Genomic DNA, 108,747 nt, shown 5'->3' with positions numbered 1-108,747 from the left:
CTGGGATCGTGAGTCTTGGAATTTACAGAATTTATTCAATGATTTGACTTATTGCTTTGGCACAGAGATGGCTCTACCTTGATGCCGCCGAGTACGGCCCCTCAGGAGATCCCATGTCCTTCATCGATTCGAAAACCCATCAGAACCTCAAGGCCGCATTCGCGGGCGAAAGCCAGGCGAACCGCCGCTACACCTGGATGGCCCAGGTGGCCGAGAAGGAAGGCCTCAAGGAAGTCGCCGACCTCTTCAAGCACAGCGCCGATGGCGAGACGGGCCACGCCCTGAGGCACCTGATGTTCCTCGCCGAGAAGGCCGCCGATCCCGCCACGGGCCTGCCCCTGGGCGATTCCCTCACCAACCTGAAATCCGCGGTGGCTGGCGAGACCTACGAGTACACGGACATGTACCCCGAGTTCGCCCGCCTCGCCAAGGAAGAGGGCTACGCCGAGATCGCCGCCTGGTTCGAGACCCTGGCCAAGGTGGAGCGCTTCCACGCGGGTCGCTTTCAGGAGGCCCTCACCAAGCTGCAGGCCGGCGCCAAACCCGCCTTCGCGGAGCCCGCGGCCGACATCGCGAAGCATGTCTGAGGCCGTGATGGCCTTTGATCCAGCGACCGAGCGCGCCCGCTTCCAGGCTCGGCAGGCCTTCCTAGGCCGCCAGGCCGCTTTGCGGCTGGAGCTGGCGGAGGGCATCACCTTCCAGCCGGAAACGGCGGAGAGCGTCGAGGATCAGATCATCGAAACGCTCTGGGCCGAGGGCAAGACGCCCGACACCGTGGATGCGGATGAGCTGGCCGAGACCCGCGCCTCCTTCGCTGTGCTGGCACCCCGCCGCGAGGGTGCCGCCCGCAGCATCGCCGCCACATTGATGCTGGGGTTTCCGGATGAGGTGCGGGACCGCCGCCTGGCGGTCCTGCACACCTTCCCGGACCAGCTGCTGCTGGAGCTGTCGGACGGCACCATGGCGACCCCGGTCGTGGACCGTGGCACCGCCGGGCCGCAGGATCGTCTGCCTTCCGTGCTGGCGCTGCGCTACGTGATTCCGGACGGCCGCACCCTCGCCGCCCTCGTCTCCAACCACGCCGAGGCCCCGGGCCGCTGGCCCGCACCCGCCGCCTGGGTTGCCTGGCTTTCCTGAGGAGAAGCTCGTGAACCGTTCCGTCATCGACCATCTGAATGCCGAATTGGCCACTGCCTTCGTGCTGGCCCTGAACGCCAAGCGCTACCACTGGACCGTCACCGGCCCCCACTTCCGCGATTACCACCTGCGCTTCGAGGACCTCTACACCGCCGCCGACGACACCGTGGACGAGCTGGCGGAACGCATCCGCATGGTCGGCGGCACGCCCCTGCACGCCCCGGCCCAGATCGAAGCCCAGTCGAAGGCGGAGATCTCCAGCCCTTCCGCCCGCCTGGATCCCGAAGCCATGCTGAAGGAGGCCCTGGCCAACGAGGAGACGGTCATCACCTACATGCACGAGGGCATCGAGCTGGCCAATGGCGCCGGCGACCCCGGCACCGCCGACCTCCTCACCCGCTTCGTGCAGGTCCACCAGAAAGAGGCGTGGTTCCTGCGGGAGATGCTTGGTTGACCTAAACGAGGGGGGACCGCCCGGACGCTTCGCGTCCTCTGCGTCCCCCCTCGTGCACCCCCACGCGGTGTCCGGGCCAAGCCCGGCCGCCGCGTCTGATACCGGACCCGCACCTGAACATTGTGCCTGTTTCATCCAATTTCCGACTTCTTAAGTAAACTACTCATCCGCGCGTCGCGCTGCCAAGGAGACACCCATGGCTTACACCGCCAAGAACTACGACCACCTGAAGGGCGGCGCCCTGAAGGGACTCAGCGATTCCCAGCTGGACCAGCACTTCGGCCTCTACAAGGGCTATGTCACCAAGCTGAACGAGATCGAGGAGAAGCTGGCGGCGGCGGACAACACCAAGGCCAACTACTCCTTCAACGAGTACAGCGAGCTGAAGCGCCGCGAGGCCGTGGCCTTCAACGGCTCCTTCCTCCATGAGCTCTACTTCGAGAACCTGGGCGCCGACCAGACCATCAGTGCCGGCCTCAAGGCCGCCCTGGATGCCGTGGGCGGCAAGGACAAGGTGATCGCCGACCTCAAGGCCACAGCGCTCTGCGGGCCCGGCTGGGCCCTGCTCACCCGCAACCGCCGCGACGGCAAGCTGCACACCTACTTCGTGGCCGAGCATCACCTGGGCCTGCCCATCGAGCAGGACCTGCTCGTGGTGCTGGACTCGTGGGAGCACGCGTTCATGGTGGATTACGGCACCGCCCGCGCGAAGTATCTCGAAGCATTTGTCGAGAACATCAAGTGGAGCGAAGTCAGCAAGCGCTTCGGGAAGTAACCGACCGCCGGGTGACGAAGCAGGCTGCGGGGCAGCCTGCGTAGTCGGGACCCGGCGAGGAGGTTATGCCGCGCGCGAGCGCCTCAGCGCCTCTCAACGCGTGCTCGCGGTTGGGCCCCCGGATCGGGGGCCCGCCTTTATTCTCCTGTCGCACACCTCCGGCTATCGCACAGCGCCCCGCGCTGTGCTCCCAATCGCTTGTCCCTTCGGGCCTGCGCTCTTGGAGACGGAGCCTCCATGGTGGATTACGGCACCGCCCGCGCGAAGTATCTCGAAGCATTTGTCGAGAACATCAAGTGGAGCGAAGTCAGCAAGCGCTTCGGGAAGTAAGGCGCGCGAGCGCCTCAGCGCCTCTCAACGCGTGCTCGCGGTTGGGCCCCCGGATCGGGGGCCCGCCTTTATTCTCCTGTCGCACACCTCCGTCTATCGCACAGCGCCCCGCGCTGTGCTCCCAATCGCTTGTCCCTTCGGGCCTGCGCTCTTGGAGACGGAGCCTCCATGGTGGATTACGGCACCGCCCGCGCGAAGTATCTCGAAGCATTTGTCGAGAACATCAAGTGGAGCGAAGTCAGCAAGAGCTTCGGGAAGTGACCGACCGCCGGGTGACTACGCAGGCTGCGGGGCAGCCTGCGTAGTCGGGACCCGGCGAGGAGGTTATGCCACCGACGCAGAAGGCCGCCGAAAGGCGGCCTTCTGCGTTCAGGCAAGCCCATGGGTGCAGGCACCTCGGTGCCTCTCGACGCGTGCTCGTGGTGGGGCCCCCGAGCGGGGGCCGTCTCATTTTGGGCGTAACCTGATGGCACCCTCCCGGAGGCGATGTGGCCGCAAAGACGACTCCCTCTGGACTGGAGAACCCGCTGGGCCCAGGCCTCTTCCGGTTCCTTAAGGACCTGAAGGCCCACAACGAGCGCGCGTGGTTCCTGGAGTACAAGGCGCGGTACGAGGCCGAGGCTCGGGAGCCGATGCTTCGCCTCATCGCCGCCTTCAGCGGCCCGCTGGCATCCATCAGCCGCCACTTCATCGCCGATCCGCGGCCCTCGGGCGGCTCCATGTTCCGGATCTACCGCGATACGCGGTTCGCCAAGGACAAGACGCCGTACAAGACCCACGTCGCGGCCCACTTCCCCCACCGGGCCATGCTGGCCGGGGGCGTCCACGGGCCCGGCTTCTACCTCCACCTGGAGCCCGGCGGCAGCTTCGCGGGGGGCGGCCTCTGGCACCCGGATCCCGATGCGCTGTTCAAGGTCCGCCAGGCCATCGCCACCAAGCCCGCCGCCTGGAAGGCCCTCCGGAAGTCCGGGCTGGAGATCGAAGGCGACGCGCTCAAGCGGGTCCCCCAGGGCTTCGATCCCGACCACCCCTGCGCGGAGGACCTCAAGCTCAAGGACTTCTACACCTCCACCGGCTTCACGAACGCCCAGGTGCTGGCTCCCGATTTCGTCGACCAGGTGGCCGCCGCCTGCCGGCAGGCCGCTCCCCTCGTCGCCTTCCTGTGCAAGGCCCTGGACCTGCCTTTCTAAGCGTGCCTTAACGTCCCTGGGCGGCGCGCGAGGCGCGCAGCACGGCCCGGAAGACGTCCGCCACGCCCTGCTCGTCCAGGTGGGCCTCCTGGGCCCAGGCCCGGCGGGCCTGGAGCTGCGAGGCTTCGCGGTCGGGGTCGTGCACGGGCAGGCCCAGCTCCGCCTTGGCGCGGCCCGCCCGCAGCACCAGCTCCGTGCGGCGGGCGAGGAGAGCCACCAGCTCCTGGTCCAGGGCGTCGATGTGGTCGCGGGTCTCCTGGAGGATGGGGGACCGCTCTCCCAGGCTGGGGATGGCCAGCTGCTGCTCGTCCGCGCCTTCGGCCACGGCTTCCGCCAGGGTTTGGTGGATGGCGGAGAGGGCCTCCAGCAGGCCTTCCCGGGCCCCGGCGGCGAAGGGGTTCTGGTTCTGCAGCGCGGCGAAGAGGTGGCCCGCGTCCTCGCGCACGGACTCCAGCGTGCGGGCGATGGCGTGGAAGGAGGGCGGCGTGAAGGGCAGCTCGGCCCCGGCACCCACGGCCAGCAGGCCCTTGGCGATGAAGAAGGTGAGAGCGTGGGTGGTGGCCATAACCCGGTCGTGGTCCTCGGGGCTCTGACGCAACACCTCGCAGCCCAGGCTCTCGAACAGGGCCTGCACGCGGTCGGCCGCAGCCGGATGCCGGGCCGAGGGGCAGAGCACCACGCGCAGCGGCCGCTCCGCCCGGGCCAGGCTCACGGGGCCGAAGAGGGGATGCGTCCCGGCATGGGGGATGGCCGCCCCCAACTGGGCGTCCATTAGGGCGCAAGGGCCCGACTTCACGCTACCCACGTCGAAGACCAGCTGGTCCGGCCGCAGGTGGGGCCGCAGGCTCGCCAGCACGGCGGCTTGGGCGGCGATGGGCACCGCCAGCACCAGGGCCTCGGCCTCCGCCAACTCCTGGAGCCCCGGAGCCCGGTGTTCCGCCGGCACCTCCACCGCTGGATCCCAGGCCCGATAGCCATGGCCGGCCTCGCGGAGCAGCTCGCCCAGAGCGCGCCCGAAGCGGCCATAACCCAGGATGCCGATGCGCATGAACTCCCCTCGCGGTGTGGGGAAATCCTACCGCAGCAGGTCGCGGATGGCCGCCACCGTGGGCACGTGGCCCTGGCTCTTCACCACACCGTCCACCACCAGGCCCGGCGTGGACATCACGCCCCGGGCCACGATGTCCGGGTACTCCGTGACTTTCACCAGGGAGAAATCCACCCCCAGTCCCTTGGCGGCCTCCTCGGCCCGTTCCGCCAGCAGCTTGCACTTGGCGCAACCGCTACCCAGCACTTCGATCTTCATGGTCACTCCTACATCAACACATTGAACAAGTAGCCCACCAGCACGATCCCCGCGGCGACGACGCCCAGGAAGACGCCCAGCAGGCGCGGCTTCAGCACCTTCCGCAGAATGACCGTCTCGGGCAGGGATAGCCCCGTGACCGCCATCATGAACGCCAGGGCCGTGCCCAGAGCCGCGCCCTTGGCCAGCAGCACCTGCACGATGGGGATGATGCCGGCGGCGTTGGAGTACAGGGGCACGCCGATGAGGACGGCCAGGGGCACGCTCCACCAGGCGGACTTGCCCATGAAGCGCGCCAGCAGCTCCGCCGGCACATAGCCGTGCAGGAAGGCCCCCACGGCGATGCCCGCCAGTACGTAGAGCCACACCTTGCGGACGATGTCCTTCGTCGCCTGGAGCGCCAGATCCAGGCGGGCGCCGATCCCGGCGGGGCCACTCCCCGCCTCGGCGGCCGTGAAGGGCACGGTCATCACCCAAGGTTCGAGGTGCCGCTCCATGCGGAGCTTCCCGAGGATCAAGCCCGACACGAAGGCCACGGCCACGCCCGTCACGGTGTAGAGGAGGGCGATGCGCCAGCCGAAGAGGCCCCACAGCAGGAACAGGGCCACCTCGTTCACCATGGGGGCCGACACCAGGAAGCTGAAGGTGGCGCCCAGGGGCACGCCCACCCGCACGAAGCCGATGAACAGCGGCACCGCCGAGCAGGAGCAGAAGGGCGTGGCGATGCCCAGCAGCGAGGCCAGCAGGTTGCCCCAGGCGCCCGTGCGCTTGGCCAGCAGGTCACGGGTGCGTTCCGCGCTGAGGAAGGTCTGCACGAAGCTGACGCCCAGCACCACGACCGCCAGGAGCATCAGCACCTTGGGCGCGTCGTAGGCGAAGAAGGCCACCGCCTCGCCGAGGCGGCTGCCGGGCGCCAGGCCGAAGACCCGGAAGGCCAGCCAGTCGGCGGCCGGGTGGAGCGCTAGGTAAAGCCCGACCCAGACCGGGAGGGCGGCCAGCAGCCACCCCCCCGATGTCCAGAAGCCGCCGCGCGGAGTCGGCGTCGGCGCAGCACAAGCACAGCTTTTCGAAGCATCCGTCATGGCACCCTCACCCGCAGCAGCCGGGCGCGCAGCAGGCCTTCACCGTCTTGGTGGCCTCCACCTGGACGCTGAGCACGGAGCCCGCCAGCTGCTCCAGCTCCTCCGGACTCATGCCCGGGTAGCGTTCTTTGGCTAAGGCCATCAGCTCCGGCGACAGTTCATCCAGCCCGAAGCGCCGCTCGGAGGTCACGGCCACGCCTTCGAAGCCCGCGGCCCGGAGGGCGGCCAGGTAGTCGTCCTTGAGGGTCGCGCCGGATACGCAGGCCGCGTAGATGTCCATGTCCTGGAGCAGCGCTTCAGGCAGAGGCCGAGCCAGCACCAGATCGGAGACGTGGAGGCGGCCGCCGGGCTTCAGCACACGGTAAGCCTCGCGGAAGACCTTGGCCTTGTCCGGGGCGAGGTTCACCACGCAGTTGGAGAGGATGACGTCCACGCTGGCGTCGTCCACGGGCAGGGCCTCGATGTCGCCCTGGCGGAACTCGACATTCCCGTAGCCGTGCTTCCGGGCCAGGGACGTGGCGCGCTCGATCATCTCCGGCGTCATGTCCACGCCGATGACGCGGCCTTCAGGGCCCACGCGCTGGGCGGCGAGGAAGGCGTCGAAGCCCGCGCCGGAGCCCAGGTCCAGCACGGTCTCGCCGGACTTCAGCGCGGCCAGGGCCACGGGGTTGCCGCAGCCCAGGCCCAGGTTGGCGCCCTCGGGCACGGCGGCCAGGTCCTTCGGGTCGTAGCCCACATCCAGGCTGGCGTCGCCGGGAGCGCAGCCGCAGGAGGCGGCAGGCCCACAGCAGCCCTGGTTCTTGGTGACGAAGCCGGCGTAGCGGTCGCGGACGGCGGATTTGAGGGTTTCGGGTTCCATGGTGGGGCCTTTCAGATGGAGGTTTCCCGGGACACCGGAGGCATCCACGTCCCAGGGTGATGGAAGGTCAGTCCCTGTCGCAGCAGGGCGAAGGGGGCGGCGGTTCCGCGGCGCCACCGGCGCAGCAGTCCTGCCAGAGGTAGTCGGTGAGGGCGTGCAGCACGCCGAAATCGGCGCGGTAGCGGAGCGTGGTGCCTTCCCGGGCCACCTGCACCAGGCCGGCGTCGGCGAGGGTGGCCAGATGATGGCTGAGGGTAGAAGCCGGGATGTCCAGGCGCGACTGCAGCTCTCCGGCGGGCGTCCCCGCCTCGGGGCCCTGCACCACGCGGCGCAGGATGGCCAAGCGGACCGGATGCCCGAGGGCCTTCAGCCGCTCTGCCGCCTGTTCCACACGCCCGGTCATGGTCTCCTCCTGGCTTAATTCTAGATTTATCGAAATAGCTTGCAAGGTCTAATTTCGATTTTTTTCGAAATTCATGAAACCCAGCCCCGTTCTTGCCCCAGGGCCTCCAAGCGACGGGCGATCTCGTCGCGGGCGGCGCGGAAACGGGTCCGCAGGTCCTCGGGCGTGAGCGTGGGATCGTCGCTGGCAGGGTCCGGGATGGGCCAGTGCAAGCGCTCGGCCCGGCCCAGGAAGGCGGGGCACACTTCCTCGGCGCAGAGGGTGATGACCAGGTCCACGGAGGCCGGGTCGATGTCCGACACGGGCTTCGAGGTGTGCGTCGAGGCATCGATGCCCCGCTCCGCCAGGGCCTCGATGGCGAAGGGGTTCACGCGGCTCGGCCGGCTTCCGGCGCTCTGGATGCGGAAGCCCGGGAAGAGCTGGCGCGACAGGCCTTCGCCCAGCTGGGACCGGGCGCTGTTGGCCACGCAGAGGAAGAGAATCGAGGTCACCGTGACTCCTTCACAGCATCCGTTCCCAGAATCCCACATCCACCCAGGCGCCGAACTTCCAGCCGGCCTCGGTCATGTGACCCACCTTCCGGAAGCCGAGCTTCTCGTGGAGCCGCACGCTGGGCGCGTTGGGCAGGCCCAGACAGCCCAGGGCCGAGTGGAAGCCGCGCTGCTTGAGCTCCACCAGCAGCGCCTCGTAGAGCGCGGCGCCCCGTCCCTTCCCGTGGTGGCCCTGGGCCAGGTAGACGGTGGTCTCCACGGCGAAGCGGTAGGCGTGCCGGGTCCGCCAGGTGGAGCCATAGGCGTAGCCCAGCACCACGCCATCCTCCTCCCAGACGAGCCAGGGAAACGCGGCCGTCACCTTGGCGATGCGTGCTCCCATCTCAGCCACCGAGACCGGTTCCTCCTCAAAGGTGATGATGGTGCCCCGCACATAGGGGTTGTAGATGTCGGCCAGGGCCGGGGCGTCGATGGGCAGGACGGAGCGGATCATCAGCGGCCTTTCCGGGGGCGCAGCACGCAGGGGCAGGGCCCGTAGAGGAGGGCCGCGGCATCGGTGGCCACGGGCAGACCCTCCTGATCCCAGAGGAGCATGCCGCCGTTGAGGCAGGCCACCTGGGTGAAGCCGTGGTCGAGCAGCAGGTGCGCGGCTTCCTTGGTGTAGACGCCAGAGCTGTCGGCCAGGAGCAGGGGCCGGTCCGCGGGCAGCTCAGCGAGCAGGCCGGGGAGTTCCTCGTGGGGGATGCGGATCGTCTCGGGCACCTTGAAGGCCTTCATCTCCGCCAGCTCATCGAGGCGGAGATCCACCAGGACCGCGCCCTCCTTCAGCACGGCCAGCGCATCCTTCGGCGCCAGGAAGTGCAGCCCCTGGATCACCATGCCCCTGCCGTCGAAGATGCCCATGGTTCACCTCCTGTGGGAATCCGTCGAGGGTTCGGTGGCCGGGCCACCGGTGGCTGCGACCTCCTCCGCGCTGGCGGGATACCACTTCCGCCGCAGCCAGAGGGCCACGTTGACCAGGCCGATGAGCACAGGCACCTCCACGAGCGGCCCGATGACAGCGGCGAAAGCCGCTCCGTGGGCGATCCCGAAGGTGCCGACGGCCACGGCGATGGCCAGCTCGAAGTCATTGGAGGCGGCCGTGAAGGAGAGGGTGGCCGTGTGGCCATAGGGGGCGCCCATCCGGTGGCTGATCCAGAACGAGACGAAGAACATGATGAGGAAGTAGAGCAGCAGGGGCAGGGCCACCCGCGCGACGTCGAAGGGAACCCGGACGATGCTGTCGCCCTTCAAGCTGAACATCACCACGATGGTGAACAGCAGCGACACCAGGGTGATGGGGCTGATCGCCGGCACGAAGCGATGGTCGTACCATTCGTGGCCCTTCATCCGGACCAGGACCAGGCGGGTGAGGAGACCCGCGGCGAAGGGAATGCCCAGGTAGATGAGGACCGTCTTGGCGATCTCGCCCATGGTGATGTGGATGGCCACCCCGTGCAGGCCCAGCCAGCCCGGGGCCACCGTGAGGAAGAACCACGCATAGACCGAGTAAAGCAGCATTTGGAAGACGGCGTTGAAGGCCACGAGCCCTGCGCAGTACTCGCGGTTCCCGCAGGCCAGGTCGTTCCAGACGATGACCATGGCGATGCACCGCGCGAGGCCCACGAGGATGAGGCCCGCCATGTACTCGGGCTTGTCGCGGAGGAAGAGCACCGCCAGGAGGAACATGACCACCGGCCCCGCCACCCAGTTCTGGATGAGGGAGAAGGTCAGGACTTTCCGGTTCAGGAACACCTTCCCCATCTCCTCGAAGTGCACCTTCGCCAGCACGGGGTACATCATCAGGATGAGCCCCGCGGCGATGGGCAGGCTGGTGGTGCCCACGTTGAGGCTGTTGACCGCTCGGTTGAAGCCCGGGACGGCGTAGCCCAGGAGGATGCCCAGTCCCATGGCCAGGAATATCCACAGGGTCAGGTAGCGGTCCAGGAAGGCGAGGCGCTTGGGCGCGATCATGGGCGCTGTCATGGGTGGACTCCAGGGGATAGGACGGGATCTGTCGCAAGGTAGGCGAGTGGCTCGAGCACGACGGAGGGCGTGTGGCGGAGGAGCTCATCCAGGAAGCGGGCCTCCTGGGCCTGGCGCGCCTTCAGGATTGGATCCGTGACCGCCAGGGGCGTGAGGCTCTGGTTCACCACCCAGGCGAAGGGATGGATCCCGGCGCGGGCAAGGTCCCGTTCCAGCTGCATGGCCTCGTGGATGGGCGTGGCCTCGGGTAGGGTGACGAGCAGGATGCGCGTGAAGGCCGCATCGCGAAGCCGCGGCAGGAGCTGCCTCACGGCTTCCGGCACATCGCTGGACTGGCGGAGCACCTCCCGGTGGTAGGCCTCCGCCGCGTCCAGCAGGAGCAGGGTGTGCCCCGTGGGAGCCGTGTCGATGATGACGAAGCCCTCCCGGCCCTGGGCCACCGTCTCCGCGAAGGCCCGGAAGACGGCGATCTCCTCCGTGCAGGGCGAGCGCAGATCTTCCTCCAGGAGCGCGCGCCCCGGGGCGTCCAGGCCCGGCTCCGCCGCGGCCAGGACCTCGGCCCGGTACTGTTCCGTCACCCGCCCGGGATCGATGCGGGTCACTCGCAGCGCGGGCGGCCGCACGCCGACAGCCGCCTCCACATGGGCCGCCGGGTCCGTGGTGGTGAGCGTGACCGGGAAGCCCGCGCCGGCCAGCCGCAGGGCCAGGCGGACCGCCAGGGTGGTCTTCCCCACGCCGCCCTTGCCCATGGTCATCACGACACCCTTCCCCTGGGCCGCCAGACGGTCCGCCAGGGCTTCCAGCGTGTCGAACCGCGACGGGTCCACCGCTTCCCCGGCCGCTTCGATTCGCGGCGAGCCGGCGTCGCCGCCCATGCTCCGCAGGGCCTCCAGGCCGACGAGGCCGTAGGGAAGCAGGGGGACGGCCGTGCGGAGCAGTTCCCGGAGCCCTTCGGGCAGGTGGCCCAGGGCCTGGGCTTCCCGGGCCCGAAGCTCCGCGGCGATGGGATCCGAAGAACCCGTCGCCCGGAGGAGGCCGTTGAGGATCAGGTGGACCTGCCGGAGGCCCAGGTGGGCCAGCTCGATCCGGGTGCGCTCCGCTTCCCGCAATGAGGCCTCGTCGGGCCGGGCCACCAGCACGAGGGTGGTGCGCTCGGTGTCCCGGAGGGCGGCCCGAGCGGCCGCATAGAGTTCCCGCTGGGCCGAGAGCCCCGACAGCGGCCCCAGGCACGAGTTCCCTCCGACATTGGTCTCGATGAACGTGGACCAGGCCGCGGGGAGCTCCAGCAGTCGCAGGGTGTGGCCCGTGGGAGCCGTGTCGAAGAGGATGTGGTCGAAGGCGGCCGTCCGGGCCGGATCGCCCAGCAGGCGGGAGAACACATCGAAGGCCGCGATCTCCGTGGTGCAGGCCCCCGAGAGCTGCTCCTCCATGCTGGCGACGACCGCCTCGGGGAGCAGGCCCCGGACGGGCGCGATGATGCCCTCCCGGTAGGCGCGGGCGGTCTCCTCGGGATCGATGTTCAGAGCCCGGAGGCCCGGCACCCCCGGGACCGGCAGCGGCTCGCCGGAAAGCGCCGTGCCCAGCACCTCATCCAGGTTGGAGGCCGGGTCCGTGCTGACGAGCAGCACCCGCTTCCCCATATCCGCCAACGCAATGGCCGTGCTGCAGGCCGCGGAGGTCTTGCCGACACCTCCCTTTCCCGTGAAGAACAGGAGGGGAGTGGGATGAGGGACCAGGAGAGCCATGGACACGCTTCAGCAGAAGGAACTGGGGGTCTGGTTGGTACCGGCGGTGTCTTCCATCGAGGAAGCCGCGAGCCCGGGCCCGAGGTCCGAGGCCTCGATCCGACTGCGGGAGGGCTGGGCCAGGTAGCGCTCCGCCAGGCTCAGGACGGACTTGGCGGGGACCTGCTTGACGCTCTGGGCCGTCTGGACGGCCCGGAGCATGTCCTCCCGCGACACGCCGAGGCGCCGGGCCTTGTCGTAATGGAACTTGAAGCAGTTCTCGCAGTTCGACGCGACGGCGGCGCCGATGGCGACGAGTTCCTGGACCGCCTCCGTGAAGAGGGAGGGTTCCGGAGCTCCCAGTCCCACCCATGCGGCGAGTTCCTCCCTCGCTGGGTAGCGTCCGCGGCTTCGGACCTGGCCCTCCACCTTGATCAGCGGCAGGGCCTTCTCTCTTTCACCCTGGAGCGCCGCCTTGACCTCAGGATCCTGGGCGAACACGAGGGGCTGCTGCGCGAGGTTGTACCGCTCCACGGCCACGCCCTGCGCCTTCACCCAATCCAGATCCGCGGAGAAGCGCACAAGCTTGGGATCCACGGAGGGGCCGCAGACGCCGGTGGCGCAGCACATGGGGGGATCGAACACCTGGACTCGGATCACGGAACCTCCTCTGGCGCTGAGTTCACCTGTTTCGATTCCAGCCTCCGGCCCGCCCCATCGCAGGCCGGAAAGGGTACGATCGAGGTGGGCGGGCGATCCGGAGACATGAGGGCTCCCTAGCCGCAGTCGCAGTCGTCGCCGCAGTCGCCCTTCTGGCCGCCGGCCTCCTCGCAGGCGCAGGCACCGCCGCAGCAACCACCGGCGCTCTCGCCCACCAGCGTCGTCTGGGCCAGAGCCATGATCTGCGAGTGGGGATCGCCCTTCACGCGGAGGGCCATGTTCACGGCTTCGATCATGTCGTCGTTGGAAACGCCCAGCTCGGCCAGCCGGCTCTGATGGGCCCGGAAGGCCCGCTCGGCGTTGGCGCCGATGGCAGCCCCGAGCGCGATGAGGTTGAGGGTGGTCTCGTTGAGGCCGGATTCGGTGGCGGTCTCAGTCTGGGCCTGGGTGGTCATGGGTGCTCCTGGAGGGTGCGTGAAGGGGGACAGTCCGAAGGGGTGCAGGGATCGCAGCGCAGGGCGAGGGCCTGGGCACGGTCACGGGAAAGCTCCGCCTCGGCCCCGGCCATGAGCGGCCAAAGAGCCTCCAGGAGGGGGCGGGCGGAGGCCTCGTCGGACAGGGCCACATGGACCCAGCGGCCCACCTTCCACTCGCGCACCAGCCCCGTCCGGCGCAGGCCGGTCAGGTGTTCGGAGACGGTGGAGGGTGCCAGCCCGAGCACCTCGGCCACCTCGCAGACGCAGAGCTCGCCCGCGTGCAGCAACGCCAGGATGCGCAGGCGCACCGGATGGGCCAAGGTCTTGAGGATGTCCACGAGGGGACGAAGGGGGTCTGATGTCATTTCGCTATTTCCCGAAACATCGTCATCATACCCTGCCGCTCAGGACTTGCCATGCCTCGTCTTTTGATATTAGCTGAAACCAGCTTTCCCATCAGGAGTTCCCATGCCGCAGACCCCCACCGCCCTGCTGCCGTTGGCCCTGGCCACCCTCCTCCAGGCCCAGTCGCCCTTTGTGGCCGCACCGCCGATGCCGTCGCCCGTGCCAGTGCTGAAGGAGTATCCGGCCACTCCCGCCGGCAAGCTGCTCCGGGAGATCAAGGAGCATGCCGAGGTGGTCGCCCGGGTGGATTACCTCTGCGACGTGATCGGCCCCCGTCTCACGGGTTCCGAAAAGCTGAGGCAGGCCCAGGCCTGGGCCAAGGGGGAAATGGTGCGGCTCGGCGCCGTGAACGTCCACGAGGAAGCCTACGATTTCGGCCTGGCCTGGACCCGTGGTATCGACACTGCGCGCCTGCTCACCCACAACGGCATCCACTTCCGGGTGGACCAGCTGGCCTGGACCCCGGGCACCAAGGGCACCGTGCAGGGTGACCTGCTCATGGTGGACGCCCGGAACCTGGAGGAATTGAAAGCCTTCAAGGGACACCTGAAAGGCCGGATTCTGCTGCGCACCAACCCCGACGACAAGCGCCCGCCCCTGCCGCGGCGGGGCGGCGACTTTGAGGCCTACCAGGCGGAGCAGACGGCCATGACGCAGTTCCTCCTCGACGAGGGGGCCATGGCCACGCTGTCCATGTCGGGCCGCAAGAACGGGCTCAGCTTCACCAGCGGTGGGGCCGGGCGCGATCCGAAAAAGCCCGGGCTCCCCGCCGCCTACGTGCCCCAGGAGCCCTACAAGATGCTGGTGCGCCTGCTGGGGCGGAAGGAGCCGGTGAGGCTCGAGCTGTCTCTGGGCGGCGGTTTCTCGGCCAAGCCCGTACAGGCCTACAACGTCGTGGGCGAAATCCCCGGCCGTGAGCTGCCTGGGGAAGTCGTCATCGTGGGCGGCCATCTGGACAGCTGGGACCTGGGCACCGGCGCCACGGACAACGCCACCGGCAGTTCCGTCTCCCTGGAGGTGCTGCGCGCCTTCCAGGCCACGGGCCTCAAGCCCCGGCGCACCCTCCGCGTGATCCTCTGGAGCGGCGAGGAACAGGGCCTGCTGGGCTCCCGCGCTTACGTGGAAGCCCACAAGAATGAACTGGACGCCATCCAGGCCGTGCTGGTCGATGACATGGGCACGGGCATGCTGAAAGGCTTCACGCTGCAGGGTCGCGAGAATTGCCGAGGCCTCATGGCCCAGGCCATCGCCCCCCTCAACGACCTGGGCGTGAAGGACCTCTCCCTCCGCACCATGGGCAGCACCGACCACGCGCCCTTCGACCGGGCCGGGGTGCCCGCCTTCGCCGCCATCCAGGAGCCGGTGGACTACTTCCTGGGCACCCACCACAGCCAGATGGACTACCCGGACCATCTGGTACCGGACCAGCTGGTGCAGGGCGCCCAGGCCATGGCCGTCACCGCCTGGGGACTGGCGGAAATGCCAGCCCGACTGCCCCACGGTCACCTTCCGGCCCAGCCTGTGGCGGGCGCCATCAATCCCCAGGGGCGGCCTTGACCTGAGCCCACCCAGAAAACAGTCCCTCAACCCGAGGAGTGCCCGGCTTCCGGCTCCCGCCCGAGTGCCGCCTGCGCGGCATCCAGGGCCGAGCCGGAACCGCTGAGGGCCAGCAGGTCCCCGGGCTGGAGCAGGACTTCCGGCCTCGGTTCCACCAGATGCCCTTCCCGCAGGAGGGCCACCAGGGCCACGCTGGAACCGCCGATCAGGTCGAGTTCCGCCAGGCTCCGGCCCAGGGAGGGGCAGTGGGGCCCTATGCGGAGCGTGCGCCAGCCGCCGGCGGATGGCACGGCGGAGGTCCCGGGCGGGCCCCAGGGATCCTGCGCGTTCTCGCCCAACCATTCGGCCCCCGCGTCGAGATCCCGCTGGAGACCCCGGGCGCGCCGCCAGAGCAGCAGGGGAACCGCCAGGGCCGTGGCCGCGCTCAAAGTCCCGAGGGAGGTCAGAGGGATCAGCGCCAGTACGGCCGCCAGCACAGGCAGGCCCGCGAGCAGCAGCACACCGAGGCGCAGGCCTGTGCGGAAAGCCCGGCGCATGTCGGGCCGGGCGCCCAGGTCGCCGGGTCCCGGCAGGTCCAGCAGACGCTCCGCCAGGACCCGACTGCGACGAAGCATGCGGCGCACCAGCAGGCCCACCAGGATCGCCGCCGCCAGCAACACCGCCCCCTGGGCCAGGGTGTGTCCGAAGGCGTGGCCCTCGAGCCAGGCCGCGCTCATACGCACCACCCGCGGTGCGAGGGCCCCCACCAGGCCGATGAGGATGGCGTCCAATAGCAGGTGCAGAAAGGTCCGCCGCACCGCGGCACCAGGGGCTTTGCGGAGAGCCGGAGCGCGGAGGGTCGCGGCCCAGGACTGGTAGAGGCTCAGGTAGGTCTTCAGGGCCGCAGGCAGGTGCCGCGCCACGAGGCGGCTCGCGGGGTCCCCGGCGGACAGCAGGGCCGGCGTGGCCAGGGCCGTGGCCACGCAGATGGCCGCCAGGAGCGCATAGCGAGAGGGATCCACCACGCCCAGGCCGATGCCGGCACTGAGGAGGATGAACCCGAATTCCCCCACCTGGCCGAGGGCGAGCCCGGCCCGCAAGCCCAGGGCCAGGGGCAGACCCGCCAGCGTGGCGCCCACGGTGACGGAGACCGCGTTCACGAGGATGACCAGGGCGGAGAAGAGCAGCACCAGCGGCCAGTCCCGCAGCACGACCGTGGGCTCCATGAGCATCCCCACCGCCACGAAGAACATGGCCGCGAAGAGGTCCCGCAGGGGATGGACCAGGTGCTCGACCTTGCGTCCCCGGCCGGATTCGCAGACCAGCATGCCCGCCACGAAGGCTCCCATGGCCACGGAAAAGCCTGCCCAGGCGGCCAGTTGGGCCAGGCCGAAGCAGAGCCCCGCCGTGACCACCAGCAGCACCTCGTCGCGGGCATGATCCGCCACCCAACGCACGCCGCGGGGCACCACCAGCCGTCCCGCGCCCACCAACACTGCCAGGAACACCACCAATTTCAGCACGGTGGTGGCGATGGCCCCGGCGCTGGGCCCGCCCATGGAGGCCGCGGCCGTGAGGGCCGCCAGCAGCAGTACGGCGTGGAGGTCCTCCACCAGCAGGACGCCCATTACCGTCTCCTTGAGCGGACCGCGGAGGCCCCGCTCATCGAAGAGCTTGGCCAGAATCATGGTGGAGGCGATGGCCAGACTGGCCCCGAAGAAGGCGCTCTCCAGCGGGGGCCAGCCCAGCAGCCGCGCCACCAGGAAGCCCACCACCAGCTGGGTGCCCACCTGGAGGGTGCCGGTGAGCAGGGCCGGCGGTCCAGCATGGAGCAGCTTCGGCAGGCTGAACTCCAGGCCGATGGCGAACATCAACAGGATGACGCCCAGTTCGCCCATGAGCCGAACGTTGCCCAGGTCCGCCACCAGTGGCACGGGCACATGGGGGCCCACGATCATGCCCGCCAGGAGGTAGCCCAGGACGGTGGGCAGCTTCAACCGCTGAAACAGGACGGAGGTCAGCGCGGCGACCCCCAGCACCATGGCCAGGTCCAGCAGGAGCCGGGCGTGGCCTTCCACGGCCTCAGCCCTTGGCCAGCCGAGTGAGGGTTTCCAGGGCATCGGAAGGCCCCATCACCAGCAGCTCGTCGCCGGCCTGGAAGCGCTCCTCGCCGGAGGGATTGAACTGCAACCTCGAACCGGGATGAACCAGGCCCACGAGCAGCGAGCCGGTGGCGTGGCGCAGGCGGGCCTCCCGCATGGTCTGGCCCACCAGGGCCGACCCCGGCGCGATGGCGATGCGCTCCAGGCCCAGCTCGAACTGCTCCTGCTGCAGCACGATGTCGAAGAAGTTCATCATCTCGGGCTTGAGCAGCAGGCCGGCCATGCGCCGCCCGCCGATCTCGTAGGGACTCACGATGTGATCGGCGCCGGCGGCCTTGAGCTGGCGCTCGGTGCCCAGCTTGGCGCTGCGGGCCACCACGGGCATGTCGGGTCGCAGCTGCTTCACCGTGAGCGTCACCAGCACATTGTCGGCATCGGTGGTGAGCGCCGTGATGAGGCCCCGGGCCGAGCGGATGCCCGCACGCTCCAGGGTCAGCTCATCCATGGCATTGCCGTAGAGGATCAGCTCGCCAGCGAAGCGGGGGCTGCGGCCCTTGGTATCGTCCTGCTCGATGATGACAAACGGGACGCCGGCCTTCTTCAGCTCCCAGGCGGCCTGGAAGCCCATCTTCCCGAAGCCGCAGACGATGATGTGATCCTTGAGGTCGTCCAGGCGTTTCTGCATGCGGCGCTCCATGATGTAGCCCTTGAGGTCACCCTCCAGGAGCAGGGCGGTCAGGTTCGAGATGGCGTAGGTGGCAACGCCCAGACCGACGACGAGGTAGAAGATCGTGAAGAGCTTCGTCCAGGCATTCACCTCGCCCAACTCGCGGAAGCCCACGGTGAACAGGGTGGTGATGGCCATGTAGAGGCTGTCGAGGGGATTGAGGTGGGACAGCCAGTGGTAGCCCAGCCCCCCGCAGACGATGACCGCCACCAGCAGCGCCATGGTGTGGCGCAGGCGCCTCATCGGGCCGTCCTGCCGCGCGTCCCGCTCTTCAGGGAAGGGCGCCCCGACCTTCATCTCACCCCCCGATCCCGGGCTTGATGGCGAAATTCGCCGTGCTGTGGGCCACCAGGTGGTCCCCGCAGGTGAGCCGGCAGGCAAGGATGCCGCTGCGGCCGGAGATCCGTACCACCTGGGCCTCACCACGCACTTCGCCCCGGGCGGGTTCCAGGTAGCGGATGTGCAGATCCGAGGTGGCGAAGGGCATGGCGCCGTCGAAGGCCGTGCTCAGGGCGAGGGCGCTCACCATGTCGGCGATGGTGGCCAGCACCCCGCCATTCACCGTGCCGCGGGTACCGTTGATCACCGCCTTGGTCGGCTGGAGCACCATCACCGCCTGGCCGGGCTCCACGCTTTCGATGGTGAGCCCCCAGTCGCTGATAAGGGGCCAGGGATGGAACCGTGCGCGCAGACGCTCCAGGAGATCCGGCGCGAGGGTCTCGGGGATCTGCGGCTTAGGCATGTCTCAGGATAGCCCGATCTCGAGCCTCCTGCGCAGATCAGAGCTTCAGCACGCCCTTGAGCGTCTCCGCCATGTCCTGGAAGACCTTGGTCTGGACGCTGTGGGGGTGCTCCGCCACGAAGGGCTTGCCGCTGTCCCCGCCCTCGCGGATGGCCAGGTCGATGGGTACCTCGCCCAGGAACGGCAACTCCATTCGGATGGCAGCAGCCTTCACGCCGCCGTGGCCGAAGATCTGGGTCTCCTGCCCGCAACCGGGGCAGATGAAGCTGCTCATGTTCTCGATGATGCCGAGCACCGGAACCTTCACCGTACCGAACATGCCGATGGCCTTCTTGGCATCGAGGAAGGCCACGTCCTGGGGCGTGCTGACGATGACGGCGCCGTCCACCTGGGCGTTCTGGATGAGGGTGAGCTGCACGTCGCCGGTGCCGGGCGGCAGGTCGATGAGCAGCACGTCCAGGTCGCCCCAAGCCACGTCCTTCAGGAACTGCTGGAGGGCCTTGTTGAGCATGGCCCCGCGCCAGATGACCGGGCGGTCCTCCTCGATGAGCAGCCCCATGGACATGACCTTGATGCCGAACTTCTCAAGGGGCAGGATCTGGCCATCAGGTGTGCCCAGGGGCGAGTCCTTCAGCCCCATCATCATGGGGACGGAGGGGCCGTAGATGTCCGAATCCAGCAGGCCCACCTTGAGGCCCAGCTGGGCCATGGCGATGGCGAGGTTGATGGTGACGGTACTCTTGCCCACGCCGCCCTTGCCTGAGCCCACCACCACGCAGCGCTTGATGCCGGGGATGAGGTTCTTGAACTCCACCTGGGCCGTCTTCTCCCAGCCGATCTCGATGTCCGCCGCCGTGACGCCGGGCTGGTTGAGGATCAGCTCCTCCAGCGCCTGCTTGATGACCGCCACGCGGTCCCGGTAGGCATCCATGAGCTGGAGCAGCACGGTCACCTTGCCCTCGGTGACATCAATGCCCTTCACGGCCTTCAAGTTCGTGAGCGTGGCACTGGTCCCGGGGACGACATAGGCGTTGAGGGCTTCAAACAGGGCGGCGCGGCTGATCTTCGTCATGCGGATCTCCAGCCCATCAGTTTGACATGGCTGCCGCCAAGGGCTGAACCCGCGAAAAGCGCGAAACGCACTGCGGGCGTGCGAAAAGGAATTAAGTCATGAAAATGGATCAATCCGGCTGAGGATTCCGTTCTAGGCCTAGTTCGCCTTTTTCCCGGTTTCAAATATCGGGATCCAGCGGCCCCAGCTTCTGGGTCAAAGCTCCCACCCCACTGGCGAGGAGGGTGTGCTCGTAGATCCGGAGCTGGCTGCGAAGGGGTGGATCCTGGGGGTCCAGACCCCGGCGCAGCACGTCGCCATTGGGACCGAGGACGCGGCCCTTCAGCGTGTCGTGCAGCTGCAGCTCCACCATCTCCATCACCTGGGCCGCCAGCAGCGGATCCACCAAGGGGAAGGCCAGCTCCACCCGGCGGTCGAGGTTCCGCGGCATGAGGTCGGCGCTGGAAAGCAGGGTTTCGGGCTGCCCATCATTGGCGAAGTGGTAGATCCGCGCATGTTCCAGGAAACGGTCGAGGATGGACAGGGCCCGGATGTTCTCCGACAGCCCCGGGACCCCGGGCCGCAGGCAGCAGGTGCCCCGCACGATGAGATCCACCTTCACGCCCTCGCGGCTGGCCTCGTAGAGCAGCTGGATGAGCTGGGGATCCACCAGGGCGTTCATTTTGAGCACCATGCGGGCGGGCCGGCCCTTCTGGGCATGGCCGATCTCCCGCTGGATGCGGACCTTGAGGGCCTTCTTCAGGTGCTGGGGCGCCAGCAGGATCTGGTGGAACCGGGGCGGACGGGTGTAGCCCGTGAGCATGTTGAACAGGTTCGACAGATCCTCGCCGAATTCGGGCCGGGCGGTGAAGAGGCCCAGGTCCGAGTAGAGCCGGCTGGTGCGCTCGTTGTAGTTGCCCGTGCCCAGATGGCAGTACCGCTTGATGCCAGCCGCCTCCTGGCGCACCACCAGACAGGCCTTGCAGTGGATCTTGTGATTGGGCAGGCCGTAGACCACATGCACGCCGGTCTTCTCCAGGCGTCGGGCCCAGGCAATGTTGGCGGCCTCGTCGAACCGGGCCCGCAGCTCCACGATGGCCGCCACCTGCTTGCCGCGCTCCGCGGCGCGCTCCAACGCCGCGGCGACCGGGCTGTTCGCCGTCACCCGGTAGAGGGTCATCTTGATGGCCAGCACCTTGGGATCCTCCGCCGCCTCGCGCACGAAGCGCACCACGCTGTCGTCGAAGCTCTGGTACGGGTGGTGCAGCAGGATGTCGTTCCTGGTGATGATGTCGAAGAGGCTGCCCGCCTGGTCGAGCTGCGGAACGGGCAGGGGCGGCAGCGGCGCATCCTTGAGGTGGGGCAGGTCCAGCTGGCTGCAGAGCTGCATGAGATCCGAAAAGGCCGTCAGGCCCAGGCTCGGGTAGAGGTCCTCGGGACTCAGCTCCATTTCCTCGATGAGCATGTCCAGCACCTTGGCCGATAGGCCGTGCTCGTACTGAAGGCGGACCACAGCGCCACGGCGGCGGTCGCGGAGGCTCTCCTCCACGGTCTTGAGCAGGTCCTCGGAGGGGTCCTCCTCCACGGGCAGATCGGAGTCGCGGGTCACCCGGATGGCATGCCCGCTCTTCACCGTGTAGCCCAAGAACAGGCGGGACAGGTGATGCCGGACGACATCCTCGAGCATCATGAAGACATGCGTTCCAGGCGCGGAAGGCAATCGCAGGAACCGGGAGGCCAGGCCCGTGGGCACATGGATGAAGGACAGCTCCGAGGCCGGCAGGTCGCCGTCCAGCAGGTCCTCGTCCGGCACCAGCTCCACCACCAGCACCAGGGCCCGGTTGCCCAGGCGTGGGAAGGGGTGGCCCGTGTCCACGGCCAGCGGCGTGATCAGCGGCAGGAGGCTGCGTTCGAAATAGTCGAGTACGAAGGCCTCTTGGGCCTCGTCCAGATCCTTCGGATCCAGGATGCGGATGCCCGCGACCTCCAGCTGCGGTTCGAGGATGGCGTGGAAGAGCTCGTGCTGACGGGCCGAATAGGCGTGGATCCGCGAGGACACCCGCTCCAGCAGCTGGCGGGGCGTGAGGCCGTCCGGGCCGGGCTGGCTGATGCCTGCGTCGATCTGCCGCCAGATGCCCGCCACCCGCACCATGAAGAACTCGTCCCAGTTGCTGGAGACGATGCTGAGGAACTTCACCCGCTCCAGCAGGGGCACGGTGGGATCCTCGGCCTCCTCCATGACCCGGGCGTTGAAATCCAGCCAGCTCAGCTCGCGGTTGAGCAGTTCCTCGGGACGGGGGATGGGGTGGAACACGGGTGGCCTCTGGAGCCGGAGCGTAACCTCCGGATGTAACGACCTGATGTTACAGGCCATAGATCGTCATTCACCAAGATCATCCTTTGTTTCCGGCGCTTTCTAGGGCAGAATCGGAAGTTCGGCCCTCCATGAGGAGACGCCGTACGGTCCGCCCGGACCCACCCCAACGAGAGGGCAGCCAAGCCATGAGGGCCGGCGCTGCCAGGTAGGAGGAATCCCGTGTCCCAGGAAGTCCTGATCGTCCCCAAGCGCGATACGTTCGGCAAGGCCGCCATCCGCGACCTCAAGAAGAGCGGCATGATTCCGGCCGTGGTCTACGGCCTGAACGAGGCCCCCGTCGCCATCGCCATCAGCCCCAAGGTCGTGGCCCGCGTGCTGGCCAGCGACGCCGGCATGAACTCCGTGATGTTCCTCCAGCGCGAGGGCACGGACATCAAGCGCCACGTCATCATCAAGGACCTGCAGCGCGATCCCATCACCAGCCGCCTGCGCCACGTGGACTTCATGCGCGTGGACATGACCCACAAGGTCCGCGTGAAGGTGCCCGTGCGCCTGGTCGGCACCTCCATCGGCGTGAAGAGCATGGGCGGCGTCCTCGACTTCGCCCACCGCGAGATCGAGATCGAGTGCCTGCCCAGCATCATCCCCGCCCACATCGACGTGGACGTGACCAACCTGGCCGTGGGTGACAGCATCCGCTTCGAGCAGATCACCCTCATGCCCAACGTCGCCTTCATCGGCGATGCCCACCAGACGGTCTGCTCCGTCCGTGGCAAGGCCGCCGAGGAGGAGGAAGCCGTCGCTGCCCCTGCGGCCGCCGAGCCCGAAGTGGCCAAGAAGGGCAAGAAGGAAGACAAGAAGTAGCTTCCTGGCTGTCAGCAAAAACGGGCGCCTTGCGGTGCCCGTTTTTTTGGCCCTTGACAAAAGTAAGTACTTACTTACAATCAAAACATGGCCCGACCTGCCCTGGAACTCACCCCCAAGCGCGCCGAAATTGCGGAGGCCGCACTCCGAATTATCGAGACTCGGGGCATCACCGCCCTGACCACCAGCGCCCTGGCGGGGGAACTTGGGGTCAGCAGCGGGGCACCTTTCCGTCACTTCGCGAACCGGGAGGAGATCCTGGAGGCAGTGGTGCTGCGGGTGGAGGAGCTCATCCTCACCACCTTCCCACCCGCAACGGCCCCCCCTCTGGAGCGCATCCTGGCCCTGCTCCAGGCCCGCGCGGACATGGTGGGCGGATCCCGGGGCATCGGGCGGTTGATGTTCTCCGAGCAGTTCTCGCTGGCGCTGCCGGACATCGCCGCCGCACGCCTGCGATCGGTGGTCACCCGGACCCAGGCCTTCCTCTTGGAGGCGCTCACGGAGGCCCAACGGGAAGGCGCCGTCCGCACCGACCTGCCGCCGCAAGCCCTGCTGGCGGTGGTCTTCGGCATGCTCATGCACCTGGTCTACTCCCAGGCCGCAGGGCATGGCCGCGCGGGCGACGCCGCCGACACCTGCGCCACCCTCCGCACCATCCTCCAACCCCCTCCCGCCCGCTGAACCGGCGGTACCTATCGGAGTTCCCATGCGAAAGCCTCTCCTCCCCATCCTGCTGACGGCCCTGCTGGCCGGCCTGTCCGCCCTGCCTCTGGGCGCCCACTGCGACGCCCTCGACGGCCCCGTGGTCGTTGCCGCGAAGGCGGCTCTGGCCAAGGGGGATGTGAACCCGGTCCTCGCCTGGGTGACGGCGGAGGACGAGGCCCAGATCCGCGCCGCCTTCGCCCGCACCCTCAAGGTCAGCGCCCTCGGCCCCGAGGCCCGGGAGCTGGCCGAAGCCTACTTCTTCGAGACGCTGGTGCGCATCCACCGGGCCGGCGAAGGCGCCCCCTACATGGGCCTCAAGCCCGCGGGCCTGGATGTCGGCCCGGCCATCCCCGCCGCGGACAAGGCCCTGGCATCTGGCGACATGAAGCCCGTGTTCGACCTCATGCACGGGGTTCTCAAGCCTGGTCTCGAGGCCCGGTTCAAGCAGGCCCGCGCCACCCGGGGACCGGCCCCGGCCGATGTGGCCGCCGGCCGCCAGGCCGTGGCCGCCTACGTGGACTTCATCCACTACGTGGACGGCGTCTACCGCGCGGCCGCTGGCGGCGCCCCCGCCGAAGCCGCCGAGGCGGAACGCCGCGCCGCGCCGGCAGAGACCAAGCCCCATCACCAGCATTGAAGGCCCTTCCTTCCGCGAGCGGGCGCCTAGAGGCGCCCGCTCGTGTCTGGGCCGATAGCTGGTAGCTTCAACCCATGTGGACCCTTGTTCCCCTCGGCAACCCCGGCCCCGACTACCAGGACACCCGCCACAACCTCGGCCGGCTCATGCTCCAGCGCTGGCTGGCGGACCGCAACCTGTCGCCCTCTCCCGCGAAGCGATTCCCCTCCGGCACGCTCTATCCCCTGACCGACCGGCTTCAGGCCCTCGTGCCCGCCACCTACATGAACCTGTCCGGCGAAGCCTGCGCCCAGGCCGAGGCCGCGGGCATCTACTCCCGGAAGCTGGTCCTGCTTTATGACGACAAGGACCTGCCCCTGGGCACGGGCCGCTTCCGCCTGGACGGCTCGAGCGGGGGCCACAACGGCCTCCGCTCCGTCTTCGAGTGCCTGGGCACCATGGACATTCCTCGCCTGCGCCTGGGCATCGGCCCCTTCCAGCGCCCTCTGGTGGACTGGGTGCTGGAGCACTGGACGGATCCGGAATGGGAGCGCATTGAGGCCCTGGACGCCCCCTTCGCGAAGTTCCTGGATCTGCTCGGCCAGTCGGAAGACCTGAGCAACCTGGCCAACCTGGTGAATCCCGCCGCGTTCTGGGAGCAGTCTGGAGCCATAAGTCCGGAATCCGGAGGCGGGGCCGTTTGAACCGGAGCGGCCGCCCCACCCCGAACGGCCCGAAGGCAACACAAACGCGCGGCCCGCAGGGTCGTACCAGGAGGTCGGACCTCCCAGCTCCACACTCCAGACTTTTCATTGAATTTCCTGCCTTTCCACGCGAAACTACCTGTTCGCGTCCTCCGCTGGAGGGCGTCTTCCTTGCTCCCCGGAAACCAGTGGGGGGCTTCACATCCACAAGGAGGACAGATGCGTCATTACGAGACCATCTTCATCGCCTCCCCCACGCTGACGGACGAGCAGAGCGATGAGCTCGTCAAGCAGTTCGAGGGGATCATTGCGGAGCAGGGTGGCGAACTGCTCAAGACCGACAAGTGGGGCCGCAAGAAACTGGCCTACGAAGTCCAGAAGTTCAGCGAGGGCTACTACACGCTCTTCGAGATGAACGCCGGGCCCGACCTCATCGCCGAGCTGGAGCGCCGCTTCCGCAACAACGATTCGGTCATCAAGTACATGAGCGTCCGCCTGGACGAGGCCGAGAAGGCCGCGGGCCGTGCCAAGCAGCGCATCGAGCGCGAAGCCAAGCGCAAAGCCCAGGCCGGCATCAAGGATCGTGCACCTGAGGAGGTGGTCGGATGAAGCGCCGAGCTGACGCCAAGAAGGGCAAGCCCAAGAAGAAGAAGGCTTTTGGGGGACGACGCGCGAAGTTCTGCAAGTTCTGCGTCGAGAAGTCCACCATGATCGACTACAAGGATGTGAAGACCCTCCAGGCCTTCACCCCCGAGCGCGGCAAGGTGCTGCCCCGTCGCACCAGCGGCGTGTGCGCCGTCCACCAGCGCGCCCTCGTGGAAGCCATCAAGCGCGCCCGCAATATCGCGCTGCTGCCGTTCGCCACGGACTAGTCCTGGCGCTGGCGGACTTTCAACGAAGAGGGGGCCCTTCGGCCCCCTCTTCGTTTCCGCACGAAAGCCTCCCTCGGCAGGGCTCCACTGGAGCCCTGCCGCCCCTTCGGGGTCGGTCGCCTTCTGCCGTCCACCACCGCGCCTCCATCTGACGGGCACGCCCCCGGCGTGCCCTCCCACTCGCTCCGCTCGCGGAGATGGAGCCTCTGTGGAAGCCATCAAGCGCGCGCAACATCGCGCTGCTGCCGTTCGCCACGGATTAGGCGCTGTTAGGCCGAGCCTGCTCGGACGTTGTAGCGCCTAGTCCCGAACTTCCGCAGGAAGTTTGGGACTGGTCAGGATGGTTGGTACCGAAAAGCGGGGGCTAGCGTCCCCGCTTTTTCATTCTCGGCCTTCGTGCAACAGTGGCGCAAACATCGGACTGCCCACCAGGTTCATGGGGCGGCCGGTGCCCCGGACTGGGGCAGGAACACGCGCCGATCCATGTCGATGGTCAGATAGGAAATCGGTTTCCCGAACAAGCCCATGGGCGAACCGTAGAAGGCCCGGTGCCGGGAAAGGTCTTCAGGGCTGGGGGCGGACCAGAGGGTGGGCATTCCAGGCATCCGCTGGCCCAGGAGATTCCGGATGGATTCGCTCATCAAGGCGTGCGAGGCGTGGTCCTGCCACCGCGGGTCGACCCCCTTGAGCCTGCCGGCCAGATCAGAGCTGGAGAGCAGAATCACCGGCACGGTCCACTCGGAAGGGCTGCATTCTCCAGGCAGATTCCCGTGGGGCGCCTTGGCCTGGAAATTTTGCCCATGGTCGCTGGTATAGAACACCAGGGTGCCCTCCGGAAGCCGCCCGGCCAGGCCCACCAGGAACGCCAACGAGCTCCGGGAGATGGCGACAGCATAGGGGTTCGGGACGCCGGACAGCTCAGGCGGAAGGCTGTGCGCATAGGGGAAGTGGATGCCGACCTTGTTGATGAGGGTGAAGGTCCGCCCTGCCTTCCCCAACTGTCCGATCAGGGCGGGGATGGCATTGAGGTCCCGTGACGTCCGCACACCCAACGCCCCGGACGGCACCACTTCGTCGATATAGGATCTCTCCAGGTCATCGAAATAGTCCTGAACGGCCACATCCTTCAGGACCCCCTGGCAATCGATGTAGGCGGTGCGGAATCCCGCCTCCTTCGCCATCTGCAACAGGCTGGGGAAGTGGCGGAGCGAGGTCCCGGCGTCTTTCGGATCCGCGCCCCTCCTGAGCATCAGGTTCGACGCGGGGCTGGAATTGGCGAAGCTGTACCCCAGGCCGAAATTCCGGAGGTACGGCAGGTGGGCTTGATCCACCATGTCCCTGAACACGCTCCCTTCCACCGATTCGTCAATGACGAGAACGAGATGCCGCACAGCAGGGTCGAGGGGAACGCGCTGGAACGCCGCAGCGGCTTTCCCATCTGGCACCCATCGGCGCGCTGCGGCATCGACAGCCAAGGTCCCGGCGTGCAGGCCCGCCTGGAATTGCATGGGGAAGCCGTTCAAGGCCGTATCTCCACCGATGGCCAGGATCGCAACGTACATCACGGCCGCAGTCAGGCTGCCGGTAATCAGGGGGAGGCTGTTCCTGGCTCGCAGGGCGGCGCGCACCCAGATGAGCAGGGCCAGCACGCCAAGGATCTGCAGCACCACGATGAAGATGGGTACCGTGAATTGGGACAGTGCATCCCCTGTGTTCCCGACTGATTCCAGCAGGGTCTTCCCATCGACCAGGGTCAGGGGCCTTCCCCTGATCCTGAAGAAGGAGGTGCCGACCAGAAAATTGACTGAAAAGAAGAGCCCGCCCAGGATCGCCCACCGGCGACGGGCGAACCCACAACCCACCAGCGCCAGGAGGGCGGCCAGGATCTCCACCAAGTAGATCAGCTGTTTCAGCGGGTTCGCCAAGGAGGCCATGCGTTGGGGGATCTGGGGATTCATCCACAGCGATAGCGCCACCAACAGTGCGCATGCAATCACCACCTGCGCCTGTCGGGTCAGCTTGAGAGTCCTGGGCAGGATCGATTCCGTGACCATGGGAGGCTCCGGATTAAGTCACTGTGAACACCCGACACCCTTAGTAGCAATGGTTGAAGATGGGAAAATCAAGGCACCCATTTTGATCCGGCTTTGGGACTGTGGTCAGAAAATTTGGAAGGGCGGGTGGGGAGCCCAGGCGAGGGCAGGCGGCGCCAGCCACCCCCTGCCGGGGGAGTGCCCGATCCCAAGACTGAGGTAACCTGGGGCTATGCCTGAAACAGCACCCACTCCGAAACTCCCCATGCCCCTCCGTCGCAAGAAGGCCGTCAAGGCCGCCTGGAAGCCGCTGCTCCTGCAATGGCTGGTTCCGGGTGCGGGGTACTGGGTCATCGGAGAGAAGGGCCGGGCCAAAGTCTTCTTCGGGATTTGGGCCCTCTTCTGTCTGCTGGCGGCGCTCCAGTTGCAGTTCGGCGCTGTGGCCGGCGTGAAGGGCGGCGTTTTCGTACCTGTGTCTGGTGCCTGGCTGCCCACCCTCGGCGCGTTCGGCACCCTGGGCATCGGACCGCTGTACGGGGTGTTCGCCTGGGCCTTCGGAGGGGCGGGTACCGAGCCGGTGCGCACGCTCACGCAGGAATACGGGGCCACTTATGTGATGGTGGCGGGACTGCTGAACTGGCTCTGCTGCTTCGATCTCTGGGACCGCATCACGGGCCGCTGGGTCTTCCGGCTGCCCAGGGACGAGCAAGAAAAGATCGCCAAGGGCGAGTGATCCCTAGCGAAATGCATGGACAGGATTAACAGGATGAAAGGATTGGATTAACAGGATCTGATGATCGGTGAATCTCAGCCTGAAAGTCTGAAACCGCAGAGATCGCAGATGGGCGCAGAAAAGGCGTCCATAAGCGGAGGTTTGCGGAGGAGCCGAGGAAAGCGGAGGAAAGGACCATGCACCTGGCGCCCCAGCCAGGACATCCGGGCCTCCGGCCCCAGGTCGCGCTTTGCGCGGCCTGCTCCGTGGGCGGCGGCCATGGCGGCCCCTGGAAGCCGCCGGAGTCGCCGCCTGCGGAGGGATGTCCGCGGTGAGCCCGGCCCCTTCTGCGCCCTCTGTGTGCGCCCAACGGGCGCTTCTGTGCCTTCTGTGTTCCTGCTTTTCTGGCTAAGATTCGCCGATAACTCAGATAACAGAATTCAAAAGCATCATTCCGTTCTAATCCTGTTCATCCTGCATTTAATCCTGTTAATCCTGTCAGCACTTTTTTCTGGAGTGCGCCTCACCCCTCGGTCTTGAGCGACTTGGCCAGCAGCTGGGTGCGGATGAAGACATCGATGTCGCCGTCCAGCACCTTTTGGGTCTGACTGGTCTCGGCGCCGGTGCGGTGGTCCTTCACCATCTGGTAGGGCTGGAGCACGTAGCTGCGGATCTGGCTGCCCCAGGCCACATCGGCCTTGTCGCCGCTGGCGGCGGCCACGCGGTCCAGGAACTTGCGCTGCTCCAATTCATAGAGCCGACCCTGCAGCACCTTCAGGGCCGTCGCGCGGTTCTTGATCTGGCTGCGCTCGTTCTGGCAGCTGACCACGATGCCCGTGGGCAGGTGGGTGAAGCGCACGGCGGATTCGGTACGGTTCACGTGCTGGCCGCCGGCGCCGCTGGCGCGAAAGACATCGATCTTGAGGTCCTTCTCCGGGATGTCGACGTTGATGGTGTCGTCCAGCTCGGGGCTCACGTACACGGCCGCGAAGCTCGTGTGGCGGCGCTTGGCGGAATCGAAGGGACTGATGCGCACCAGGCGGTGGACGCCGGCCTCGGCACGCAGGTAGCCGTAGGAGAAGGGGGCGTCCACGATGAAGGTGGCGCCCTTGATGCCGGCCTCCTCCCCATCCTGGTAGTCGATCATCTCCGTGGCCCAGCCCTTGGACTCGCAGAAGCGCAAGTACATGCGCAGCAGCATGGCCGCCCAGTCCTGGCTCTCGGTGCCGCCGGCGCCGGGCGCGATGGCCACGATGGCGTGGTTGTGGTCAAGGTCGCCGCTGAGCATCATGCGCAGCTCGGCATCTTCGATGACCTTCCGCAGCTCGCCTTCCACCGACTCGACTTCCGTCAGCATGTCCGCGTCTTCGCGGGCCAGTTCGAGCCCGGTCTCGAGGTCCTCCAACCCACCCGACAGGCGCTTCGCCAGGGCGATGTCATCGGTGATCGAGCCCCGCTTCTGAAGGAGGGGTTTGGCGGCGTCCGGATCGTCCCAGAACCCCGGGGTGGTGGTCCGCTCTTCGATCTGCTCCAGTTCCAGGGCCTTGCGCTCCGGATCGAGATGGGCGACCAGCTGCCGGACCCGGGGCTCCAGTTCGTTCTTGGCCCGCACCAGGGTCTCGAAATCCATCGTCCACGTCTCCAGCCCGGTCCACCGGGGAACCTTTGAGTTTAAGCGAATCAGGGATCGGCCGTCCCCACGGTATTCTGATCAGATGCATGTCCCCACCCCTGTGCTGCCCGCTGACCTGGAGCCCACCGATCGTGGGGTCCTGCTGGGCCATGGGGGCGTGAATCTCGCCTGGGCCCGCTGGGAGCATCCGGCCCCGAAGGGGCGGGTGGTCATCTCCCATGGCTACGGGGAGCATGGCGAACGCTACCGGCACACGGCCCACTGGCTGCATGGCCTGGGCTGGTCGGTGTCCAGCATGGACCACAGCGGGTTCGGCCGGTCAGGCGGCGTCCGGGGCGATGCCACCGGTGGCATCCGGTCCTTCGTGGACGATTTCGCCCTCTTTCTTCGCCAGGAGCGACGCCACGATGCTGAACGCACCAGCGCCACGGCCCGCCTGGTGGACGGCGTGCCCATGCCGCCCCTGCCCGTCTGTCCCCAGGTGGTGCTGGGTCACAGCTTCGGCGGGCTGGTCTCCCTGCTGACCCTGCTCTGGCATGCAGACACGCTGGATGGATTGATCCTTTCAAGTCCCAGTCTGGCCGTGCGGTCCAATTCGAAGCTCCTGGTTGTGCTGTCCCGTCTCCTGCGCTGGCTCATGCCCCACCGGCCCATCCAGCTGCACGGCGACAAGAGCCGGGTCTGTTCGGATCCTGTGCTCGTGCAGCGCTACGAAACGGACCCCCTCTGCCACCGCTGGGCCACCGCCGCTTTCGGCGCGGCCCTGGAGGAGGGGCGGGCGGAACTCATGCCCCTCGGCCAGGAACTGGACCGTCCCATGCTGCTGCTGGAATCCGGCGAAGATACCGTGGTGGATCCCGACGCCTCCGAAGCCCTGTGGTCCGCCGTCCAACCCGGCCTCCTGGAACGCCATCGGCTGGCCGGTTTCTATCACGAGATCTTCCACGACCGGAAACGGTACGAGGCCCAGGCCCTCGTCGAACCCTGGCTCGAGAAGCTGTATCAGGCTTGGAATCCTTCGCATCGTCCATGGAACCCTTCGCACCGTCCCGCCATGTCTGAATTGCTGTCTCCGGAGTCCGCATGAAGCGCATCCTCACCGTCCTGTCCCTTGGCCTCCTGATCGCGGGGCTGGGCTTGGGCTGCCGCAAACCGAAGACGGTCGACAAGACCATCGTCTCCTCCGTGCTGATGGCCACGGCGGACAAGCAGATGAAGCAGGGCAAGTTCGCCGAGGCCCGGCTGACCCTCCGCCAGCTGGAGCAGTACCTCCCCGGTTCACCCGAATTCCCCAAGGCCAAGCTCATGTTGGGTGACAGCTTCTTCTTCCAATCGAGCCCCAGCTTTCCCGAAGCCGAGGTGGAGTACACGAGCTTCCTTAACTACTTCCCCCGTCACGAGCTCCGGGACTATGCCCTGTATCACCGGGCCCTCTGCCACTTCTCCTCCATCGAGAGCGCGGAACGCGACCAGACCGAGACCCGCAAGGCGCTGGAAGGCTTCCAGCAGCTGCTGGCGGAATCCCCGGGTAGCCCCTACGCGGGAGAAGCCAAGGCCAAGGTGGTCCAGTGCTGGCGGCGCATCGCCGAGCATGAGCTGGTGGTGGGCGTCTTTTACGTGAACGTCTACTACTACCCCGGGGCCGAGCGGCGCCTGAAGGCCCTGCTGGAGACCTACCCCGACTATGTGGACCGTGAGCGCGCCTACTTCTACCTGGGCGAGGCCATGCGTCAGCGCCTGCTGTCCCAGGAGGAGGTGGCTCAATTCGAGAAAGACTATGCTGCCAAGCTCCAGAAGGAGGACCTGAAATCCCTCACCCGCGAACAGGGGGAACAATTCACGAAGGACTTCACCACCTATACGACTGACCGCATCAAGAATTTCCGGGACGAAGCCAAGAGCTACTACCAGAAGCTGGTGGAGAGCTATCCCGGCTCCGAGTGGGCGCGTCGCGCGGCGGATCGCCTGGTGACCATGGGCACCGACGGCGTGAAGGAAGACCTGGATAGTTAGTGCTGTCCGGGGGGACCGCCTGCTCGCTTTGCTCGCGATGTCCCCCCGGGCCCCCGCTGCCGGGTCGGGGTGAACCCGCCCCGGCAGGCCGTCACCCGGATTCGGAGTCGCCATGGAACTGAGCAGCCTTGGCTTGGGCACCTACCTCGGCGAGCCCACCGCCGCCGCCGATGCCGCCTATACCGAGGCGGCCCGCGCCTTCTTCGCGGCTGGAGGGAACGTCTTCGACACCGCCGCCAACTACCGGGGCGGACGTTCGGAGCGGAGCCTGGGCGCCGCCTTCCAGGGGCTCCCCCGCGACCAGTACTTCGTCTCCACCAAGGCGGGCTACCTCCCCATGCCCATGGATGTCGATGCTTCGGAAAGCCCCCGGGCCTGGTTCCACCGGGTCCTGGAAGCCCCGGGCATCCTGGCCGTGGACGACCTGGTGGACGGCTGTCATGCCATGACACCCCGGTACCTGGCGCACCAGCTGGAGATCAGCCTGGAGGCCCTAGGCCTCGGAACCCTGGATCTGTTCCACCTGCACAACCCCGAGCAGCAGCTGCTCCACCTGGGTCCAGAGGCCTTCTATGCCCAGATCGAACGGGCCTTCGAAGCCTGCGAGGGGTTCGTGGCGGCAGGAAAGATCCGGGCCTACGGCGTGGCCACCTGGAACGGCTTTCGGACGCCACCGGGTCAGGAGGGGCACCTCAGCCTCGCCCGGCTGCTGGAAGCCGCTGCCGCGGCCGGAGGCCGGGACCACCACTTCCGCTGGATCCAACTGCCCCTCAACCTGGCCATGCCCGAGGCATTCCTGGCTCCGACGCAGGTGGTGGACCGCACCCCCATGACGCCCCTGGCCGCGGCGCAGGCCAGCGGAATCTCGGTACAGACCTCAGCCTCCATCATGCAGGGGCGCATCCTGCGTCAGCTGCCCGAGGGCTTCACCGAGGCGCTGGGCCTGCAGACCCCTGCCCAGGCCGCCTTGCAGTTCACCCGGTCCTGCCCCGGCGTCACCACGGCCCTGTGCGGCATGGGACGGGCCTCCCACGTGGCCGAGAATGTGGCCCTGCTAGCCCAGCCCAAGCTTGATCCCGCCGCCTTGGAAAGCCTGTTCGGATGATCCTCCTGGCCATCACCCCGGGCGCCGGCTTCCATCGTGCGCGCTGGGCCGCCGTCCTGCGTGCGGGAGTGGACGGCTTCCTGATCCGTGAGCCACAGCTGGACGCCCGGGCCCTGCTGGCGGCCGCGACCTGGTGCCAGGACACTGCGCCAGAGGTGACCCTCTGGGTGGCCGGCCGCCTGGACGTGGCGTTCGCCGCGGGCTGTGGGCTCCACGCACCGGAAGCCCATCCCGAAGTGGAGCCGGGTCTGGTGCCCCTGTCCCGCCCGCTCCACCACGAAGACCAATGGACCGCACGGCGCCACGTGGACCAGTTGCTCGTCTCTCCGATCTTCCCCAGCCCCGGCAAGGGGGCACCCTGGGGAGTCGAACGGCTGGTGCATTTTCTGGATGGGTTGCCTCCCGAGGGTCCGCGCCTGCTTGCCCTGGGCGGCGTGGCGCCCGCGAACGCAGCCCTGCTCCGCCATCCGCGCCTGGCCGGCGTGGCGGCCATCCGACCTTTCTGGGAAGGCGACCCATCCGGTGCCGTGGCGGCCTTCCGCGACACCGCTTAGAGGAAGCCTCGCCCCAGGCCCCAAGTCATGGGGAGAAGGTCCACACGTCGAGAGGGCTGTGCTTGGGTTGCTGCGGACCTGGAGACGGCGCTGGTATTCTGGATGGCGGAGGCCCCATGGAACTGCCTGAGAACCTGCATCACCTGGTGAGCGAACTGGGGGATTCGCTGGTCAAGGCTCTGGCCGAGGATGATCACTGCCGTGACCTCACCTTCCAGATCCAGGCGCAGGGCTACGGCCTCATGCTCATCCTCGAGGCCGCACCCATCCGCCTCCGGGGTGAGGGCCACGATGATGCCCTGCCTCAGGAAGGACCGGAACAGCCGTTCTCCGAGGACGACAAGCGCCTCATGAAGTCCTTCAAGATCCGGATGGATTAGGATGGCCCAGCTCTGGGATCAGCCGGCCCCGGAAGCCGGTTCGGCAGCGCGCCCTAATGCGGCGGGCCTGGGTGCGGCGGACCTGAAGGCGCTCGTGGCCGCCATGGGCGAACCGGCTTGGCGGGGGAGCCAGCTTTTCGAGGGCCTCTACCGCCAGCGGTGGGACCGCTGGGAGCAGTTCTCCATCCTGTCGAAAGCCTTGCGGACGCGCCTGGAGGCCGAGGTGGACCTCGCCTGGCCCACCCTCGTCCAAAGCCAGACCTCGGACGATGGCTCGACCAAGCACGTCTTTGAATTGGCCGATGGAAAGCAGGTGGAAGGGGTATTCATGCCCTATGCCGACCGCGTGACCCTCTGCCTGTCGAGCCAGGTGGGCTGCGCCATGGGCTGCACCTTCTGCGCCACGGGCCAGATGGGCATCGTGCGCAACCTCAGCGCCGCAGAGATCGTGGGTCAGGTGATGGCCATGCTGAACCACCATGAGCACCCCGAAGGGCGTCCCGTGAACCTGGTGTTCATGGGCATGGGCGAGCCCCTGCACAACCTCGATCACCTCATGGCGGCCTTCGGGGTGCTGACAGATCCCAAGGGTCTGGCCATCCCGCCCCGGCGCATCACCGTATCCACCTCGGGCCTGGTGAGCGGCATCGAGCGCATGGGCACCTTCGCCAAGCGGCCGCGCCTGGCCCTGAGCCTCAACGCCACCACCGACGTTCGCCGGTCCCTGATCATGCCCGTCAACCGAGTGTGGAATCTGGAAGCCCTGGCGGCGGCGCTGGCGGCCTTCCCGCTCCAGTCCGGCGAGCGGATCACGCTGGAATACGTGCTGTTGAAAGGCGTCACCGACGGCCTGGAGGATGGCCGCCGGCTTGCCGCCTTCGCCCAAGGGTTCCCCGCCAAGGTGAACCTGATCCCCTTCAATCCGCACGAGGGCAGCGGCTTCGAACCGCCGGAAGAGTCGCGCATCGGCGCCCTCTGTCGCCTGCTCTCGGACGCTGGGCTGCCCGTCAGCGTCCGGCGCAGCCGGGGCCAGGACGTGGCGGGCGCCTGCGGCCAGTTGGTGCGGGAGGGACAGCGGCGGGGGCCGTCGAAAGAAGCCTGAAGTCCGGAGACTGGAGACCTTTTTCCCGTCATCCTGGACGGGTGCCATCCATGCAGAAGCCCTTCTTCGAGACCCTCCACGCCCTGCTGGACGCGGAAGGCCAGATCACGCTCGGGGAGCTGCTGGATGCGGCCGGGGAACAGACCTATGGGCTCCTGACGCTGCTGCTGTCACTGCCGAGCCTGGTACCGGGTCTGAACATCGGGCTGGCCCCGGTGGGTGGCATCGGCCTTATAGGCCTCGGGATCCAGCTGGCCTGGGGCATCTCCCACCCCTGGGTGCCCCGCCGGGTGCAGGAACAGGCCATCCACAAGGGCCGCATCAAGAACGCCCTGGCCAGGCTGGAAACCCAGCTGGACCGGTTCCGCTGGCCCCGCGCCCACCCTCGGCCCATCAACCATCGCTGGATCGGCGCCTGCATCGCCTGGACGGGGTTCCTGCTGGCCATCCCCGTACCCCTGCCCTTCGGCAACCAGCTGCCTGCCGCCATCCTCTGCCTCCTGGGTGCCTCCCTCTTGGAGGAGCGCCTCCTCTGGGCCTGGGTCGGCGCGGCGGGTTCCCTGGCCAACACCCTCTACTTCGCCTTCAGCTTCGACCTCATCGCCCGCACCTTCATGAAGGCCCTCCACGCGATGATGAAGTGATGAGATTCGACGTCCTCACCCTCTTTCCGGAGTATTTCGAGGCCGCCCGCCTCGGCATCACCGGGCGCGCCTTCCGCGAACTAGGACACGGGCTGCACACCCACAGCTACCGGCCTTTCGCGGGCAATACTTTCGGCCATGTGGACGATGCCCCCTTCGGCGGCGGCCCCGGCATGGTGCTGCGGCCCGAGGTCTTGCGAGACACCCTGGCCTCTGTGCCTCGGGCGGGGTCGGGCCGCGTCATCCACTTCAGCCCCGCCGCCCCACCCCTCACCCACGCCAAGGTGCTGGAGCTGGCCCGCCTGGATCAACTGATCCTCGTCTGCACGCGCTACGAGGGCCTGGACCAGCGGGCGGTGGAGCGGTGCGTGGACGAAGAGCTGAGTGTGGGCGAGGCCGTCCTCAGCGGGGGCGAGCTGCCGGCCCTCGTGCTCATCGACGCGGTCTGCCGCTGGCTGCCGGGCGTGCTGGGCAACGAGGCCTCCGCCGAGGAGGACAGTTTCGCCACGGGCCTGCTGGACCACCCCCACTACACGCGCCCCGCCACCTTCGAAGGCCTCGACGTGCCGGCGGTGCTCCAGGGGGGCGACCATGGGGCCATACGGTTGTGGCGTCTCCGCGAGGCCATGGCCCGGACCAAGCGCTTGCGACCGGACCTTTGGGCCACTTACCTGCGGGACCGCTTGTCCGCCCTAGACCGGCCCGCGCAATGGTGCGCCTGGCAGGTGGAGCACCCGCAGGACTGGGAGCGCGCCAAACCCAAGGGTTGGAAGGGCTGGAACAGGACCTGAGTCTGGAGGAAACAACGACCAGGGGCTTGATGGCCCGAGGGAAGCAGGAAAGTTCGGCCAGGGGGCCATTCAGAAAGCCGTACCTCCAGACCTCGGACTCCAGCCTAGAAGACTGGTCCCTTCCCTTTTTGCTCAATCCAGATACACTGATGGACTCCCCGTCTGGGGACTTTCGAGCCATGTCCGCCGATCTCGGTGTGGGACCGCTGGCCCAGGAGCCCACATGAGCCACATCATCGACCAGCTCGAAGCCAGCCTGCTTCGTTCCGACCTCCCCCGCATCACGCCCGGCGACACTGTCAAGGTGCACGTCAAGGTGAAGGAAGGCGAGAAGGAGCGCATCCAGCTCTTCCAGGGCATCGTCATCGGCATCAAGGGCGGCGGCATGCGCACCTCCTTCACCGTCCGCAAGGTCGCGAGCGGCGTGGGTGTGGAACGTATCTTCCCCCTGAACAGCCCCACCATCGACAAGCTGGAAGTGCTTCGCCACGGCAAGGTTCGTCGCGCCAAGCTCTACTTCCTGCGCGAGAAGCTCGGCAAGGCCGGTCGCCTCAAGGAGCGTCGCTCAGAGAACGGCGAGTAGGTTCGCCCAATCCCCTTGAAAAGGCGCCCGCAGGGGCGTCTTTTCATTGTAAATAATCGAACCCAAATCGAGTTCAACTCGAACTAGATCTTTATTTCTAGTCCCAGTTTCCCATTTCCAAATCAGAGGCGGGCTCCCCCTTTTTTGTGGGAACATGGCCGCGGGTGCTCGCTCGGCCCATCCTGGGCCAGCGCCTTCCCGGAGGAACCATGAAGATCTCGTCCCCGCTGACTCTGGCCATGCTGGCCGCCGCCGCGCTCTCCCTACAGGCTGAAGGCCCCCGGTACGGCGTGCAGGGTCTGGTGAACATTCCGCTGGGCGACCTCAAGGATTTCGTGGATAGCAAGCCCGGCCCTGGCGTCGGCGTCCACGGCACCTTCGATCTGGGGGATGGCCACATGATCCGGCCCCGGCTGGACTACTCGGTCTATCCGGAGGCCACCTTCGGCAGCCTCAAGCAGAGCGCCTCCAACCTCAGCCTGGGCGGCGATTACCTCTACTTCATCGCGGGCAAGCCCGAAGGGCTCTATTTCACTGCCGGCATCTCCGCCATGCGCTGGTCCTTCGAGACCAAGGATGCCTTTTCGAAGGTGACCAGTGACACCACCAAGCTGGGCTTGGCGGGCGGTGTCGGCTACCAGTGGAACGCCACCGTCGGCACAGAAGCCCGGTTCCTGCATTCCCGCATCGCCAGTGGCTTCCAGGCGGACGCCCTGCAGGCAGGCGTGACTATTCGATTTTAATGCTCTCCGGGAGAACCCCCGGACCTCCGCGCAAAGCCCGGCATGGCCGGGCTTTGCTTTGCTCGCCGGGGACTTCGACCCTGGGCTGATCAGAGTCCGTAGTCCTTCCAGCGCTTGCCGATGCGATCGAGGACCTCTTCCGGGAACACCAGGTCCCGCGGCCATTCGCGGGGGAAGCCATCCCAGGGGCGGTTCTTGCGGGTGGCGTCGATGCCCACCTTGCTGCCGAAGGCGAAGCGGTCGGCGCTGTGGTCCAGCACGTCCAGGGGCCCTTCCGTGAAGAGCAGGTCGCGCTTGGGGTCCACATTGCTGGTGAGGCGGAAGAGCACCTCGGTCAGGTCGTGGGGGTCGATGTCCTCGTCCACCACCACGATGCCCTTGGTGAACATGATCTGGCCCGTGCCCCAGATGGCGTTCATCACCTTCTGCGCGTGCCCCGGATATTCCTTCTTCATGGAGAGGATCACCAGGTTGTGGAAGGCGCCCGCGGCGGGCAGGTGCATATCACGGATCTCGGGCAGCACCATGCGAAGGAGGGGCAGGAAGATCCGCTCCGTGGCCAGCCCCAGGTAGGCATCCTCCTGGGGCGGCCGGCCCACGATGGTGGCGGGGAACACCGGGTTCTTGCGCAGGGTGATGGCTTCCACGTGCAGCACGGGGTAGTCGTCGGCCAGGGAGTAGTAACCTGTGTGGTCGCCGAAGGGGCCCTCGCGGCGCAGCTCCCCGGGGTTCACATAGCCCTCGATGACGAGCTCGGAATCCGCCGGAACCTCCAGGTCGTTCGTCACGCAGGGCACCATCTCGATGCCTTCGCCCCGCAGGAAGCCGGCGAACATCACCTCGCTGAGGAAGGGCGGCAGCGGCGCCGTGGCAGCGTAGGTCAGTACCGGGTCGCCGCCGAAGCTCACGGCCACGGGCATGCGTTCGTCGCGGTCGTAGCCGTGGCGGTTGCGGGCGCCGTCGTGGTGGAGCTGGGTGTGGAAGCCCAGGGTGCGGTCATCGTAGACCTGCAGGCGGTAGAGACCCGTGTTGCGGTGCCCCGTCTGCTTGTTGCGGGTGTGGCTCAGGCCGAGGGTGATGAAAGGGCCGCCGTCCTCGGGCCAGGTGGTGAGCACAGGCAGGTCCGTGAGCTTCACCTGGTCGCCCTTCAGCACCACCTCCTGGCAGATCCCCTTGCGTACGGTCTTCGGCATCCAGTTGGAAACCTCCGCCAGCACGGGCAGCTTGGCCAGCTTCTCGAAAAATCCCGTGCCCGGCTTGGGCATGGCTTCCTGCACCAGCTTCTCGATGCGGTCGGCGATGGCGTCGAGGCCTCGGGACTCCTGATCCACGCCCAGGGCCATCTCCATGCGCTTCAGGCTGCCGAAGGCGTTCATGGCCACAGGCATGGCCTTGCCCTTGGGCCGGTCGAAGTGCAGGGCCTTGCCGCCCCCGGGCTGCTTGGACACCCGATCGGCGATGGCGCCCATCTCCAGATAGGGATCGACTTCAGGCGTCACGCGGCTCAGCTCGCCCGCAGCCTCGAGCTGCTTGAGGAAGGTCTGGAAGTCACGGCCCATGGGATTCTCCAGATTTCGATCATCCCATCCCCCGTCGACTGGGAGGAGCCCAATCCCCCTCGCTTCAGGAATTTCCCTTGAGCCGACAGGGAATTCCCCGCATACTGATGGGCCTTGCCCTGGCCGTGGGCTCCCCAAGCGCGTCCGATGGACTGCCGCCCACACGCCCCCATCGAAGAGGTTTCCATGTTCGCAATCATCAAGACCGGCGGGAAGCAGTACCGCGTCACCGAGGGCGATATCCTCCGCGTGGAGACGCTGGCGAAGGATCCCAAGCAGGCCGTCACCTTCGATCAGGTGCTGCTCATCGACAAGGACGGGGACCTGAAGGTGGGTCAGCCCACCGTGCAGGGCGCCACGGTCGAGGCCGAGGTCATCACCCACGACCGAGCCAAGAAGGTCATCATCTTCAAGAAGAAGAAGACCACCACCTATCAGCGCACGCAGGGCCATCGCCAGAACTACACTGAGGTCCGCATCAAGGCCATCAAGGGATGATGCTCTCCGGGGGTCCCGCGCTGCGCGCACACCCCCGGACCCCCGATGCTCGCCCGGGCCAAGCCCGAACTCGCATCCTTCCCCCTATTCACGAATCCTGATTTTGAAGAGGTTCTTCCATGGCTCATAAAAAAGGCGTCGGTTCCAGCCGCAACGGTCGTGATTCCCATTCCCAGCGCCTCGGCGTGAAGGAATTCGGCGGGGAAGTCGTCCCCGGCGGCTCCATCCTCGTCCGCCAGCGCGGCACCAAGTTCAAGGCCGGCATCAACGTCGGCATGGGCAAGGACCACACCCTGTTCGCCAAGATCGACGGCAAGGTGCGCTTCCAGGACAAGGGCCAATCCGGCCGCTTCATTCACATCGATCCCATCGAGGGTTGATGTTGTCCGGGGGTCCCGCGCTTCGCGCACACCCCCGGAGCCCCCACGCACAGGCCGGGCGAAGCCCGGCCTGTGCTCATTGCACACCTACCAGGAAGTGAAGATCCACCATGTTCCTTGACTATGTCCAGCTCCGCGTCGCTGCCGGCCACGGCGGTTCCGGCGCCATGAGCTTCCGCCGCGAGAAATTCGCCCCCGAGGGCGGGCCCGACGGTGGCGACGGCGGCAAGGGCGGCTCGGTGTTCCTCCGGGCGAACCGGGCCTTGAATACCCTCAACCCCTACCGCAGCAAGCGCGACTTCACCGCCGAACGCGGCCGCCAAGGGGAAGGCTGCATGCGCCACGGCAAGGACGGCCTGGATGTGTGGCTGGAAGTGCCCCTGGGCACCGTGGTGAAGGACGGCGAAACCGGCGAGATGCTGGCGGAGCTGCTGGCCGATGGCGAATCCGTCTGCGTGGCCCGCGGGGGCCGGGGCGGCCTGGGCAACACGAACTTCAAAAGCTCCACCAACCGCACCCCGCGCCACCACCAGCCCGGCGAGGACGGCGAGGAGCGCAACCTCGACCTCGAGCTCAAGCTCATCGCGGACGTGGGCCTGGTGGGCTTCCCCAATGCCGGCAAGAGCACCCTCGTGAGCCGCCTCAGCGCCGCCCGACCCAAGATCGCCGACTACCCGTTCACGACCCTGGAACCTCAGCTCGGCGTGGTGAGCCTGGACCTCTTCGGTGGCGACATCATGGACAGCTGGGTCATCGCGGACATCCCGGGCCTCATCGAAGGCGCTGCCGGCGGCGCGGGTCTGGGCATCCAGTTCCTCCGCCATGTGGAGCGCACCCGCATGCTGCTGCAGCTGGTGGACCTTTCGGATCCCATCGAAGAACCCGCCGATGCCGTCCGCATCATCGAGGGCGAAGTGCAGGCCTTCAGTCCTGTGCTGGCCGCCAAGCCCCGCTGGCTGGTCGCCACCAAGGTGGACGCCCTGCAGGATGAGGCCCGCCGCGAGGCTTTTGTGGCCCTCTGCGCCGAGCGCGGCCAGAAGCCCATCTTCATCTCCGGGGTCACCGGCGAGGGGCTGCGCGAGCTGGCGTTTGCGGTCGACGATGCCCTGAAAATTCTGGCCGGGCAGAAGGAAGCTGTCCCCAAGGACGAGGTTTGGTAGTGCGCGTCGGCCTGCTCGGGGGGGCGTTCAATCCCCCACACGAAGGCCACCTCAAACTGGCACGCCTTGCTCTGGACCACTTGGGCCTGGACGAGCTGCGTTTCGTGCCCTCCGCCGTCAGCCCCCACAAGCCCGATCCCGGGGGTCCCGACACCGAGGCCCGACTGCGCCTGCTGGCTGAGGCCTTGAAGGCTTTCGACCCGCGCTGCCGGGTGGAAGTGGCCGAACTCGAGCGCGGCGGCACCAGCTACACCGTGGACACCCTGGAGACCCTTGCCGCCCGGGAGCCCGAGGCGGCCTGGATCCTCATCATGGGCAGTGACCAGCTGCCGGGCCTCCCGCAGTGGCGGCGGCCCGAGCGGATCTTCCAACTCGCCTCTGCCGCCGTGGCCCTCCGCCCCGGCGCGGACACTGCAGTACCCGACGTCCCGGGCCTTCACCCAGCCGCCGTCTGGTCGGGCCAGCCCGGGGAGCTGGTCTGGCTTCCCCCCACCCAACTGGATCTGGCCTCGTCGGACCTTCGCCAGCGCCTGGCGGCGGATCCTGCCCATGATCCCGCGGGCATTCCGTCCCAAGTTCTGGCTGCCATCCGCGCCGAAAACCTGTATCGTTAGCCTGCTCTGGAGCCCGCATGACCCTTGATTCCCGGCTTGCGACCGTCGTCGACGCCGCCCGGTCGAAGAAAGCCTTCCGCATCCGCCTCGTGGACGTGAAGGACATCGCCAGCTTCACCGATATCTTCGCCTTCATGAGCGGGGGCAGCGACCGCCAGAACCGCGCCATCGCCGAAGCCATCGAGGATGCGCTCAAGGCGGCTGGCGAACACCCCATCTCCCGCGAGGGCGAAGCCAACGGCAACTGGGTGCTGCTCGACTACGGCAACCTTGTGGTCCATGTCATGGACGAGGAGACCCGCCGGCACTACAACCTCGAGGGGCTCTGGAGCGCCGGCCGCGAGCTGGAACTGCCCGCCGAGGTCCACCCCGCATCTGAAGCACGTCCGTAGGAGATGACCTCCATGCCGACCGACCAGACCAACGCGTTCGAAGCCATGCAGGCCCGCCTGCGAGTCGCCTCCCAGCTCTATGGACTGGACGACGCGCTCTTCAAGGTGTTCATGGCCCCCAGCCGGTCCATGATCGTGAGCCTGCCAGTACTTATGGACAACGGCCAGTGGGAGGTCTTCACCGGCTACCGGGTACAGCACAACATCGCCCGCGGCCCCGCCAAGGGCGGCATCCGCTACGACATGAACGTGACCCTGGACGAGGTGAAGGCCTTGGCCGCGTGGATGACCTGGAAGTGCGCCGTGGTGGATGTGCCCTTCGGCGGCGGCAAGGGCGGCATCGTGTGCGATCCCTCCAAGCTGAGCCTGGGCGAGAAGGAACGCCTCACCCGCCGCTACATCGCCGAAATCATGGACATCATCGGCCCCGATCGCGACGTGCCGGCCCCCGACATGGGCACGGATGCCCAGACCATGGCCTGGGTGCTGGACACCTACTCCATGCACGTCCGCCAGACGGAGAACGCGGTGGTCACCGGCAAGCCCCTGGGTCTCGGCGGCAGCTTGGGCCGCAACGAGGCCACGGGCCGCGGCATCCTCATCACGGCTCGAGAAGCCATGCAGCGCCTGGGCAAGCCCCTGGCCGGCGCCACGGTGGCCGTGCAGGGCTTCGGCAACGTAGGCAGCCAGGCCTCGCGCCTGCTGCATGAGGCCGGGGCCCGCATCGTGGCCATCGGCGACATCCAGGGCGCCATCAAGAATGACCGGGGTCTGGACATCCATGCCTTGCTCAAGCATGTGGCCGAAGCCCGTACCGTCGTCGGTTTCAAGGGCGCCGAACCCATGGATCCCACCGCGCTCCTCACCCACCCCGTGGACATCCTCGTACCCGCGGCCTCGGAAAACCAGATCACGGAAGCCAACGCGGCCCAGGTCCGAGCCAAGGTCATCGTGGAGGGCGCCAACGGCCCCACCACGCCCGAGGCGGACCCCATCCTGCTGGAGCACGGCGTCCTCGTGGTGCCCGACATCCTGGCTAACGTCGGCGGCGTCACCGTCAGCTACTTCGAGTGGGTGCAAAACCGCCAGGGCTTCTACTGGCGCGAACGCGAAGTGAACGAGCGGCTGGTGGACTACATGACCCACGCCTTCCAGGCCACCTTCGCCACCACCGACAAGTACAAGACCAACCCCCGCATCGGCGCCTACATCCTGGCCCTGGACCGCGTGGCGCAGGCCATGAAGTACCGTGGGTTCTACGCCTAGGTCAGCTTGGCCCTGACCGCAAAGAAGGGGCGCTCCGCACCTCTTCTTTGCGGTTGGTCTCCCCTACAGCCCGAGGTCGACCGTCACGCTGACCCCCGCCGTCACGGTCGCGGGCTGGACGGTGGAAGTGCTCACGGTGGTGGTGCCGTCGGTGTTGAGGGTGGTCCGCACCGCCTGCACGCTGTAGGCCCCGGCGGGCACCGTCGCGAAGCCATAGGTCTCGGTGGAGGTGCCCACGGCGGCCATGCCGCTGTCCACGATGAAGGCGAAGCTGCCCGAGCCTGTGGCCAAGGTCTGAAGCAGGTTCACCGCATCGCTCTGGCTGCTGGTGGCCACGGGAGTTAGGCCGCCCGACACGCCACCGGTGGCCACGTCCGCGGTAAAGGCCGCGTTGTAGGTAAAGACGGGGGTGGTGCCGCTGAGGGCGAAGCCCTCGCTGGCCTTGGCGTCATAGGCCTTCGGCGTCGTGGTCCCCAGCACCGGCTGGCTCACCACGTAATAGGTGGCGCCCACGGGGAGCAGGTCCAGGGTGTAGGCCCCCGTCGCATCCGTGATGGTACTGCGAGCGATCCGGGCATGGCCGGACCCATCCAGGGTCTCAGCGTAGACCACGGCACTGGCGAGGCCCGTGGAGGTGGCGGTGTCTGTCAGCTTGCCGGAGATGGAGCCCGTGACGATCTTGTCGTAGGCCCAGATGGTGGGCCGCAGGAGGTACTGGCTTGACGCCCCGGCCTGCACCACCTGGATGGAGTGGGCCGCGTCGAAGTCGATCCACACATCCTTCGTGGTGCCCGCCATCACGTCAAAGCTCACGATCAGCTTGACGCCGGACTGGAGGCCCGAGGGCACGGTGAGGGGCTGCACAGTGCCGTCCGACAGCTTGACGGTGTTGCCCGCGCCAAGGACCAGCCGCATCTGCTGGTAGTGCCCCGCCGGCAGCGTCGCCCCGGAGGCCAGCAGCTCGCTCACGCCGCCTGTGAGGCTCAGCAGGTTGTAGGTCTTGTTCGGGGTACCGAGGGTCATCCAGCCGCCGTTGCCGCTGATCTCCACAGTCTGGATGTGGACGTTGACCTCCTGGTAACCGCTGATGGGACCATCCACCAGGTGGACGGTCAAGGCCCCATTGCTGGAACCGGATGAGCCTCCACAGGCCAGCAGAAATGCCAAGCCTAGGGCTGCCAGGACGACGGTGGACAGGCCACGCCAACGGTTCATGGTTGCCTCCTCGGGGTTATTGAGTCCCGAAGCCATTCTTAGGTTGAAGGGCGGGAAAGGCGGCACCAGTCTCAAATGGCAAGAATATGAATGTTTAGACACATTAAAAAATGATCATAAAAATCGCAGACAGATAAGTGTCTACTTTTGTGACGTTTCGCCCCCATCCAAAGGCGTAGCTCCAACTCGGCCGTCGGTTCTGATCCGCCCCAGCAGCCGGAGCAGGCCGTCCAGGATGGTCAGCGGATGGGGCGGGCAACCCGGGATGAACAGGTCCACCGGCAGCACCGACGCGGCGCCGCCGAGCTGCTCCTCCTGGCGGTAGTAGGGCCCGCCCGCGATGGCGCAGGCCCCCACGGCGATGACGAGCTTGGGGTGGGCCACGGCGTCGTAGGTCTTGCGGACGGCCAATTCCATGTTCCGCGTAATGGGGCCGCAGATGAGCAGGCCGTCGGCGTGGCGCGGCGAAGCGACGTACTGGATGCCGAAGCGCCCCAGGTCCCAGGCCAGGGTGCCCAGCACGTTCACATCCACCTCGCAGCCGTTGCAGCCGCCCGCGCTGATCACGCGGAGCTTGAGCGACCGGCCGAAGAGCCGTTTCATCTCCCCATCCAGGGCCGCCGCCAGCCGGTACTCCTCCTTGGCGTCGACCACCAGATCCTCCCGCGTGCGGGTGGCGAGACGGTGTTCTCCGGTGTATTCGATGGCGCCCTCGGGACAGGCCTCCACGCAATCGGGACAGAACAGGCAGCGCCCCAAGTCGATGCGCGGGCCGGCAGCTCCGAACGTGATGGCCTCCGTGGCACAGGCGTCCGCGCAAACCCGGCAGTCGTCGGGGCAGCGATCCGCCTGGATGTGGGGCCGGCCCCGGAACCGCTCGGGGAGCGCGGGCAGTGCCTTGGGATAGGGAAAGGTGCGGTAGCCCTGGCGCCAGCGGGAAAGCAGGATGTGGATCATAGGTCGTGCCCGCAGTAGGAGAGGTTGAAGCTCTTGTTGCACAGTGGGAAGTCCGAGACCTGCTCCCCGCGCAGGGCCAAGGCCAGCCCGAACCAGTTGTGGAAGGAGGGATCCACGATCTTGTAGCGGGCGAAGCGGCTCTGGGCATCCGTCCAGGCCAGGTGCAGCACCTCGCCGCGCCAGCCTTCCGTGAGCGACACGCAAAGGTGCTCCGGGGCCAGGGGTGGCAGCGGCGGCGCTTTCACGGGCGCTTCACTCTCCGCCAGGGTGGCCAGGGCCGCGGAAAGGAAGCGCATGCTGTCGCCCAATTCAAGCCAACGCACCCAGGCCCGGGAATGCACGTTGCCGCTCTCGGCCTGCGCCACGGGGATGGGATGGGCTCCGTACGGCCCGTAGGGGTGGTCGTGGCGCACATCCCGGCCCAGGCCCGAGGCTCGAGCCGCCACGCCCACCAAACCGATCTCCCGGGCCTTATCGAGATCCACCCGTCCCGCTGCCTCGAAGCGGATCATCACGGAGGCGGCGCCCCAGAGCAGCTCCACCGCGTCCTTGGTATCCGCCCAGGCCTGCTCCAGGCGCGGCCGCATCCGGGCGGCCAGGGCAGGTTCCAGCTCCTGCCGCAGGCCCCCGGGGCGCAGCCAATCCCGGCCCAGACGGCTGCCGCAACCCTCGGCGCTCAGGTTCAGCCAGTCGCCGCGGATGCGGCCGCAGAAGGAGGCCGTGGGCAGGAAACCCACATCCCCCGACAGCGCGCCGAGGTCCCCCACATGGTTGGCCACGCGCTCCAGTTCCAGGGCCACGCCGCGCACCAGCTCCACGCGGGCTGGCACCTCCACGCCCGCCAGGCCCTCCAGCAGGCGGCAGTAGGCCCAAGCGTGGGCGATGCTGCTGTCCCCGCAGGCCGTCTCGGCCTGCTTGAGGCTGAGGGGATGGGGACCACCGAGGAGGGCCTTCTCCACGCCGCGGTGCTGGTAGCCCAGGGCGATCTCCAGATGGAAGACCCGCTCGCCGTGGCACTGGAACCGAAAGTGCCCGGGCTCGATGACGCCCGCGTGGACCGGCCCCACGGCCACCTCGTGGACCTCTTCGCCCTCCACGCGGAAGAAGTCGATCACCCCGGGAACCGGCACCCCGCCGCGCTGCCAGGGATCCGGCGCGCCGTTCCAGGGGAGGTGGAAGCGCACGGGCTTCAGCCAAGGATGACCTTCGGGGATGATGCCGGTCTGCTCAGCGAGCTCCCGTTCGAAGAGGTGGGCCTGGGGGCAGTCCGGCGTGAGGGCGGGATAGCGCGGCGCATCCAGCTTGGTGCGCAAGACGCGCAGGGCGTGTCCGGCATCGTCGGCAAGCACGGCGTAGAGGCTCAGGTCCAGATCGCCGCAGAGACAGGCGAGGCGGTCCCCTTCACGGATGCGCTGTAGGATGGCGTCCCGGAACGCACCGATGGGAAGCTCCGGCACCTCCCGCAGGGGCAGGCCCTGGCCGTTCCGGAGCACCGGCAGATCAGCGGCGCTCATGGCTGCACCTCCATCCGGGCGGACAGACCACCGTCGACGGTGGTGGCGGCGTGGTTGAGCATGGCCTGGAGCGGACGGGGCATCCAGATTCCCAGAACCAGGGCCAGTCCCAGGGCGACGATGAGGGGCGCCGTGGTGGCCGGGGCGTCCTTGTAGGGCGTGCGGACCCGCTGGGTACTGGGCGTGCCGAAGACCACCTGGACCACCGTCTCGCTCATGGCCAGGAAGATGCCACCCAGCAGGACGAGAAAGGCCGTCCCGCCCAGGATGTGGCCTGTGCTCAGCGCTCCCGAGGCGATGTTGAACTCGCTGAGGAAGGGCGCGAAGGGCGGCATGCCTGTGATGGCCAGGAAGCCCAGCAGGAAGAGCCAGCCCGACACGGGCGTCCGCCGAAGGGCGCCCGTCACGAAGGGCAACTGCTTGCTGGCATAGCTCCGGTGGATGTTCCCGGCCGACAGGAAGAGGACACTCTTCACCAGGGCGTTGGCCGCCAGGTGAAAGAGGGCGAACTTCGCCGCCAGGCCGCCGATGCCGATGCCGAAGACGAGGATGCCCATGTGCTCCACGCTGGAGTAGGCCAGCAGCCGCTTGAAATCGGTCTGCCGCACCATGAAGACCAGGGCCCAGGCCATGGAGAGCATGCCGAAGGCCACCAGCAGCTCCCGGGCGAAGGCCCCCTCGCCCGCTGCCCCCACCACCGCGTAGATCCGCAGCAGGGCGAGAAACGCGCAGCTGGTGACCCCGCCCGCAAGGAGGGCGCCCACCAGGCCCGGGGTTTCGCCGTAGGCATCGGGCTTCCAGGTGTGGAGCGGTGCGAGACCCATCTTGGTGCCGTAGCCCACCAGGGTGAGCACGAACCCGGCCCGCAGCCAGGGTCGCGACAGGCGCGAGGCGTTCTCCATGAGCCGCGTGTACTGCAGCGGCTCATCCAATCCGCCCATGTGGGCCGCATAGGCGATGAACAGCGTGCCCAGGAGCGCCAGGGCGATGCCCACGGAGCCGATGACGAGGTACTTCCAGGTGGCCTCCAGCGAGCGCCGGTTGTGGTTGAAGTAGATGAGGGGCGCCGTCACCAGGGTGGTGGTCTCCATGGCCACCCAGGCGATGCCGGGATGGCGGGCCTGTGCCAGCAGCGAGGCCAGGCCCAGGAAACCCAGGAGGCAGGTGGAGAGCACGCGGTGGTCGCGCTCCGGGCGCAGGGCCAGGTAGGCCGGGGCGTAGAAGGCGCAGATGCAGAACAGGACGCTGATCACCAACAGCACCCAGCCGCCCAGGGCGTCGAGGCCGAACCAGGCCGTGGCCGGCAGGGTCCGCCAGCCGGCCAACGCCACGAGCAGGATCCCGAGGTGGAGGAGGCCCACGGCCGGCAGGATCCAGGCGCGCAGGGTGGGCGAGGAGACGGCGAAGGCCACAGCCGCGGCCAGCAGAGGAACGAGGATGAGGAGCCACACCATGGGTCAGTCCTTCAGCTCGGCCAGGTGCCGGGTATCGGTGGAATCGAAGGCCACGCGGATGTGGTTGATGACGATGCCCATCACGAAGATGCCCACGAAGAGATCCAGCAGGATCCCCGCCTCCACCAGGGCCGGCATGTCCTCCACCAGCAGCAAGCCGAAGAGGTAGATGCCGTTCTCCAGCACCAGGTAGCCCACCACCTGCGTGAGGGCCTTCCGGCGCGACACCAGCAGCAGGAAGCCCGTGAAGAGCGTGGCCAGCGAGGCGGGCACCAGCAGGGTGTACTCCGTGCCTGGCTTGAGCGGGAGGTTGTGGGCGAGCACCAGGCTGAGACCCGTACCCAGCGCACAGAGCATGAGGGACACGGTGTAGCCGATGTAGGGATCCACCTCGCGCTGGATGTGGACCTGCTTCAGGGCGCGGCGGAACAGGAAGGGGATGAGCCAGCCTTTCACCGTGACGGCCGCGATGGCGAGCAGGACGATGTGGAAGTGCCGGCCCAGACCCATGGCCAGGGGCATCAGGCCCAGCAGCACGCCCTGGAACACGGCGAACTGGATGGCCTTGCTGACGCGGCTGGTGGCCACGAGGCTGAAGTTGGACAGCATGGTGAGGGCGATGAGCAGGTCGGGCATCATGGGCTACACCAGCAGCAGCAGGAAGGCGAACCCGGTGGCCAGCACTCCGGCCACGAGGAACTGCGGAACCTTGGTCATGCGGAAGCGGGCCATGGAGCTCTCCACCAGGCCCACCGCCACCGCCAGCAGCCCCAGGGCCGCATAGAACGCCAGCCAGTTCTGCCAGGCCTGCGGGGCGCGGGGCAGGGCTGGCGTCAGGATGAGCGCGCCCAGCACCAGGAGCTTGAGGCTGGCGCCATAGAGCACCAGGGCGAAGGGCCGACCCGAGTGGTCGAGCACCATCACCTCGTGGATCATGGTGAGCTCCAGATGGGTGTTGGGGTCATCCACGGGGATGCGCGAATTTTCCGCGAGGTAGACGATGGCCCACCCCGCCAGGACGAGGATCAGGGGCCCCGTGAAGCGGGCCGTGAGGCTGCCGGGAAAGGCCAGCATGGTCCCCAGCGACAAGCTGGAGGTGGCCTTGGCCAGCGCCGCGAAGCCCAGGAAGAGCGCGGGCTCCGCCAGGGCCGAGAAGGTCGCTTCCCGGGCCGCGCCCATGCCCTCGAAGCTGGAGCCCGTGTCGAGGGCGGAGAGGATCGTGAGGAACCGGGCCAGACCGAAGAGGTAGGCGAAGAGGATGACGTCGCCTTCGAACGAGACCGGCGCGGGCGTGTGCCCGAACGGGACCAGGCAGGAGGCGGCCAGGCCCGCGGCCACGCCCCCCACGGGACCGGCGAGGAACACCCAGGTAGTGGTTCGACTGAAGACCGCCTGCTTGCGGGCGAGCTTGGCCAGGTCGTAGTAGAGCTGGAACACCGGCGGGCCTTTCCGCCCGGCCATCACGGCCTTGGTCTTGGCGATCAGGCCGGGCAGGAGCGGTGGCAGCAGCAGCACGGTGAGTCCGTGCAGCAGGACTTGGAGCATCGTCGGAAGCAGGGATCGAACCATCTCAGGCCACCATCCAGACCAGGAGCGCAAGCAAGGTGAGCAGGACATACAGCAGGTAGACGGGCAACGCGCCGCCCTGGGCTATGCGCAGCAGGGCGGCACCCCGGACGGTGAACCGCAGGGCGGGAGCCGCCGCCCGGTCGAGGATCGGGTCGGGCACATGGCTCTCGTACCGCGTGGGACGTGGGAACCAGCCGGACACTTTGGGAAGATGCACCGCCGGCCGCAGGGCCCAGCGGAGCCCCCGCACCAGGCCGTCCGCGAAGGACGAGGCGGTGTACTGCATGCGTGCGTCCGGCGCCGCGTAGCCGCAATCCCAGGTGGGCCGGTCGTCCCTGCGCGGCATGGGGCGGAGCCAGCGCCAGAGCAGGAGGGCCAGCAGACCCAGGACCAGGGCCACCAGGGAGATCATGGGAAGACCGGCCAAGGCGGGCAGGGCCGCGCCGGTCGCGGGGCCCATCGCATCGGCGACGCGGCCGAGGGCGGGTGCGAAGAGGATGGGCGCCACGCCGATGGCCAGGCAGGCGAGGGCCAGCAGCCCCATGGGCAGGAGCATCGTGCGCGGGGCTTCGTGGGCTCGGGCCGCCGTCCCGGTCCGCGGCAGGCCCAGGAAGACCGCGCCGAAGGCCTTGGCGAAGCAGGCCAGGGCCAGGGCTCCGATGAGGGCCAGGGACAGGAGGATCACCACGGGCCAGCCTTGCCGGCCAGGCCCCAGATTCGGTCCAAGCCCCCGGAACGCCCCCAGGTAGATCAGCCACTCGCTCACAAACCCGTTGAGGGGTGGCAGGCCGCAGATCGCCCAGGAACCCGCAAGGAAGGCCCCGGAGGTCCAGGGCATGCGCTGGCCGAGCCCGCCCAGCTGCTCCAGATTTCGGGTGCCCGTGGCGTGCAACACCGAGCCCGCGGACAGGAACAGCAGCCCCTTGAAGAGGCTATGGTTCACCACGTGGAGCAGGGCCCCGGCGAAGCCCAGGGTTTGCATCACCGGATTCCCCAGGCTCTTGCCGAGGGCGCCGAGCCCCAGGCCCAGCAGGATGATCCCGATGTTTTCGATGGAGTGGTAGGCGAGCAGGCGCTTCAGGTCGTGCTGGCCCAGGGCGAAGGCCACGCCGAGGACGCCCGACAGGGCGCCCAGCGCCACCAGCGCCCCGCCCCACCAGATGGGCGGATCCGGTACCCAGGACAGGAACCGGACCAGGCCGAGGATGCCCATCTTGAGCATCACACCGGACATCAGCGCGGAGACGTGGCTGGGGGCGGCGGCATGGGCCGGCGGCAGCCAGAAGTGCAGCGGCAGCACGCCGGCCTTGAAGCCGAAGCCCAGCAGGAACAGCGCGAACAGGGCCGTGCCGCCACGGGTGGCGGCCAGGCCCGTCGGCAGCGCGGCAAAGCCTGAATGGCCATGGATCTTGGCCAGCAATGCGAAGGCCGCGAACAGGAGCAGGGTGCCGGTGTGGGTGGCGACCAGGTAGATCCAGCCGGCCCGCCGGGTTTCGGGCTCACGATCCTCGGCCATCACCAGCAGGAAGGCGGTGATGGCCATGCCCTCCCAGGCCAGCAGGAAGGTCAGGGCGTGGGACGCCATCACCAGCATCAGCAGCGAGGCCGTCAGCAGCCCATAGACCAGGCGCAAGGCCGGGGTGTTGCCCCGGCGGCCCTCCCAGTAGCCCAGGCTGTAAAGCGCTCCAGCCACGGACAACAGCAGGACCGGAATCGCAAAGAAGGCCGCCAGCGGATCCAGCACCAGGAACCCCGGGGCTCCCAGCGACGCCGTACGCAAGGTGACTGCGCCACCAGGGACGCCTGACAGCACCCGAAGCGAGGCCCACAGACCCAATACCGCCGCCAGACCCAGCAAGCCGGCCGCCACTTCCCCGCCCTTCCGCCGCAGGAACAGCCCCGGCACACCGGAGGCCGCTGCGGCCAGGAGGGCGAGGAGGAAGAGGCTCATCCCAGCAGCCTCGTTCTCAGCAGCATCCAGAGGAAGACAGCCAGGAGGGTCAGCAGCACGTAGAGGAGGTAGACCGACAGGTGGCCCGGTTGCAGACGGCGAAACCGCAGCAGACGCTCGGCGAGGCGGGCGACCCGCGGGGCCAGGAAGACTTCGCCGATGGGCTCCCGGAAAGCCTGTCGGAACGAGGCCCCACCTGGGAACAGGCCCCGCAGATGGGGCATCCGCCTCCGCAGGCCTGGCTGGACCGGCGCCCAGGCATCCGCGAAGGAGCTGCCGGTGTACTGGGCCCGGGCCGCAGTCGTGGCGTACCCGCAACCCCAGGTCGGCAGGTCCTCCTGGGCCGAATCGGCAACCACGCCTTCCGGACGACGGAGCCAGGCGATGCCCGCACCGACCAGGACCAGGAGTCCCAGCTCCACCCCGGCGAGCAAGTGGAGATCCGTGCGCAGGCCCCGGTCCAGCAGCGCCGGCGCCCCGGGCGCCGCCACGGCAACCACCCGGTCCAGCAGGGGCAGCAGCAGGAAGGAACCCAGACCCACCGCCAGGCAGAGTCCCGCGAGGATGGCCATGGGTAGGAGCATGGAGAAGGCGGGGTCATGGGCGTGCTCCGCGACCTCGCTCCGGGGCGAACCCAGGAACAGCGTGCCGAAGAACCGGGCGAAGGCCACCGCCGCCAGGCCCCCCGCCAGCGCCAGGGCCACCAGGCCCAGGGCCGCGGACCACGGATAGCCCCGGGCGAGAGAACTGAAGAGGCCTCGGTACAGGAACCATTCGCTGAGAAAGGCGTTGAAGGGAGGCAGCGCCGTCACCGCCAGCACCGCCGGAAAGATGACCAGGGCCGTGCGGGGCATTCGTCGCGCCAAGCCGCCCAGCGCTTCCATATCCCGGGTGCCCGTGGCGTGCAGAACGGCCCCCGCCCCATAGAACAGGAGGCTCTTGAAGAGCGAGTGGTTCCAGATGTGGAAGAGGGCGCCGCCGAAGCCCAGGGCCATCAGCCAGGGATCGTGCGTGGCCCGGCCCGTCCAGCCCAGGCCCACACCCATGAGGATGATCCCCAGGTTCTCGATGCTGGAATAGGCCAGGAGCCGCTTGTAGTCCCGCTGCGCCAGCGCGTTCCCCACGCCGTAGACGGCGGTGAGTGCGCCCAGGGCCAGGAGCGCGCCGCCCACGCCCCGGGGAATTCCGGGAAGCAGGCTCGATACGCGCAGCAGACCGTAGATGCCCGTCTTGAGCATGACCGCGGACAGGATGGCCGACACGTGGCTGGGCGCGCTGGCATGCGCCGAGGGCAGCCAGAAATGCAGAGGCAGCACGCCCGCCTTGAAGCCGAACCCCGCCAGGGCCAGAACGAGGATGCCGCCCTCGAACAGGGGCGAAGTGGAAACTGGAAGGGCAATCCACGTCAGCCCACCCATCCGCTGGGCCATCAGGATCACCATGGCCGTTAGCAGCAGGGTGCCGGTGTGGGTGCAGGCCAGGTAGACCCAGCTCGCCCGCCGGACTTCGGGCCGCTCATGTTCAGTCCCCACCAGGAAGAAGGCCGACACCGCCATCAGTTCCCACGCCACAAGGAACACCAGCCCATGCCGGGCGATGAACAGCAGCGTCATGGCCGCCACCAGCAGCCCATAGAAGAAGCGCAGGAAACGGCCCGAGCCCCAGGGCGTCTGGACCGGCCAATAGCGCTGTCCATAGATCAGGCCAAGCCCTCCCACCAGGTGAAGGGGCAGCAGGAAGGCGGCGGACAGGGCATCCAACTCCAGGCGGGCCGGCAGGCCCCAGACCCGGAACGTCAGGCCCGAGGCACTGCCGCCCAGCAGGAGATGGATCGATGCCCCGAGCGCCAGAAGGCTGCCCAGGAGACCAAGACCCGTGGCCAGCCGCTCCGGCGGCCGGGAAGAGGCGGACAGCAGGGCCCCAGCGAACCAGCATCCAGAGGACGCGAGGACCAAGGCCACATCCAGCATCTGCACGCTCCGGGTTCAGGAATCGAGCCCGGCGGCTCAGGTTTTGGCTGGGGCCACCCTGGGAAGGGGGCTCGTCATCAGATGGGCCGGGGTCGGTTGGGCCCATGCTACTCCCAACCCGGGCGTGTCTTCAAAGCAGATACCGATAAGGTTACGACCGGCCGCAGATAGAGCGAGGTCCGGAAGCCCTGGTGCCAGGGCCTCCGGACCTCGGTACGGCGGGGCTCAGAGCCCCAGGTTCACGGTCGTCGTCGTGTTCGCGGTCACCGTGGCCGGCTGGACGGTCGAGGTGGTCGTGGTGGTGGTCCCATCCAGGTTCAGAGTGGATCGCACTGCCTGGACGCTGTAGGTGCCGATGGGAACCGTCAGGAAAGCGTAGGTCTCCGTGGAGGTGCCCACGGTGGCCATCATCGACTGGACGATGAAGGTGTGGCTGCCGGAGGAGGTGGTCAGGGCCTGGAGCAGGTTGACCTGGTCGCTCTGGCTGGTGGTGGCCAGTGGCGTGAGGCCGCCACCCACACCCCCGATGGAGGCATTCGCCGTGAACGCGGCGCTGTAGGTGAACACCGGCGTGGCGGCGGTCAGGTCGAAGCCATCGCTGGCCTTCGCGTCATAGGCCTTGAGGGTCGTCGTCGAACCAGTGGAGGGCTGGCTCACCACAAAGTAGGTCGAGCCCACGGGGAGCAGGTCCAGGGTGTAGGCGCCCGTGGCGTCGGTGACCGTGCTGCGGGCGATCCGGGCATTCCCGGAACCGTCCAGGGTTTCGGCATAGACCATGACACCCGGCAGACCAGTCGTCGTGGCGGTATCGGTCAGCAGCCCGTGAATGGAGCCCGTGGCGACCTTATCGAAGGCCCAGCAGGTGGGCCGCAGAATGTACTGGCCCGACATCCCGGCCATCACCACCTGAATGGAGTGGGCCGCGTCGAAGTCGATCCACACATCCTTGGTGGTGCCCGCGGCCACATCGAAGTTCACGATGAGCTTGATGCCGCTCTGCATGCCTGAGGGCACCTTCAGGGGCTCGACGGTACCATCCGAGAGCTTCACGGTGTTGCCGGAGCCAAGGACCAGACGCATCTGGTCGTAGTGGCCGGCCGGCAGGGTCGCGCCCGCGGCCAGCGTCTCATCCACACCGCCGACGAGGTTTAGCAGGTTGATGGTCTTGTTCGGGGTCCCGAGGGTAACCCAGGTTCCATTGCGGTTGATCTCAACCGTCTGAATGTTGACGTTGATCTCCTGATAGCCGGCGATGGGCCCGTCCACCAGGTGCACATTCATGGTTCCATTTGGGACGTTGCCGCTACTGCCGGAACTCGACCCGCTGCTGCAGGCCACCATTAGGGCCAAACCCAGGCCGGCCAACCCCAGAAACGATGTGCGCCAGTTCAGCATGTTCACCTCCGAAACCGTGCCCAGGAAAAGGCATCAGGACAGCCATCATGGTCCCGGAAGGGCACTTGCGCAATTCAAATATTCACATTTAAAGTCAATCAAATAAATACATAGATCTTTTGATCTAGACCCTCTAGAACACCCTGAGGAACGCCACGTACCCATTTACGGTCCGCACCCCGGCGATGTCGCTCTGCACACCCACACCCAGGTCCACACGCACGGCCGTAAAGAGCCAGAACCCCGGCAGGTCGCCCGTGATGCCGACCCCGCTCATCCCATAGGTCTTCTGGTCATCCAGGCTGCGGGCACGGGCGTACTCGAGGCTGAGGGAGAGGCGTAGGTTCGGTCCCGTGGGGATGGCGAGGGAGGTCTTGCCGTAGACCAGCCGATCCGCCGTGATGGCATTGGACCGGATGCCCGCGATGCGCACCGCACCTCCCATGCCGCCGACGTCCAGGGCCATGAAGCGGTCGAAGGCGCGGCCCGAAGCCCAGCCCGCCTCGCCGTGGAGCCAGAAGCCGGGCACCACTTCCCGATCCAGGCCCAGGCTGCCGCCCCAGCGCCGGAAGTCACCGCCTTCGGGCACTTCCTGGGGGGCCGAAGCCAGGCCGTACATGCCCTCGGGGCGCTTGCCCCAGCCGTGGTAGGCCCGCACCTGGAAGCCCCGGAAGAGCCAGGAGCCCTGGAGCGTGCCAATGCGCGTCAGGCCCGAGGGTGGCAGCTGGAAGCCCGGTGTGCGGTACTTGCTGTCCCCTTCGGCGTAGTCGTCGTACTGGATGTCGCCCCGGCCTTCGAGGCGGAAGCCCAAGCCCAGGTCGCGGCCCAGTTCCAGGCCGACCTTCCCGAAGCGGCGACCCACGCCCTCCTGGTCGGACAGCCGCCCATTCACCACGGGACGCTCGGTGGTCTTCAGCAGCAGGGCCGTGGCGTCGGCGCTCACGTCGAAGCTGCCCAGGCCCCTGGGGATGGCCAGGCTGGCGGTGTTGAAGAGGATGGCCGTGAGGGCGTTCAGCTGCACGCCCTTGCCGAAGGCGTTGTAGTCGAAGTAGAGGAGGCCACCCAGGGGTGCCACCGGCGGAGTGAGGCCCGGATCCACCAGCACCACCGCGGCCAGGGCCCGGCCGCTGCTCTTGGGTTTCTCCTCGATCTTCCGCGTGCCGTCGCTCTGTTTCGTGAAGTACCGGACTCCCTCCGGGGTCACCTTCAACATGGTCGATTCCGAGCCCCGGGCGGCGGTGCGGGCCGCCTCGAAGCCGTCGCTGTTGACCTGGAAATCCCGATAGGTGAACCGCCGCTGCACCTGCACCACACCGCTCGCGCTCACCCAGCGCTCGAAGGTCTGGACCATGACGGGCCGCCACAGGCCCGGCGCCGGTTCGCCGTAGGTCAGGATCTCACGTTCGCTCTTCACCGTTCCAGGCATGTTGGTTCGTTCCCGGTGCTCCACCAGGATCCGGCCCGAGGCCTCATCCACCTCCAGATCACCTGAGTACAGCAGTGGATCCGCGTCCACCGGCTCGAAGCGCAGCCGGCGGAGGCCGGGGCCAGCCGGGCCACCGTCGCGGTAGCGGTAGCGCTCCGTCATGCCCAGGGCCACGGGCAGCGACATGGACTGGCGGCTTTCGATGAGGGGCAGTTGCACCTCGCCATCGAGCTTCGCGGTCACGCCGTTGAAGCGGACCGACTTCTGGAGCAGCTCCGGCCACTCGCCCGCCTTCTCGAAATACCCGAAGCTGAAGCCCAGGTCACCGCCACGACCCGCGGGAGCCTGGAGATGCAGATCCAGCTCCGCCTTGGCCTGGACGGTCCGGGCCAGGGCCCGGTACCGCAGCTGGGTGGCCCGGACCTTGGCCAACAGGCTGCCCACGTCGTAGGCATCCGCGGCACTCACGGCCACCTCGGTCCGGTCCTTGGGCAGGGGCACGGCCACCCAGGCCCCACCGGTGAAGGTCCAACGCCGCAGGGCCCCGGTCCGGTTGCGCAGGGTCAGGTCGCCCTGCCCCCCCTCGACCTCCGTGAAGCCGGCGGGCAGCGCCTCGGCCAGCCGTGCCCCGGGACCGCCGGCGGGCACCACCACCCGCCCGCCGTCGCCCATGAGCGTCGACACCAGGGCGCCGGGATCCGTGGGCAGCCAGAGGGTCCAAGGGCGCCCCGGGAAGGTGTCCTGGGCCCGGGTGAGCTGGGCCCGCCACTGGGCTGGATCCAGGTTCAGGTCCGCGGGAACCAGGGCCCCGCCATCCACGGCGCCCCAGGCGGTCTCCTCCAGGATGGGCGCGGCCTGAGGATCGAAGGCCACGTAGAGGCGCTGGTCCGGCGACTGGGCCTTCAGGGCCTGGGCCGCCGCCAGCAGGAGGGGGAGCCGGCCTTCGCCCAAGGGCAGACGCAGCCGCACGGCGGACGCCCCCTTCAAGTCCGCCACCAGGGGCGCCCAATGCTGCCGGGCCGCTTCCACCTGGGCCGCGTCGCGGTTGTCCTTCGGCACCAGCAGGGCCCCATCCACCGTACGCAGATCCAGCACCGCGGGTTCCGGCACGCCGCTGCGGAGGGGGGCCGAGGGCGGCGTCTGAGCCACCAGGGTGAGGGTGAGGACAGGCAGCACGAAGAATGGGCAACGCAGCACGAAGCCTCCGGGTCACCGCTTGAGGCTACCCGGATCCGGGCGAGAGGTCGGAGGCCGGAGGTTGGAGGTACCACCTCCAGTCTCCAACCTCCAGCCTGCGCCCGGTTTCCCGGTATCCTCGAAAGTCGTCCCAGGTGCCCATGCGATTCACGGTCCGGCTCACCCATTCCAACGGCGAGGTCCTCGTTCGGGACTTTGAGGCGGAGAGCCTCGAGGCGTTGCGGGCCCGGGTGCTCGCCGAAGGCGGCTTCCCCCTGGAGATCACCCGCACCGATACGGCTTTCAGCAGCCGCGCCCAGCTGAAGACCGAATCCCTGGTGCTCTTCAACCAGGAGCTGCTGGCCCTGCTGAAGGCCGGCATCCCCTTGCTGCAGTCGCTGGAATTGCTGGTGGGCCATGGCAAGGATCCCCAGCTGCGTCGCAGCCTCGCCCAGGTGGTGGGACTGGTGCGCGAGGGCATGTCGTTCTCGGACGCCCTGGAACAGGCCGGAACCTTCCCGCCGGTCTACCGCAGCAACGTGGTGGCGGGCGAGCGCAGCGGCACCCTGCCCGATGTCTTGGCCCGTTGGCTATCCTTCCAGAAATTCGCCCAGACCAGCCGCCGCCGGATCATCGAGGCCCTGTTCTACCCGGCCTTCCTGGTCCTGGTGCTGATCCTGGCCCTGGGCGTGATCTTCAACGTGGTGCTGCCCCGCTTCGCGGAGTTCTACGCCGGCGGCGACATCGAGATGCCCTTGATCACACGGGTCCTGCTGGGCATGGGCAAACTGATCAGCTCCACCCTTTGGCTCCAGGGCATCCTCCTCGCCGGGCTGGCGGTCCTCATCCGGTGGATGGTGGCTTCCGAGGCGGGGCGCAAGCTGGCGGAGCGCCTGCTGCTGATGCTGCCCAAGGTCGGCACCCTCTACCGGATGTACCACTCGAGCGTCTTCTCGCGCACCCTGGGCGTGCTGCTGTCCGGGGGCCTGCCCGTGGTGCAGGCTCTCGAGGTGGTTCAGCGCACCAGCCCCAGCGAGCGCATGAAGGCGGGCTTGGCCACTGTCACCGACAAGGTGCGCGCCGGCAGCAGCCTGAACCTGGCTCTGGAACAGGCGAAGATCCTGGATCCCCTGGCCGTCGAGATGGTCCGCGTCGGCGAGCAGAGCAGCGCCCTCCCCGAGATGCTCGACCACGTGGCCGACTTCTTCGACCAGGAAGTGGAAAAGGCCACCACCGCCGTCACCAGCCTCATCGGCCCCATCCTGATTCTCTTCATGGGTGTCGTCGTCCTCGCCCTGCTGCTGGCCATCTACGTGCCCCTGTTCAACGCCAGCAGCGTGGTGCGCTGAGTGTCCTCCGGGGGTTCCCCCGGCGACGCATGCGTCGCCAGGATCTGATGGGCACGCTCCGCTCCGCTGCGCGAACACCCCCGGACCCCCGCGCAGATCCTCGGCAAAGCCGGGGATCTGCTTTCTCATCCTAGCGATACCGATTCTTCAGCCACTTCTGCGGATCCTGGGGCTGGGCCTGGTGGCGGATTTCGAAGCCGAGGCGCGGGCCATCCACGGTGTCGCCCACGGCGCCCAGGGTTTCGCCGGCCTGGAGCACCTGGCCCTTGGCCACCTGGAGGCCGAGCAGGTGCATGTATAAGCTGAACCAGCCGCCGCCATGCTCCAGGATCACCATGGGCCCGTAGCTCTGGTAGTAGTCTGCGTAGACCACCTTGCCATCCGCCACGGCCGCCACGGGGGCGCCACCCCTGGCCTCGATGAGCAGCCCGCTCTGCATGGTCTTGGTGTGGAACCGCGGATGCAGGTGCTCGCCGAAACCCAGAGCCAGGGTACCCTCCACCGGCTGAGGCAGGTTGCCCTGCAGGGAGGCGAAGCTCACCGCGGACTCGAAGGCCTCGCCCTTGGGCTTGGTCAGCAGGCCCGCCAGCAGGCGTTCGAGCTGGATGGCCTCTTCCGCCAGTTCCGCTTGGGCCTGTTTCTGGGCGGTCTCGTCCTTCTGGAGGCCTTCCAGGAAGCTGTTGAGCTTGTCCTCCTGGAGGCGGAGGGCGGCCTGGAGTTGGGCAGCTTCCTTTTCGTCGCTGGCCAGACGGGCGAGCACCTCCTTCAGGGCCTTCTCCTTGGCAGCCAGATCACCCTGAAGCTGGTGAATCCGGTCCAGACGTTTCCGCTCCTGCAGGCGGGCCCAGGCCAGCATGCGGCCGCGCACCAACCAGGCGTCCAGATCCTTGAAGGTGGCGTAGAGGCCGAAGTCGCCCCAGGGGCCCAGCGCCTGCATCCAGCGCACCTGTTTGCGCAGATCGCCCTGGAGCTTCAACACCTCGCCCTGGATGCGGGCCTGCTCGCGGCCAATCATCTGGACTTCGCTCTGGGCCTGGTCCCGTCGCAGCCGGGCCCCATCCACCTGGGCCTTGGCCCGGTCCCGCTGAAGCGAGATGCCCTGGATCTCCACCAGCACGCCTTTGCGTCGCTTCTTCAAGGCAGCCAGCTGCTGGTCCACCTGACCCAGCCGCCCCTGGATGACGGCGAGCTTCTGGCGCAGCTCCGCCGGTTCCTGGGCCGCCTGGCCCAGCAGGAGCACCGGGAGGAGGAACCCCAGGCCGCGGCGCACCGGCTACTTTCGGCTGCCCGCCGGAAGCAGCATGGCCAGGGCGCCCAGCACCAGCGGCCCGCCGATGGACAGGGGCAGCGCCAGCGGAGAGAAGGGATCCGAAGGCAGCTGGGCCATGGGCAGCAGGTGGACGAAGATGTCCAGCACCTTCACCTGCCCAGCGCTCCAGCCCAGGTCCTGGCCGAAATCCAGGAAGAAGCTCAGCCGCGGTCCCAGCTCCCGCAGCAGCAGGGTGAGCAGCAGGGCCAGACCGGTGCTGGACTTAAGCAGACGCGAGAGCAGCACCGCCCACAGCAGCATCTGCAGGCCCAGCAGCAGGCCGTGCAGATCCGCCCGCAGCAGCTCCGGCGGCCAAGCCTCGCCGATGAGGCGCCAGCTCAACACCCAGACGGGAACCAGCGCCACCTGGGACAGGAACAGCCCGTGCACGAAACCCAGGCCCGTCCCCGCGAAGAAGCCCTTGAGCCGCTCCCCGCGGGCCGCCGCGGCGGTCCACTGGGTCACAGGGACGAAGGCGCCCAACAGCACCACCAGCGACACCAACCAGTACATCACCCCCTGGAGGCTCCCCACGGCGTAAGCCCGCAGCGAGTCCGCGCCCAGGGGCACCTGGGTTCCGAATACGACAATCTGCGATCCATCGGCCCCCTGCTGGCCCCGGACACCCATGAGCACCAGTCCCGCGAAGAACAGGCAGACCAGCGTCCAGCCGATGCGCAGCTTCGAACTCCCGAAACGGTCCATGAAGGGCTCCAGACGATGTGAGGTATCAGTCTACAGGCTGCCTTCAGACATCGGGCACGCGTGCATTCCCCAACCGACCCTCGAAGCCCCTACCGCCCCGCCACGACCCGCGCTAAATGCGCCTTCACGTCGGCCAGTCGCTCGGGTAGGACTGCTACGAACACGGTGTCGTCGCCGGCGAGGGTGCCCATCTGGCCCGGAACGGGATCGGCATCGACGCTGAGGCCCAGGGCCTGGGCATAGCCGGGGGCGGTGTTCAGCACCAGCAGGTTGGGCGGCACTTCGCGGATCGTCACTTCGGGCAGGACCTGGGCGGCGGCTTCCACCCTCCGGTAGCGCCCCTGGACCTTCATGACGCCCAGGCGCTTGAGGCGCCGGGACAGGGTGGACTGGGTGAGGTCATGGCCCTCGGCGGACAGGCGCTCCAGCAGATCCGTCTGGTCCGCGATGGGGTGGGCCTCCAGCAACTGGAGGATGAGCTGATCCAAGTCCATGCATGGATGTTGCATGAAATTGCATGGAATCGCAAGCCATCGAATCTCTAGTTACAGAAAATAGAGAAATATTTCTTGATTTTGGAGATTCAAAGTGTGCATATTATGCAATTGATTGCATGATTATGCGTGCCCATGCACGCATATGCACAGGATTTCCGCATGCCCACCACGCCCGCCGTTCCCGCTCTGCTCCCCACCTACGCCCCCTATCCCTTCCCGCTGGTGAAGGGCGAGGGCGACCGGGTCTTCGACGACTGGGGCCAGGCCTGGTGGGACTTCTACGGCGGCCACTGCGTGTGCGCCACGGGCCACAGCCACCCCAAGGTGGTCAAGGCCGTGGCCGATCAGGCCGCCTCGCTGCTCTTCTACTCCGCCGCGGCGGCCCTGCCCGTGCGAGACGCCGCCGCCGCGACGATCACGGCCTTCTCGGGCATGGACTCGGTCTTCTTCTGCAACAGCGGCGCCGAGGCCAACGAGAACGCACTCAAGGTCGCCCTGCTGCTCACGGGCCGGAAGCAGCTCGGCGCCTTCGAGGGCGGCTGGCACGGCCGCACCACCCTCGCCCTTTCCGTGACGGACGACCCCAAGATCACCCAGCCCTTCGCCGACAGCCTCACGCCCTGCCTGCGCCTGCCCTTCGGCGACCGGTTGGCCCTGGACGCGGCGGACTTCTCGGACGTGGCCGGCGTCATCCTCGAGCCCATCCAGAGCATGGCCGGCATCAAGACCGCCTCGCGAGAGTGGTTCCAGGCCCTGCGCGCCAAGTGCGACGCCACCGGCACCCTGCTCATCTTCGACGAGATCCAGACGGGCATGGGTCGCATGGGCACGCCCTTCGCGTCTCAGTTCTACGGCGTGCGGCCCGACCTCATGACTTCCGCCAAGGGCCTGGCCTCCGGCGTGCCCATGGCGGCGCTCCTCATGACCGCCGCCGTGGCCTCGAAGCTCAAGGGCGGCGACCTGGGCAGCACCTTCGGCGGCGGCCCCCTGGCCTGCGCGGCCCTGCTGGCCACGGTGGAGGTGATCGAGTCCGAGGGCTTGATGGCCAACGCCGTCGCCGCCGCCGCACGGCTTCGGAAGGAACTGAAAGGATCGGTCGTCGAGACTGTCCAAGGCGAGGGCCTGCTCCTCGGCCTCCGCACGCCCCAGGCCGCCGCCCTCAAGAAGCACCTCATGGCGCAGCACATCCTCCTGGGCGGCTCCGGCGATCCCCAGGTGCTGCGCCTCATGCCGCCCCTCAACGTCAGCGACGCGGCCCTCACCACCCTGGTCGCCGCCATCCACGCCTTCGCCAAGCCCTGAATCCGGGAGCCGACATGAAGCACTTCACCCGCATCGCCGACCTGGGCCCCGAGGGCGTCCAGCACATCTTGGCCAAGGCCGCCGCCTGGAAGAAGCAGCGCCCCGGCGCCATCTTCGCGGACCGCATCCTGGGCATGGTCTTCTTCAATCCCAGCCTGCGCACCCGGGCCAGCTTCGAGGCGGCCATGCTGCGCCACGGCGGCCACGCCATCGTGCTCGAGGTGGGCGCGGGCACCTGGAAGCTGGAGGACCGGGACGGCGCGGTCATGGACCAGGACCGCGCCGAGCACGTGCGCGAAGGCGTACCCGTGCTGGGCCGCTACGTGGATGCCCTGGCCGTGCGCACCTTCTCCCACGGCGATGGCGACGCCATCGATGAGCTGGATCCCGTCATCAACGCCTTCCGGCGCTTCTCCACCGTGCCCGTGCTGAGCATGGAGAGCGCCCGGGAGCACCCCCACCAGGGCCTGGCCGACCTGCTCACCATCCAGGAGACCCATGGCACCACCAAGGTGCCCGTGACCCTCACCTGGGCGCCCCACATGAAGCCCCTGCCCAAGGCCGTGCCCAACTCCTTCCTGCTGACGGCCGCGGCCTGTGGCGCGGAGATCCGCGTGGCCCACCCCAAGGGCTACGAGCTGGCGCCGGAAGTCCGGGCCGAGGCCGAGAAGTACGCGGCCGCCACGGGCGGAAAGGTGATCTACACCACGGACCAGGACGCCGCCCTGGAGGGCAGCGCCGCCGTCTACGCCAAGGCCTGGGGCCCTTCCACCACGTCGGGCCTGGAGGCCGCGCCCATGGCCGACCTGGGCGCCTGGATGCCCACCGCCGCCCACATGCAGAAGGCCGCGAAGGAGGCCATCTTCACCCACTGCCTGCCCGTGCGCCGGAACCTGGAAGTCCACGACAGCGTCCTGGACGGCCCCTGGAGCCGCGTCGTGGACGAGGCCGAGAACCGCTTCCACGTGCAGCGGGCCACCATCGACCACCTTTTGAACGCCTGACCCCGCCCGATTCCGGAGTTATCCATGCCGCTCTCCCCCAATCCCTACGCCGCCCTCAAGGAAGCCTCCCGGTACGTGCGCCTGTTCCGCGGCAAGACGTTCGTGGTGAAGGTGGGGGGCGAGGTCATCGCCGAGCCCAAGATCCGCAAGGCCTTCTGCGAGCAGATCGCCCTGCTGTGGTCCTTCTCCATCCGGGTGGTGGTGGTGCATGGCGGCGGGGCCGAGCTGGACGCCGTCTGCGAGGCCATGAACATCCCCGTGCAGAAGGTGGCGGGCCGGCGCGTGACGAGCCCCGAGGTGCTGGACGCCGCCAAGATGGTCTTCGCGGGCCAGGTGCACATGGACCTGCTGGCGGAGCTGCAGGCCGCGGGCGTGCCCGCCGTGGGCCTCACAGGCCTGGACGCTGGCTTGTTGAAGGCCACACGGCGACCCCCTGTGGCCGTGGTGCCGGACGGCGCCACCGAGCCTCAGTTGGTGGACTACGGCCTGGTGGGCGACATCGACACCGTGGATCCCCATGTACTCAGCCACCTGCTCGAAGGAGGCTTCGTGCCGGTGGTGGCGCCGCTTTCCGGGGGGGAGGACGGCGCCATTTACAACACGAACGCGGACACCATCGCGGCCAGCCTTGCGACCGCCCTGCACGCCGAGAAGCTGTTCTTCCTGCTGTCCGTGCCAGGCCTGCTGAAGGACGTCACCAAGTCCTCCTCGCTCATCCCCCACGCCACCCTGGACGAGCTCGCGGCTTTCGAGGCCAAGGGCATCATCAGCGGCGGCATGCGGCCCAAGGTGGCGGCGGTGAAGGCGGCCATCCAGGGTGGCGTCGCCAGCGCCCACCTGGTGAGTGGCACCGCCCCGGACGCGCTGCTGGCGGAGATCTTCACCAACGAGGGCAGCGGGACGATGGTCGTCTCCGCCCAACCAGCGGCGGTGGCCGGATGAGCCCCGCCGAACTGCTCACGCTCCTGGTGGGCACGCCCAGCGTGTCCGGCGAGGAAGGTCCCATTGCGGACTTGGTGCAGAACCTCGTCTCCACCCAGGGCTTCGAGGTCCAACGTCAGGGGAACAACCTCTGGTTCACCTTCGGGAAGAAAGGCGGCGCCCGGCTGCTGCTCAACTCCCACCTCGACACCGTGCCGCCCAGCGCTGGCTGGGAGGGAGATCCCTTCACGCCCGTCTGGCACGGGTCGCGACTCCAGGGCCTGGGCGCCAACGACGCCAAGGGCTGCGTGACCGCCATCCTGCTCGCGGCCTTCGACCTCGCGACACAGCCCCTCGACGGGGAAGTCGTCGTGGCCCTCACCGCCGAGGAGGAGACCGGCGGCCAGGGCATCGCCACCATCCTCGACCAGCTCGGCACCCTGGACGGCGCCGTGGTGGGCGAGCCCACGGGCCTGCGGGTCTGCGCCGCCCAGCGGGGCATGCTCCTGCTGAAGTGCACGGCCCGGGGCCAGAGCGGCCACGTGGCCAATGCCCAGATGCTCGGCGCCGAAAACGCCATCCACAAGGCCGCCCGGGATATCGCCAAGGTCGCGGCCATGGAGTTCCCGGCCCACCCGCTGCTGGGCAGCCAGAAGGCTCAGGTCACGCAGATCAGCGGCGGCCTGCGCCGCAACCAGGTGCCCGACGCCTGCGAATTCTTCATCGATCTCCGCACGGGCCCGGACCAGGACCACGGCGCCCTGTGCGCCGACTTCCAGCGCCAGCTGGAGAGCGAGGTCGCCATCCACTCCAAGCGCTACCTGCCCAAGGGCACCGATCCCACGCACGCCATCGTCCGCGCCGCCCTCCAGGCCGCGAAGAAGGCGGGACCGGTCGGTTCGGGCACCACCTCGGACTGGGCCTTCCTGGGCGGCATTCCGGCCGTGAAGGTGGGCCCCGGCGACACCTTCCGCAGCCACAGCCCCAACGAGTACCTGACCATCCAGGAGCTCGAGGCAGGGGCGGACTTCTATGCCAAGCTCGTCCCCGCGTTCTTCAAGATGCAGGTGCAACCATGAGGCCTGAAGCCACCACCCTCTGGGCCAAGGATGTCCCGCTGGACGCGGCCATCCACCGCTTCACCGTGGGCGAGGATCCCGAGACCGACCTGGCCCTCCTGGCCTGGGACGCCCTGGGCAGCGCCGCCCATGCGCGGATGCTCGCCGCCACGGGCCTCATCCCCGAGGCCGATGCAGTCTCGCTCGTCCGCGGCCTGCGGCGCATCGCCAACCTGGCCAAGCAGGGGGCCTTTCCCATCCCGCCCCACATGGAGGACGGCCACACCGCCATCGAGGCGGACCTCACGCGGAACCTGGGCTCCGTGGGCGGCCGCATCCACCTGGGCCGTTCCCGCAACGACCAGGTGATCCTGGCCCTGCGCCTCTACCTCCGCAACGCCCTGGTGATCCTGGGCCTGCGGGTGGCGGACCTGGCCGAGGGTTTCCTGGCCTTCGCCAAGGCGCACCAGGACACGCCCCTGCCGGGCTACACCCACCTGCGGCGGGCCATGCCCAGCACCTTCGGCCTCTGGGCCACGGCCTTCGCCGAAGGCCTGCTGGAGGAGCTGGAGGCATTGCAGGGGGTCTATGGCCGCCTGGACCGCTGCCCGCTGGGCTCCGCCGCCGGCTTCGGCGTGCCCCTGCCCATCGACCGGGAGCTCACCGCCCGGCTACTGGGCTTCTCCAAGGTGCAGCGGAGCCCCATCGACGTGCAGAACAGCCGGGGCCGCCACGAGGCCGCCGTATTGCAGTGGGCCGCGTCCGCAGGCGGCGTGCTGGAGAAGTTCCTGTGGGACGTCTCCCTCTACAGCACCGAGGAGTTCGGCTTTCTCAAGCTGCCGGACGCCTTCACCACCGGCTCGAGCATCATGCCGCAGAAGAAGAATCCGGATGTGGTGGAGCTTGCGCGCGGCCGCTGCCGGGAACTGCGGGGCGCCGCGGGCCTCGTGGAGCAAATCGCCTCGGGCCTGCCCTCCAGCTACCACCGGGACTTCCAGCTGCTGAAGCAGCCGCTGATCACCGCCCTCCGGCACGCCGACGACCTCTTCGCCGTACTGAAACCCCTGCTGCCGGCCCTCCAGGTGAAGGCCGAGGCGGCCGCTGCGGCTTCTAGTGACGAACTCTATGCCGCCCACCAGGCCTACGTCCTCGTGCAGGAGGGCCTGCCCTTCCGCGAGGCCTACCGCAAGGTGGCCCAGCAGATCCAGGACGGCACCTTCGCCCCGGATCGCACGGCCCTCACCGCCACCCACCTGGGCGGCGCCGGCAACCTGGCCCTGGACGCCCTCGAAGCCGACCTGGCCGCGGCGCGCGGATGGATCGAGGCCAAGCAGCAGATCCACGCCCAAGCGGAGGCGGCGCTATGGGCGAACTGAATACTGATTTTTTAACCGCAGATGGCGCAGATTTCGCAATTAAAAAGCGGCCGCCTGCTTGTCTTTTCTTATCTGCGCCATCTGCGACATCTGCGGTTTCAATTCAAGGTTCTGAATTCTTGAAAGGCCTCCCATGAGCCAGCTCGCCGTTCTCGCTTTCTCGGGGGGTCTCGACACCTCCTTCTGCGTGCTCTACCTCAAGGAGCAGGGCTACGACGTGGCCACGGTCACGGTGAACACGGGGGGTTTCTCGCCCGAAGAACTGGCGCGCATCGAGGCCGCCTCGCCGAGGCTGGGCGCCATCAGCCACACCACCGTGGATGCCCGCGCCGGGCTCTTTGACGGCTATCTGCGCTACCTGGTCTACGGCAACGTGCTGCGGGGGCAGATGTATCCGCTGTCCGTGTCGGCCGAGCGGGTCTGCCAGGCCCGAGCCGTCGCGGAGCTGGCCAAGGACATGGGCGCCGCCGCCATCGCCCACGGCTCCACGGGCGCCGGCAACGACCAGGTGCGCTTCGACGTGGCCTTCCGCGCCCTGGCGCCGGACCTCCAGATCCTCACTCCCATCCGCGACCTGGCCCTCTCCCGGGCCGAGGAGATGGCCTACTGCGCTGATCGCGGCGTGATCTTCCCCCCGAAGACGAAGGACTACTCCATCAATGAGGGCATGTGGGGCACCAGCGTGGGCGGCCGAGAAACGCTCGACCCCTGGACCACCCTGCCCGAGGCCGCCTTCCCCGGCGGCGTCATCGGCACCCTGCCCCCCAAGGCGCTGGTCATCGGCTTCGAGGCGGGCGTGCCCGTCTCCCTGGACGGCAACAGCATGGATCCCGTCACCCTCATCGCCCAGCTCAACGCCGTGGGCCGGCCCTACGGCATCGGCCGGGGCGTGCACCTGGGCGACACCATCCTGGGCATCAAGGGCCGCGTGGGCTTCGAGGCCCCGGCGGCGCACCTGCTCATCGGCGCCCACCGGGAGCTGGAGAAGCTGGTGCTCAGCGGCAAGCAGCTCTTCTGGAAGGAGAGCCTCGGCAACCTCTACGGCTCGCTCCTCCACGAGGGCCACTTCTTCGACCCCCTGGCCCGGGACCTGGAGGCCTTCCTCGCGTCCAGCCAGGACCGCGTGAGCGGCGAGGTGCGCCTCACCCTGCACCCCCGGGCCTTCGTGGTGGAGGGCGTCCAGTCGCCTTACTCCCTGATGGATCCCCGCATCGCCACCTACGGCGAAGCCAACAAGCTCTGGACCGGTGCCGAAGCCGCGGGCTTCGCCAAGCTCTTCGGGGTACAGCAAGTTTTGACGCTTAAGGCAAAAAGCAACTGATCACCACCAAGACACCAAGACACCGAGAAAGACAAAAGCTTTTGCAGTTCTTGGTGTCTTGGTGGTGAATCCTTTCGAGGTCCCCATGCGCATCCACGTCGACAAGCTCGCTTCGGTCACCCGCAACCTGCGGCTGAGCCGGACCCTCACCCTCGGGCCCGAGATCCTGCTGGAGGAGGGCTCGGTCATCGCCTGCCGCATCCGGGGCGAGAAGACCTCCTACAACCAGCTGGAGGATCCCCACGGGCGCATGAGCACCCTGCACGACGGGGACATCGTCGTGGGGGCGCTGGGCCACCGCAACGCGCTGCAGGGCTACGAGGGCGTCATGCCCGAGTCCCTGAAGCCCGGCGACACGGTGAACCTGCTCAACATGGGCGGGGTGCTCGGCAAGTGCCTCTCCCACAACCCGGACGTGGGCAAGCCCTTCGAGCTGGAGGTGCTGGGCCAGGTGCTCGTCTTCCCCGAGTTCCAGTCCCGCGCCGGCCAGCCCGCGCACATCCGCATGGGCGCGCTCAAAGGAACAGGCCTCTCCACTCACTGCCCCGTGGTCTACGTGGCCGGCACCTGCATGAACGCGGGCAAGACCGCGGCGGCCTGCGCCACCATCCGCCAACTCAGCCGCGCGGGCTACCGCGTGGGCGCCTGCAAGCTCACGGGCGTGTCACTCATGCGCGATGCGCTGGCCATGCGCGACTACGGCGCCGAAGTCGCCCTGGATTTCACGGACGCGGGCATCGTGTGCACGGACGCGGGCAGCGCTGCGGCCGTGTCGCGCATCATTTTCTCGGAGCTGGCGGCCCACGGCGTGGACGTCATCGTGGCTGAGACCGGCGACGGCATCATGGGCGAGTACGGTGTCCAGGCCATCCTCGAAGACGCCGATCTGAAGGCCCTGAGCGGCGCGTTCATCCTGTGCGCCAACGATCCCGTGGGTGCGGCCGGTGGGGTGGCCAACCTGAAGTCCGCGTTCGGCATCCAAGCCGACCTCATCGCCGGCCCCGCCACGGACAATCGCGTGGGCGAGCGTTTCGTGGCCACCCTCGGCCTCCCCGCCCGCAACGCCCGCGCCGACGCCGAGGCCCTCGGCAAGTTCGTGCTGGGGCTGGTCGAGCCCAAGATCGCCGCAAAGGTTTAAGGATTCTGGTTTGAAACCGCAGATGACGCAGATTTCGCAGATAAAAAACTCCGCTTCTTTTCGCTGTTCATTTGCGGCATCTGCGACATCTGCGGTTAAACATTCAGTGTTTCCTTTGAGGCTTCCATGACCTCCATTGATGCCCTCATCCTCGGCGCGTCCGGCTACGGCGGGGGCGAGCTGCTGCGCTGGCTGTCGATTCATCCAGCGGTGAAGTCCCTGCGAGGCACGGCCCGGAGCCACGCGGGCAAGCCCTTCCACGCCCAGCACCCCAACCTGCGGGGGCTGGTGGAGGGCACCTTCGAAGCCACACCGGATTGGGCGGCGCTCGCGAAGAGTGCGAACCCGGTCCTTTTCTCGGCCCTGCCCCACGGCGAGCTCGGGAAGCTCTGGCCGGAGATCGAGGCGGCGGGAAAAGATCACGGCCTGCTGGAGCGCCTCACGGTCATCGACCTCTCCACGGACTTCCGCCTGGATCCCGCCTGGGTCTATGGCCTGGTGGACTGGAAGCCCGAGCGCATGAAGGGTGCGACCCGCATCGCCAATCCCGGCTGCTTCGCCACGGCCTTGCAGCTGGCTCTATTGCCGCTGGCTGGATGGAAGCCCGCCTTCGTGGCCGTCACCGCCGCCACGGGCTCCAGCGGCTCCGGCGCCGCGCCCAGCGACACCACCCACCATCCGACGCGGGCCACGGATTTTCGCGCCTACAAGATGCTGAGCCACCAGCACGAGGCCGAGGTGCTGCGCACCCTGGCCAGCGGAGGCTGGGAGGCGCCCCTCAGCTTCGTGCCGCAGAGCGCGCCCATGGTGCGGGGGATCTTCGCCACGGCCCAGTTCCCGCTGCCCGCGGGGATGGATGCCGCCACGCTCCAGGCCCACTTCGAAGCCTTCTACAAAGGCCGCTTCTTCGTCCGAATCGTGGACGGATCGCCCCGCGTGGCCGCGACTACGGGCAGCGCCTTCGCGGACATCGGCGTGGCGGCCCGCCACGGCCACGGAGCCGTGATGGTGGCCCTCGACAACCTCGGCAAGGGCATGGCCACCCAGGCCGTGCAGAACCTCAACCTGGCCCTGGGGCTGCCGGAATGGACGGGGCTGAAGGTGGCGGGCGGGTACCCGGGCTGATCGCCACAGGACGCCAAGGTGAATTCGCCACCGATTTCGGTGATTGCAATGATGCAAGATGATGTCCTGTTCCAACGCAGCAGGGGCTCCATGGGGGGTGCCAGGGCCGCACACCCCATGGAGGGCACGGCCCTGGCCCCCCCCCCCCCCATGACTTCCGGCAAAGCCGGAAGCGGCCTTGGGCCGGCCCATGCAGGACCCATACCAGGCGTCATCGGTGAAATCACTGAAATTGGTGGCTAAAAGAGTCTTTTGCCTTGAATCAGTGGCAATGGCCCGCCCCTTGGACGGTGGATCGCCCCTTGGATCTCGCCGCCGCTCCACCCATCGCCTACCCCTAGATCCCTTAATAGACAAGACTTCCGGATGTGGGATGATGATTGACCCTTTCCGGAGCGTCTATGAATCCTTCCCTTCTCACCCGTGAAGCCCTAGGGCAGTTCGCCAGCGCGAGCCGTGCGGCCTTCGAGGCGGAGCTGAAGGCCCTGGTGGAAATCCCCTCCATCAGCGCCGACCCGGCCCACCAGGGCGACGTGCGGCGTGTGGCCGAGGCGGCGCGGGCGCTCTTCGAGCGGCACGGTGGGAAGGCCGAGATCCTGGAGACCAGCGGCAACCCGCTGATCCACGGCTGGTTCGGGGAGGATCCCAGCTGCTCGACCATCACGGTCTACAACCACATGGACGTGCAGCCCGCCAATGAGCCCGAGTGGACCGCGGAGCCCTTCACCTTCGTGGTGGACGGCGACACCTACCGCGGCCGCGGCAGCACGGACGACAAGGGCCCGGCGGTGACGGCCTTCTTCGGCGCCCTCGCCGCGCGCAAGGCGGGCGTACCCCTCAACATCCACTTCCTGTGGGAGACCGAAGAGGAGATCGGCTCGCCCAGCTTCGAGGGTGGCCTGAACCGCCACAAGGACCGGCTGAAGACCGACGCCATCGTGGTGAGCGACACGGTCTGGATCACCCGCGGCAAGCCCAGCACGCCCGCAGGTCTGCGGGGCCTCAAGGGCTTCCGCCTCACCCTGGAGACCGCGGACCACGACCTGCACAGCGGCGTGGTGGGCGGCGCGGCCCGCAACCCCCTGGCCGAGCTCATCAAGGTGGTCGCCGCGATGATGGACGGCGAGACGGGCAAGGTGAAGATCCCCGGGTTCTACGACGAGGTGGTGAAGCCCTCGAAGCAGGAGCTCGAGGAGTGGGCGAACGCCGGCTTCAGCGTGGAGACCTTCAAGAAGGACCACATGATCACCGGCATGCGCACCGAGGATCCCCTCAAGGTCATGAAGCGCGTGTGGGGTCGGCCCACCATGGAGGTCCACGGCGTCGTGGGCGGCTACACGGGCCCCGGCATCAAGAGCGCCGTGCCGCCCCGGGCCGAGGTGAAGCTCTCCTGCCGCCTGGTGCCGGACATGGACGAGGCCAAGACCATGGACCGCATCCGCGCCTTCGTGAACAAGCACTTCCCCGATGTGCAGTTCCACGAGGAGCACGGCCTGGCCCCCTTCAAGGGCCACGTCACGGGCCCCTATGCCGAGGCCATCAAGGATGCGTACAAGTTCGCCTTCGACGCGCCCTGCTCCTTCACCCGCGAAGGCGGCAGCATCGGCGCCGTGAAGACCATGGAGGACATCCTGGGTTGCGAGGTGTTCTTCCTGGGCCTCAGCCTGCCCAGTCACGGCTACCACGCGCCCAACGAGAACTACGATTGGGAGCAGGCCGGCGGCGGCATCGCCGCGTTCGCGCACTACTTCCAGACGGTGAGTTCGCTCAAGAACTGAAGGGTCCTTCCTCGTGGAAAAACGCCGGCCATGGGCCGGCGTTTTTCGTTGGATGACCTGATGTGTCAATATACTACTAATTCATTTCGACTTTAGTTTTTTATGGACACCCCTCACACCCCGCCCTAACCTACTAGCAAATTCCTAATTGGATTATCAATTAGTAGGTGACCATGAAGCTCCCCCACGCGCCTCCAGAGATATCCAGACTTCTTTCAACCGTTGAGGCTGGAGACATCCAGAAGATCCTCGAGCTCCAACCCGGTCCCCTGGTCAAGGACACCTACCTCCACTGGGACGAATTGAGGCATCGGGAGCCCCCGGAGGGTCTGGACCACGAGCGGTGGTGGCTGGGTCTCCGGTGGGCCCGCCAGGCCCTCCTGAGGCCCCTCCCGCTGCTGGACAAGAAGGGGTGTCCCTTCTTCTTCGGCACTCCCGAGCCTGTCCAGATCGATCTGCACCACATCGACCAGGATGCGGCTGGCGAAATCAAGTCCGCCACCGAGACCACCTCGCCCGCCACCCGGGACAGGTATCTCCTCAAATCGGTCATCGAGGAGGCCATCACCTCGAGCCAGCTGGAGGGGGCTTCGACGACCCGGAGGGTGGCCGCCGAGATGCTCCGGTCCGGAAGGGCTCCGAAGGACCGAAGCGAGCAGATGATCTTCAACAACTTCCTGGCCATGCGCGCCATCCAGGGCTTCAGGAACGAGCCCATGACCCTGGCGCGGCTGCTTGAGATCCACCGCATGGTGTCCGAGCACACACTGGACGACCCACGGGATGTAGGAAGGCTGCGCCAGTCGGACGACATCCAGGTGGTAGATAACGACGACGGAACCATCCTCCACCAGCCGCCCGACCATCGTGAGTTGCCGGAACGCCTGGAGCGGCTCTGCGCTTTCGCCAACGCTGGAGAAGACCAGCGCCCCTTCGTCCATCCGGTCCTTCGCGCCATCCTGCTGCACTTCATGGTCGGCTACGACCACCCCTTCGCGGATGGAAACGGACGGACGGCCAGGGGGCTCTTCTACTGGTCCATGCTCCGGAGCGGGTACTGGCTGGCCGAGTTCATCTCCATCTCGCACATCCTCCGCAAGGCACCGGCCCAGTACGGGCGAGCCTACCTCTTCACCGAAACCGACGGTGGAGACACCACCTACTTCCTCATCCACCAGCTGACCACCATGCGGAAGGCCATCCAGAGCCTCCATGGCTACCTCGCCCGGAAAGCGAAAGAACAAAGAAGCATGGAGCGCCTGCTGGCAGAGTCACCCGCCCTCCGTGTCAGGCTCAACCACCGTCAGAAGACCCTTCTCACCCATGCCTTGAAGCATCCAGGCGCGGGCTACCACATCGAGGACCACCAGAAAACACATGGCATCGTCTACCAGACCGCCCGGACCGACCTGCTCCAGCTGGCGGAGCTGGCACTCCTCGAGAAGATCAAGGAAGGGCGTGCGTTCCTCTTCGTCGCCCCCAACGACCTGGCGGCCCGGATGGCTCGCCTCGAGCCATAGGACCGATCCTGGAAGCGCGGCGCGGCCTGTGGCCCGCCCTAGAACGTACCCTGCACCAGCCCCCCATCCACCAGCAGGCTCTGGCCGGTGAGGTAGCTTGCGGGCTGGCCGCAGAGGAAGGCGATCACAGTGCCGATCTCCTCGGGCTTCCCAAGCCGGGCGGCGGGGATGGCGGCGGCCGTGCGGGCGTAGTACTCGTCGGTGGTGATGCCTTCCGCCACGGACCTCACCTCGGCCAGGTGGACCTGGCGGTCGGTCATGACGTGGCCGGGCAGGACGGCATTCACCGTGATCCCATCCGCGGCAGCCTCCAGGGCGAGGGTGCGGGTGAGGCCAGAGAGGCCGGCCCGAAGCGTCGAGCTGATGGTGAGCAGGGGCGTGGGCTGCTTGGCCACCAGGCTGGTGATGTGGACGATGCGCCCCCACTGGGCCGCCCGCATGCCCGGCAGAACCAGGCGCGTCAGGCGCACCACGTTCATGAGCGTGGAGTCCACCCCGGCGGCCCAGTCGTCATCGGAAAGCCCCGAGAATCCAGCGGCCTTGGGCCCGCCCGTGTTGGTGACGAGGATCTGCACGGGGCCCAAGGCCACGGCCGTGGCCTGGTGCCAGCGGGCCAGGTCCTCAGCCTTTGCCACATCCGCCACCACACCCAGGGCCGGCACGCCCCGGGCCTCCAGCTCCGCCCGGACCGCCGCCAGGGCCTCGCCGCCCCGACCACACACCGACACCGCGCAGCCCTCGGCCGCCAGGGCCAGGGCCGCGGCCCGGCCCAGCCCTTTGCTACCGGCCGCCACCATGGCCACCTTGCCGCGAATGCCGAGATCCATGGGTTCCTCCTGGGCTACCGGGGTGAAGGTGGGGACGTACGTTCGGGGAACTGGGCCACGGTGGGGGTCGGCTCGGGGCGTCGAGGAGCGGCGGGCGATTGGCACCCCTGGGCCTGTCCCAGCCCCTTGAGGTAGGCCCGCCGGGTCAGGCCCGCGGCCACGGCCTCGGCCACCAGCCTGGAGTGGCGTTCGGCTCCGCTCAGCTTCCGCACCCAGCCCCGGAAGGGGATGAGGCCCTCGGTCGTATGGCGCACGGCGCCCACGGCCGCGCCGCCCGCCTCGGCCCGCCCGCGTTCGCCCAGGCTCGGATCCGCCGCCGGAGGGGCATCCAGGTCCGGAGGCAGGGCCGCATCCAGTTGCTGCACCTCCGCCACCAGGCCCGAGCAACTGGGATCCGCCGGCAGTCCATAGGGGGCCTTCTGAGCTGCCAGCAGGACCGGCGGGATCTTGGCCCGCACCAGGTTGAGGTCGCCCAGGGGCGCCGTGGCGGCGGCAGACAGGCCGGACGTCTCGGGCTTGGAACAGGCGGACAGGGCCAGCACCGCCGCGAGGGCCAGCAGGGACGACACGAAAATCCGGGGGGCTTTCATGGCGCGCAGTATACCGAGCCCTCCCGGCCCTGAAGCCACCGGGTGCCACTGCTACCCTCGAAGCATGCCCGCCCTCGAACTCGTGAACCTCACCAAGCGCTTCGGCGACACGACGGCCGTAGACGGCCTCAGCCTGTCGCTGGAGCCCGGCGCCTTCCTGGGTCTCCTGGGCCGCAATGGTGCCGGCAAATCCACCACGCTGAAGATGGTGACGGGCCTGTTGAAGCCCACCGCCGGCCGCATCCGCCTGCTGGGCCTGGACCTCGAAGCAGACCCCCTGGCGGTGAAGCGCCAGATCGGTGCCATGCCCGAGGACATGGCCCTGCTCGACATGCTGACGGGCCCCCAGTACCTGCGCTTCGTGGGCCGCATGTACGGGATGCCGGACGCCCTCATCGATGGCCGTCAGGCCGAGCTCTTCGACACCCTGGATCTGGCGCCGGGCCCCAAGACCCTCATCGCGGACTACAGCTTCGGCATGAAGAAGAAGGTGGCCCTCTGCGCGGCGCTGATCCACGGGCCGAAGATCGTGTTCCTCGATGAGCCCTTCGAGGGTATCGACCCCGTCACCAGCCGCACCATCAAGGACATCCTCCAGAGCCTGCAGCAGAGCGGCGTGACGTTGGTCCTCACCAGCCACATCCTCGAAGTGGTGGAGAAGCTCTGCCCCCTCATCGCCATCCTGGACGAGGGTCGGCTCAAGGGCTTCGGCCCCCTGGATGAGCTGCGCCGCGGCGGCGAGAGCCTGGAGCAGCTCTTCGTCGGGCTCGTGGGCGGCGCGCAGAAGGGGGCGCTCTCGTGGTTGTGAGCCCCTTTCGCGCCCTGCTGGCGGCCCATGGGCAGGCCACCTGGAACCGCTCCGCCCGGGAGCTGGGACGGCAGGGCGCCTGGGTCCTGGCGCTGGTGGTGGGGATCCTCGCCCTTCTCGGGGCTGTGGGTCTGATCTTGGGTGGGGGTGCCCTGGGCTGGCTGCTGGGAGGTCGCCTGGACCGGCCCGTCGTGGTCACAATCCTGGGCGCCTTGCTCGCCTTCCTCGGCTTCGGCGGCGGCCTCATCGGCGGCGTGCTGGGCGGCGCCCGCGAGCTGGCCTGGGAGGCCTACCGGGGCTTCCCCCTGCGGCTGCGGACCCTCTACCTGGCCGAGCTGACGGCGGGCCTGGCGGACATGCTGCCGCTGACGATGGGTCTGGCCCTGACGGGCCTGGTGCTGGGGATCGGCCTGGCCGCGCCCCGGACCTTGATCCTGGTGCCCCTCGTCCTCCTCGAAACGCTGCTGATGCTGCTGGCCCTGCAGGTGCTCGTGGGCGGCCTCGCTTCGGCCCTGGTGAAGCGCCTCCGCCTGGCCCTGACGGCGCTGGCCATCCTGGCCTGGCTGGGCTCCACCCTGATGTCCCCAGGCCTGTCGACGCGCGGTCCGGGTCCCGCTGCCCGGTCCACGACCCGCCCCCTCCAGGCCGCCCAGGTCGAGAAGGTCCAGGCCCTGGGCCGCGGCGCGGCGCGGGTCCTGGAGGCCCTGCCCACCCACAGTGCCGCCCGGAGCCTGGTGAAGGCGCAGGAAGGACACTGGGGCGCGGCCCTGGCCCTGCACCTCTACCCGCTGGGCCTGCTGGCCCTGGTGATGGTGCTGGGCGCCCGCATCATGGCGCGGGAGGCGAACGGCACCTCGGTGGCGCCACAGACCCGCGGCCCCGACCGCCTCTGGAGCTTCCGTCACCCGGCGGAGGGCCTGGGGCGGCTCCACTTCCAGACCCTCATGCGCAGCCACCTGGGCCGCTTCGCCTTCCTCATGCCCCTCATGACCGTGGTGCTGCTGAAGGGCCCCTTCGCCCAGTTCAAGGCGAACCCGCTCTGGACCGTGCCCGCGGCCTTCGCCTACCTGTCCCTGGTGGCGAACAACTTCGTGTTCAACCAGTTCGGCCTGGACCGGCACGGCGTGAAGGGCCTGCTGCTCCTGCCCGTGGGCTCGGAGGACCTGCTCAAGGGGAAGCTGCTGGGCCTGGCCGCCCACCAGGGGCTCCAGGCCCTGACACTGGCGCTCCTGCTGCTGGCCCTGGACCACGCGGGCCTCGCGCCGCTCCTGGGCGGCATGCTGCTCATGGGCTGCATCTTCCTGGCCCAGACCGCCGTGGGGCAGTGGACCTCCACCTGGGCGCCGCGCCCCATGGCCATGGACACCATCAAGAACAACAACATGCCTTTCGCCCTGGGCCTGCTGAGCATGGGCACCTCGGCTTTCTGGGCCGGCCTCTTCGGCAGCGCCTACGCGCTGCTGGCCTGGGCCTCGCCGCGGCTGCTGGTACCGGGCATGGCGCTGCTGTTCGGGTTGGTGCTCACGGCGCACCTGCTGCTGCTGCCCGCCGCGGCCGCCGCCCTGGACCGGCGCCGGGAGAAGCTGGTGGAGGCCCTGGGATGAACCCCGAGGCGCTACGCCTCGCCGCAGAGCTGGGCGGATCGCTGCTGTCGGCCCCCGGCGCTCCCAATGCACCCGGTGGCGGCAGCCTGGTGCTCGTGGAGCGGATCCAGGGCCACGGCCTGCCGCAGATCCTGGTGCTCGGCCGCACGGCGGAGGACCTGTGGGAGCCCCTGGAAGCCGCGGCCACGGTCCACGCCCGGGGCCTGGCGGTGAACGTGCTGGGCCTCGTGCCCGTGGCCGGCTGCGACCTGGCCCAGGCCCTGCAGCTCCACCGCCGCCGCCTGGGCGCCCTGGTCTGCGCGCTGGATGCGGGCCTGCCCTGGCTGGACGGGAAGCCCATGCTGGTCCGGCGCCTGCCGGGCCGCATCGCCCGGGCCGTACCCGTGGCCCTGGAGAAGGCCCCCATGGGCCCCCTGGAGAAGGCGGACCTGAAGCGGTTCCTGCCGGACTGGGACAAGGCCCGCCGCAAGATGACCTTCCGCCGCCCCGAGTGGCGCGAGGCGCCGGATCACGCCGAGCACGGCGGCTTCGAGGCGGACCTCTGGCCCGGCGTGCCGCTGCCCGAGGGCGCCGAGCTGCGCGTGCCGCCCCTGGTGCTGCCGGAAGCCACGGCCCTCACCGATGCCCTCCGCACGGCCCTGCGCACCGCCACGGGCCAGCCCATCCCCTTCCTGCCCCTGCCCGGGGACCCCGCGCCGCTCCACGCGCTGCGCACGCTCACCCCCGAAGCCACCGCCTTCCACGGCCCCGCCCGGGCCTGGGAGCTTGCCTTCGAAGGCCTCTCCCGCCTGCCCGCGCCGCCCCACTTCTGCGCGCGGTGCTGAGGCTAGCGGGAGTCCTGTGGGGCTCAGCCTCCCGTTCGGGGCTTGAATCCGCCTGTTTGGATGATTCCCTTGGAAATGCGAGATAAGCCTGTCTTCATTGAGAGAATCAAACGGTCCTTGTATTCGGTATTCGCCGACGACCCAGGTCGTCCCCCTTTTTGACTGCCTAAGTAGGTCGATTCATCTGATAATTTTGATATCCGATCAGCAGTGACACCTCCGTATTTCCGAATTGGGCGATCTTCACCCTTCTATACTCCGATTGTCTAACCCCCCGTTAGGCCTCACCATTTTCGGCTCCCCACTCATTTCACCATTGGGGATTCCATGAGGATTAACATCAGATGAAATACATCATTCAAGACCGAAACCAACAGCAACTTGGTCCTATCACTGAAGCGACCATTGAAAATCTATTCAACGACGGAGTGTTGGATCGCCAATCTACCGTGTTTAATTCTACTTCAGGGGGATGGGTCTCATTTGAGAGTGCTTTTGGGGATCGAGCATGGCTAAAGAGTCGCCCCGTTAAGGTCGAGGTTCTTGCTTCAGCCACTGAAGAGATCAATCTCACCAAAGCCACCACCCAACCAGCGACCGCCAGGGCTACAACCTTCATCAGTGGTTATGAGGGAATGGCGGGTGTTCCTGAAACATCAAATAAGGGCTTCCACATCCCAAAGCCGGGGAAATCCTTTGGATGGATATTCTCAATTCTCTTGCTAATTTTAGTTCCTATAACCAGTTTTAATCATAATAAATTTATTAATTTTTTATATTGTTTTATAATTTCTCTTATAGTCACAGTATTACTGAGATCCCCCTATTTTGTGCTTATAAAATATATTTCAAAAAAAATGAGTGTCCTTCTGACCGCAGTATTGTGGGTCATAATTTTTGGTTCTATCGCTGGTTGGGGCATGTATCTCAACCATCAGAATGAAATGGCGTGGAAAGAAATTAATGATACTAGCAATCTCGTACCTACACGATTTAATAACTGGCTAAACGTAAGTCTTCCCAAGGGGATGTCCGAGAAGCTGGAAGGTGCTGACACAGAGCACTGTGTTTCCAACAGAACCTTCTCAGGGATAGATCATAAAATTGAAGCCACATTGTCCCTTTATGAAATGAAAAGCGGCGTTAAGTTTGATATCGATGCTGGGATAAGAAGTCAAGAACAGGGCCTTGATAGCATTTTTGGAGTTGGCGGATGGTCGGAAGTTGCCAACACCCCAGTTCAATATGGCCGCGGAGTTGGCAAGGAACTCATCATCAAGGGCCAGAAAAACAATGAGTGCATGAGCATGCACACCGTCCTGCTTTCATTCCCGGTTCAAAAGGGGATACCTGATCGTGGGGTCGTACTTGTGATTGTTGGCAAATTCTCCGGTCGGACCAGTCATCAAATCTACGAAATTTGTAGATCAATCACCTATCTCGATAACGCCCGTGGATAGGCAGCCATATACCTCAGTCCAACGAAAGACAATCACTCTATCATGCCTTTACGTTTTCAAACCATTACAATGCAGTGCCTAACCTTGTGCAACCCGGACCCCGCCTGCATCGTCTTCCGATCTCTCTCATCATTTTGCTGTCTTGGCTCAGTTCTGCGTCACGGTGCTGGCGGTGCAGTTAGCTTCATTCGTTAGGCCAATGTCAATCAATTCATGAGGAATCTTATGGAAAAACACATCATCAAACTTCTGGAAAGCCGAGCCCGGATCATACTAATTCTTCTAGGTTTTTGTCTAATTGCACTTGGAAATTCATTTCATTTCGAAGTTTTTAATGTAAAAATTCCAGAAATTATTGCCCACACTGGAGCCTTATTCATGATCGTCGGCATGCTGCACTGGCTATTCGATAGTGCCGTGAGGCATCACATTCAAGAGGAAATATTTAGTACGGTGATGGGCTCAACAAAAGTGTTTTCGTGTGGGATAATGAATGCAACATCTAATTCGAAAGATATCAATCATAGAGATGCGTTTAGAAATTCAAACCATCTTGTGATAGGTGAACATTATTCAGATCGTCTATTTGATGACTATTCTGACGATTTTTGTCACAGGCACCAGAATGGCAAAACAACTCACGCCATTGTTATTGATCCTAATAAAAATGCGGCACAATTTCTTATATCATCAATCCCAGGGCACTCGAATCTCAGCGAGGCCATAGACAAAATTAAACTATGTTTATTCCATAGAGATCTCAAGCCAAAAGAAAAAAAACTAATCAAAATATTTCACCATAACCGCATTTTGCGTTATTCCTTCGTCAAGACCGACAATCAGATTTGGATTCGCATGTTTACAAATAGCTCAGGAAGAGCCAATGTTCCTGGTTTCTGCGTAAAGGCCGGCACACCTTTATTTGACTTTTTCACCAATGATATTGATAGACTTATTGAAGAATCAATCGAGGTTCCAAATGAATGAAATTCAGAAGATTCTTGATATGGCACTATCTACCGTCGGCCCAGAACGAGTCTCATCGGCTCTTGAAGCGTTATTATTTCAACCCGGCAAAACCAACACCTTAACAGTCATTTGTAACGAAGGAATTCACTCCATTCCTGAGAATCATCTGCATGGCGAAGTGCTTTCTGCCACAATTGGTAATATTGACTTACAATCCATTGATGCCATTCTTATGTCTTATGATGTAGCTCTTAAAAAAGTTGCCAATAAACTTAAAGAAAAATCTTGGCATAAAATTTATTTAGTCACAACGGGCCCTGTCACTCTTTGCCTACAAATAAAAATGTTAATTTATCACATCACTCGGCTTTCGACAGTGGATATTCACTACCAAAAAGGACGTTATTTTGAAATCGATATGGATTATCGCTCATATTTGCTCAATGAATACAATTCTCCGTCCACCTTGGCCTAACCTCTCCCTCTGAAGCCGGACCCCACCTACATTGCCTTCCCTCTCTCTCAACATTTCGCTATCAAGGCTCCGCTCATCACCTCAGTGCAATCGGGGCCGGATAGATTCATTTGTTAACATTTATAATTTCACTACATACCAAAAACCGCCCATCCGGGCGGTTTTTGGTATCTCCGCGCCCTAACTGGGCGCGATTCCCAACCTACATATTCAACGCCCGCCCGTACACCGCCCGCGCCGCCTCGGGGAACACTTCGTTGAGGCTGGGGTGGGGATACATGGTGTGGATGAGCTCGTCCACGGTGAACTCGCCGCCCATGAGGGCCACGCTGGAGGCCACGAGCTCCGTGGCCTTGGGGCCCAGGATGTGGATGCCGAGGATCTCGCCGTACTTCTTGTCGGCCACGATCTTGATGAAGCCGTGGGGCTCGCCCACGATGTTGGCCTTGGCCATGGGGGCGAAGGGGAAGGTGCCCACCTGCACGTCGTAGCCCTTGGCCTTGGCGGCCTTCTCGTTGAGGCCGATGGTGCCCACTTCGGGATCGCAGTAGGTGCAGGCGGGGAAGCGGTCGTAGCGAACGGGGTGGGGATGCACGTCCTTGCCCAGGCTCTGGGCGGCGTGCTCCGCGGCCACGATGCCCTCGTCGCTGGCCACGTGGGCCAGCCAGGGGGTGCGCACGATGTCGCCGATGGCGTAGAGGCCGGGCTCGCCGGTCTGCATGAACTTGTCGATGACGACGCAGCCGCGGTCCACCTGGGCCTTGGTGGCCTCCAGGCCGATGCCCTCCACCATGGGCGCGCGGCCCACGGCCACCAGCAGGTGGCTGCCCACCACCTCGCCGGGGGTCTCCCCTTCGAGGAAGCACACCACGCCGTCATCGCGCTTCTCGATGCGGGTGATCTTGGTCTTGGTGCGCACGTCCATCTTGTAGGTCTTCTTGAAGATCTTGGCCAGCTCGAGGCCGATCTCCTCGTCCTCCAGGGGCAGGATCGTGTCCATGAACTCGACGAGCGTGACCTTGGAACCCAGGCGGCTGAAGACGGAGGCGAACTCCACCCCGATGGCGCCGGCGCCCAGGATCACGAGGTGGCTCGGCAGCTCGGTGAGGTCCAGGATGTGGTCGCTGTTGAGCACTCGGACGCCATCCGTCTCCAGGCCGGGAATGGGCTTGGGGGCCGAGCCCGTGGCCAGGATGATGCGCTTGGCCTCGTGCACCTCGCCCGCCACGTCCACCTTGCCGCCGCCCAGCAGCTTGCCGAAGCCCTTCAGCACCGTCACCTTGTTCTTCTTCATGAGGAACTCGATGCCCTTGGCGTTCTTCAGGACGATGCGGCCCTTGCGCTTCACGATGGTGGCGAGGTTGGCCTTCAGGCTCTTGGCGTCCACGCCGTCGATGCCGTAGTCGTCGGCCACCTGCATCTGCTCGAAGCGGTGGGCGCTCTCCAGCCAGGTCTTGGCGGGGATGCAGCCGCGGTGGAGGCAGGTGCCGCCCAGGCCCGCATCCTTCTCCACGAGGGCCGTGTTCAGGCCCAGCTGGGCGGCGCGGATGGCGGCGATGTAGCCGCCGGGGCCGGAGCCGATGACGAGGAGATCGAAGGAAGCCATGCTGCGCTCCAAAAAAACGAAATTCATGATCCCACAGCTGCCGGTCCCGGCGGTCTGCGCTGAGGTGGCGCCGGGGTGGCGCCGCAGCGGCCCTGACTGGATCCGGGCTATTTCAGCGAGTGGAATCCAATCAAGTTGCCCTCGGGGTCCATGGCCAGGGTGATGAAGCCGTAGGGCCCGATCGACATCTTGGACCGATGGATGCGGCCCCCGTGGGCCACCACCCGGGACTCCTCCACGGCGCAGTCCTCGCAGGAGAAATAGACCAGGGTGCCGCTCCCCCCGCAGGGCACGCCTTCCAGGTGGACCAGGGCCCCGCCGCATCCGGGCTTCTCAGGGTCCCCCCCGAAAGTCCACATCTCGATGTCGGGGGCTTCCAGGTGCGTCAGCACGGTGGACAGCACGCCCTCGTAGAAGGCCTTGGCCCGGGTCATGTCCTTGACGTAGATCTCAAACCAGCACGCGGCATTGCCTCGCATGGTCTCCCCTCCAGGTCAGGCGTACACCAGCGCAGACCGCACTTCGAGTCGGGCCGCCTTCCACTCTGCCCAGGCCATCCGGAGCTCGGCGCGATGCAGGGCCAGGGCGGCCCTCCGCTCGGCCTTGGCCTCGCGCCAGGCTTCGGCCAAACCCTTGGCCCGCCATTCGGCCTTCTTCGCCTGCCAGGCTTCGTGCCGGTCATGCAGGGCGCCGAGGGCGGTGTCCAGCTTCAGGCGGGCGGCGGCCAGGCGGTCGCGCATGGGGGTGGCCACGCCAGGACTGGCCAGGCTGAGGCGCTCATGGAGACGCTTCTCCTCCATGTGCAGGCGGGCCCGGGTCATGGCCGCCTCGGGCACGCGCCGGAACTGACCTACCAGGCCCATCCAGCCCAGGACGTTCAGCAGCCACTTGGTGGTGTCCCACTGGTACCAGAGGGCGCCGTTGCGGTAGTCCCACTGCCAGAGGTGGTGGAAGTTGTGGTAGCCCTCGCCGTAGGTGAGGGGGGCCAGCAGCCAGTTGTCGCGAGCCGTGTTGGCATCCGTGTAGGGGCGGCTGCCGAACATGTGGGCGGCGCTGTTGATGAAGAAGGTGGTGTGGTGCGTCATCACGATGCGCAGCACGACGCCAAAGACCAGGTGGCCCAGGACGTTGCCGGTGGCCAGGCCGATCCACAGGGGGATGGTGGCCACCACGGCCCCGATGAGGAAGTGGTGCCGATGCTGCCATCGCACGAGGGGATCCTTCTCCAGGTCCGCCACACCCGCCAGGGGCAGTTCCTTCGCCTCCATGACCCAGGTCCAGTGGGCGTACCAGAAGCCCTTGCCGATCTGGTAGGGATCCTTCTCGGTGTCCACGTGCTGGTGATGCACCCGGTGATCGCTGGACCACTTGAGGACCGAGTTCTCGAAGGCCGCGGCCCCGAAGCAGAGGAAGAGGAAGCGCACGGGCCAGGAAGCCTTGTAGGCCCGGTGGCTGAAGAGGCGGTGGTAGCCGCCGCTGATGGCCGTGCCCACAGCGAAGATCATGGCGGCGAAGACCAGCGCCTCGCTCCACCTCAGGCCGGAGGTGGCCAGACGCCAGGGCACCAGCACCACGGCGAGGGCCAGGGTCCCCGTCAGGAAGAGCGTATTGAGAAGATTCCAGCGCTTGCCATGGACCATGCCATTGACTCCAAAACAGAGTTTTATTCTACCGGAGGTTGGCAAGCGCCGTCCCATGCCAAACTTGCCCTTTCCCGGTGTGAGGTTTCTGTGACCGTCAAGCGACCCTGGTATCGCTCGAGTACCTTCTGGATCTTCGTGGGCCTGCTCATGGGCGTGGGGCTCGGCGGCTTCCTGCCCCAGGATCAGTACCCTTGGGCCTACGACACCTTCCGGTTCCTCTCCAAAGCTTTTATCAGTCTCATCAAGGGCCTCATCGTCCCCCTGCTGCTGTCCACCATCATCGTGGGCATCGCCCAGACCGGAGACATCCGGGCCGTGGGTCGCATGGGTGCCAAGGCACTGATCTACTTCGAAGTCATCACCACGCTGGCCTTGTTCATCGGCCTGGGCGTGGCCAACTGGGTGAAGCCCGGGGCGAACCTGCCCATGGACCTGGGCGCCCACGCGGGGGTGGCGGCCGCCAAGGCGAAGACCGGCTGGGAGATCGCCCTCCACATGTTCCCGTCCAACCTCATCCAGCACGCGGCCGAAGGCGACATCCTGCCCGTGGTGATCTTCGCCACCCTCTTCGGCATCGCCCTCACCAAGGTGGGTGAGCGCGGCAAGCCGGTGCTCGCCTTCTTCGATGGCGTGGCCCAGACCATGTTCAAGTACACCGACTTTGTGATGACCCTCACGCCCCTGGGCGTCTTTGGCGCCATGGCCTACAACGTGAGCCACATGGCCGCAGGGCACACGGTGAATGGTTCGATCATCAAGGGCTGGCCGGCGGTGTTCCACCTGCTCAAGCAGTACAGCCTCCTGGTGGGAAGTCTCTACCTGGCCCTCACCCTGCTGTTCATCCTCGTCTTCGTGCCCGTGGCCTGGCTGGCCGGCATCCGCGTCCTGGGCTTCGTGAAGGCCATCAAGGATCCCGCGTTGACGGCCTTCAGCACGGCCAGCAGCGAAGCCGCCCTGCCCAAGCTGCTGGAGGAGGTCGTCCGCTTCGGCGTGCCCCGCCAGGTGGCCAGCTTCGTCATTCCCACGGGCTACAGCTTCAACCTGGACGGCTCCACGCTCTACCTGGTGTTGGCCAGCCTCACCATCGCCCAGGCCGCCGGCATCCACATGAGCCTGGGCCAGCAGCTGCTGATGGTCTTCACGTTCATGCTCACCAGCAAGGGCGTGGCGGGCGTGCCCCGGGCCACCCTCGTCATCATCGCCGGCACCTGCGGCAGCTTCGGCCTGCCCGGCGAGGCGGGCGTCGCCATGCTGCTGGCGGTGGACGAGATCATGGACATGGCCCGCACCACCGTGAATGTCATCGGTAACGGCCTGGCCAGCGTGGTGGTCGCCAGGTGGGAAGGCGTGTTCGGGACCGATCCCGAACCGCTGCCTGATCAAGACATCTGAGCAAGCGCTACCAGAGGTAGGGCGCGGGTTCAGGGCCCAAATCCTTGTCTCGAAAGCCATCCGCCGCTATCGTGATGGATTCCCAATGCGGCGCAGCATCAGGATCCGACGGGGGCTCCATGAAGATCATCGTGACCGATGAGGTGACTGGCGAGGGTTTAGCCCTGCTCCAGCGCGACCCACGCATCACCCTTGACGTCCGCCTCGGGCTGTCCAAGGAGGCCCTGTACGCCTGCATCGGCGAGTACGACGCCATCATCACCCGCAGCGGCACCACCGTGGACAAGGCCCTGCTCGACGCGGCCACGCGGCTGAAGATCGTGGCCCGGGCAGGCGTCGGCATCGACAACGTGGATGTGGACTACGCCAGCTCCAAGGGCGTCATCGTGGTGAACGCCCCCTTCGGCAACACCAACAGCGCCGCCGAACACACCCTGGCCCTCCTCCTCTCCGCCTGTCGCCACGTGCCTGCCGCCTGCGCCAGCCTCAAGGCCGGCGAGTGGAAGCGGGCGAAGTTCACGGGCGTGGAATTGAAGGGCAAGACCGCCGGTGTGATCGGCCTCGGGAAGGTGGGAGGCCGGGTGGCCACACGCCTAAAGGCCTTCGAGTGCGAGGTGCTGGGCTGCGACCCCTACATCAGCGCCAAGCGCGCCCAGGACCTGGGCGTGCGCCTGGTCGATCTGGAGGAACTCTGCCGGTCCTGCGACATCCTCACGGTGCACACGCCGCTGAACGACGAGACCCGCGGCATGATCGGCCCCGAGCAGCTGGCCCTCATGAAGGAGGGCGTCATCCTGCTCAATGTGGCCCGCGGCGGCATCCTGGATGAGCCGGCCCTGCTGGCGGCCCTCGACTCCGGCAAGGTGGCCTTGGCGGCCGTGGACGTCTGGTCTGAAGAACCGCCCAAGACCGATGTGCTCAAGGGCCTCATCGGCCACGAACGGATGGTGGTCACACCCCACCTGGGCGCCAACACCCAGGAGGCCCAGGTCAATGTGGCCATTGACGTCTCCCGGGAGATTCTCAGCTACCTGGACGGTGCCCCCTTGGAGAACGCCGTGAACCTGCCGCACTTCGATCCGGCGGTCATGGATCAGATGCGTCCTTACTTCAAGCTCCTGGCCGTGCTCAGCGAATTCGGCCTCCAGCTCCTGAAGGGCAGTCTGGACCGCGTCACCTTCGGCTTCGCCGGGGCCATCGCCCACCACGATTGTTCGCCCCTCACGGTGAGCGGTCTGGCCGCCATGCTTGGCCGCGCCACGGACCAGCCCGTGAACATGGTCAACGCCAACCTGGTGGCCGAGCGCATCGGCCTGGTGGTCGAGGAGCGCAAGTCCACGGACGGCGGCGCCTTCTCCAACCTGGTGACCCTCACACTGGAGGGCAGCGGCAAGACCCGCGTGCTGTCCGGCACCCTCTTCGAAGGCACCCCCCGCATCGTCCGCCTGCGGGACTACGCCATGGACTTCATGCCCGAGGAGCACATGCTCCTGCTCAGCTACCTGGACCGCCCGGGCATGATCGGGAAGATCGGCACCGTGCTCGGCCAGCACGACGTCAACATCGCCTGCATGAACCTGGGGCGTCGGGAACGGAAGGGCGAGGCCATGGTGGTCCTCTCCGTGGACACGCCGGTCCCACCCCATGTGGTCGCCGAACTCCAGCGGGCCACGGACGCCACCTTCGTCCGTGCGCTGCACCTGCCCTCGGCCGCTCCCGCGTAGAGAATGCGATGATGGAGGTCTGGAGGCCTCTTTGAAACTCATCGCCTGGGACTTCGACGGCACGCTGGTGGACAGCCGCCCCCTCATCGAGGCCGGCATGGCCCACGCCCTGGATGCCTTGGGTCAGCCGCGCTCTGTCATGGCCGAATGGCTCAAATATGTGGGCCTCCCCGTGGAGGCCGGCATCCGGAACACCTTCGGGCCCCTGGGCCTGGACCACGACACGGTCCTGCAGGCCTACCGCAGCTTCGGCCATGCCGAGCATGAGTACCTGATGCAGCCCTTCGAAGGCATCCCTGAGTTGCTGGGGGAACTTCGGGCCCGGGGTCAGCGCATGGGCGTGGCCACCTCCAAGCGGACCGTCCCCCTCCTGCGCCAGATGGCCCGGTTCGGCTGGGAGACCTTCTTCGATCCCATCATCACGCCCGATGACGTCACCCACGGCAAGCCGCACCCGGAGACCCTGGAGCTGATGCAAGCCCGCACGGGCCTCGCCCCAGAGGAGATCCTCATGGTCGGCGACACCCCCTTCGATCTGGACATGGCCCGGGCCGCCGGGGTGCCCAGCCTAGCCGTGGGCCACGGCTTCTATCCCCAGGAGGCCCTGGCCGCCTGCGGCCCCCGGGCCTACGCCCCGGATACGGCGGCGCTGCGGGATATCCTCCTCGCCTGGGTGTAGGGCTGACGATGGCTGAACTCACGCACCTCGATCCCGAAGGCCGCCCCAAGACGGTCCGGGCTCGATCCCAGGCCAAGCCTGAGATCGAGGCCACCCCCAACCCAGGAGCCGGCATGGCTGAACTCACGCACCTCGATCCCGAAGGTCGCCCCAAGATGGTGGATGTGTCGGCCAAGGCCGTGACCCGACGCCTGGCCGTGGCGGCGGGCTACCTGGAACTGGACGTCCCCGCCGCCGAGGCCCTGGCGAAGGGCGGCGGCCCCAAGGGCGATCCCTGGTCGGTGGCCCGCCTCGGTGCGGTGGGCGGGGTGAAGCGGGCCTCGGACCTGATCCCCTTGGCCCATCCCCTGGCCATCGAGGCCGTGGATGTCCTCCACCATTGGGACCCCGTCGCCCGGCGGGCCTGGCTGCGGGTGGCCGTGAGCTGCGAGGGGCGCACGGGCATCGAAATGGAGGCCCTGGCGGGCGTGACCGTGGGCCTGCTGGTGCTCTACGACATGCTCAAGGCCGTGAGCCACGGCATGGCCATCGGTCCGGCCCGCCTCCTCCGCAAGGAGGGTGGGCGACGGGGCACCGTGACCCTGCCTTGGGCGGATTGCCCCTGGGAGCCCTGAGTCAGCCATCCCAGTTGGAAAACATTTGCATATGCAAGGTTCCAGGGCCCCGGTAGGATGGGGATTGGACTTTTCCTATTTCATCGAAGACCGGGGTCACGACCCCCTCAAGGAGGCCTAGCGAAGCAGGCTTTTCCGTTCCAGCCGGGAGTTACCCCATGCGTTTTGCCGTCCTGACCCTCGTTCTCGCGTCCCTCAGCCTTGGCCTTCAGGCCGCGCCGAAGCGGACCTCCAAGAAGACCTCCTCCAGGCCCGCCGATGATGGTGCCGTCCACCTCGTGCGCAAAGGCGAGACCGCTGGTGCGGTTGCCCGGGCCCATGGAATGAGCCTCGCTGACCTCGCGGCCCTGAACCCTGGTCGGAAGCTGTCCAAGCTCTCCGTCGGTCTGCGCCTGAAGGTGCGTCCCTCCCGGACTTCGGCTGTGGCCGCCCTTTCGGAACCGGACGACGCGGCTCCGATCCAGGCCCTCCCCGTGACCCCCCGGGTGGCCCTGCCGGCCCTGCCTGCGGCCGCTGTGGTGCCCTCGACCCCCATGCCCCACCTGGAGCGCCTGCTGCCCTACCAGGTCCGCGCCGTTGTGCCCGCCGCGACTGGCGGCCAGGCGACCTCCGGCCACCTCGAGGCCCATCTTGCCCCGGGCACGCCGTCCCAGCTCCTGGCCCGGATGCAGTCGGTGATGCCGCCGGTCAGCGAGGCCGAGTTGAATGCCCTGTTGCCGACCTTCACGCCGGCCGACCCCGACCACCTCGACCTGCTCTGGCCCGTGGAAACCCGCACCATCAGCTCGGCCTGGGGCCCCCGCATGCGCACCAAGACCGTCCGGGTGAAGAATCATCGCAAGAAGCGGATCCGCTACAAGGGCCGCCACCGCGGCATCGATCTCGCCGCCCCCACCGGCACGGCCGTGTTCGCGGCCATGGATGGCCAGGTGGTGATGGCCGGAAAGCACAAGCAGTACGGCAACTATGTGGTGGTGGATCACGGGAATGGAGTGGCCACGCTGTACGCCCATCACAAGCTGAACCTGGTCCACGAGGGCGACATCGTCCGGCGGGGCCAGAAGATCGCCGAGGTGGGCCGCACCGGTAATGCCACAGGCCCACACCTCCACTTCGAGCTCAAGATCGATGGCGTGCAGCGGAACCCGCTGCCGGTTCTCGATGACGAAGAGGAAGTGCCGGCCGAACTCGCCGCCCAGAACGCCTTGCTGGGGACCGGCGCCCGGCGCTAAGAGCACTCTGAACCTCCGCGCCACCCGCGGCACTGGAAGGAAGCGTCCCACCGTATCCCGACGCGGGATCGGCCGTGGACGCCATGCTAGACTTGATCCTTTCGCCGTTTTGAGGTGGTCATGCCGCTGTACCGAGCTTCCCTTCGAGCCCTGGGGGCCGTCGCGCTCCTCGCGACGGCGCTGGCCTGCGGAGGAAGTAAGGGCGGGGCCACCACCGCCGCCACGACCATCGCTGTGTCCGGAACCGTCACCTACACCCGCGTGCCCCTCGCCACAGACACCAATGGCGTGCCCACCGGCCTGGTGGACAGCACCGTCGCGACCAACCTCACGACGTTGCCCGCCAAGGGCGTGATGGTCCGGGTCTACCAGCGCTATGACCAGGTCAATTCCGATGGAACCACCCAATCCTCCTGGCTTGTGCTTCCCGGCGGATCGACCTTCACGGATGCCAATGGCAATTACGCTGTGTCCGTGCCCAAAGACAAGCCCCTCATGGTCGAGCTGCTAAGCACCTTCGACGGCGGGGAAGGCCACTCCATCAACCTTGTCGGCGACCCCGCCGGCATCAACAGCACCCTCCCCCAGGCGGTCCGCTACCGCTATGCCATGCGCAAGGCAGTGGACGGCACCACCCCTGCGGGAAATCCAACCCCGGCCGCCATCCCCACCGGGAATAGCGTCGTTAATTTCGCGATTGGGCTCACCGATGCCTGGTGGCTGGTCAATTCGAGCTACGTCTTCGGTAGCTCGGTTGCCCTTGACGCTGCTAACCCGATTGATGAGACCACCCTGCCTGGCCGGACGGTCGGTACGGGCAGTCGCATCCTGGCCATCGGCGATACCATCGCCAATTTCAAGAACATTTACGGCCTTGCCACCCCCGGGGCCACGCTGGACCTCCACTACGCTCCAGGCGTCTCTGAGCCCCGCGGGTCCTTCGTGGAATACGACCGCTCGGTCTACCCCTTGGCCTACGACGACCATCTCGCAAACCTGCATTATTTCGGTTCGCTCCAGGGCGGCCCGACCAACGATGACGCCTGGGACGAGGGCGTGATCCTGCCCCTGATCGCGCGGAACGCCCTCTTCAACGGCAACACCGGCCGGACCTACAGTATCCCCCGGGCGCCCCTGCTGCCCGTCGCGGCGGCCCTCACCGACCTGAGCCCGGATATGGCGCGGATCGAGGGATTGGCTGAGGCCATGGCTGCGAACATCCTCAAGTCCCCCTACCTGGCGGACACCCAGGGCTCCACCCTGGCCGCCCCGGTGGTGGATATCCGGGACATCAGCAGCCTGACCTCCGCCCAGCTCACGCCATACTCCGCTCCCGCCCTCCGCGCCCTGGCCTGGGAGATCATCCTCAAAGCAAACAGCGTGGCCAGCCCTGGAACGCCCACCACCTGGTCCACCCTCAACGCTCTGACCGCCGCCCGCTTCTTCATATCCCCCGCCCGGACCTCTGCCGACAGCACCCAGGGCGCGGAACCCCTCAACATCTACTCTCAGCTTTCCCGCCTCAAGGAGGGCAAGGTCGCCATCGAACCGGTCGATCTCGCCACCCTCTTCACCGATTCGGCCCTGACCTCCCTCACCGCGCCCTATGGTGTTCCTTGGCCCCGGCCCACCACCGGGTCCTACGCTTCCTTCGCGGTGGGCTGGGGCACGGATCCCAATGCCCTCACCACCCCGCTGGCACCCTTCACCCTCAGCATGGCCAAAGCCGTCCAGGTGCGGGGCACCTACCCGAACCTGTCCGAGGACGAGGTGTTCTACAGCGGTTTCAGCTTGAGCGCCGACAAGCGCTACGTGATCGGCGTGACGATTTCCCCCGCGCTGGCGGCCGGCGGCGAACTCGACCTGGACCTGCCCTACCTTGACCAGACCTACACCTTCACGGGTGCTGGAGGCAGCACTCAGGCCATCGTCTTCGCAGCGAGCATCACCCCGCCGGTCTACTATCCGGTCCGCGCGCGGTTGAAGAGCCCCGACGCCCTCCAGCCAGATGTCGCGGTAACCGTGAGCTTCACACCCAGCCTCTAGCCCGACCGTTTCGGGAGTTGCCATGACTGCCTCCGCCGCCCTCCAGGCCCTGCAGGCCCGGGCGCCCTTTGTTCCAGAACTCGCCATCGTCCTGGGCTCCGGCCTGGGCGCCTTGGCCGAAAGCGCCGAGGCGATGGCGGGGTCAGCCATCCCCTTCACGGACCTGCCCGGCTTCCCGGCCCCCACAGTGGCCGGCCATGGCGGCAAGCTGGTCTTCTGCGAATTCGAAGGCCGGAAGACCGTCCTCCAGGCGGGGCGCTTCCACTTCTACGAGGGCCATCCCATGCCCCTCGTGGTCACACCCATGCGCCTCTACGGGCGCCTCGGCGTGAAGGCGGTGCTGCTCACCAATGCGGCCGGGGCCCTCAACCCGGCTTTTGGCGTGGGCGAGCTCATGGCCCTCACGGACCACATCAACCTGTTCGGCACCAACCCGCTCATCGGCCTGAACGTGGAGCCCGGCCCGCGCTTCCCGGACATGACCGCCGTCTACGATCCGGCCTTCCGGACCCATCTGGCTGCCTGCGCCGCGGGGCTCGGACAGACCCTCCGCCAGGGGGTCTACCTGGGGCTGACCGGACCGAGTTACGAGACGCCCGCCGAGATCCGCGCCTTCCGCCTCCTCGGCGCCGATGCCGTGGGCATGAGCACCGTTCCCGAAGCCATCGTCGCCCGGCACGAGGGCATGCGCGTGGCGGGGATCTCCTGCCTCTGCAACATGGCGGCTGGCATCCTGCCCCAGGCCCTCACCCACCAGGAAGTGCTCGAAGCCGGCGCGGCGGCCGCGGGCCGCTTCGAGGCCCTGGTGCGGGCCTTCGTGCGCGACCTGCCCCTATAGCTCCCACAAGCAGAAAAACGGAGAAGCCCGGCTTTGCCGGGCTTCTCCGTGGGGGTCCGGGGGTTCTCCCCGCCACGCATGCGTGGTGGGGAGAACCCCCGGAGAGCATCAGGCGTTGTTCTTTTGGTGTTCCTCGATGAGCCGGTTGACCACATCCGGCTCGGCCAGGGTGGAGATGTCGCCCATGCCGTCGTACTCGGAAGAGGCGATTTTCCGCAGGATGCGCCGCATGATCTTGCCGCTGCGGGTCTTGGGCAGGCCTGAGGAAATGTGGATGACATCCGGGGCGGCGAAGGCACCGATGACCTGCCGCACCTGCTCCTTGAGGGCGCCGATGAGCTGCTGGTTGCCCTGTTCCGCGTAGCCATTGTTGAGCAGCACATAGCAGTAGATGCCCTGGCCCTTGATGGGGTGCGGGTAGCCCACCACGGCGGCCTCGGCCACGGCTTCGTGAGCCACCAGGGCGCTTTCCACCTCAGCCGTACCGAGGCGATGGCCGGACACGTTGATGACGTCGTCGATGCGTCCGGTGATCCAGTAGTAGCCGTCCTCGTCCCGCCGGGCGCCGTCGCCCGTGAAGTAGTAGCCCGGGTACTGGGTGAAGTAGGTGTCCCGGAAGCGCTTGTGATCGCCATGGACCGTGCGGGCCTGGCCCGGCCAGGGGGCGCCGAGGCAGAGGGCGCCGGAGACATCGTTGCCCTCCAGGGGAACGCCGGTGGCGGGATCCACGATGACGGGTTTCACCCCGAAGAAGGGCAAGGTGGCCGAACCCGGCTTGGTGGGGGTCACCCCCGGCAGCGGCGTGATGAGGATGCCGCCGGTTTCGGTCTGCCACCAGGTGTCCACCACCGTGCAGCGGCCTTCGCCCACCACGTCGTGGTACCAGCGCCAGACCTCGGGGTTGATGGGCTCGCCGACGGTACCGAGGATGCGCAGCGACTTGCGGCTGTATTTCTTGATCCAGCTGTCCCCGGCCTGGGCCAGGGCGCGCAGGGCCGTGGGCGCCGTGTAGAGGATGTTCACGCCGAGGTCGTCCACGATCTGCCAGTAGCGGCCCGCATCCGGGTAGAGCGGCGTGGATTCGAAGATCACCGAGGTGGCGCCATTGGCCAGGGGGCCGTAAACGATGTAGCTGTGGCCCGTGACCCAGCCGACGTCGGCAGCGCAGAAATAGATGTCGTCCGGGTGGTAGTCGAAGACCAGCTTGTGGGTGAACGCGGCGTAGGTGAGGTAGCCGCCGGTGGTGTGGAGCAGGCCCTTGGGCTTGCCCGTGCTGCCGGAGGTGTAGAGGATGAAGAGCGGATCCTCCGCACCCATCCATTCGCTGGTGCAGGTGGAGCGCTGCTTGGCGGTCTCCTCGTCCAGCCACAGGTCGCGACCCGGCTGCATGGGCACGTCACCGTCCGTACGGCGGGCCACCAGCACCGTCTCCACCAGGGACATCCCTTCGATGGCACGGTCCACGGTGCGCTTGAGCGGTACCCGTTTGCCTCCCCGCAGACCCTCGTTGGCCGTGACTACCACCTTGCAATGGGCGTCCACGATGCGGTCCCGCAGCGACTCTGCGGAGAACCCGCCAAACACCACGGAATGCACGGCGCCGATGCGGGCGCAGGCCAGCATGGTGTAGACCAACTCCGGGATCATGGTGAGGTAGATGCAGACGCGATCACCCTTCTTCACACCGTTGTGCAGGAGCACATTGGCCACCCGCGCCACGTGGTGCTTGAGGTCGCGATAGGTGATGTGGGTGTAGACGCCGGGCTCGTCCTGGGCCCAGATGAGGGCAGTCTTATCCCCCAGGTGCGGCAGGTGCCGGTCCACGCAGTTGAAGCAGGCGTTGAGGCGCCCGCCGGAGAACCAGGAGAAGTCCACTTCCTTGTAGTCCGCGTCGAAGACGGATTGCCAGGGATGGAACCAGGTGAGGGCTTTCGCCTGCTCCCCCCAGAACCACTCTGGGTTGTCCAACGACAGGCGGTACAGCCGCTGGTACTCCTCCATGGACTTGATATGGGCCCGCTCACGAATATGGGGCTTCACGGGGAAGAGGTCTTCGGACATGTCGGCTCCGTGCCAGGGGTGGGATGAATTCGAAAAGTGGCGGAGGAGCGTGTGGATGGCTGTGGAGGCCTGAATCTCCACGCAGGTCCGTCAGGCTGGGAAAGACGCTGAAGGGGTGGGGGGTGGCGACCATTCTCCGGCCCGGGCGAACCCCTGTCCAGTAATCGTTACCTTGGGTAGAGACTCCAGGCCGATGGCAGGAATGAGATCACATCCAGGGTCTCGGCAGATGGGGCCGGGCAGCGGGATGATCCCTTCGCCCGGCCCCTGCTGCTTTCCCGGCGGGGAGGCCGCCGGGAAGTTGGATCAGTGCTGATACGTGGTGATGTCCCGATCCTTGGTTTCCTTCAAGAACAGGGCACCGATCACCACCGTGATGAGAGCCACGATGATGGGATACCAGAGGCCGTAATAGATGTTGCCGTGCAGGGCCACCATGGCGGTGGCGATGAGGGGCAGCATGCCGCCGAACCAGCCATTGCCGATGTGGTAAGGCAGCGACATGGAGGTGTAGCGGATGTTGGTGGGGAAGAGCTCCACCAGGAAGGCCGCAATGGGCCCATACACCATGGTCACGTAGATGAGGAAGATGAACAGGATCAGGAGGGTCATGGGGTAGTTGACCTGGGACTTGTCGGCCTCCTTGGGATACCCAAGGTCGTTCAAGGCTTTCTTCAGGGCCCCTTCCGAGGCCGCACTCCACCCCTCCACGCGCACGGTGGTGACCTGACCCGTGGTGGGGTTCCTGCCTTCGATGGTGGCGACAGCCATCTTGCCGGGCTCAGGGGCGATCTTGTTGAAGTTGAGGCCCTGCTTCCCGAAGAAGTCGTTCACGCGGTCCAGTTCGGAGAACTTGCTCCAGGGCCCGACGAAGAGGTTGAATGTCTCGTCCTTGGGATTGCCCGCCACGGTGATCACAGTGGAGTTCTGGAACTTCTCCAGGGCCGGGTTCACGTAGTGGGTCAAGGCCTTGAACATGGGGAAGAAGGTGACGGCGGCGATAAGGCAGCCCGCCAGGATGATCTTCAGGCGGCCGATCTTGTCCGACAGCCAGCCGAAGAAGATGAAGAAGGGCGTGCCCAGCAACAGCGAGGCGCCGATCATCATGTACGTGGTCTGGTAGTCCAGCTTCAGCGTGATCTGCATGAAGAAGAGGGCGTAGAACTGGCCGGTGTACCACACCACGCCCTGTCCCGCGGTGGCGCCGAGGAGGGCGAGCAGCGCGTACTTGTTGTTGGGGTACTTCAGGAAGCTGTCACTGAGGGGCGCCTTTGAGGTCTTGCCCTCGGCCTTCATCTTCGTGAAGACGGGGGATTCGTGCAGCTTCAGGCGGATCCAGACGGACACACCGAGCAGGATGATGGACATCAGGAAGGGGATGCGCCAGCCCCAGTCGGCAAAGGCCGCACTGGTCATGCCGTGGCGGCAGGCCATGATGATGCCAAGGCAGAGGAAGAAGCCCACGGTGGCCGTGGTCTGGATCCAGCTGGTGTTGTAGCCACGACGGTCATGAGCGGAGTGCTCGGCCACGTAGGTGGCAGCACCGCCGTACTCACCGCCCAGGGCCAAGCCCTGGCAAAGGCGCAGGGTGACCATGATGATAGGGGCCCACCAACCGATGCTGGCGAAGGTTGGCAAGAGGCCGACCCCGAAGGTCGAGAGGCCCATCACCACGATGGTCACCAGGAAGGTGTACTTCCGGCCGATGAGATCACCGATGCGCCCGAAGACCAGGGCACCGAAGGGCCGCACCAGGAAGCCGGCCGCATAGGCCGCGAAGGCGGAGAGCAGGGCGGCTGTGTCGTTCCCTTTGGGGAAGAACAGGGTCGCGAAGAAGGGCGCCAGCGTGGCGTAGAGGTAGAAGTCGTACCACTCGAACACCGTCCCCACGGACGATGCCACGATCACCATGCGTTCTTCCTTGGTGAGTGGAGTCCTTGCCGCGACTTGCTCAGTTGCAATGGCCATGTCTTGTTGCCTCCTTGAGCGTTCCTTCAAGTTGGAGCTATGCGTTCAGTGATCCTTCAGCGTTTGGGCTGGATGACACATCAGATGCGGAACCTCTCGATATCCCCCTTCGTAATGCCGGCCTGGACCGGGACAGTTGGATGGGTTACGCCTGGACCACTCCAGACGGGAGTGAGGGAAGGCTATATGGCGTTCGCGATGGACTGGCCCCGCGGAACGGGTTGGGATGGATTGGCTGACCCTTAGGTAACGCACTCCTTTCCTCCGGGTCAAGCATGTCTCTGTCCGAAGGCCCATTTTTTTTTAGCGGGGAAAAATTGCCGTAAGTTGAGGTATAAGACGACCATCCGATCGCCTTATACCTGGTGACTGGATCCCCCATCCGGGAAGACCTGAGCCCTGCCCGCGAGGGTAGGCAGATTCCGGGGAGCGGTGGAGCTCGCCTAACCCACCTCAGGGACAGCCAACCCCCCAGGGGTGGGCTCGAACCCCTATCATGGTCCCTGACCCTCCATCCTCCGGACCACGCCGATGCGCATCGCCCTCATGGCAGACATTCATGCCAACCGGCTCGCGCTGGAGGCCTGCCTTGAGCATGCCCGGGGCCAGCGCATGGATCGCCTCGTGTTCCTCGGCGATTACGTGGGCTACGGCGCCCAGCCGAACGAAGTAATGGAGCAGATCATGGCCGAGGCCGCGCGGGGGGCGACCGCCGTGGCCGGCAACCACGATCAGGCCGTGGCCAACGACCGGGACGTCATGACTCCGGATGCGGAGACCGCCATGGCTTGGACCCGCGGCCAACTGGGCCCTGCGGCGAGGGATTTTCTTTCCAGCCTGCCTCTGCGGTTCGAGGACGGAACCCGCCTGTACGTGCATGCCAGCCCCCAGACCTATCCACCCTGGATCTACATCCGCGAGAGCCGGGATGCCCGCCGGGCGCTGGAAGCCAGCCGGGCGCAGACGGTCTTCTGCGGCCACACCCATTTGCCAGCCCTGCACGGCATCACTGCCACTGGCCAGTTGGTCTCCTTCACCCCCGTCCCCTCCGTGCCCGTGCCCTTGCCTCCCCACCGCCGCTGGCTGACCGTGGTCGGCGCGGTCGGACAATCTCGCGATGGCAATCCAGCCGCGGCCTATGCCCTGCTCGACACCACCACTTCCGAGATCACCCACTTCCGGGTGCCCTATGATGTCCAGGCGGCCGCCGCGTCAATTCTGGAGGCTGGCCTGCCTCCGGCCCTGGCGAGGCGGCTCCGGGAAGGACGATGAGCATGCACCCGGAGACGATCGCACCCGGAACCATCCTCGACGGCTTCTGCGTCGGTGAGCGCATTCACCGGGGCGGCATGGCCTCGCTCTGGGCCGCCTCCCATCCCGACATCCCGTTCCCCCTGCTGGTGAAGGCGCCGATCCTGTCAGAAGGCACCGACCCTGCCGCCATCGTCGGCTTCGAGATGGAGCAGATGATCCTCCCGCGCCTGTCGGGACCCCATGTGCCCAAGTTCATCGCCCAAGGCACCACCGGCCTCCAACCCTACCTGGTCATGGAGCGGATCCCCGGCCCTTCCCTCCTGCCAAGACTGACCCAGCTGCCCCTGCCGTGGGCGGAGGTGGCGGCCCTGGGCGCACGCATCGCCATGGCCCTGGACGACCTCCATCGCCAGCATGTGGTCCACCTGGATGTGAAGCCTTCCAACCTCCTTACCCGGCCCACCGGCGAGATGGTCCTTATCGACTTCGGCCTGTCGCACCACGATGAGTTGCCCGACTTGATGGGCGAGGAGTTCCGGCTGCCCTACGGCACCGCGCCCTACATGGCCCCGGAGCAGGTCCTCGGCTTCCGGAAGGACCCCCGCAGCGACCAGTTCGCCTTGGGCGTGCTGATGTATTTCTTCGTTACGGGCGTGCGGCCCTTTGGCGATCCCCAGCGCCTGTCCGGCCTGAAGCGCCGCCTCTGGCGGGATTCGGTGCCTCCGCGTCTGCTCCGCCCGGACTGCCCGCCTTGGCTCCAGGAAATCATCCTGCGCTGCCTGGAGGTGCATCCGGCCTGGCGCTACCCCACCGCCGCCCATCTGGCCCTGGCCCTTCGGCACCCCGATCAGGTGAAGCTGACCGCCCGCTCGGAGAAGCTGCGTCAGGACTCCTTCACCACGGTCCTCCGGCGCCGCTTCGCGGATCGGGAGCTCTCGATTCCCACGGGCAAGACCCCCACTCAGCACGATGGGGACGCGCCCATCCTCGCGGTGGCCATCGATCTCTCCCCCGAAGCGGCTCCCACCGCCGAGCTGCTTCGCACCATGGTGGCCCACATGCTACCCGCCCTCCCGGGGGCCCGGGTGGCCTGCCTGAACGTGTTCAAGCTGGGGCGCATCACGCTGGATCAGACCGTGGACGACCAGGGCCGAAATATCCACCTCCAGCGCCTGGTGGAGCTCCGTCACTGGGCGGAAAGCCTGGGCCTGGAGGAGGGCCGGATCAGCTTCCATGTGCTGCAGTCTCCGGATTCCGCCTCGGCCATTCTCCATTACGTGAACGCCAACCGCGTGGACCACGTGGTGATTGGCGCCCGCGCCAGCTCCCTCCGCCGTTCCCTCCTGGGCAGCGTCTCCAGCCAGGTCGCCGCTCAGGCCCCCTGCACGGTCACGGTGGTCCGCTCCCGTCGGCTGCGGAAGTCGGACTTCAGCCAGGAACCTGAGGATCAGTCCGACGTCCCCTGGACGGTGGGGTGATCCTTCGGTACGTGGAAACGCCCCGGCGGACCGGGGCGTTTCCATCATGGCGGTGGAGGTCTACTCAGCGTCCTCGGCCTTGGGCTCGGGGAGGGTGTAGTCCACGAACTCGATGAGGGCCATGTCAGCCGCGTCGCCGAGGCGATGGGCCATCTTGAGGATGCGGGTGTAGCCACCGGGGCGGCTTTCGAAACGCTTGCGGAAGTCGGCGCCGAAGAGCTTCTGGACGGCGGCCCTGCTTCCGAGGCGGGCCATCGCCAGACGGCGGTTGGCCACGGAATCGGTCTTCGCGAGGGTGATGAAGGGCTCCACATAGGTGCGGAGTTCCTTGGCCTTCACGAGGGTGGTCTCGATGCGCTCGCTCTGGATCAGGGCGGTCGCGAGGTTCTTCATGAGGGCCTTGCGCTGGTTGGTGGTGCGGCCCAGGCGCTTGCCGGCAACGTTGTGACGCATGGGGGCTCCTTACACTTCCTGCTCGAGCCGCATGCCGAGGGAGAGGCCGATACGAGCGAGCTCGTCCTTGATCTCCTGGAGCGACTTCTTGCCGAAGTTCTTGGTTTTCATCAGCTCAGCCTCGGTCCGCTGGACCAGCTCGCCGATGGTGGTGATGTTGGCGTTGCGGAGGCAATTGTTGGCCCGCACGGAGAGTTCGAGTTCTTCGACGGACTTGCCCAGCCAGGTGTTGGCGGCCTCGGCACCCAGGGTCGCGGAACCCATCTCCATCTCGGTGAAGTCCTCATCCTGGCGGGCGAACACGAGGAAGTGGTCGCGCAGGATGAGGGCCGCGTCGGAGACGGCTTCCTTGGGGTTGACGGCACCGTTGGTCCACACCTGGAGCGTGAGCTTCTCGTAATCCGTGCTCTGGCCCACGCGGGCGGGTTCGACGATGTAGTTCACGCGGATGATCGGGCTGTGGTTGGCATCCATGGGGATGAAGCCCAGGCCCAGACTCTCGTCGTGGTTGTGGTCAGCGGTCACGAAGCCGCGGCCAGGACGCACCACTAGCTCGATCTCCAACTCGCCTTCTTCACCCAGCGTGGCGATGTGGATGTTGGGATCCACGACCTCCACGTTCTGGTTGCAGCGGATGGCGGCCGAAGTCACCGTGCCCTCGCCCTTGGCGGAGATGGTCACCGTCTGGGGCTCGGTGCTGTGCAGCTTGAACGGCACTTCCTTGAGGTTCAGGAGGACGTGGGTGATGTCCTCCCAGACCCCGGGAAGGGTGGTGAACTCATGCATAACGCCCTTGATGCGGACGTTGGTGACCGCCGCGCCCTGGATGCTGCTGAGCAGCACCCGGCGGAGACTGTGCCCGACGGTCGTGGCGAAGCCACGCTCAAACGGGTAGGCCACGAATTCTCCGTAGGAGTCCGTGAGGGACCCGGGGGTCACCTCCGCGAATCGCGGCCTCTGGAAATCGCTGAGGTTCAGCATCCTGCCCCCTTACTTGGAATACAGTTCAACGATCAGCTGCTCGTTGATGTCCAGAGTGATGTCCTCGCGGGTCGGTGCGGCAAGCACCTGGCCCTTGAAGGCGGCGGAGTCCAGAGAAAGCCACTTGGGAATCCCGCGGCCGGCAGAGGTTTCGACGGAAGACTTGACCCCGTCGTTCTCGCGGGCGCGGCTGCCCAGTTCCACCGCCTGGCCAGGCTTCACCTGGAAGGAGGGGATGTCCACCCGCTTGCCGTTGATCCGCACGTGGCCGTGCATGACCATCTGGCGCGCGGCGGAGCGGCTGGACGCGAAGCCCAGGCGGTAGACCACGTTGTCCAGGCGGCTTTCGAGGAAACCGAGCAGGTTGTGGCCCGTCACGCCCTTCTTGGCGTCAGCCTTCTCAAAGTAGTGGCGGAACTGCTTCTCGAGCACACCGTAGATGCGCTTCACCTTCTGCTTCTCGCGAAGCTGCAAGGCGTAGCCGGTAGGCTTCTTGATCTTGCCCGCGCCGTGCTGGCCAGGGATCTTGCCCTTGCGGGTCTCGAACGAGCACTTTTCCTTGAAGCAGCGCTCGCCCTTGAGGTAAAGCTTCATGCCCTCGCGGCGGCAGAGGCGGCAAACGGCGTCTGTGTAACGTGCCATGTCTCTCCTCCTCTCTTAAACCCGGCGCCGCTTGGGCGGCCGGCAGCCGTTGTGGGGGATGGGGGTGACGTCGCGGATGCTGGTCACCTGGATGCCTGCGGCGTTGAGGGCGCGGATGGCGCTCTCACGACCGGCACCAGGGCCCTTGACGCGAACGTCCACCGAGCGGACGCCCTGCTCCTTGGCGGCCTCGGCAGCGATGCCGGCGGCCACCTGGGCTGCGAAGGGCGTGCCCTTGCGGGTGCCACGGAAGTTCTGGTTGCCGCTGGAAGCCCAGCAGAGCATGTTCCCCGTGGGATCGGAGATGGAGATGATGGTGTTGTTGAAGGACGCCTGGACGTGAGCCACGCCGTGGGGAACGTTCTTCTTTTCTTTCTTCTTGACCACCTTCTTACCGGCGGTCCGGGTCTGGGTCTTGGCCATGTGCTCCTCGCCTTACTTCTTCTTGCCGGCTACGGTGCGTCGCTTGCCCTTGCGGGTGCGGGCGTTGGTGTGCGTGCGCTGACCACGGACGGGCAGGCCCTTCCGGTGGCGCAGGCCGCGGTAGCAGCCGATGTCCATGAGCCGCTTGATGTCGAGGGAGATGTTCTTGCGGAGGTCACCCTCCACGGTCTCCTCGGCGGTGATGACGCGGCGGATGCGACCGACCTCGTCCTCGGTCAGATCCCGGACCTTGGTGCCGAAGTCGACCTTCGCACGGGTCAGGATGCTGTGCGCCTTGGCGCGGCCGATGCCGTAGATGTAGGTGAGCGCGATCTCGATGCGCTTTCCGATGGGCAGATCAATGCCTGAGATGCGTGCCATCGTTTCTCCTTAACCCTGACGCTGCTTGTGCTTGGGGTTCTTCTTGCAGATGATCCGGTTGATGCCTTCGCGCCGGACCACTTTGCAGTGCTCGCACAGCTTCTTGATGGAGGGCCGTACTTTCATGGTGTCCTCTCGTTTACTTGAATCGGTAGATGATGCGGCCGCGGGTGAGATCGTAGGGGGTCACCTCTACGAGCACCCGGTCACCGGGAAGGATTCGGATGAAGTTCTTGCGCATCTTCCCGCTGATGTGCGCCAGCACCTGGTGCTTGTTCTCCAGTTCGACCCGGAACACCGCGTTGGGCAAGGCCTCGACCACTGTGGCTTCGAGCTCAATGGCTTCTTCTTTGCTCAAGCGCGCTCTCCGAAGACGTGACGCAGCGATTCAAACACCAGCTCCGGCGCGCGATTGCCATCCACGCTCCGGAAGGTCGGCCGATGCTTGTAGAAACCCAGGAGCGGCTGGAAGGTCGAGTGGAACTCGGCCATCCTGCTCCGGAAGGCTTCAGCGGTATCGTCGGATCGGTGCTTCAGGGGACTTCCGCACAGATCACAAATACCGGCCTGCTTGGGGGGCTTGGATTCCATGTGGTAGATGGCGCCGCAGGCGTTGTTGCTGCAGACGCGCCGGCCCACCACGCGGGCTTCCAGCACCTCCTGAGGGACATCGACCAGCACCACGTGCCCCACTTTCATGCCCTTGGAGGAGAGGAAGTCTTCCAGGGCCTGAGCTTGCTGAAGGGTTCGTGGGTAGCCGTCGAACAACACGTCAGAGGTCTCGTCCAGCAGCCGCGCAAAGACAAGGCCGTTGACGGTGTCGTCGTCCACCAGTTTTCCTTCGGCCATGATGGCTTTCGCCCTCAGGCCGATCTCCGTCCCTTTCGAGACGGCATCTCTCAGAATGTCACCGGTTGAGAGGTGAGTCAAAGAGAATGTTTCCACCAGGCGCTTGGCCTGGGTGCCCTTCCCGGAGCCGGGGGCTCCGAGGAGAATGTTAGCGATGAGGCTCATGAGCCCCCCCCGCGGGTCGAGCGGCCGCGGATGCGACCCTTCTCGAGGAAGCCGTCGTAGCGCCGCATGACCAGCAGGCTTTCCAGCTGGGCCGCGCTGTCCATGGCCACGCCCACCACGATCAGCAGGCTGGTGCCGCCGAAGTAGAAGTTGAGACCCTGGATGTTGTTCGTGATGAGCAGGGGCACCAGGGAGACCAGGGCGAGGTAGATGGCGCCCACGAACGTCAGCTTGGACAGGATGCTGTCCATGAAGATGCTGGTCTCTTTGCCGGGCCGGATGCCCGGAATGTAGCCCCCGGACCGTTTCATGTTGTCGGCCGTCTCGTCAGGGTTGAACACGATGCTGGTGTAGAAGAAGGCGAAAAAGATGACCACGCCCACGAAGACCGGCGTATAGACCCAGAAGTGGGTCTGCGGGCTGATCATGGCCGAGGCCTTGGCCAGCCATTCCCAGCGGGTGAACTGAGCGATGGTGGCTGGAAAGAAGATCACGGAGCTCGCGAAGATGACGGGCATCACGCCTGCGGTGTTCAGCTTGAGCGGCATGTAGCTACTGCGTTGGCTGGACATGCCGGCCGAGTCGGCCCGGCGGGCGTAATGGATGGGGATGCGCCGGTAGGCGTTTTCCACCAGCACGACGGCCAGCAGCACGACGGCCATGGCCCCGATCAGCAGGATGAAGATACCGGGGGGCGGGACGTTCGGGGCATTCCTCAAGGACTGCGTGATCATCACCGTGATGGTGGTGAGGGCCTGCGGCAGGCCCGCGACGATGCCGGCGAAGATCAGCAGGCTGATGCCGTTGCCGATGCCGCGTTCGGTGATCTGCTCACCGATCCACATGACGAAGAGGGTGCCCGCGGACAGCGTGAAGGCTGCCAGGAATCGGAAAGCCGTTGGCGAAATGGCCGTGGTCACGACCTCCAGGCCGGGCGCGTTCTGGCTCTGGGCCAGGGACGCGATGCCCATGCCCTGGATGAAGGCCAGGAACACGGTGAGATAGCGGGTCCATTGGGTGATCTTCTGGCGCCCGGCTTCGCCTTCCTTCTTCTGGAGGTTCTCCAGATAGGGCACCACGGCCCCCATCAGCTGCAGCACGATGCTGGCGGTGATGTAGGGGGCGATGCCCAGGGCGAAGACGGAGAACTTCTTGAACGCACCGCCGGAGAAGAGGTCGATGACATCAAAGAGGCCACCACCACCACGACGAAGCGCGGCCGCCAGGTTCTCGGCGTTCACCCCGGGCACGCTGACGTGCACCCCCAGGCGGTAGATGGCCAGGAGGATCAGGGTGAAGAGGAGCCGCTTGCGCAGCTCCGGGATTGCGAAGAGGTTCCTGAGGCGGTTCATCGGCCGTTACTCGGCAGACTTCGCGGCGGGCTCCTGAATGGTGCCGCCCTTGGCCAGGATGGCTTCCCGGGCGCCCTTGGTGATGCGATCGGCGACGACATTCACCTTGGTGGTGAGTTCGCCGCTGGCCAACACCACGATCTTCTCGACGCGGGAGTTGACGAGCTTCTTCTCGCGAAGCGCCTCGAGGGTGACCGACTCGCCATCCTTGAAGTGGATGGAGATGAGGCTGAGGGTGATCTCCTTCGTTTCAGGAGCGAAGATGTTGGTGAAGCCGCGCTTGGGCAGACGGCGGACGAGGGGCATCTGGCCGCCCTCGAAGCCGCGCTTGCTGCGGTAGCCGGAGCGGGACTTCTGGCCCTTCTCGCCGCGACCGGAGGTCTTGCCGAGACCGGAGCCCTTGCCGCGGCCCAGGCGCTTGCGGTTCTTGGTGGCGCCCTCAGCGGGCCGGAGTTCGTTGAGCTTCATGGTCTACCCCTTCACCTGAACGCTGATGAGATGGGGCACGAGCTTGACCATCCCATGGACGTTGGGGGTGTATTCGCATTCGCGGGTGTCGCCGGGACGCTTGAGACCGAGGGTCTGCATGAAGGCCCGGTGCTTGGGAGTGGTGCAGATGATGGAGCGCTTGAGGGTCAGCACCACCTGCTTGCCGATGAACTGCGACATGTTAAACCTCCGCCTGATCCAGGCCCCGATTGGTCAGGACCGTGTAGGGATCCATGAGTTCCTTCAGGCCCTCGAACGTGGCGCGAACCACATTGTGGGGATTGGAGGAGCCCAGGCTCTTCGTCATCACGTTATGGACGCCGGCGGCCTCCATGATCGCGCGGACCGCGGCGCCGGCGATGATACCGGTGCCCTCGGGGGCGGGCTTCAGCAGCACGCTGCCGGAGCCGAAGATGCCAGTCACCGGGTGCGGCAGGCTGCCGTTCGAGGTGACGGGGACCTTGATCATGTTGCGCTTGGCGCTCTCGATGCCCTTCTTGATGGCGGAGGGCACTTCGAGGGCCTTGCCGAGACCGAAACCGACCTTGCCGTTGCCGTCGCCCACGACCACCAGCGCGGAGAAGGAGAAGTTCTTGCCCCCCTTCACCACCTTGGTGACGCGGCCCACGTAGATGACCTGGTCCTTGAATTCCCCGGCTTCGGAGTTGCGGGTTTCCTTGTTGTCTTTGAGCTCTGCAGTCGCCATGGTCATCCCCTAGAACTGGAGCCCGGCTTCGCGGGCGCTGTCAGCCAGCGCCTTGACGCGGCCGTGGTAAACGTAGCCGTTCCGGTCGAACACCACGGACGTGATGCCCTTCTCCTTCAGGCGAGCGGCGATGCTGGCACCGACGGCCTTGGCGGCCTCGATGTTCGCGCCGTTCTTCAGCGAGCTCCGGAGATCCTTCTCCAGGCTGCTGGCGGACGCCAGGGTGATGCCCTGGGTGTCGTCCACCGCCTGCACGTAGATGCGCTTCAGGCTCTTGTAGATGGTGAGGCGGGGCCGCTCGGGCGTCCCGCTCACGCGGCCGCGGATGCGGGCCTTGGTCTTGTCGCGTCGAATGGTGATTGAATTCGCCATGGTTTCCCCTTACTTCCCGGTCTTGCCGGCCTTGCGGCGGATGACTTCGCCGGTGTACATGACGCCCTTGCCCTTGTACGGCTCGGGCTTGCGGAACTTCCGGATGTCGGCGGCGACCTGGCCCACCAGCTGCCGGTCGATGCCGGTCACGACGATGTGGGTGGTCTTCTCGACGGCCATCTGGATGCCGGCAGGGGCCTCATACTTGATGGGGTGGCTGTAGCCGAGCTCGAGGTTGAGCTTGGCACCGTCCATGGCGGCCTTGTAACCGACGCCGACGATGTCCAGTTCCTTCTTCCACCCTTCGGTCACTCCGGTGACGGCGTTGCCGAGCAGGGCGCGGGTGAGGCCGTGGTAGGCACGGGTCTGGGCTTCATCGTTGGCACGGGTGAGGTTCACGGAGTCGGCCTGGATGTCGAGCGTGATCCCGGCGGGGATCGGGCAGGTGAGCTTGCCCTTGGCGCCCTCGACGACGGCCTCGGACCCGGTGACTGTGACTTTCACGCCCTTGGGCAGCGTCACGGGCTTCTTTCCGATTCGAGACATGGTTGATTCCTTAGATGAGGGCGGAAGCTCCGCCCATTTCAGGATTGGGTTACCAGACGTGGGCGAGGATTTCGCCGCCGACGTTCTGCTTCTTGGCGTCCTTGCCCGTGAGGAGACCCTTCGGGGTGGACAGGATGGCGATGCCGAGGCCCCCATGAACTTCAGGGATCTCCTGGGCGCCGGAGTAGATGCGGAGGCCGGGACGAGACACGCGGCGCAGGCCGTGGATCACGTTTTCCTTATCCTTCACGTACTTGAGGTTGACGATGAGATAGACACGACTCTCATGCTCGACCTGCTTGAAGGAATGGATGTAGCCTTCCTGCTTCAAGATGCCGCAGAGACCGGCCTTGATCTTGGAGGCAGGCACCACCACGGCATCGTGACCGGCCATGATGCCGTTACGAATGCGGGTGAGGTAGTCAGCGATGGGATCGGTATGCATGGTCCCCTCTCCTTACCAGCTGGACTTCTGGACGCCCGGCAGCTCGCCATTGAGGGCGAACTTGCGGAAGCACAGACGGCAGAGTTCAAACTTGCGCATATAACCC

Annotated in this window: 114 protein-coding genes (1 of these 114 only partly in view); 57 read left to right on the top strand and 57 right to left on the bottom strand. The window is 66.7% G+C overall.

Annotation, left to right across the window (positions count from 1 at the left end):
• Positions 1-113 precede the first annotated feature (113 nt).
• From NOV74_RS14035 to NOV74_RS14005, 7 genes are all read left to right on the top strand, one after another.
• Complete coding sequence (locus NOV74_RS14035; protein ID WP_257313732.1) at positions 114-587, top strand: rubrerythrin family protein; 474 nt, start codon at positions 114-116, stop codon at positions 585-587.
• Positions 588-594: 7 nt separating this feature from the next.
• Positions 595-1,137: a DUF3501 family protein gene (locus tag NOV74_RS14030; protein ID WP_257313728.1), complete on the top strand. Its 543-nt coding sequence runs from the start codon at positions 595-597 to the stop codon at positions 1,135-1,137.
• Between the two features lie 10 nt (positions 1,138-1,147).
• Positions 1,148-1,591, top strand: coding sequence for a Dps family protein (locus NOV74_RS14025; protein WP_257313725.1), 444 nt, complete (start codon positions 1,148-1,150; stop codon positions 1,589-1,591).
• Between the two features lie 196 nt (positions 1,592-1,787).
• Positions 1,788-2,366: a Fe-Mn family superoxide dismutase gene (locus tag NOV74_RS14020; RefSeq protein WP_257313722.1), complete on the top strand. Its 579-nt coding sequence runs from the start codon at positions 1,788-1,790 to the stop codon at positions 2,364-2,366.
• 237 nt (positions 2,367-2,603) lie between these two features.
• Positions 2,604-2,696: a Fe-Mn family superoxide dismutase gene (locus NOV74_RS14015; protein ID WP_257305687.1), complete on the top strand. Its 93-nt coding sequence runs from the start codon at positions 2,604-2,606 to the stop codon at positions 2,694-2,696.
• A 168-nt stretch (positions 2,697-2,864) separates the two neighbouring features.
• The gene (locus NOV74_RS14010) at positions 2,865-2,957 is read left to right on the top strand and encodes a Fe-Mn family superoxide dismutase (RefSeq protein WP_257313719.1); all 93 of its coding nucleotides are present in this window, start codon (positions 2,865-2,867) and stop codon (positions 2,955-2,957) included.
• Positions 2,958-3,184: 227 nt separating this feature from the next.
• Positions 3,185-3,886 (top strand): DUF2461 domain-containing protein, encoded by a 702-nt coding sequence (locus tag NOV74_RS14005; RefSeq protein WP_257313716.1) that lies wholly within the window; start codon positions 3,185-3,187, stop codon positions 3,884-3,886.
• Positions 3,887-3,893: 7 nt separating this feature from the next.
• Here the strand turns inward: NOV74_RS14005 and NOV74_RS14000 are convergent, their stop codons facing one another.
• The 13 genes from NOV74_RS14000 to NOV74_RS13940 form a co-directional block, all read right to left on the bottom strand.
• On the bottom strand, positions 3,894-4,934 hold the full coding sequence (locus NOV74_RS14000) for a prephenate dehydrogenase/arogenate dehydrogenase family protein (RefSeq protein WP_257313713.1): 1,041 nt from the start codon (positions 4,932-4,934) through the stop codon (positions 3,894-3,896).
• A gap of 27 nt (positions 4,935-4,961) precedes the next feature.
• Positions 4,962-5,192: a thioredoxin family protein gene (locus NOV74_RS13995; RefSeq protein ID WP_257313709.1), complete on the bottom strand. Its 231-nt coding sequence runs from the start codon at positions 5,190-5,192 to the stop codon at positions 4,962-4,964.
• 8 nt (positions 5,193-5,200) lie between these two features.
• Positions 5,201-6,274 (bottom strand): permease, encoded by a 1,074-nt coding sequence (locus tag NOV74_RS13990; RefSeq protein WP_257313706.1) that lies wholly within the window; start codon positions 6,272-6,274, stop codon positions 5,201-5,203.
• A gap of 7 nt (positions 6,275-6,281) precedes the next feature.
• Entirely contained in the window at positions 6,282-7,133 is an 852-nt protein-coding gene (gene arsM / locus NOV74_RS13985; protein WP_257313703.1) for an arsenite methyltransferase, read from the bottom strand.
• Between the two features lie 67 nt (positions 7,134-7,200).
• A complete protein-coding gene (locus NOV74_RS13980; protein ID WP_257313701.1) occupies positions 7,201-7,536 on the bottom strand; it encodes an ArsR/SmtB family transcription factor in 336 nt (111 codons plus the stop codon).
• A 71-nt stretch (positions 7,537-7,607) separates the two neighbouring features.
• On the bottom strand, positions 7,608-8,027 hold the full coding sequence (locus tag NOV74_RS13975) for an arsenate reductase ArsC (protein WP_257313697.1): 420 nt from the start codon (positions 8,025-8,027) through the stop codon (positions 7,608-7,610).
• A 10-nt stretch (positions 8,028-8,037) separates the two neighbouring features.
• Positions 8,038-8,520 (bottom strand): arsinothricin resistance N-acetyltransferase ArsN1 family B, encoded by a 483-nt coding sequence (locus NOV74_RS13970; protein ID WP_257313694.1) that lies wholly within the window; start codon positions 8,518-8,520, stop codon positions 8,038-8,040.
• The gene (locus NOV74_RS13965) at positions 8,520-8,930 is read right to left on the bottom strand and encodes a rhodanese-like domain-containing protein (RefSeq protein ID WP_257313690.1); all 411 of its coding nucleotides are present in this window, start codon (positions 8,928-8,930) and stop codon (positions 8,520-8,522) included. Before NOV74_RS13965 ends, NOV74_RS13970 begins: the two co-directional genes overlap by 1 nt.
• Before the next feature lie 3 nt (positions 8,931-8,933).
• Positions 8,934-10,052: an ACR3 family arsenite efflux transporter gene (arsB, locus tag NOV74_RS13960; protein WP_257313688.1), complete on the bottom strand. Its 1,119-nt coding sequence runs from the start codon at positions 10,050-10,052 to the stop codon at positions 8,934-8,936.
• The gene (gene arsA, locus NOV74_RS13955) at positions 10,049-11,797 is read right to left on the bottom strand and encodes an arsenical pump-driving ATPase (protein ID WP_257313685.1); all 1,749 of its coding nucleotides are present in this window, start codon (positions 11,795-11,797) and stop codon (positions 10,049-10,051) included. Before arsA ends, arsB begins: the two co-directional genes overlap by 4 nt.
• Before the next feature lie 9 nt (positions 11,798-11,806).
• Positions 11,807-12,436, bottom strand: coding sequence for an arsenite efflux transporter metallochaperone ArsD (arsD, locus tag NOV74_RS13950; RefSeq protein WP_257313682.1), 630 nt, complete (start codon positions 12,434-12,436; stop codon positions 11,807-11,809).
• 116 nt (positions 12,437-12,552) lie between these two features.
• On the bottom strand, positions 12,553-12,891 hold the full coding sequence (locus tag NOV74_RS13945; protein ID WP_257313680.1) for a hypothetical protein: 339 nt from the start codon (positions 12,889-12,891) through the stop codon (positions 12,553-12,555).
• Positions 12,888-13,277, bottom strand: coding sequence for an ArsR/SmtB family transcription factor (locus NOV74_RS13940; protein WP_257313677.1), 390 nt, complete (start codon positions 13,275-13,277; stop codon positions 12,888-12,890). Before NOV74_RS13940 ends, NOV74_RS13945 begins: the two co-directional genes overlap by 4 nt.
• Before the next feature lie 103 nt (positions 13,278-13,380).
• On the opposite strand from NOV74_RS13940, the gene NOV74_RS13935 reads away from it, so the two are divergent.
• Positions 13,381-14,874, top strand: coding sequence for a M20/M25/M40 family metallo-hydrolase (locus NOV74_RS13935; RefSeq protein WP_257313674.1), 1,494 nt, complete (start codon positions 13,381-13,383; stop codon positions 14,872-14,874).
• 26 nt (positions 14,875-14,900) lie between these two features.
• On the opposite strand, the gene NOV74_RS13930 is transcribed toward NOV74_RS13935, so the two are convergent.
• The 5 genes from NOV74_RS13930 to ppk1 form a co-directional block, all read right to left on the bottom strand.
• A complete protein-coding gene (locus tag NOV74_RS13930) occupies positions 14,901-16,973 on the bottom strand; it encodes a monovalent cation:proton antiporter family protein (RefSeq protein WP_257313672.1) in 2,073 nt (690 codons plus the stop codon).
• Positions 16,936-17,925: a potassium channel family protein gene (locus NOV74_RS13925; protein ID WP_257313670.1), complete on the bottom strand. Its 990-nt coding sequence runs from the start codon at positions 17,923-17,925 to the stop codon at positions 16,936-16,938. Before NOV74_RS13925 ends, NOV74_RS13930 begins: the two co-directional genes overlap by 38 nt.
• A 55-nt stretch (positions 17,926-17,980) precedes the next feature.
• Positions 17,981-18,424: a PaaI family thioesterase gene (locus NOV74_RS13920; RefSeq protein ID WP_257313667.1), complete on the bottom strand. Its 444-nt coding sequence runs from the start codon at positions 18,422-18,424 to the stop codon at positions 17,981-17,983.
• Positions 18,425-18,461: 37 nt separating this feature from the next.
• The gene (locus NOV74_RS13915) at positions 18,462-19,496 is read right to left on the bottom strand and encodes an Mrp/NBP35 family ATP-binding protein (RefSeq protein WP_257313665.1); all 1,035 of its coding nucleotides are present in this window, start codon (positions 19,494-19,496) and stop codon (positions 18,462-18,464) included.
• Positions 19,497-19,656: 160 nt separating this feature from the next.
• Positions 19,657-21,789, bottom strand: a complete 2,133-nt coding sequence (gene ppk1, locus NOV74_RS13910) for a polyphosphate kinase 1 (protein WP_257313662.1) — start codon at positions 21,787-21,789, stop codon at positions 19,657-19,659.
• Between the two features lie 222 nt (positions 21,790-22,011).
• Between ppk1 and NOV74_RS13905 the strand changes: the two genes are divergently transcribed.
• From NOV74_RS13905 to rpsR, 6 genes are all read left to right on the top strand, one after another.
• Positions 22,012-22,656, top strand: a complete 645-nt coding sequence (locus NOV74_RS13905; protein WP_257313659.1) for a 50S ribosomal protein L25 — start codon at positions 22,012-22,014, stop codon at positions 22,654-22,656.
• Between the two features lie 87 nt (positions 22,657-22,743).
• Positions 22,744-23,337: a TetR/AcrR family transcriptional regulator gene (locus NOV74_RS13900; protein WP_257313656.1), complete on the top strand. Its 594-nt coding sequence runs from the start codon at positions 22,744-22,746 to the stop codon at positions 23,335-23,337.
• A 25-nt stretch (positions 23,338-23,362) separates the two neighbouring features.
• Entirely contained in the window at positions 23,363-23,998 is a 636-nt protein-coding gene (locus NOV74_RS13895; RefSeq protein ID WP_257313653.1) for a DUF6448 family protein, read from the top strand.
• A gap of 74 nt (positions 23,999-24,072) precedes the next feature.
• The gene (gene pth / locus NOV74_RS13890) at positions 24,073-24,681 is read left to right on the top strand and encodes an aminoacyl-tRNA hydrolase (protein WP_257313650.1); all 609 of its coding nucleotides are present in this window, start codon (positions 24,073-24,075) and stop codon (positions 24,679-24,681) included.
• A gap of 219 nt (positions 24,682-24,900) precedes the next feature.
• The gene (gene rpsF / locus NOV74_RS13885; RefSeq protein WP_257313647.1) at positions 24,901-25,290 is read left to right on the top strand and encodes a 30S ribosomal protein S6; all 390 of its coding nucleotides are present in this window, start codon (positions 24,901-24,903) and stop codon (positions 25,288-25,290) included.
• The gene (rpsR, locus tag NOV74_RS13880) at positions 25,287-25,553 is read left to right on the top strand and encodes a 30S ribosomal protein S18 (protein ID WP_026853069.1); all 267 of its coding nucleotides are present in this window, start codon (positions 25,287-25,289) and stop codon (positions 25,551-25,553) included. The genes rpsF and rpsR overlap by 4 nt, the downstream gene beginning before the upstream one ends.
• A 434-nt stretch (positions 25,554-25,987) precedes the next feature.
• Here rpsR and NOV74_RS13875 read toward each other — a convergent pair whose 3' ends face one another.
• A complete protein-coding gene (locus NOV74_RS13875; protein ID WP_257313642.1) occupies positions 25,988-27,607 on the bottom strand; it encodes an LTA synthase family protein in 1,620 nt (539 codons plus the stop codon).
• A 244-nt stretch (positions 27,608-27,851) separates the two neighbouring features.
• Here NOV74_RS13875 and NOV74_RS13870 point away from each other — a divergent pair, with 244 nt between their 5' ends.
• Positions 27,852-28,319 carry a DUF6677 family protein gene (locus NOV74_RS13870; protein ID WP_257313640.1) on the top strand — a complete coding sequence of 156 codons (468 nt, stop codon included), beginning with the start codon at positions 27,852-27,854 and terminating at the stop codon, positions 28,317-28,319.
• A 502-nt stretch (positions 28,320-28,821) separates the two neighbouring features.
• Here NOV74_RS13870 and prfB read toward each other — a convergent pair.
• Positions 28,822-29,928: a peptide chain release factor 2 gene (gene prfB / locus NOV74_RS13865; protein WP_257313637.1), complete on the bottom strand. Its 1,107-nt coding sequence runs from the start codon at positions 29,926-29,928 to the stop codon at positions 28,822-28,824.
• 85 nt (positions 29,929-30,013) lie between these two features.
• On the opposite strand from prfB, the gene NOV74_RS13860 reads away from it, so the two are divergent.
• From NOV74_RS13860 to NOV74_RS13815, 10 genes are all read left to right on the top strand, one after another.
• A complete protein-coding gene (locus NOV74_RS13860) occupies positions 30,014-31,018 on the top strand; it encodes an alpha/beta fold hydrolase (protein WP_257313634.1) in 1,005 nt (334 codons plus the stop codon).
• On the top strand, positions 31,015-31,944 hold the full coding sequence (locus NOV74_RS13855) for an outer membrane protein assembly factor BamD (protein ID WP_257313631.1): 930 nt from the start codon (positions 31,015-31,017) through the stop codon (positions 31,942-31,944). Before NOV74_RS13860 ends, NOV74_RS13855 begins: the two co-directional genes overlap by 4 nt.
• Positions 31,945-32,056: 112 nt before the next feature.
• Positions 32,057-33,049, top strand: coding sequence for an aldo/keto reductase (locus NOV74_RS13850; RefSeq protein ID WP_257313627.1), 993 nt, complete (start codon positions 32,057-32,059; stop codon positions 33,047-33,049).
• Positions 33,046-33,603: a thiamine phosphate synthase gene (locus NOV74_RS13845; RefSeq protein WP_257313623.1), complete on the top strand. Its 558-nt coding sequence runs from the start codon at positions 33,046-33,048 to the stop codon at positions 33,601-33,603. Before NOV74_RS13850 ends, NOV74_RS13845 begins: the two co-directional genes overlap by 4 nt.
• A gap of 116 nt (positions 33,604-33,719) precedes the next feature.
• The gene (locus NOV74_RS13840; protein ID WP_257313621.1) at positions 33,720-33,983 is read left to right on the top strand and encodes a hypothetical protein; all 264 of its coding nucleotides are present in this window, start codon (positions 33,720-33,722) and stop codon (positions 33,981-33,983) included.
• A gap of 1 nt (position 33,984) precedes the next feature.
• Positions 33,985-35,085, top strand: a complete 1,101-nt coding sequence (rlmN, locus tag NOV74_RS13835) for a dual-specificity RNA methyltransferase RlmN (RefSeq protein ID WP_257313618.1) — start codon at positions 33,985-33,987, stop codon at positions 35,083-35,085.
• Between the two features lie 50 nt (positions 35,086-35,135).
• A complete protein-coding gene (locus tag NOV74_RS13830; protein WP_257313614.1) occupies positions 35,136-35,729 on the top strand; it encodes an exopolysaccharide biosynthesis protein in 594 nt (197 codons plus the stop codon).
• Entirely contained in the window at positions 35,729-36,520 is a 792-nt protein-coding gene (gene trmD / locus NOV74_RS13825; RefSeq protein WP_257313611.1) for a tRNA (guanosine(37)-N1)-methyltransferase TrmD, read from the top strand. Before NOV74_RS13830 ends, trmD begins: the two co-directional genes overlap by 1 nt.
• A gap of 223 nt (positions 36,521-36,743) precedes the next feature.
• Positions 36,744-37,103 carry a 50S ribosomal protein L19 gene (gene rplS, locus NOV74_RS13820; protein ID WP_257313608.1) on the top strand — a complete coding sequence of 120 codons (360 nt, stop codon included), beginning with the start codon at positions 36,744-36,746 and terminating at the stop codon, positions 37,101-37,103.
• Between the two features lie 209 nt (positions 37,104-37,312).
• Positions 37,313-37,846: an outer membrane beta-barrel protein gene (locus NOV74_RS13815; RefSeq protein WP_257313605.1), complete on the top strand. Its 534-nt coding sequence runs from the start codon at positions 37,313-37,315 to the stop codon at positions 37,844-37,846.
• Between the two features lie 89 nt (positions 37,847-37,935).
• Here NOV74_RS13815 and NOV74_RS13810 read toward each other — a convergent pair whose 3' ends face one another.
• Positions 37,936-39,405 carry a menaquinone biosynthesis decarboxylase gene (locus NOV74_RS13810; protein WP_257313602.1) on the bottom strand — a complete coding sequence of 490 codons (1,470 nt, stop codon included), beginning with the start codon at positions 39,403-39,405 and terminating at the stop codon, positions 37,936-37,938.
• 186 nt (positions 39,406-39,591) lie between these two features.
• On the opposite strand from NOV74_RS13810, the gene rplU reads away from it, so the two are divergent.
• The 6 genes from rplU (at position 39,592) to NOV74_RS13780 (ending at position 43,715) form a co-directional block, all read left to right on the top strand.
• A complete protein-coding gene (gene rplU, locus NOV74_RS13805) occupies positions 39,592-39,903 on the top strand; it encodes a 50S ribosomal protein L21 (RefSeq protein ID WP_257313599.1) in 312 nt (103 codons plus the stop codon).
• A gap of 119 nt (positions 39,904-40,022) precedes the next feature.
• Positions 40,023-40,283 carry a 50S ribosomal protein L27 gene (gene rpmA, locus NOV74_RS13800; RefSeq protein ID WP_243303256.1) on the top strand — a complete coding sequence of 87 codons (261 nt, stop codon included), beginning with the start codon at positions 40,023-40,025 and terminating at the stop codon, positions 40,281-40,283.
• Between the two features lie 110 nt (positions 40,284-40,393).
• The gene (gene obgE, locus NOV74_RS13795) at positions 40,394-41,443 is read left to right on the top strand and encodes a GTPase ObgE (protein WP_257313597.1); all 1,050 of its coding nucleotides are present in this window, start codon (positions 40,394-40,396) and stop codon (positions 41,441-41,443) included.
• The gene (gene nadD / locus NOV74_RS13790; protein ID WP_257313865.1) at positions 41,443-42,057 is read left to right on the top strand and encodes a nicotinate (nicotinamide) nucleotide adenylyltransferase; all 615 of its coding nucleotides are present in this window, start codon (positions 41,443-41,445) and stop codon (positions 42,055-42,057) included. The genes obgE and nadD overlap by 1 nt, the downstream gene beginning before the upstream one ends.
• A gap of 17 nt (positions 42,058-42,074) precedes the next feature.
• Positions 42,075-42,449, top strand: a complete 375-nt coding sequence (rsfS, locus tag NOV74_RS13785; protein ID WP_257313595.1) for a ribosome silencing factor — start codon at positions 42,075-42,077, stop codon at positions 42,447-42,449.
• Between the two features lie 12 nt (positions 42,450-42,461).
• Positions 42,462-43,715, top strand: coding sequence for a Glu/Leu/Phe/Val family dehydrogenase (locus NOV74_RS13780; protein WP_257313592.1), 1,254 nt, complete (start codon positions 42,462-42,464; stop codon positions 43,713-43,715).
• A 63-nt stretch (positions 43,716-43,778) separates the two neighbouring features.
• Here the strand turns inward: NOV74_RS13780 and NOV74_RS13775 are convergent, their stop codons facing one another.
• From NOV74_RS13775 to NOV74_RS13730, 10 genes are all read right to left on the bottom strand, one after another.
• A complete protein-coding gene (locus tag NOV74_RS13775; RefSeq protein WP_257313589.1) occupies positions 43,779-44,930 on the bottom strand; it encodes a DUF4382 domain-containing protein in 1,152 nt (383 codons plus the stop codon).
• Between the two features lie 141 nt (positions 44,931-45,071).
• A complete protein-coding gene (locus NOV74_RS13770; RefSeq protein WP_257313586.1) occupies positions 45,072-45,887 on the bottom strand; it encodes an NADH-quinone oxidoreductase subunit B family protein in 816 nt (271 codons plus the stop codon).
• Positions 45,884-47,401 (bottom strand): hydrogenase large subunit, encoded by a 1,518-nt coding sequence (locus tag NOV74_RS13765; protein WP_257313584.1) that lies wholly within the window; start codon positions 47,399-47,401, stop codon positions 45,884-45,886. The genes NOV74_RS13770 and NOV74_RS13765 overlap by 4 nt, the downstream gene beginning before the upstream one ends.
• Entirely contained in the window at positions 47,398-48,855 is a 1,458-nt protein-coding gene (locus NOV74_RS13760; RefSeq protein ID WP_257313582.1) for a proton-conducting transporter transmembrane domain-containing protein, read from the bottom strand. Before NOV74_RS13760 ends, NOV74_RS13765 begins: the two co-directional genes overlap by 4 nt.
• Before the next feature lie 3 nt (positions 48,856-48,858).
• A complete protein-coding gene (locus NOV74_RS13755; RefSeq protein WP_257313580.1) occupies positions 48,859-49,494 on the bottom strand; it encodes a hypothetical protein in 636 nt (211 codons plus the stop codon).
• A 3-nt stretch (positions 49,495-49,497) separates the two neighbouring features.
• A complete protein-coding gene (locus NOV74_RS13750; protein ID WP_371748460.1) occupies positions 49,498-50,400 on the bottom strand; it encodes a respiratory chain complex I subunit 1 family protein in 903 nt (300 codons plus the stop codon).
• Between the two features lie 25 nt (positions 50,401-50,425).
• Positions 50,426-52,375, bottom strand: coding sequence for a proton-conducting transporter transmembrane domain-containing protein (locus tag NOV74_RS13745; protein WP_257313576.1), 1,950 nt, complete (start codon positions 52,373-52,375; stop codon positions 50,426-50,428).
• On the bottom strand, positions 52,372-54,345 hold the full coding sequence (locus NOV74_RS13740; RefSeq protein ID WP_257313575.1) for a proton-conducting transporter transmembrane domain-containing protein: 1,974 nt from the start codon (positions 54,343-54,345) through the stop codon (positions 52,372-52,374). The genes NOV74_RS13745 and NOV74_RS13740 overlap by 4 nt, the downstream gene beginning before the upstream one ends.
• 225 nt (positions 54,346-54,570) lie before the next feature.
• On the bottom strand, positions 54,571-55,740 hold the full coding sequence (locus NOV74_RS13735) for a DUF4382 domain-containing protein (RefSeq protein ID WP_257313573.1): 1,170 nt from the start codon (positions 55,738-55,740) through the stop codon (positions 54,571-54,573).
• A gap of 133 nt (positions 55,741-55,873) precedes the next feature.
• Positions 55,874-58,363, bottom strand: a complete 2,490-nt coding sequence (locus NOV74_RS13730) for a hypothetical protein (RefSeq protein ID WP_257313572.1) — start codon at positions 58,361-58,363, stop codon at positions 55,874-55,876.
• Positions 58,364-58,503: 140 nt separating this feature from the next.
• Here NOV74_RS13730 and NOV74_RS13725 point away from each other — a divergent pair, with 140 nt between their 5' ends.
• On the top strand, positions 58,504-59,691 hold the full coding sequence (locus NOV74_RS13725) for a type II secretion system F family protein (protein WP_257313570.1): 1,188 nt from the start codon (positions 58,504-58,506) through the stop codon (positions 59,689-59,691).
• A 130-nt stretch (positions 59,692-59,821) separates the two neighbouring features.
• On the opposite strand, the gene NOV74_RS15510 is transcribed toward NOV74_RS13725, so the two are convergent.
• The 3 genes from NOV74_RS15510 to NOV74_RS13710 form a co-directional block, all read right to left on the bottom strand.
• Positions 59,822-60,961, bottom strand: a complete 1,140-nt coding sequence (locus NOV74_RS15510; protein ID WP_257313568.1) for a murein hydrolase activator EnvC family protein — start codon at positions 60,959-60,961, stop codon at positions 59,822-59,824.
• Positions 60,962-60,964: 3 nt separating this feature from the next.
• Positions 60,965-61,705 (bottom strand): hypothetical protein, encoded by a 741-nt coding sequence (locus tag NOV74_RS13715; protein ID WP_257313566.1) that lies wholly within the window; start codon positions 61,703-61,705, stop codon positions 60,965-60,967.
• An 89-nt stretch (positions 61,706-61,794) separates the two neighbouring features.
• Entirely contained in the window at positions 61,795-62,199 is a 405-nt protein-coding gene (locus NOV74_RS13710; RefSeq protein ID WP_257313565.1) for an arginine repressor, read from the bottom strand.
• Positions 62,200-62,361: 162 nt separating this feature from the next.
• Here NOV74_RS13710 and NOV74_RS13705 point away from each other — a divergent pair, with 162 nt between their 5' ends.
• From NOV74_RS13705 to NOV74_RS13660, 10 genes are all read left to right on the top strand, one after another.
• A complete protein-coding gene (locus tag NOV74_RS13705) occupies positions 62,362-63,504 on the top strand; it encodes an aspartate aminotransferase family protein (RefSeq protein ID WP_257313563.1) in 1,143 nt (380 codons plus the stop codon).
• 14 nt (positions 63,505-63,518) lie between these two features.
• Positions 63,519-64,508, top strand: a complete 990-nt coding sequence (locus tag NOV74_RS13700; protein WP_257313561.1) for an N-acetylornithine carbamoyltransferase — start codon at positions 63,519-63,521, stop codon at positions 64,506-64,508.
• Positions 64,509-64,532: 24 nt separating this feature from the next.
• Positions 64,533-65,450 (top strand): acetylglutamate kinase, encoded by a 918-nt coding sequence (argB, locus tag NOV74_RS13695; protein WP_257313559.1) that lies wholly within the window; start codon positions 64,533-64,535, stop codon positions 65,448-65,450.
• Complete coding sequence (locus NOV74_RS13690) at positions 65,447-66,508, top strand: M20/M25/M40 family metallo-hydrolase (RefSeq protein WP_257313557.1); 1,062 nt, start codon at positions 65,447-65,449, stop codon at positions 66,506-66,508. Before argB ends, NOV74_RS13690 begins: the two co-directional genes overlap by 4 nt.
• The gene (gene argH / locus NOV74_RS13685) at positions 66,505-67,863 is read left to right on the top strand and encodes an argininosuccinate lyase (protein ID WP_257313555.1); all 1,359 of its coding nucleotides are present in this window, start codon (positions 66,505-66,507) and stop codon (positions 67,861-67,863) included. Before NOV74_RS13690 ends, argH begins: the two co-directional genes overlap by 4 nt.
• A gap of 133 nt (positions 67,864-67,996) precedes the next feature.
• Entirely contained in the window at positions 67,997-69,184 is a 1,188-nt protein-coding gene (gene argG, locus NOV74_RS13680; protein ID WP_257313553.1) for an argininosuccinate synthase, read from the top strand.
• An 85-nt stretch (positions 69,185-69,269) separates the two neighbouring features.
• Entirely contained in the window at positions 69,270-70,322 is a 1,053-nt protein-coding gene (locus NOV74_RS13675) for a P-loop NTPase family protein (RefSeq protein WP_257313551.1), read from the top strand.
• Positions 70,323-70,448: 126 nt separating this feature from the next.
• The gene (gene argC, locus NOV74_RS13670; RefSeq protein WP_257313549.1) at positions 70,449-71,447 is read left to right on the top strand and encodes an N-acetyl-gamma-glutamyl-phosphate reductase; all 999 of its coding nucleotides are present in this window, start codon (positions 70,449-70,451) and stop codon (positions 71,445-71,447) included.
• 401 nt (positions 71,448-71,848) lie between these two features.
• Positions 71,849-73,225, top strand: a complete 1,377-nt coding sequence (locus NOV74_RS13665) for a M20/M25/M40 family metallo-hydrolase (protein WP_257313547.1) — start codon at positions 71,849-71,851, stop codon at positions 73,223-73,225.
• Between the two features lie 173 nt (positions 73,226-73,398).
• On the top strand, positions 73,399-74,745 hold the full coding sequence (locus NOV74_RS13660; protein ID WP_257313862.1) for a Fic family protein: 1,347 nt from the start codon (positions 73,399-73,401) through the stop codon (positions 74,743-74,745).
• 38 nt (positions 74,746-74,783) lie between these two features.
• Here the strand turns inward: NOV74_RS13660 and NOV74_RS13655 are convergent, their stop codons facing one another.
• Together NOV74_RS13655 and NOV74_RS13650 are read right to left on the bottom strand one after the other, a co-directional pair.
• Positions 74,784-75,572, bottom strand: a complete 789-nt coding sequence (locus tag NOV74_RS13655) for an SDR family oxidoreductase (protein WP_257313546.1) — start codon at positions 75,570-75,572, stop codon at positions 74,784-74,786.
• A gap of 14 nt (positions 75,573-75,586) precedes the next feature.
• Entirely contained in the window at positions 75,587-76,141 is a 555-nt protein-coding gene (locus NOV74_RS13650) for a hypothetical protein (RefSeq protein ID WP_257313543.1), read from the bottom strand.
• Between the two features lie 85 nt (positions 76,142-76,226).
• On the opposite strand from NOV74_RS13650, the gene NOV74_RS13645 reads away from it, so the two are divergent.
• The 6 genes from NOV74_RS13645 to NOV74_RS13620 all read left to right on the top strand — a co-directional run bounded on the left by NOV74_RS13645 (position 76,227) and on the right by NOV74_RS13620 (position 82,302).
• Complete coding sequence (locus NOV74_RS13645) at positions 76,227-76,970, top strand: ABC transporter ATP-binding protein (RefSeq protein WP_257313540.1); 744 nt, start codon at positions 76,227-76,229, stop codon at positions 76,968-76,970.
• Positions 76,967-78,574, top strand: coding sequence for a hypothetical protein (locus tag NOV74_RS13640; RefSeq protein ID WP_257313538.1), 1,608 nt, complete (start codon positions 76,967-76,969; stop codon positions 78,572-78,574). The genes NOV74_RS13645 and NOV74_RS13640 overlap by 4 nt, the downstream gene beginning before the upstream one ends.
• Positions 78,571-79,398, top strand: a complete 828-nt coding sequence (locus NOV74_RS13635) for a hypothetical protein (RefSeq protein ID WP_257313535.1) — start codon at positions 78,571-78,573, stop codon at positions 79,396-79,398. Before NOV74_RS13640 ends, NOV74_RS13635 begins: the two co-directional genes overlap by 4 nt.
• A gap of 344 nt (positions 79,399-79,742) precedes the next feature.
• A complete protein-coding gene (locus NOV74_RS13630) occupies positions 79,743-80,858 on the top strand; it encodes a hypothetical protein (protein WP_257313533.1) in 1,116 nt (371 codons plus the stop codon).
• A 225-nt stretch (positions 80,859-81,083) separates the two neighbouring features.
• Positions 81,084-81,845 carry a hypothetical protein gene (locus NOV74_RS13625; RefSeq protein WP_257313531.1) on the top strand — a complete coding sequence of 254 codons (762 nt, stop codon included), beginning with the start codon at positions 81,084-81,086 and terminating at the stop codon, positions 81,843-81,845.
• Entirely contained in the window at positions 81,838-82,302 is a 465-nt protein-coding gene (locus NOV74_RS13620; RefSeq protein ID WP_257313529.1) for a hypothetical protein, read from the top strand. Before NOV74_RS13625 ends, NOV74_RS13620 begins: the two co-directional genes overlap by 8 nt.
• 202 nt (positions 82,303-82,504) lie before the next feature.
• On the opposite strand, the gene lpdA is transcribed toward NOV74_RS13620, so the two are convergent.
• The 3 genes from lpdA to NOV74_RS13605 all read right to left on the bottom strand — a co-directional run bounded on the left by lpdA (position 82,505) and on the right by NOV74_RS13605 (position 85,548).
• Entirely contained in the window at positions 82,505-83,908 is a 1,404-nt protein-coding gene (gene lpdA, locus NOV74_RS13615) for a dihydrolipoyl dehydrogenase (RefSeq protein ID WP_257313527.1), read from the bottom strand.
• Between the two features lie 107 nt (positions 83,909-84,015).
• On the bottom strand, positions 84,016-84,387 hold the full coding sequence (locus NOV74_RS13610) for a VOC family protein (protein WP_257313525.1): 372 nt from the start codon (positions 84,385-84,387) through the stop codon (positions 84,016-84,018).
• 15 nt (positions 84,388-84,402) lie between these two features.
• Positions 84,403-85,548 (bottom strand): acyl-CoA desaturase, encoded by a 1,146-nt coding sequence (locus NOV74_RS13605; protein WP_257313523.1) that lies wholly within the window; start codon positions 85,546-85,548, stop codon positions 84,403-84,405.
• Between the two features lie 90 nt (positions 85,549-85,638).
• Between NOV74_RS13605 and NOV74_RS13600 the strand changes: the two genes are divergently transcribed.
• The 7 genes from NOV74_RS13600 (at position 85,639) to NOV74_RS13570 (ending at position 94,076) form a co-directional block, all read left to right on the top strand.
• A complete protein-coding gene (locus NOV74_RS13600; protein ID WP_257313521.1) occupies positions 85,639-86,943 on the top strand; it encodes a dicarboxylate/amino acid:cation symporter in 1,305 nt (434 codons plus the stop codon).
• A gap of 119 nt (positions 86,944-87,062) precedes the next feature.
• Positions 87,063-88,667: a phosphoglycerate dehydrogenase gene (serA, locus tag NOV74_RS13595; RefSeq protein ID WP_257313519.1), complete on the top strand. Its 1,605-nt coding sequence runs from the start codon at positions 87,063-87,065 to the stop codon at positions 88,665-88,667.
• 31 nt (positions 88,668-88,698) lie between these two features.
• On the top strand, positions 88,699-89,346 hold the full coding sequence (locus NOV74_RS13590; protein WP_257313517.1) for an HAD family hydrolase: 648 nt from the start codon (positions 88,699-88,701) through the stop codon (positions 89,344-89,346).
• A gap of 8 nt (positions 89,347-89,354) precedes the next feature.
• A complete protein-coding gene (gene moaC, locus NOV74_RS13585) occupies positions 89,355-89,960 on the top strand; it encodes a cyclic pyranopterin monophosphate synthase MoaC (protein WP_257313515.1) in 606 nt (201 codons plus the stop codon).
• 158 nt (positions 89,961-90,118) lie between these two features.
• Positions 90,119-91,192 carry a LysM peptidoglycan-binding domain-containing M23 family metallopeptidase gene (locus NOV74_RS13580; protein WP_257313512.1) on the top strand — a complete coding sequence of 358 codons (1,074 nt, stop codon included), beginning with the start codon at positions 90,119-90,121 and terminating at the stop codon, positions 91,190-91,192.
• 120 nt (positions 91,193-91,312) lie between these two features.
• On the top strand, positions 91,313-93,238 hold the full coding sequence (locus NOV74_RS13575; protein ID WP_257313510.1) for a hypothetical protein: 1,926 nt from the start codon (positions 91,313-91,315) through the stop codon (positions 93,236-93,238).
• A 22-nt stretch (positions 93,239-93,260) separates the two neighbouring features.
• The gene (locus tag NOV74_RS13570; RefSeq protein WP_257313507.1) at positions 93,261-94,076 is read left to right on the top strand and encodes a purine-nucleoside phosphorylase; all 816 of its coding nucleotides are present in this window, start codon (positions 93,261-93,263) and stop codon (positions 94,074-94,076) included.
• Positions 94,077-94,184: 108 nt separating this feature from the next.
• Here the strand turns inward: NOV74_RS13570 and acs are convergent, their stop codons facing one another.
• Both acs and NOV74_RS13560 read right to left on the bottom strand, forming a co-directional pair.
• On the bottom strand, positions 94,185-96,137 hold the full coding sequence (gene acs / locus NOV74_RS13565) for an acetate--CoA ligase (RefSeq protein ID WP_257313505.1): 1,953 nt from the start codon (positions 96,135-96,137) through the stop codon (positions 94,185-94,187).
• A gap of 306 nt (positions 96,138-96,443) precedes the next feature.
• A complete protein-coding gene (locus NOV74_RS13560) occupies positions 96,444-98,105 on the bottom strand; it encodes an MFS transporter (RefSeq protein WP_257313503.1) in 1,662 nt (553 codons plus the stop codon).
• A 531-nt stretch (positions 98,106-98,636) separates the two neighbouring features.
• On the opposite strand from NOV74_RS13560, the gene NOV74_RS13555 reads away from it, so the two are divergent.
• The gene (locus tag NOV74_RS13555) at positions 98,637-99,377 is read left to right on the top strand and encodes a metallophosphoesterase family protein (RefSeq protein WP_257313502.1); all 741 of its coding nucleotides are present in this window, start codon (positions 98,637-98,639) and stop codon (positions 99,375-99,377) included.
• A 2-nt stretch (positions 99,378-99,379) separates the two neighbouring features.
• Positions 99,380-100,837 carry a serine/threonine protein kinase gene (locus NOV74_RS13550; protein WP_371748459.1) on the top strand — a complete coding sequence of 486 codons (1,458 nt, stop codon included), beginning with the start codon at positions 99,380-99,382 and terminating at the stop codon, positions 100,835-100,837.
• 60 nt (positions 100,838-100,897) lie between these two features.
• Here NOV74_RS13550 and rplQ read toward each other — a convergent pair whose 3' ends face one another.
• The 16 genes in view from rplQ to NOV74_RS13470 are tightly spaced (at most 49 nt apart) and all read right to left on the bottom strand, a layout consistent with a single transcriptional unit that may run on beyond the window.
• Entirely contained in the window at positions 100,898-101,290 is a 393-nt protein-coding gene (gene rplQ / locus NOV74_RS13545) for a 50S ribosomal protein L17 (RefSeq protein ID WP_257313494.1), read from the bottom strand.
• A gap of 9 nt (positions 101,291-101,299) precedes the next feature.
• Positions 101,300-102,271, bottom strand: coding sequence for a DNA-directed RNA polymerase subunit alpha (locus NOV74_RS13540; protein WP_257313491.1), 972 nt, complete (start codon positions 102,269-102,271; stop codon positions 101,300-101,302).
• Positions 102,272-102,280: 9 nt separating this feature from the next.
• Positions 102,281-102,913, bottom strand: coding sequence for a 30S ribosomal protein S4 (gene rpsD, locus NOV74_RS13535; protein WP_257313488.1), 633 nt, complete (start codon positions 102,911-102,913; stop codon positions 102,281-102,283).
• Between the two features lie 15 nt (positions 102,914-102,928).
• Positions 102,929-103,336 carry a 30S ribosomal protein S11 gene (rpsK, locus tag NOV74_RS13530; protein WP_257313485.1) on the bottom strand — a complete coding sequence of 136 codons (408 nt, stop codon included), beginning with the start codon at positions 103,334-103,336 and terminating at the stop codon, positions 102,929-102,931.
• Positions 103,337-103,348: 12 nt separating this feature from the next.
• Positions 103,349-103,717, bottom strand: a complete 369-nt coding sequence (rpsM, locus tag NOV74_RS13525; protein WP_257313482.1) for a 30S ribosomal protein S13 — start codon at positions 103,715-103,717, stop codon at positions 103,349-103,351.
• 9 nt (positions 103,718-103,726) lie between these two features.
• Positions 103,727-103,843, bottom strand: a complete 117-nt coding sequence (rpmJ, locus tag NOV74_RS13520; protein ID WP_243288424.1) for a 50S ribosomal protein L36 — start codon at positions 103,841-103,843, stop codon at positions 103,727-103,729.
• 13 nt (positions 103,844-103,856) lie between these two features.
• Positions 103,857-104,075: a translation initiation factor IF-1 gene (infA, locus tag NOV74_RS13515; RefSeq protein ID WP_026852734.1), complete on the bottom strand. Its 219-nt coding sequence runs from the start codon at positions 104,073-104,075 to the stop codon at positions 103,857-103,859.
• A complete protein-coding gene (locus NOV74_RS13510; protein WP_257313480.1) occupies positions 104,072-104,731 on the bottom strand; it encodes an adenylate kinase in 660 nt (219 codons plus the stop codon). Before NOV74_RS13510 ends, infA begins: the two co-directional genes overlap by 4 nt.
• A complete protein-coding gene (gene secY, locus NOV74_RS13505) occupies positions 104,728-106,083 on the bottom strand; it encodes a preprotein translocase subunit SecY (RefSeq protein ID WP_257313478.1) in 1,356 nt (451 codons plus the stop codon). The genes NOV74_RS13510 and secY overlap by 4 nt, the downstream gene beginning before the upstream one ends.
• 6 nt (positions 106,084-106,089) lie before the next feature.
• Entirely contained in the window at positions 106,090-106,551 is a 462-nt protein-coding gene (gene rplO, locus NOV74_RS13500; protein ID WP_257313476.1) for a 50S ribosomal protein L15, read from the bottom strand.
• A 3-nt stretch (positions 106,552-106,554) separates the two neighbouring features.
• A complete protein-coding gene (gene rpmD, locus NOV74_RS13495; RefSeq protein ID WP_243288428.1) occupies positions 106,555-106,752 on the bottom strand; it encodes a 50S ribosomal protein L30 in 198 nt (65 codons plus the stop codon).
• 1 nt (position 106,753) lies between these two features.
• Positions 106,754-107,278: a 30S ribosomal protein S5 gene (rpsE, locus tag NOV74_RS13490; protein ID WP_257305880.1), complete on the bottom strand. Its 525-nt coding sequence runs from the start codon at positions 107,276-107,278 to the stop codon at positions 106,754-106,756.
• A 9-nt stretch (positions 107,279-107,287) separates the two neighbouring features.
• Complete coding sequence (gene rplR / locus NOV74_RS13485; protein WP_257313475.1) at positions 107,288-107,650, bottom strand: 50S ribosomal protein L18; 363 nt, start codon at positions 107,648-107,650, stop codon at positions 107,288-107,290.
• Positions 107,651-107,659: 9 nt separating this feature from the next.
• Positions 107,660-108,196 (bottom strand): 50S ribosomal protein L6, encoded by a 537-nt coding sequence (gene rplF, locus NOV74_RS13480; RefSeq protein WP_257313473.1) that lies wholly within the window; start codon positions 108,194-108,196, stop codon positions 107,660-107,662.
• A gap of 49 nt (positions 108,197-108,245) precedes the next feature.
• Positions 108,246-108,641, bottom strand: a complete 396-nt coding sequence (gene rpsH, locus NOV74_RS13475) for a 30S ribosomal protein S8 (RefSeq protein WP_257313470.1) — start codon at positions 108,639-108,641, stop codon at positions 108,246-108,248.
• Positions 108,642-108,653: 12 nt separating this feature from the next.
• Positions 108,654-108,747, bottom strand: partial view of a type Z 30S ribosomal protein S14 gene (locus NOV74_RS13470; RefSeq protein WP_257305892.1) — the 3' portion only. 92 nt of this gene lie beyond the right edge of the window; the window shows 94 of its 186 coding nt (coding positions 93-186); its start codon lies beyond the right edge, outside the window; the stop codon is at positions 108,654-108,656.

It is taken from the genome of Geothrix fuzhouensis, from assembly GCF_024609325.1.
GTDB lineage: Bacteria > Acidobacteriota > Holophagae > Holophagales > Holophagaceae > Geothrix > Geothrix fuzhouensis.
The sequence above is the reverse complement of the archived record's forward strand: the minus strand, read 5'-3'. Positions and strand labels throughout refer to the sequence as shown.

Excerpts from the sequence above, each read along its gene's own strand:
- NOV74_RS14035 (WP_257313732.1), top strand. The coding sequence starts at position 114 with ATGTCCTTCATCGATTCGAAAACCCATCAGAACCTCAAGGCCGCATTC.
- NOV74_RS14030 (WP_257313728.1), top strand. The coding sequence starts at position 595 with ATGGCCTTTGATCCAGCGACCGAGCGCGCCCGCTTCCAGGCTCGGCAG.
- NOV74_RS14020 (WP_257313722.1), top strand. The coding sequence starts at position 1,788 with ATGGCTTACACCGCCAAGAACTACGACCACCTGAAGGGCGGCGCCCTG.
- NOV74_RS14015 (WP_257305687.1), top strand. The coding sequence starts at position 2,604 with ATGGTGGATTACGGCACCGCCCGCGCGAAGTATCTCGAAGCATTTGTC.
- NOV74_RS14010 (WP_257313719.1), top strand. The coding sequence starts at position 2,865 with ATGGTGGATTACGGCACCGCCCGCGCGAAGTATCTCGAAGCATTTGTC.
- NOV74_RS14000 (WP_257313713.1), bottom strand. The coding sequence starts at position 4,934 with ATGCGCATCGGCATCCTGGGTTATGGCCGCTTCGGGCGCGCTCTGGGC.
- NOV74_RS13995 (WP_257313709.1), bottom strand. The coding sequence starts at position 5,192 with ATGAAGATCGAAGTGCTGGGTAGCGGTTGCGCCAAGTGCAAGCTGCTG.
- NOV74_RS13990 (WP_257313706.1), bottom strand. The coding sequence starts at position 6,274 with ATGACGGATGCTTCGAAAAGCTGTGCTTGTGCTGCGCCGACGCCGACT.
- arsM (WP_257313703.1), bottom strand. The coding sequence starts at position 7,133 with ATGGAACCCGAAACCCTCAAATCCGCCGTCCGCGACCGCTACGCCGGC.
- NOV74_RS13980 (WP_257313701.1), bottom strand. The coding sequence starts at position 7,536 with ATGACCGGGCGTGTGGAACAGGCGGCAGAGCGGCTGAAGGCCCTCGGG.
- NOV74_RS13970 (WP_257313694.1), bottom strand. The coding sequence starts at position 8,520 with ATGATCCGCTCCGTCCTGCCCATCGACGCCCCGGCCCTGGCCGACATC.
- NOV74_RS13965 (WP_257313690.1), bottom strand. The coding sequence starts at position 8,930 with ATGGGCATCTTCGACGGCAGGGGCATGGTGATCCAGGGGCTGCACTTC.
- arsB (WP_257313688.1), bottom strand. The coding sequence starts at position 10,052 with ATGACAGCGCCCATGATCGCGCCCAAGCGCCTCGCCTTCCTGGACCGC.
- arsA (WP_257313685.1), bottom strand. The coding sequence starts at position 11,797 with ATGGCTCTCCTGGTCCCTCATCCCACTCCCCTCCTGTTCTTCACGGGA.
- NOV74_RS13945 (WP_257313680.1), bottom strand. The coding sequence starts at position 12,891 with ATGACCACCCAGGCCCAGACTGAGACCGCCACCGAATCCGGCCTCAAC.
- NOV74_RS13940 (WP_257313677.1), bottom strand. The coding sequence starts at position 13,277 with ATGACATCAGACCCCCTTCGTCCCCTCGTGGACATCCTCAAGACCTTG.
- NOV74_RS13935 (WP_257313674.1), top strand. The coding sequence starts at position 13,381 with ATGCCGCAGACCCCCACCGCCCTGCTGCCGTTGGCCCTGGCCACCCTC.
- NOV74_RS13930 (WP_257313672.1), bottom strand. The coding sequence starts at position 16,973 with ATGCCCTGGAAACCCTCACTCGGCTGGCCAAGGGCTGAGGCCGTGGAA.
- NOV74_RS13925 (WP_257313670.1), bottom strand. The coding sequence starts at position 17,925 with ATGAGGCGCCTGCGCCACACCATGGCGCTGCTGGTGGCGGTCATCGTC.
- NOV74_RS13920 (WP_257313667.1), bottom strand. The coding sequence starts at position 18,424 with ATGCCTAAGCCGCAGATCCCCGAGACCCTCGCGCCGGATCTCCTGGAG.
- NOV74_RS13915 (WP_257313665.1), bottom strand. The coding sequence starts at position 19,496 with ATGACGAAGATCAGCCGCGCCGCCCTGTTTGAAGCCCTCAACGCCTAT.
- NOV74_RS13900 (WP_257313656.1), top strand. The coding sequence starts at position 22,744 with ATGGCCCGACCTGCCCTGGAACTCACCCCCAAGCGCGCCGAAATTGCG.
- NOV74_RS13895 (WP_257313653.1), top strand. The coding sequence starts at position 23,363 with ATGCGAAAGCCTCTCCTCCCCATCCTGCTGACGGCCCTGCTGGCCGGC.
- pth (WP_257313650.1), top strand. The coding sequence starts at position 24,073 with ATGTGGACCCTTGTTCCCCTCGGCAACCCCGGCCCCGACTACCAGGAC.
- rpsF (WP_257313647.1), top strand. The coding sequence starts at position 24,901 with ATGCGTCATTACGAGACCATCTTCATCGCCTCCCCCACGCTGACGGAC.
- rpsR (WP_026853069.1), top strand. The coding sequence starts at position 25,287 with ATGAAGCGCCGAGCTGACGCCAAGAAGGGCAAGCCCAAGAAGAAGAAG.
- NOV74_RS13875 (WP_257313642.1), bottom strand. The coding sequence starts at position 27,607 with ATGGTCACGGAATCGATCCTGCCCAGGACTCTCAAGCTGACCCGACAG.
- NOV74_RS13870 (WP_257313640.1), top strand. The coding sequence starts at position 27,852 with ATGCCCCTCCGTCGCAAGAAGGCCGTCAAGGCCGCCTGGAAGCCGCTG.
- prfB (WP_257313637.1), bottom strand. The coding sequence starts at position 29,928 with ATGGATTTCGAGACCCTGGTGCGGGCCAAGAACGAACTGGAGCCCCGG.
- NOV74_RS13860 (WP_257313634.1), top strand. The coding sequence starts at position 30,014 with ATGCATGTCCCCACCCCTGTGCTGCCCGCTGACCTGGAGCCCACCGAT.
- NOV74_RS13855 (WP_257313631.1), top strand. The coding sequence starts at position 31,015 with ATGAAGCGCATCCTCACCGTCCTGTCCCTTGGCCTCCTGATCGCGGGG.
- NOV74_RS13850 (WP_257313627.1), top strand. The coding sequence starts at position 32,057 with ATGGAACTGAGCAGCCTTGGCTTGGGCACCTACCTCGGCGAGCCCACC.
- NOV74_RS13845 (WP_257313623.1), top strand. The coding sequence starts at position 33,046 with ATGATCCTCCTGGCCATCACCCCGGGCGCCGGCTTCCATCGTGCGCGC.
- NOV74_RS13840 (WP_257313621.1), top strand. The coding sequence starts at position 33,720 with ATGGAACTGCCTGAGAACCTGCATCACCTGGTGAGCGAACTGGGGGAT.
- rlmN (WP_257313618.1), top strand. The coding sequence starts at position 33,985 with ATGGCCCAGCTCTGGGATCAGCCGGCCCCGGAAGCCGGTTCGGCAGCG.
- NOV74_RS13830 (WP_257313614.1), top strand. The coding sequence starts at position 35,136 with ATGCAGAAGCCCTTCTTCGAGACCCTCCACGCCCTGCTGGACGCGGAA.
- trmD (WP_257313611.1), top strand. The coding sequence starts at position 35,729 with ATGAGATTCGACGTCCTCACCCTCTTTCCGGAGTATTTCGAGGCCGCC.
- rplS (WP_257313608.1), top strand. The coding sequence starts at position 36,744 with ATGAGCCACATCATCGACCAGCTCGAAGCCAGCCTGCTTCGTTCCGAC.
- NOV74_RS13815 (WP_257313605.1), top strand. The coding sequence starts at position 37,313 with ATGAAGATCTCGTCCCCGCTGACTCTGGCCATGCTGGCCGCCGCCGCG.
- NOV74_RS13810 (WP_257313602.1), bottom strand. The coding sequence starts at position 39,405 with ATGGGCCGTGACTTCCAGACCTTCCTCAAGCAGCTCGAGGCTGCGGGC.
- rplU (WP_257313599.1), top strand. The coding sequence starts at position 39,592 with ATGTTCGCAATCATCAAGACCGGCGGGAAGCAGTACCGCGTCACCGAG.
- rpmA (WP_243303256.1), top strand. The coding sequence starts at position 40,023 with ATGGCTCATAAAAAAGGCGTCGGTTCCAGCCGCAACGGTCGTGATTCC.
- obgE (WP_257313597.1), top strand. The coding sequence starts at position 40,394 with ATGTTCCTTGACTATGTCCAGCTCCGCGTCGCTGCCGGCCACGGCGGT.
- rsfS (WP_257313595.1), top strand. The coding sequence starts at position 42,075 with ATGACCCTTGATTCCCGGCTTGCGACCGTCGTCGACGCCGCCCGGTCG.
- NOV74_RS13780 (WP_257313592.1), top strand. The coding sequence starts at position 42,462 with ATGCCGACCGACCAGACCAACGCGTTCGAAGCCATGCAGGCCCGCCTG.
- NOV74_RS13775 (WP_257313589.1), bottom strand. The coding sequence starts at position 44,930 with ATGAACCGTTGGCGTGGCCTGTCCACCGTCGTCCTGGCAGCCCTAGGC.
- NOV74_RS13770 (WP_257313586.1), bottom strand. The coding sequence starts at position 45,887 with ATGATCCACATCCTGCTTTCCCGCTGGCGCCAGGGCTACCGCACCTTT.
- NOV74_RS13765 (WP_257313584.1), bottom strand. The coding sequence starts at position 47,401 with ATGAGCGCCGCTGATCTGCCGGTGCTCCGGAACGGCCAGGGCCTGCCC.
- NOV74_RS13760 (WP_257313582.1), bottom strand. The coding sequence starts at position 48,855 with ATGGTGTGGCTCCTCATCCTCGTTCCTCTGCTGGCCGCGGCTGTGGCC.
- NOV74_RS13755 (WP_257313580.1), bottom strand. The coding sequence starts at position 49,494 with ATGATGCCCGACCTGCTCATCGCCCTCACCATGCTGTCCAACTTCAGC.
- NOV74_RS13750 (WP_371748460.1), bottom strand. The coding sequence starts at position 50,400 with ATGCTCCAAGTCCTGCTGCACGGACTCACCGTGCTGCTGCTGCCACCG.
- NOV74_RS13745 (WP_257313576.1), bottom strand. The coding sequence starts at position 52,375 with ATGAGCCTCTTCCTCCTCGCCCTCCTGGCCGCAGCGGCCTCCGGTGTG.
- NOV74_RS13740 (WP_257313575.1), bottom strand. The coding sequence starts at position 54,345 with ATGCTGGATGTGGCCTTGGTCCTCGCGTCCTCTGGATGCTGGTTCGCT.
- NOV74_RS13735 (WP_257313573.1), bottom strand. The coding sequence starts at position 55,740 with ATGCTGAACTGGCGCACATCGTTTCTGGGGTTGGCCGGCCTGGGTTTG.
- NOV74_RS13725 (WP_257313570.1), top strand. The coding sequence starts at position 58,504 with ATGCGATTCACGGTCCGGCTCACCCATTCCAACGGCGAGGTCCTCGTT.
- NOV74_RS13715 (WP_257313566.1), bottom strand. The coding sequence starts at position 61,705 with ATGGACCGTTTCGGGAGTTCGAAGCTGCGCATCGGCTGGACGCTGGTC.
- NOV74_RS13710 (WP_257313565.1), bottom strand. The coding sequence starts at position 62,199 with ATGGACTTGGATCAGCTCATCCTCCAGTTGCTGGAGGCCCACCCCATC.
- NOV74_RS13705 (WP_257313563.1), top strand. The coding sequence starts at position 62,362 with ATGCCCACCACGCCCGCCGTTCCCGCTCTGCTCCCCACCTACGCCCCC.
- NOV74_RS13700 (WP_257313561.1), top strand. The coding sequence starts at position 63,519 with ATGAAGCACTTCACCCGCATCGCCGACCTGGGCCCCGAGGGCGTCCAG.
- argB (WP_257313559.1), top strand. The coding sequence starts at position 64,533 with ATGCCGCTCTCCCCCAATCCCTACGCCGCCCTCAAGGAAGCCTCCCGG.
- NOV74_RS13690 (WP_257313557.1), top strand. The coding sequence starts at position 65,447 with ATGAGCCCCGCCGAACTGCTCACGCTCCTGGTGGGCACGCCCAGCGTG.
- argH (WP_257313555.1), top strand. The coding sequence starts at position 66,505 with ATGAGGCCTGAAGCCACCACCCTCTGGGCCAAGGATGTCCCGCTGGAC.
- argG (WP_257313553.1), top strand. The coding sequence starts at position 67,997 with ATGAGCCAGCTCGCCGTTCTCGCTTTCTCGGGGGGTCTCGACACCTCC.
- NOV74_RS13675 (WP_257313551.1), top strand. The coding sequence starts at position 69,270 with ATGCGCATCCACGTCGACAAGCTCGCTTCGGTCACCCGCAACCTGCGG.
- argC (WP_257313549.1), top strand. The coding sequence starts at position 70,449 with ATGACCTCCATTGATGCCCTCATCCTCGGCGCGTCCGGCTACGGCGGG.
- NOV74_RS13665 (WP_257313547.1), top strand. The coding sequence starts at position 71,849 with ATGAATCCTTCCCTTCTCACCCGTGAAGCCCTAGGGCAGTTCGCCAGC.
- NOV74_RS13660 (WP_257313862.1), top strand. The coding sequence starts at position 73,399 with ATGAAGCTCCCCCACGCGCCTCCAGAGATATCCAGACTTCTTTCAACC.
- NOV74_RS13655 (WP_257313546.1), bottom strand. The coding sequence starts at position 75,572 with ATGGATCTCGGCATTCGCGGCAAGGTGGCCATGGTGGCGGCCGGTAGC.
- NOV74_RS13645 (WP_257313540.1), top strand. The coding sequence starts at position 76,227 with ATGCCCGCCCTCGAACTCGTGAACCTCACCAAGCGCTTCGGCGACACG.
- NOV74_RS13635 (WP_257313535.1), top strand. The coding sequence starts at position 78,571 with ATGAACCCCGAGGCGCTACGCCTCGCCGCAGAGCTGGGCGGATCGCTG.
- NOV74_RS13630 (WP_257313533.1), top strand. The coding sequence starts at position 79,743 with ATGAAATACATCATTCAAGACCGAAACCAACAGCAACTTGGTCCTATC.
- NOV74_RS13625 (WP_257313531.1), top strand. The coding sequence starts at position 81,084 with ATGGAAAAACACATCATCAAACTTCTGGAAAGCCGAGCCCGGATCATA.
- NOV74_RS13620 (WP_257313529.1), top strand. The coding sequence starts at position 81,838 with ATGAATGAAATTCAGAAGATTCTTGATATGGCACTATCTACCGTCGGC.
- lpdA (WP_257313527.1), bottom strand. The coding sequence starts at position 83,908 with ATGGCTTCCTTCGATCTCCTCGTCATCGGCTCCGGCCCCGGCGGCTAC.
- NOV74_RS13610 (WP_257313525.1), bottom strand. The coding sequence starts at position 84,387 with ATGCGAGGCAATGCCGCGTGCTGGTTTGAGATCTACGTCAAGGACATG.
- NOV74_RS13605 (WP_257313523.1), bottom strand. The coding sequence starts at position 85,548 with ATGGTCCATGGCAAGCGCTGGAATCTTCTCAATACGCTCTTCCTGACG.
- serA (WP_257313519.1), top strand. The coding sequence starts at position 87,063 with ATGAAGATCATCGTGACCGATGAGGTGACTGGCGAGGGTTTAGCCCTG.
- moaC (WP_257313515.1), top strand. The coding sequence starts at position 89,355 with ATGGCTGAACTCACGCACCTCGATCCCGAAGGCCGCCCCAAGACGGTC.
- NOV74_RS13580 (WP_257313512.1), top strand. The coding sequence starts at position 90,119 with ATGCGTTTTGCCGTCCTGACCCTCGTTCTCGCGTCCCTCAGCCTTGGC.
- NOV74_RS13575 (WP_257313510.1), top strand. The coding sequence starts at position 91,313 with ATGCCGCTGTACCGAGCTTCCCTTCGAGCCCTGGGGGCCGTCGCGCTC.
- NOV74_RS13570 (WP_257313507.1), top strand. The coding sequence starts at position 93,261 with ATGACTGCCTCCGCCGCCCTCCAGGCCCTGCAGGCCCGGGCGCCCTTT.
- acs (WP_257313505.1), bottom strand. The coding sequence starts at position 96,137 with ATGTCCGAAGACCTCTTCCCCGTGAAGCCCCATATTCGTGAGCGGGCC.
- NOV74_RS13560 (WP_257313503.1), bottom strand. The coding sequence starts at position 98,105 with ATGGCCATTGCAACTGAGCAAGTCGCGGCAAGGACTCCACTCACCAAG.
- NOV74_RS13555 (WP_257313502.1), top strand. The coding sequence starts at position 98,637 with ATGCGCATCGCCCTCATGGCAGACATTCATGCCAACCGGCTCGCGCTG.
- NOV74_RS13550 (WP_371748459.1), top strand. The coding sequence starts at position 99,380 with ATGCACCCGGAGACGATCGCACCCGGAACCATCCTCGACGGCTTCTGC.
- rplQ (WP_257313494.1), bottom strand. The coding sequence starts at position 101,290 with ATGCGTCACAACGTTGCCGGCAAGCGCCTGGGCCGCACCACCAACCAG.
- NOV74_RS13540 (WP_257313491.1), bottom strand. The coding sequence starts at position 102,271 with ATGCTGAACCTCAGCGATTTCCAGAGGCCGCGATTCGCGGAGGTGACC.
- rpsD (WP_257313488.1), bottom strand. The coding sequence starts at position 102,913 with ATGGCACGTTACACAGACGCCGTTTGCCGCCTCTGCCGCCGCGAGGGC.
- rpsK (WP_257313485.1), bottom strand. The coding sequence starts at position 103,336 with ATGGCCAAGACCCAGACCCGGACCGCCGGTAAGAAGGTGGTCAAGAAG.
- rpsM (WP_257313482.1), bottom strand. The coding sequence starts at position 103,717 with ATGGCACGCATCTCAGGCATTGATCTGCCCATCGGAAAGCGCATCGAG.
- rpmJ (WP_243288424.1), bottom strand. The coding sequence starts at position 103,843 with ATGAAAGTACGGCCCTCCATCAAGAAGCTGTGCGAGCACTGCAAAGTG.
- NOV74_RS13510 (WP_257313480.1), bottom strand. The coding sequence starts at position 104,731 with ATGAGCCTCATCGCTAACATTCTCCTCGGAGCCCCCGGCTCCGGGAAG.
- secY (WP_257313478.1), bottom strand. The coding sequence starts at position 106,083 with ATGAACCGCCTCAGGAACCTCTTCGCAATCCCGGAGCTGCGCAAGCGG.
- rplO (WP_257313476.1), bottom strand. The coding sequence starts at position 106,551 with ATGAAGCTCAACGAACTCCGGCCCGCTGAGGGCGCCACCAAGAACCGC.
- rpmD (WP_243288428.1), bottom strand. The coding sequence starts at position 106,752 with ATGTCGCAGTTCATCGGCAAGCAGGTGGTGCTGACCCTCAAGCGCTCC.
- rpsE (WP_257305880.1), bottom strand. The coding sequence starts at position 107,278 with ATGGCGACTGCAGAGCTCAAAGACAACAAGGAAACCCGCAACTCCGAA.
- rplR (WP_257313475.1), bottom strand. The coding sequence starts at position 107,650 with ATGGCGAATTCAATCACCATTCGACGCGACAAGACCAAGGCCCGCATC.
- rplF (WP_257313473.1), bottom strand. The coding sequence starts at position 108,196 with ATGTCTCGAATCGGAAAGAAGCCCGTGACGCTGCCCAAGGGCGTGAAA.
- rpsH (WP_257313470.1), bottom strand. The coding sequence starts at position 108,641 with ATGCATACCGATCCCATCGCTGACTACCTCACCCGCATTCGTAACGGC.